Here is a 115,343-nt window from a genome sequence, read left to right on the forward strand (position 1 = left end):
GACACCACTCCGCTCAGCGTGCCCGTGGACAGATTCAGATCGGCGCGAATGGACGGCAGCGCCACATTGAGCATCGCGACATCGATGCCCTCCAGGAAGATGGCCCCGGACAGCACGGCCAGCACCGCCCAGGCCCGGGTGGACATTTCCGAGAAGACCGCGGTGGGTCTGGATTGCAACATCGGATTCTCCAACGATCAGTTCCCCGTGGTGGGGTCAGTTACCTCTGGTTACCAAGGAGAGCTTCGGGCACGATCGTCGAGTTGTGAAGACGGCACATTCCTGACACTGGGTATCCACGGGGATACCTATCGCGACCTGGGGCGGAAACAGTCGGAAATAATCTTTCGCAACCGATGAAAGGTCGCCGTCGAACGGTCACACTTGAGGTGCAGTCGTACGGAGGGGCATCGATGGGAATCCGACCGCGGCAACAACTTCTGGAGCTCTGGCGCGCGCACCTGCAAACCTCGTATCGGGACGAGACGTGGGTCTGGGGCGGGCGCGACGGCCGCAATGCGATCAGCGACGCCGAGCAGTTGATGTGCCTGCTGTATCCGGCGTCGGAGCTAACCGTCTTCGCTGTAGACCCGGACAACCTGGCTACCGCCGAAGACGTCGCCTCGGTGCTGTGGGTCCTGGGTGACGATACTCGGATCGGGGGTGCCCTGGTCCGGATGATCGAGGAATTCTTCGACGAATACACCGATGCCGACGGCGAACCGATCTTCGCCGGCGGCAGCTACTTTCGGGATGCCGGGCACGGTCCGCCCTCCGAGGCCCAGCGGAGCCTCGACGTGGTGGATGCATATTCGATGTCGCTGAGCCTGTGTATCGCGGCGTTGCGCTTCCTGCGCGGATTGCAGCGCTCTCTGCATCAGGAGGTGCGTCGCGAGGCGAAGCTGCTACACGATCGGATCAGCGCGCTCACGCCCCGTGTCAGCGCGCGCCTGACCGCCGCCATGGCGGGGCTGATTCGCAGCTTCGTCATCAACGCGCCGCCCTTCACCTCCGCAGCCGGGCAAGAGATTCTGAAACAGGTCAACCAGACTGGCGTGCCGACAAAGACTGTCGTGAGTGATCTCTCCGCCACGCTCGAGCAGATTCGCGTCCAGGCATCCAACGACGTCCGGGGCGGTCATATCGCCGACATCGATCTGCGCGATGACAACTCGGCCTTCGAATGCGGCTGGAGCTGGGGAATCGACAGCGGGGCCGGTGAGCTGGCCGACGTCCCGAGCCGGATCGCGAGACAACAGGGCTACGCCGTCGCCGAGCCGTGCCTGTACTTCACCCTCGTCGCCCTCGACGGCATCAAGGACCTGTACTCACAACGCACCCAGGAACCGGACCTGCTCGATAGCCATCAGTTGCAACTCGCCGAATCCCTGAAGCGGCGCGCGGAGCTGGCGCAGCGGTACTGGTCGACGATCGCGCGCTTCGGCACCGGACGCTGGCCGCTTGAGGATCTACCCTGGCGCACCTCCGCCGGCCAGCAATCCGATTACTACAGCCTGGCCGTGACCGCTCTGCTGATCCAGGATCTGCTGGAACGAGAGTCCACCGCTGATCTCCCGCGAACCGTCGCGGTGCTCGAGCAACTCGCTCAGCGCGGCAGGATCGTAACCCGGGAAATCCCGGACGATCCGGCCGCCGCCCTGCACCATCCCGGAGTCACACTGACGCTCGCGGGGGCCGAGCGCGTCGACGGCGGCCCGTTGATCGGCTATTTCGCCGCCGACTTCGCGACGTTGCTGCTCCGGCGCAGTCTGCAGGCAGCTCGCTTGGCCCGCGACGTCGAAACCCGGGAACGGCTCTTCGATCTCGCCGCTGCGGCCATGGACCACATGCGGAGCAGGACCATCGACACCGGCCGCGCGGCCGGTCTCTGGGACAACCTAGCCCCGGAGGAGAACGCACCATCCTGGTTCCTGACCGAGCGCATGATGGAGTGCTTGGTCGTCGCGCACAACACCTATCGCCGACCGCCGCTGGCGGCCTCGGCGATGGTGGCCACGGCCGTCGGCAAGATCAGCGAAGCCGAGCACCTGCTGAATCAGGAGATGCTCCAGACCAGTGACTCCGGCTATTCGACGCGCCTGGCGTACTTGGCGGAGATCGAAACCTCTCTCGACCGCGCCAGGGCCATTCTGACGAAACGGCCGCACACCGCCGAAAGCCTGGCGGCCGCCGCGTTACTGCGTCTCGATTCGCTGGCTTATGCCCGAGAAGACGCCAACCGATGAGACACCGGGGCAGTGCACCGGTCCTGGTCTTCGCGACTTCCGCAAAGGGCGGAACCGGCCGGACGGTCACCAGCTGCAACATCGCCTATCGGCTGTGCCTCAACGGCTACAACGTTGCCTATGTCGATTTCGATTTCGGCTTCCCGACGGCCGGCGCCGTGTTCGAAATAGGCCAGGCCGCATGGGGGATCGACGAGGGAACAGGCATCCATTCCTACCTGCTCGACCAGATCGGTGAGCCGTCGCGGGTGGATGTCACCGGCTACACCGACCGAGCCGCGCTGCGGCGTACCCCGCGCTGTAGTGGTCGGTTGATGCTCTTCCCAGGCGAGGTCGGCGGCGGCGAATTCATTCGATGTGACGATGCGATGGTGACGCGGGCGACAGCTCTGCTGTCGTCGCTACTGAGCGAATTCGACGTCGTCGTAGTCGATCTCAGCGTGGGTCGCTCGGTCGCGTTGGAGTTGGCGCTGGCCGCTACCGCCTCGGACGCACTGCGGCACAACTCGCATCGGTGGCTGGTCTTCCTGCGCTGGACATATCAACATGTTCTGGCGGCCGGTGGTTTGGTGTACGGACCACACGGGCTGGTGGAAGCCGGGATCGCGTGGGGACACGATCCCGCTGCGCTGCTCGCGTCCACCCGCAGTGTGCGCACCGCGGTCGCCAGCTCCGCCCCGGCGTTCCGGGACTCCGGGCCGGAAATTGCCGCGTGGCTGGAGCAGCAGGCCAACGCGTTGCGACAACTGGCGGCGGCACACAGAATCGGTGCCGCCATGCTGCTGGGGGAGACGCCGCGCGAGCCGCTCCTGGAGTGGCGCGAACAGCTGATTCTGGACCACGACGTCATCGCTCGAATCGCCAGCGAGGCTACGGTCACGGCTTACGCGAATCTGGCCCGGCGGCTGACCGACCCTTCGACCTGGGATATCGATTGATGAATTCGCCGACCTATCGTGAAGCCACCGAAGAAGTGTTCGTCGCGCCGTTACCCATGGCACACCTGTCGATCGAACTCGGCCATTTCGCGTTCCAGGAAATCCTGGACGAGACCGAACGAGTCCGCACCGAATTCCGCGGCGTCGTCCCCTTGGTCCAGGCCTTCACCGAAAGAGCGCGCGTCGAATTCGGTTCCGGCGCCAGGGTTAGCACCTGCTACCTGCTCGACGATTACTTCCAGCCGGATGTCGAACCGGCCAAGGTAATAGACCGGCTCCTCGACGCCGCCGACGATGCCGGATTGACCATCGATTATCTGGCCCGCGAATCCGGGTGCCACGAAGCGGCGGTGTTCTCGGGCGGAGTCGCCGTGGGCGACCCGATACCGGTGGCCGAGATGGTGGCCGCCCGCCTCGTCGCCCAACCCGAGGAAGAGGGAACAGCGAACGGGCGACGCCCGCCCACCACGGAATCCGGATGGCTGTGCAACGGACGCCGGGAACGAAGCGGCCGTTCCCAATCGGCGATGCATCCGGAACCGTATCAATTCCCCCAGGAATACGGCCGCCGTGAGCATTCGGTTTTCCTCGACGTAGAACTCTGGCACGACCGGCAAGCCTCGCGCCGCTGGTCCTGCTCGTTCCTGTCCGCGGTCTGGCACCTCCTTCGGCTGGGCCTGCTGCGCTATGACGGCGCGGTGGTGGCGGAACCGCAACCGTGGTCCGGCGATCGGGAATGGCCGGAGCAATGGCGGGACCTGCCTCCGGTGATCCAGTTGAACGGCAACGCGGAACCATTCACCGCCTACCGGACACTGTCCATATTGCCCAAGCGCTACCTGTCGATCGAGCACGCTGTGCGCGTCATCCTCGACCACGTCGAGCTCGACGACGACGTAGCGGCTTTCGTCACCGCGGCGGGTCTGGCAGAACACGTCACAGTGCCGTTCGGAGTCGCCGGCCGCGTGGGACATCTACTGCTGGACGGAACCTGACAGTGACACCTATCGCCGAGACCGCGTACGACCGCCGGTCGATCCGCAATGTGCCGGCGCCACTGGTGATGCTCGGCGAAATCCGCACGTGCCTGCTGCCGAACTCGACGACTTTGGACGGCGAGGCCACTCGTGACCTCCTGGCTCTGGTTCCGGGCGCGACCGTGCGCCGCCGGGAACGACCCGGCCCCCTGGCCTTTTCACCACGCCGGGCGATCGGCGTCGACTGCCATCTGCCCTGGGGCGCGACCGATTCGGCACGGGTGGTGGGCACGGTGGCCTCGATGGCGGTCCTGGTCGGCGGCCGGCTGTCACAGACGTCCGTGCACACGATCGTGGTGCGAGCGCCACAGAAGAAGCGCCGCCCCTGGTCGCACTACCTCACGCAGGTAGGAGTGATCGAGGCGATCGGCGCGCTGCCCCCGCGGGCAGTCGTCGATGAAGAATTGGTCACTGGTCATTTCACCGCCTCTGGCCTCCACATGCTGGACCTGTCATCGATCTGCGCCCGGCATATGGATGATTTGCGCCTGTCCCGGCAACTGGATCAGCGTCCACCGCTGCGGGCTCCGACAACCCAGCTGCGGTGGACGGCCCAGATCGGTGGGCGCACCGGGCCGGCCGTGTCCTTTCGCGTGGCGGATGACCTGACCAGAACCGCGAACGTTATCGTGCGAGTTCCCGGCGAGCTCCCGGACGCTTTGCGTTTCTGCCAGGATCTCGCGGTACACGACTGGTTGTTGACCGTCATCGACGCGAAAGTGCAAGCGGCCGAGGCTTTCAGTGACGGACGCCAGGTCGCGATCCTCGCTCCGGTGCTGGAGCATCTGGCCCACCTCTGGATGCCGGGCGCCCACGTCCCCGGCACCGTGCGCTCCCTCTGGCGTGACCTCCAAGCGGAAGCGAACTTCTCCAAACAATGGACCTCGCGAGTGGAGCAGGTACAGCGGCGCATCGAGGTGGCGATGTATTACGCCGCCCGTGGTGAAGGGTTGCAAAGAAGCTGGTGATTCCGGCTCGAAATCCTGTCCGAGCCCGGGTGTCAACCAAGCGGGCCAGGTGCGACCGTGCGCCTTCCACCACCGCACTCCGATCGAGCGGAGATCTCCTCTCCACGCCCGGTTCGGGGTCAGCTCCCGTCGCGAATGGGCAGCCGGCTGCGCCGTAAATGCCTTGTGGCCGGGATCGGCAGAACCGGATAGGCAGGCTTGGCTCCCTAGGGAGGCATCCGGTGTTATCGTATCGGCGCTCCGCCACGGAACGTCACAGGCGGCGAGCATCAATCCCCGATGGTCCGATTTGGCCCGAATGTCGGCAAATGTATTGCGCGCCGTAGCTTTTGGCTGGATCGTTACAGGGGGAGGACGGAATTTTTCGGAGTGCCGCGCGTCAACGAGGTGCGTGGCCAGTTCGGCACGTCAACGCTGTCGAGGTCGCTTCGGACAGCAGTTCCGTGCTGCCTGGAACGAAGGGTGGAGTGCGGCGGCGTGAGAATCCAACCGAGGCAACAGATCCTGGACATCTGGCGTGCCATGATGTCTACGTGTTGGGATGGTAGCAAGTGGAGCTGGGACGGGATCGTCGATCGGAACTCGATCAGCGACTCCGAACAACTGCTCTGTCTGCTGTATCCGGCCACCGAGATCGACAACTTCGCTCTGGATAATCCGGCGCGGATCGAAGGTGACGTCGGCTCGGTGCTGGAGCCGCTCGGCACCGAGGAACCCATCCCGAGTGCGATCCTGTCGCTGCTCGAAGGATACCTTCTCGACAACACGCGCGAAGACGGTCAGGCAGACTTCTCGGCAGGCTCCTATTTCAGCTCCGGTGACCCGGAGCGGGAACCGACCGAAGCGCAGCGCGCCATCGAAGTCGTCGACGCCTACTCGATGTCGCTGACGCTGTGCATGGCCGGTTTGCGATTCGTTCGCGCATACGAGAGCGTGACGAAATCCGAGAGTGTCAAAGGGCGGATCAAGACGCTGACGGCCGGCCTCAGCGCCCGGCTGACCGCCGCCATGACCGGGCTCATGCGCAGCTTCGTAGTGAAGAAGGTGGCTCCGAAATCGCCTGAGGGCCAAGTGATGATCGGAATGCTGAACCGGACGGGCCAACCGGAAAAGGTTGTCGTCACAGGGATCGCCCGCAGCTTGGAGCGGGTCCGCGCTCGCCTGCGCAGTGATATCAAACTCGACGAGGTCACCGTGGCGGCCCTGGACGACGAGAACATGCTCTTCGAGTGCGGGTGGAGTTGGGGGATCGTCCGGGGTGCCGCGCCGGTGGACTACATCAATGAGTCCATTGCGCACGAGGCGGGCATCGGGGATCCGCGACCATATCTGTACTTCACGGTCATCGCTCTCGACGGTATCAACGACTTGATTTCGCAGCGTACCGGTGAACTGGCGCTGCTCGATGAGAAGCAGCACCGGCTGGCTCAGGCGCTTCGCACGCGCTGGGAGTTGACCCAGAGCTACTGGTCGACGGTTGCGCGTTTCGGCTCCGGAGTCTGGCCGCTGGAGGACATTCCGTGGCGTACGAGCGATGGTGAGCAATCCGACTACTTCAGTCTCATCGTTTCCGCCGTCCTCATTCAGGACCTGGTGGCGCGCACCGCTTCCGACGACGATCTGACCCGAGCCGTCGCTATTTTCGACGAGCTGGCCGGCCGCGGCCGGATCATTCGCAGGCGTTTGAGCGAGGATCCCGCCGTCGCCCTGCACACGCCCGGTGTTCGCCTGACCTTGCGCGGTACCGAAGCGGTAGATAATGGCCCGACCCTGCAGTGGATAGCTTCGGACTTCTCGGCGGTGCTGCTCAAGCGCATGCTGCAGGCGGCACGGTTGTCGAATAATATCGTTGCTCGCGAAAAGCTGATGGAATTGGCCAATCTCGCCATGGACCACCTGGCTGCACGCACCATTCGCACCGGCCCGGCGAAGGGTTTGTGGGACGATCCGGACGCGATCTTCGGTGCGAGCGAATCGGCGCAAACGGTACGGCCATCGTGGTATATGACCGAGCGAGTCGTCGAATGCCTGGTCGCGGCGGAACGCACTTTCCGTCAGGCGCCACCGAACTGGCCGGAGCTGCAGCCGCTGGTGAAGATGCTGGTGAACATCGCCGAGCACCGCTATAACCAGGAGATGCTCAATGTGAGCCGCGAGAGCATGCCGTCGGCGCTCGAGCATGTCGAGGAACATATCGATCAGGCTCGCCTCCAGATTCGCGAGGACGCCGCTGCCACGATTGTTCGCGCGCTGGACGCACTGCGCGAATTGGACAAGTTCGCGACCGGCCGGCGCGACGCGGCGAGGAGTGCGTGAGCACATGATCGTTTTCGCAACCTCGGACAAAGGCGGCACCGGACGCTCGGTGACCAGCTGTAACATCGGATACCGGCTGTCGGTCAAAGGTTTGCGCGTTGCCTACCTGGACTTCGATTTCGGTTCGCCCACTGCCGGTGCGCTATTCGAAATCACGGATGCCGAGCGTGGTGTGCCCGATCATCAGGGGCTGCATTCCTATCTACTCGGTGACGCGCCCAGTGTGCGGCGCCTCGATATCCGAGAAATGACCGATCGTGCCGAACTGAAGAAGACCCGGGGCAAGGCCGGCGAACTCGTCTTGTTCCCCGGCGACAAGGGTGGTGCCGAGTTCAAATCGATCGATGACGACGTGGTGGACCGCTGTGTGCAGCTGCTGTTGGAAGTCGAGCACGAATTCGGCGTCTGCATAGTCGATCTCAGTGCCGGCCGCTCCATGGCCATGGAGTTGGCGCTGCGGGCCACCGTGCGGTCGCAATTGCTCGCGTGCACGGTGCGCTGGCTTGTGTTTTATCGCTGGACTCGCCAACATATCTTGGCGGCCAACGGGCTCGTGCACGGGCAATACGGTTTGCTGGCCAGCGGCAAACAGGTGGGCCATGACGAAGATAGACTGCTCGAAAACCTCCGTTACGTGCGAACCGCGGTGCCGGATCCGGGTTCCATCAAGGGGGGAACCGGAGCCCAGGCTGCCTGGTTGCACGCGCAGGATGTGCAGTTGAAACGGTTGTCTTCGACCAGGATCGGCGCGGATGTGCTCGGAGAAACACCTGTGGAGCCCATGCTGCAGTGGCGAGAGCAGGTTGTGCTCGATATCGATGTGCGCAACGAGATCGCGAACAAATCCATTGTCGAAGCTTTTACGCGACTCGCCAACCAGCTGACCGACCCCAGGGCCTGGTCGAAGTTATGACTCGGACGATCGGCGAACCATCTTCTCGGAAAGGGGTTTCGAACCCAGTGGAAACCGTTGCAGGCTACGTCGAGGCGACCGAACGTCCGCGCGTCGCCGAGATACCCCTGTCGCATGTGTCGATAGAGGTGGGGCACTTCTACATGATGGATCTCGCCAACGGTGCTGACCGGATCAGGGCGCAGTTCCGCAAGGTCTCCCGAATCGTGGAAGCGCAGCGGTTGATCGCCAAGGCGGAGTACGGCGCGGATGCGCGGGTCAGCACGTGCTTTCTGATCGACGACTACTTTCGGCTCAGCGGCAGGAAGCTGCAGCAAACCCATCCCACGGTCATCGTTCCCAAACTGCTGGCTGCGGCCGCGGAGTTCGGCCTCACCATCGACTACCTGGCACGCGAGGCCGGCTGCTGGCGGGTGCCCCCGGCGGCGCCGGACGGCGCGGTCATCAAGCTGGCCGAAATGGTACGCGAGCGGATCGTGCACCAGCCTTTGCCGGGTATGAACGGCCGCCGCCCACCCGCCAAGGAATCCGGTTGGTTGTGTAACGGGCGACGTGAATCCGATCACGTCTCGGGGCAGGCGATGCACGGATTGGACTATCGGCCCTCGGAAGAACTCGGCCGTCGTGAGCATTCGATCTTTCTCGATGTGGAGATGTGGAGCAACCGGCCGCCCAAAAAGGGCTCTGCGCCGACCGGGGATCCGATCAAATGGTCGTGCCCGTATCTGGCCTCGATCTGGCAACTGCTGCGCCTGGGGATGCTGCGCTACCAGGGTGAGGCCGTTGTCGAGCCATTTCATTGGCAGCCCGATCCCACGGGTGCCCACTGGCCGGCGGAGTGGAAGGACTGGTGGGATATGCCCGCCGTGCTCCAACTCGAGCCGAAGGCCAAGCCTTTCGCCGCCTACCACTCTTTTTCGGTACTGCCGCAGCGATATCTGCGGATCGAGGACGCGGTCCGGTTGATACTCGAGCATGTCAGGCTCGACGACGCCGTGGTCGATCAAATCGTCGAGCGCGGGCGTGTCGAGGGCGTGGATGTTCCACGTGCGGTGACGGATCGGATGACGCAGTTCACTGTGAGCGGATCCTGACATGCCGCAGCCGTGGTTCCCGGCGGCGCGGCCGGTATCCGTCGACCGTTCCAGTCCGGCCCTGCGAGTGCAGCGTCGCGCAAGACGCGTCCGCTTGCTCACCCGCAGTGCGGGCAGCCAGCCGCGTACACCCGCGCCCGAGGGCCCGCTGATCGAATTCGGTGAGGTGGTTACTGCGCTCCTGCCGAATTCGACTGTTATGCACCGTGATTCACTGAACGAGCTGCTCGGTCTGATGTCTGATCTCGGCATCGCGTGGCGGGAACGGCCGATCCCGCTGGCGACCTCTCCGGACATCACCGAGGGAGTGGACTGCTTGCTGGTGACACCGAGGCGGTCGGAGATGCGCGCGATCGGGACGGTGGCTCTGCGCGCGGTGGTCTATGGTGGGCGCGTTCTGCAGAGTTCCGCGCAGACTCGGGTGGTTCGAGCCGAAAGCGACAAGCGGCGCCCCTGGGAGCATTACCTGGATCATCATGGTGTGCTGGAGGTGGTTTCCAAGGTCACCCCGACCACCTCCGACGAGTTGGTCGCGGGGTTCCTGTCGAACGATTCGATGCCGGATTCGTTGAATCTGAAAGCGATCTGCGACCGATTGCTCGGACGAATCAGGATGAACAAGCAGCTCGATCAGCGTGTGCCTCTGCGCACGCGTCCGACCCGGATGCGCTGGGCAGCCCGGATCGGGCGGCCCGGCCAGCCGCGACTGGTCTTCAAACTCGGTGCGGATCGGGTCCGGACCGTGCTGATTTCCGTGCGGAACGAGGCCGAGCTCGATCAGGTGCCCCGATTCTGTGAGGATCTCGGCGTGCACGATTGGCTGTTGACGCTCGGATCCGCAGCGCTGGCCGATACCGACATCGCGGCTCCCGATCAACAGCAGCACATAGACGTGCTCGCGCCGACACTCACTCAACTGGCGCATCTCTGGATGCCTGGCGCGCACACGCCGACAGACCTGCTCGATCTGTGGAGTTCGCTGCAGGAGCGACCAGGTTTCACCCGGGAGTGGCACGCGATTGTCGACCAGCTGCGGGACCGCCTGTCTCTGGCGGTCTTCGAGAGCCTGCGCGAGAACATGATCAGGTCGGTGTAGCCGGCGATCAGAGCCGGAACCAGCGCCGCACCAGTAGCGCGAAGAACACGGAAATGAGCACGATTCCGGAGTAGGACTCGATGATCAGCAGAATTCGTCCGGTCGTGTTGACGTCGTCGAGATCACCGAAGCCCACCGGGTTGAGGAAGTTGACGAGCACCATGTGAATCGCCGAACTCAAGGGCAGCGATGTTGTCGACCACAGCCCCGCGGCGAAGATCAGCAACAGCGCCGCCATCCAGCCGAGAAGCCAGAACGGCCGGAAACCATAGCCGCACAGAAGATCCGAAAGCCAACCTGGCAGCCGGCGCCATCGCGGGAACACCGCTTGGCGCCGCGCTCTCGCCAAGGCCAGGCCGCATCTGTCCTGGCCCGCGAAATCCTCTTTCTGGCGGTGCAATTCGGTGCCACGCAGGTAGGCCAGAGCCGCATGGGCGGCCAGCCCCATCGTAAGCAGTCCCTGGCCCAGCGACTCGTAAACTCGGGCCAGCCGGGCGCTTTGGGTGCGGCTCAGGCGTCGTGGGCCACGCAACTCCACCTCGGCGGCCAGCAGGGCACTCAACAGGGGCTTGAGCTTTTCGACGTTCGGGAGATCCGGTTCGGCGGCCACATTCTTCCATTCTTCGGCCGCGGTGAGATAGATCTGTTCGAAAACCGTACGGTCACCCATGGCTGAAATGCGAGCCCTGACATACACGTCGATGAGCAGCTCGACATAGGTGTTCATGCTGTCGAGCAACTGCTCCTCGTCCGGGTGCGTTACGCCCGTACCGACCTTGTCGAGGTGTTTCGCCACTTCGGGGGCGTAGCTCTTTTCGCAGCGCCGTTTGATCACGTCGGCCATTGCGGCTATCGCTTCCGCCTTCTTTTTCGCTTCCGCCGACAGATCTTCATGATCGAACATGGTGCTCCCCCCGGGTGCTCCTACATCGTTGTTCTGATGTGACACCCACCATAGCAATGCATTTCAGCTACTGATTGGACGAGCGTTTCGTCCACGGGTCGCGGACATCCGTGGCTGATGGCGGGTGCAGGTCACGGACCAGGACATTGCGCGGCTCTCCTATGCCGAAGTACTGGTCGTCATGGCTGTCGTGCCGGAAATTGCAGGTCGTGTACAGATTGTTGGCGACCCCGTCGGCCGGGCGAACTGTCAGATACACGCTATCGGCCAGCGCGGCGCGACCGTTGAGGACCGCGCGTTCCAGGAGTGCGCGACCGAATCCATAGCCCCGATAGGTTTTAGAGATCGCCAACGTCATCACCCAGCAGCGGCGTCGCGCATCGATGCCGACAACGGCATAGCCGATGATCGCCCCCCGGTGTTCGGCTATCACCCAGTGTGGACCGTTCAGATCGAACAACTGGCGTAGTACCCAGTAGGGGTAGGCATCGCCTCCGAACAGCTCGCGCTCCAACTCGATGATCGCCGAGAGGTCTTCCACCTGCACGCCACGGAACACCACCCGCGTTCCGGACCCGATATCCAAAGCTCACCTCTGTCTCCCCGATGTGAGTCTTCTTCCAGCGTAAAGCGTTGGTGGGAAACGGGGTTCGGATTCCGGTCTTAGGTGATCGTGGGTCGAGGGAGTTTGTAGATCAGGATGTCGCGCGGCTCGCCGTCGCCGAAGTACCGGTTGTCGCGCTCGACAAGCGAGAAGCCGAAACCTTCGAAGAGGTTGTGGGCGGGCTCGTTCGCCGGATCGACAGCCAGCAGGACCTCGTCCACGCCCTGCTGCTCCCTGTACAGCTGCACGCAGCGTTCTAGAAGGCCGAAACCGATGCCCCGTCCACGGTGATCCGAGGAGACCGCCAGGCTGACCAACCAAGCGCGCTTGCCTTCGCCGATGCACAGCGCATATCCGACAAGCCGGTCGGCGTGGTTTTCGCCGGGTCGCACAGCGACGAAGCTACGCGAGCTGGACGCTTCCAGCAGCTGGCGGAGGACGAAAAACGGATAACGATGATCGGGAAACGCTTCCCCGTCCAGTATCTGGATCCCGGCCAGATCCCCCCGACTCGGCGTTCGGTACAAGACGGGTGTCGAATGCGCGTTCGCTTCGGTCATGTCCTCTCGCGCTCATACACGAGTTCATCGAGGTCGAGCCGCCTGCCGCGACTGGACTGCCAATATACTCGGCGATATCGAGGGGCCGGCGGGAGACGCTTCGAAGTCGGCGGAACTCTCACCCTGATAACGCTCATCCGAGCACGGCGCTCAGATCCAGACGGGCCAGCCGCTCCCGGTCGGAAAGAATATCGATACCGGTGATGCGGTCGTCGGTGACGGTGAAGCCGATGATCGAGAATGGTTGCCCGGCAACGGTATTGACCAGACCGACCCGTCCGTCGACCAGCGCCGGGTAAACGGTGCACCGGGTGGCCATGCGGTGGAAGGTCTCCGCTTGCGCGCCTACCGCGGCCGCACCGCGGATCACGCGCATCGCCTCGCCGGCATCGGCGCGCAGCACCACGTCGGGGTCGAGCAGGCGCAGGAGTTCATCGAAGTCGCCGCCGCGGGCCGCGGTCAGGAACGCGTCGACGACGCGGCGGCCGCGGGGCAGATCGGCGTCCGGTCCGGGTGTGGCGCCCTGGACGCGGCGGCGTGCTTGGCTGGCCAGCTTCTTGGCGGTTTGCGGGGTGCGGTCGACGATGGGCGCGATCTGCTCGTAGGGCAGGGCGAACAGGTCGTGCAGGACGAAGGCGAGACGTTCGGCCGGGCTCAGCGATTCGAGCACCACCATGAGTGCCAGGCCGACCGAATCAGCAAGTAGCGCTTCGTGTTCCGGGTCGGTCGCGGTCTCGCTCGTGACCACCGGATCGGGGAGTCGAGCGTTGTCCAGCGGCTCCTCGTTGCGAGTTCGGCGGGAGCGCAGCATGTCCAGGCAGACCCGGCCCACCACGGTGGTCAGCCAGCCGCCGAGATTGCCGACCTCGGTGGTGTCGGTGCGCGCCAGCCGCAGCCACGCCTCCTGCACCGCGTCCTCGGCCTCGGTACGGGAGCCCAGCATCCGATAGGCGACGGCCCGCAGATGGGTCCGATTGGCTTCGAACCGTTCGGCCAGTAGCTGAGTGTCGTGCACGGGTCCTCCTCGATCGTGTCTCGCACTGATGACGAATCGGGTCCGGGAAACGTGACCGGGCTGGGGATCCGCCCGGCGGAGTCACGTTCGGTTCGCGCCGTACGTCAGGGCAGCAGAACATCCGCCGCGTCCGAGTGCGGCGGACCGCAGGGAAGGAAAACCCGTGGACACGATCGACGTACACGGCACCGTCGCCCCCGGATTCGAGGACGTGCGTACCGAATTCGCCGCCGCCGTCACCGAGGCGGACGGCGCTCAGCTCGCCGCCTTCGTGCGCGGCCGCAAGGTTGTGGACCTGTGGACGGGGCCCGAGGTGTCGGGCACCACACTGACCGGGCTGCATTCGACGACCAAGGGCGCCGCGGCCCTCGTGACGGCCTTGTTGATCCAGGACGAAGCCCTGGACATCGACCGGCCGGTCGCACAGTTCTGGCCACGCTTCGCCACAGCGGGCAAGTAGCGCATCACGGTGCGGGACGTGCTCGTGCACCGATCCGGAATCGTCGGCGTCGAAGGCGGTTTCACCGTCGCCGAACTGGCGGACGAGCGGGTCATCGCCGAGCGCGTGGTGGGTCAGCGGCCGCTCTTCGAGCCGGGCGAGGTACACGGCTACGGCGGCTTCGTCACCTACGCCATCGTGGGGGAGGTGGTGCGAGCGGTCACCGGCAGCACCGTCCAGCAGTTGTTCGAGCAGCGAATCCGCGCACCCTACGATCTCGACGTCCACCTCGGGCTACCGCCCGATCTCGACCACCGCTACCGGCCGATCCTCCCTTGGCAGGCGACCCCGGCGATGACCGCGGCCTTCGCCGCGAACTCACCCAACCCGCACAGCATCGCGGGCATCTCCTACAACCTGAACGCCCGCGACTTCACCCCCGCCGATGTCATGGCCCTGCCGAACGATCCCACGCTGCGCAGGCTCGGCCAGGCTTCGGTCGGTGGTGTCGGCAGCGCGCACGGCGTAGCGGCGATGTACGCGGCCGCCACCACCGGCATCGGCGACCGGGAACCACTGCTGTCCCTGGACACCATCACCACCATCGCGGCGATCCATTCGAGCGGCTTCGACCTGGTGCGCGGCGACCGCGCCCCCTACGCCCTCGGATTCGAAGCCAAGAGCGTGCTGTACCCGTTCCTCGGCGCACACGCGTTCGGCCACACCGGTTCCGCCGGCTCGGACGGCTTCGCCGACCCGCACAGCGGACTGGCCTACGGCTACACCCGCCGTCGCGCGGCCTTTGCCTTCAACGCCCCCGAAAACCTCCGCCTGGCCGCCGCTCTGCACCGCGCCGCGACCTCCATCACCGCCTGACAGAACCAAGGAGCACACCATGACCACCGCACGACGTTCACGCGCCCTGAAACTCGCCCGCTGGATCCCGGTCACCGCCGTCCTGGCCGAAACCGCCGTCGGCGCCTACTGGGACCTCGCCCGAATCGCCTACGTCCGTGAGTCTTTCGATCACCTCGGCTACCCCATGTACTTCGCCACCATCCTCGGCGTTGCCAAGACCGCCGCCCTCGCCACAATCCTCACCCCGGGGCACCCCCGAGCCAAGGAATGGGCCTACGCGGGCCTGGTCTTCGTCTACGGCGGCGCGGCGGCCTCCCACCTCGCCGTGGGCGACGGCCCCGACAAATGGGCGATGCCGGTCGTTTTCACGGCCGCGACCTTCGCCACCCGGGCGACGCTGCAGGGGAGGGGATTTCGCGAATCGATCGGAGGTCGGTCAACACGTTCAGCCGTTATCGCATAGGTGAACAGTTGCTCCGAGAGCATCGCGGGTGCAGGACCAGCCGGGCATTCCGAGCACGCACTCCCCAGCGCGCAATGCAGTCTGATCGGGCGAAAGACATCGTCGTACAGGGTGACGAAGCAGGTCAGGCGAGGCCATTGCCGCAGTGCCGACTATGGTCCGAAAGAAGCCTCTACCCAACAAGCACTGTCGTGCGCAGGGTGCGGGATTGTGGCGCCAATGCCACGCAGACAGTTGTTCGGGACCAGCGCGAGAACGTGATCTCGCGCTGTATCCGATCGACGAGTTCGGCAGGCTCTCAGCTCATCCTTTCTGGTCGTCGACGAGGTGCCCGTGCGGTCACGAGGTCCAGCCCGCGAAATCCTCGTACCAGCGCAGATAATCCGCGGAGAAGATCGGCGCGAACTGCAGATCGGGCAGGTCGAAGCCCGCGCAGAGGGTCGGCAGGTGGTCGGCCAGGATCGCGCGATTCCGGCGCAGTTCGTGTCCCACCCGCTCCAGGTCCGGGTGCGCGCTGAACCATGCTCCGTGGCTGTGCACACACTCGAGCGCGAAGGTCGCCGCGGCGGCTTCCGCGAGCCGGCGAGCGGTCGGCTCGGTGGTGCTCATCGACTCCAGGTGCAGGCTCGTGGCTGCCAGCCGCTGGGCGGTCGCCTCGGCCAGTTCGACCGCGGCGGTTTCCGGGCCGTCGGCTCGGCTCGCTGGGTCCAGGACACCGTTGCGAAGGCTGTCGGCGATCCGGCGTTCGCGTGCAATCAGCATGTCCAGGTACCACGGCAGGTCCTCGGGAGTGCCGGGCAGTCGCAGATTTTCGAGCCCCGGCTGCTGGCCGGCTTTGACCTGGAGGATCCTGTTCGCGCCCTCGGCGGTGATGATCGCCTTGGTATTGCCGATCCAATCGCTGATCAGATTGCTGCGCAGCGCGCCCTGTGCGCCCGCGAGTTGCTGGCACGCCGTCAGAATCTTCAGCGTGGTGTCGCTGAGCAGTGGTTTGGCGAGCATCGCCCACAGGGCGTGGACGCGGTCGTCGGAGTCGGAGGCCGCGCGCTGGTCGCGGATTCGGCGCCCGAGCACACTGCACGCGTACACCGCCGCGATCCCGGAGACGAGATCCAGCCGAACATTGTCGCGCTCGGCCATCACCATGCCTTTCCCGGGGCGCCGCTGTCGCGAATAGCCTGTCAACCCGGCCAATCCGGCGCGTGCGGAGGCAATCGCGGCGTTGGCGAGGTCCAGCCGTCCGTCCCCGAGGACGGCGATGGCGCGATGGAACCGCGCGTGGTGTGGCACCTCGCACACGAAGCGCCCGTCCTCGGTGATCTGTGCCCAATCGCCGCCGAGCAGCGCGTCGCGCGGCACCCACACCCGGGTGAACCGATACAGACCGTGATCCATCGCCGCGGAACTCTTCGGCGGTAAGGTCGCTGCCTGGAGCCCCGGAGCCAGCCCGGTGGACACCCGCAGCCGCCGGGCGATCTCGGACTTGGGAGCGAAAGCCCGCATGAGAGCGAGCATTACGCGCCTGCGCCGCGTCGGCGTGGTGCGCAAACGCACCAGGAACGGCAGCACACCCTGGTCGGCGCCCTCGACCAGGAGTCGGGCGGTGACCACCGCCGTTTTCGGGATCGTCGAGGCCGCGTTGGGCATGAACTTCCACGCCTGCGCGGTCCGAGTGGTGATCCAGAAGCCTTCGGTGCCGGCGTCCCACTCGGCGACGGCCTGATGGTCGTTGCCGTTGGTGCCGCCCAGCTCGGTCAGCATGAGCACACCGATGGTTTTCCCGCTGTCGAGTTCGTCCAGGGCCTGCTGTTGATAGGCCGAGCCGTTGCCCAATCGGGTGATCGCGCTGATCGTCAGCGAGAAGTGCCCGGTCAGGATCAGCAGCAATCTGGGGGCGGACACTTGAGCGGCGTCGCACAGCGCGCCGCGAAGCTGGTGGTCGGCGGCGATCTCTCTCGCAGGCCGCCCCAATCGGGCAATCACTTGCCGGAGCAGGCCGGGCGCGATCAGGGTTTCCTCGTCGTAGGTGAGCCCTGCTCGGGGTCGGTCGCCGAGATCGGCTACCACAGCCCGCAATTCCTGATGGAGCGACCAGTGCCGGCCGAAGATGATCTGCCGCAATGCGGTAACAGGCCCGGGGTCGGTCGAACCGAGCGGTGGCTCGGAAGAATTGTCGACCACGTCGGTAGGACCGGGCAGATTGGTTATTGTCATGGTGTACCCACTCAGCATCATTGCCCCGCGCCCAGATACCCGCGCTTATGGCACGGTGTCGGCCCGGACGCGGAAAGTCCAGCGGCCGGGGCCTGATACTCCGGTGGCCCCGGTCTTCGTACGATCAAACATTCATCGTCATCCCATGCAATCTCCTACCGCCGAACGTGCGACTTCAAATCGGGCCGAGTTGGGGGGCCGAATACAGCTCACGCGGTACCTGCGGCGTCGGGGCGAAAGTGACGGGCAGACTGACCAGACCGCGTGCGAAAGGTCCCTTCCGCCACAGCAATTGCTGTTCGGGCACCGCCAGTTGAATATCCGGGAGAATGTCGAGGAGCGTGTCGATCAGGCCCGTGATCAGCGTGTAGGAATGGTTCTGGGCATGCTGCGGGCATTCGTGCGGGCCGAGGCCCCAGCTGAAATGCCACCCGTCGTGGTAGAAATCCTGCTGCACATTCAGACTGGGGTTGCTGCTGCACGCCGCCATGCTGACGATCACCGGTTCGTGCGCGGGCAGCCACCTGTCCTCGACCAGCACCGGATGCCGGGGATAGGTCAGCAGATAGTTCGCCAGCGGCGGATCGTTCACCAGCACCTGGATCAGCGCGGTCTTGGTGGACAAAGCCGTGCCGTCCGGGCTGAATTCGGTGAGGATCAATCGCAGCGCGCTGGCGGCGAGATCGGCCGGAAGTTGAGTACCCGCGGAGAGACAGGTGACCAGCTGCTGCACGATCTCCTCGGTCGACAGCGCGGCCGGATGCATGATCAATCGCGACGTGATGTCGTCGCCGAGAGTTTCTCGTTTCATCATGATCAAGTCGGTGAGCGCCGATTCCAGCTGCCGGTTCGTGTCGGCCGTATCCTGTCCGTCGAACAGATCGGCGCTGGCCTTGGCGATTCTCGCGATGATGTCCGGTGTCGAACCGACCATGTAGTTCAGCATCGCGCCCATGGTCGGCAGGATGTAGCCCGTAACGAGATCGAAGGGGTTGTCGACCCCCGCTCCCTGTGTGCAGAAGGAGTTGATCTGCTCATGCGCGACGACCCGCAGCTGTCTCTCGAGTTCGGAGAGCTTGACGCCCGCGAGCGCGTCCTGGGTCGCGGTGCGATACCGCCGGTGCACCGCGGTATTGCCGTCGCTGCGCAGGGCATTGGTCCGGTATTCCACCATCGGCATGAAGTCGAACTTCCGGCCGGGCCATTGGTGGCTGAGAATCTGCTGCCACATCCGCGGGTCCGCGGAGAAGTGATCGGGATCGTGCAGAATTCGCTTCGCCGTGTCGTAATTGATCACCAACGTGGCGGGTACGCCTTCATCGATCTCGATCGGAACCAGTTTCGGGTGACGCTGTCGCATGGCGCGATAGAAACTGTGCGGGTCGCGCGCGAAGTCTTCGGTGAAGATGCGAAACCGTTGCTCGTCAGGGCCGCTGTCGGCCGCCGGCGGTGTGGCTCCGCCCGGGTGATTGAGTTGGGGAGGCTGCGACGAATGCACGATGGAGGGGCTCCTCGAATGGGCCTGACGGACGATGGGAAGAACGGGGGAGTCGCCTGGGCGGCGACGATCGAGCAGCGCTTGGGGCTAGGTCGATAACGGAAACCACCCGGTCCCAGGCATAGTCGAGCGCTGAGGTGACTCGGCAGAGGCGGCCACGGCCGGACGAGACGTCATACCCGAAACTCCTACTCGCCGGTACGTGAAAGTTGCTCGACCGCAGCAAATCTCGGCGCGATCAAACCGACTCATCATATCGACCGGCGGCCTTGATCGCAGCTCAATCCTGCGCTGCCCTCCGGTTGCCAGTGCCCCGTACGGCACCGGATACGACCAGGAGGATCGTCGCTCCTCGCCCCGGCCTTGCCCGAAATGTCCAGTCTGCGTAAAGGTTCCCGGCCCTCGGTCGGGTGTCCGACCAGTGCCGTCTCGACTGCTACCGGGCTGCCGCCCACCGACTTCGGTTCGCGTCTCGAACGCTTGAACGATGAATCAGCTCGGTTCGCCAACTGCTCGCCACCGTGACGGACGCGACACTGCTGCGCTCAGGAGCAGTGCCCTGGCCGGTCGGGCGACAGTCGCCGAGGGGCCTGGACGCGCGTTGGTCGAACGCCCGATTCGTCGAGGCTTTCGGGGTGCGAGCGGGACTCCAGCGCGCACCCGATTCTCGATCTCGAGCTGTGTGCTCGCGGTTCTCAGATCACGCGAGTTGTCGACCTGCCGGGCGCAGGTTCCATTGCTCCATGAGCCGTCCGCTGGCACGGTATATCGTCAGCCGGCACCGACGTCGCGAGCGGTCCGCTGCCGAGAGCCGGCACCGACGTCGCGAGCGGTCCGCTGTCGAGGCAGAAGCGTGTGGGCTCAGCTACACCGGCAATGGCCGGTCACCGCGTCGGGCACCATGTCGCATGCCGGGCAACGGGTTCCGGTTTCCGGCGGCGATGTCGGGCCTGCGAGCGCGGGGCGGGCTCTGTTCCGGCGCGCCTTGCCGACGGCCGCCGTCTTCCCGGCCTGCGGCTGTAGATCCATTCCGCGGCGAACCCGCGCGATCATATTCATGGTGACAGCGTGCAATCCGCTGCGATGCGCTGCTTCGTGGCAGGCGGAGTCGAGGGCGCTCGGGTGCCGGGCCAGCCAATCCCTGATGAAAGCGAGTCGCTGCTCGGTGGCCCGTTCTTCGGCGACGACCGCCGCGGCTTGTTGACGTTGCAGCCGTGCCGCGGCCCTGTTCTGTTCGATCTGCCGCGCGATCCTGGCTTGTTCGTCGAGACGCTGTGGGCCGCGGTCACGGCCCTGCGTCGGCTTCGCGGCTCTTTCCGCGGCGAGGGCCCGCCGCACACTCGCTACAGCCTTCTTGTCGATCGGAAATCCGGCCCGCTGCGCGGCCGCGCGGCACTGCGAGTTGCCGGCGTTGGGGTGTTTGTGAAGCCAGCTCCGAACGAACAGCTCCCATGGCGGCCGCGCCCGCTCGGCTCGGGTTCGGCGGTGCGCCTTCGTTTTTCTCGCCGAGGGTTTTCGCTTCGCCGCCGTCGCGACCGGCTGCTTGCGCGGCCCGCGCTTCTCCGGACGCACCATCCATTCGCGCTGGGGTAGCTCTCCGAACTGCAGGCGATCAGGTCGATCGTCGCTGGCGAAATCGTAGCGGGGATCGAGATCGCCTCGGTGAGCCCGATTCTGATACCAATCATCGATGCTGCCCACCCCGTGTCCCTCCCACTGACACTGCCGCGGACAATGGCCGACGCCAGTGTGCGTCAGCATAAAGACCGGCCACACCGGCTGTTCACGAATTCGCGTACCTGACGGGCCGTGGACGTCGCGAACGTCCGGCCGCGGAGCGAGGGTTCGCTACAGCGCCGATTCCCGGCAGATCGCCACGGGTGCGTAGTAAAGGGTGCGCGAGAGGGGACTCTTTCCCCTCAATACGGCATATAGGCCACAACGGGGTGTTCGAGCGGATCTATGTCACTTTATCTGGAGTGAATAGTAGCTGCTCAGGGGTATAAAGAGAAGCTCGGAATCGAATCAGCGGTGAGGCACGAGCCGTGCGGGGCTCAGGTCTCACGATCCTGGGCGGCGGCGATGAGCTGCCGCACGGGTGCGCTCGTGACGGACCAAACGCCCCATCCGCCGTCACCTACTCGCTCGGCTTGCGCCGCGACCTCCCAAAGGGCATCAGCCAGAGCGCCGTCGCTCACATCGCCGAGCACGGCGGTGCGGAACTCACGGTCGGTCACGAGCTTGGTCCACCACGGCTCCGAGCGCCGCGAGTAGTAGCTGCCGAAGGACGGATAGAACTCGCTTCCCCATGTGGCGGTCGCTCCGGGCCGCGGCTGGGACGAGCTGTGATGACCCAGTGCCGCGATTGCATCGAAACAGCAGAGCGCGTCCAGGATCGGATCCCTATCCGGTATGTCGGAGCCAGGTTGTGGATCGTAGGCGCTGTCGTCGGCCACCTATGGGTGCAACGCGGGCAGGCGGTACGGCTGATGTCAGCCGATGTGGTTGCAGGTATTTGACGAGGCGAATGCGCGGGCGGGACAAAGGCATTGCTAGACCTCGTCAGGCAGTTTCTCGCCTGGACCGATGTGCTCACGCTTGTTAGACCAGTATTTCTCCTCCCTAGTTCAGGGTGGCGCGGCCGCACGATATTGCTGCCGCCGCGGCCGGCGCGGTTCTGCGTGCTGTTGGCGCGCACGGTGTTCGCCATTTCTGGTGTCGTAGCGCGGGATGGTGCGATGTGCCGTTCGCCCGAGGTGTTCTCGAGGCGGGTCAGGTAGGTGTTGTAGGTGCGCAATGTGCTGGCGGTGAGGGAAGCTCGAACCAGCGGGATGATCTATTTGAACCCCGGACCCTCAACGGTCTCGGTGCGCGGGATCGTGGCAGTTATGTTCATCTGCACCAACAGGATTCGCGTGGCCTCGACTGCTTGCGTATCCCCCGTGCGGCGACGTCCACGGCTATGGTTGTAGCGTCGCGTGGGGCATGCTGCCGAAGATTCGTATAGTGCTGCGGGCGGATACATCCGGATATGCTTTGATCCAGGAAATGCGACGAACAGGATCCGGTGAATTCGCCTCCGTCGCGACAGAATTAGGTGTCCGGCGTTCCGTCGGCCGCACTGGCACGTGCTTCGACAATGCCTGGGTAGAATCGTTCAACGGCACCCTGAAGAACGAGCGTGTCAACCGCACCGAGTACCCGACACGTGAGCATGCAGGGTAGGACCTCACGAGCTATATCGAGTTGCGGTACAACCTGATTCGGCTTCATTTCGGAATTGACTGCCGCACCCCAACCGAAGTAGAGTCCGAGTGGTTCGATCGGAATCATGCAGCGTAGAGAAACCAAATATCCGCTGTCTGAAATCTTTCCGGCCCCTCAAGGTGAAGACATCGAAGACGTGGTCAATCGCGAGGTCGGCCGATATTCATGATGGACCGATGAAACACCCGTCTACACCTCGGCGGTATTTGTTGCATTTCGACAACTGTTGCGGTGCATCAGTATGACGAAGCCTCGAGTTGGTCCAGGGAATGCCGTTCGGTGCCGTGCAGTGGTGGATTGAACACGCTCACCAGTACTAGATCGTTGTCCCGGTCCGCACGCAGATAATGCCGGTCGTGGTTGTCGAGCGCGTACAGCACGCCTGGGGTGATCCGGTGAACGGTACCGTCGACGTCTTCGATCTCCCCAGAACCGGCCACGCAAAAGCAGGCCTCCAAATGGGTGCGGTACTCCAGAAACGAACAAGTACCTGCCCGGACAATCGTGTGACAGACGGAAAACCCCATGTTATCCGCCGTAACGAGCAGGCGCCGACTGATGCCATTTCCCCAGTCGACCTCGTACTGTGTTTCGGCCACCCCGGCCAGCGATCTGATCAACAACGAAAACCCCAGTTTCGGTGGAAACCCCAGGAACTACTTACTGAATAGTCAATCGAAGTCACAGTCTTGTCAAGCGATTGGCTTGCTACTTCAGCTTGCCCATAAATCTTCTACCAGCGTTCGCATTTGATACGCACGCAGGGACAGCAAGTTTCCTGTGCCGACGAGCAGCGCGTCGTTGCGAGTGACGAGGGCTGTCATCCGAAGATCGCGCCAGTGCCGTTCGATATCGCTGCCCGGGGCCAATGCGGGTGCGCCGATATCGGCGACCACACTGTCCACAACACGGAAGCAGGTCTCCGAAGCGCCGACCTTGAGCAGGTTGGACCGCACGGTGACATGTTCGTTCACGCGGATGCCCGTGGTTTCCCCTGACAATTCCTGCTGATGGCGCAGCAACGCCCCGGTGACGGATTCCAGCTCCCATACTGCTCTGGCGAGCGAGGCCCGCGGCATGCTGCCGACGGCTCGTCTGCGCGCGAATCGTTTGCGTGCTGGTCCGCCGGTGGCTTGTTCGATGACATGCGCGGCGGCCCCCACCCACGATGCCGCCCAGCCGAGATGAGCGAGCCTGCTCCAGCGAGCCTTCGCTACTCCGGAGAACCCCAGCGCTCCGCCGATCAGCAAATCCTCGTCACCTTCGGCTTCCAGTACGAGCGAACGGTTCTCGGTGGCACGCATACCGTTGAGTGGTGAGCATTTCCGCATGCCCGCAACGCCGTCCAGAGTCGCGGACGCAGGTACCCACGCCATGGTGACGGTGTTGGAGTCCGCACCCGCGGCGGTGACCAGGAACGCGCCGGCGTGACGCGCGGCGGATACTACAGGAGCGTCCCGTTGCAATAGCCAAGAACCCGGTGACCTCCCAGCAGCCAATGACGTATTCGCAGTGGCGATGCCGGGGTACAACGTGTCGGCGCCCTGCCGTTCGGTTGTTACTGAGCAGAGTAATTGCCCGTCGTCGATCACCTTCCGGGCGGCCTTGCGGACCACCGGCGACCCGTGCCGGAACACGAGGTCCGCCTGCTGGCAGTGCATCACCCACACATATGCGGTCGACAGGCACGCTGCGCCGAGACTGACGGCAGCTGCGCAGAACTGACCATCGGTGAAGCCCAGGCCGCCCGCCTCTGGCGGGACCATGGCATGTAGGAGGCCACTCGCGCCGAGATCGGCGAGCGTTTCCTCGGAGAACGCTGCCTCGGCATCGGCTGAAGCGGCACGTCGGCCGATTCGTTCGATCGCTTCGGTGAGTGGGGCAGTGGGATGCTCGTGGCCGCTCACGTCGCGAACCGCCGAACAACCTCCAATGTGGACTCGACGGTGGCGAACGTATCCCCCGTGAGGTATTCGTTGGGGAAGAAAAAGTCCAGCTCGTCCTCGAGTGCCGTGACGAGTTCCACCAACCGCAGCGAGTCCATCCCCATTTCCCATAATCGGGCATCCGGCGGCAGGTCGGCAGTCTCGCTGATCCCGCACGCTCGGCGGATCGCCACTTCGGTTCGCGTTGTCACGGTATCTTGGTCAGCCACAGGCACCTCTCAACATCGTTACCCTTGTCGCACCGAGCACATCCGTTCCGTCCACGACCACCTCGGCGGGCAACTGACGGGACAAGAAGCCTACCGCGCTGGCGGAAAGTCCGTAGGCGCCGACGTTCGGCACCCGGACGATGTCCCCGACCCCCACGTCCATCACGACTTCTCGATTGAGCACGTCGAACGGTGTGCACAGCGGTCCGGTCACGGTCACCGGGCCAGGACGGCCCGCCGGTGTCCGACGGTGCACCACCTCGACATCTATCGGGGCCGGGAGGGTTCGGCCACTTGCCTGCAGTCCCGCGACGCAGTTCACGCCCGCGTCTAGCACGAGGTACTCCTTTCCCTTCGAGCGTTTCCGGTCGAGCACGGTCGCGTACATGGTTCCCGCTGCTGCGGTGAGAAAGCGGCCGGACTCGAAGATCAGGGTCGTGTCAGCCATCGCAGGTGCAGCGGCGAGTTCGGTCAGCAGTGCCGCTCGAAGACCGTCGAGGCCGGTCCGCCCGGCACGGCCGAACGGCGCGGCGAACCCGCCACCGAGGTCGAGGATCGACGGCTGGAAGCCATACAGTTCGGCGCACTCCTGCACGAAGCGCAGCGCGTCGCTCGCAGCGCCGCCGATCACCTGGACGTCGGGTTGGTTGGACATGGCGTAGATCTGGAACCCCACGATGTCCCCGGCGCCTAGATCGTGCGCTGCCCAACCGTCCTTCAGGTCGGCATCGTCGATACCGAACTGGCTTGCTCGCCCGGACATGGTCAGTGACGCGCCCTTGCGGTCGGTCGTCACGTTGACTCGAACCAGAATTCCGGCGAAGCCGCCGATGCGGCGAATCTCGGCCAGCTCTCGGAAGCTCTCAGCTGTGACGTAGCCACCCCATCGTTGTGCGAACTCGGACAGTTGTGCCCTGGTCTTTCCCGGTCCCGAATAGATGATCGAGGAAGACGGCGTGCCGGCGGGGATCGATGACCATTCGCCGTCGCTGCTCACTTCGACACCTAGATCGACCGCTAGGCAGGCCGCGACGATATCCGGATGCGGGTTGGCTTTCAGTGAGTAGAACACCTGAGCGCCAGCCGGAAGCGCGGCCCGCAACACTGTCGCCGCGGTGCGCACCTTCGCCAGGTCGTAGACGTAGAACGGCGTGCCGACCTCGTTCGCGAGCGCGAGTACCTGGTCGGTAGAAAGCGACATGTCAGGGACTCTTTCTGTCGGCGAGCCCACGCAGCAGGGCGAGATCGACCTTCCCGCGGTCGTTGACCGGGAGGTGCGCGAGGACTCGGATGTCGTTGGGTATTTTCCACGTGCCGACGAGTTCGCCGATGCGTCGCCGGATCTCAGTTTCCGTTGCGGTGCCCTCGATGTACAGGACCGGTTCACCGTTTCGGCCGGATATCAGCGCGGCCATGCTGACCGTCGCAAGGTCGGTCGCAGCGCGCTCGATCTCGGCAGCGGACACCCTGGTCCCGCGGATCTTGACCTGCCCATCGCGTCTGCCGTGCACGTAGAGCCTGCCCTCGGCATCGAGATGACCGTTGTCGCCGGTCAGCAACTCTCGGACACCGTGGTGTTCCCGGAAAGTGGCCCGTGTCCTCTCCGGATCACCCCAGTAGCCGGACATGACATGCGGGCCACGCACGATGACCTGACCGATCTCACCGGGGGCGGCCGGATGTCCGTTCTCGCCCTGGATCCACACCGTGGTGCCGGGCAGTGCGCGACCGACGGTGCCCGGTGCCGACAGATCCTCGTCTACGGCTGAGATCGTGGTCCGCTTGCACTCGGTGAGTCCGTACATCGAGACCAGACCGGCACGAGGGAAGAGGTCGCGTAACGCGGCGCGGGTGTCGTCATCCCAGTGCGCGCCGGTACTGGTGATCAGGCGGACGCCGGTCCGGACCGAGGCGGGCCAGCGGGCGGCGAGTGACAGACAAGACCGTGCGAGCGCGGGCAGAACCGGGAGGACGGTTGGTTCCCATGCGCTGGCTCTGGTGAATGTGGCGAGGGCATCACCGGGGGCAGCCACGGCGAGACTCGCGCCAGACGCCGCGGTCAGGAAGAGTTGGTAAAGGCCATAGTCGAAGGAAAAAGGCGGTATCGCGAGGACTCGATCAGTGGGCAGATAGTCGAGCATCCGAATGATGGCGCCGACGCTGAACGACACCGCTTCCCGTGGGCAGACCACACCTCCTGGCTGTCCTGACGAGCCTGAAGTGTAGATGACCAGAGCGGGGTCTCCGGTCTGGTCGACCATTCCGCCAGGACCGGCTTCAGTGATCATCTCGCCGTGGTGCTCGGTCAGGATGAGGTGTGGCGCGTAGTCCTGCTCGATCATCTCGCGCTGGGTATCGCTGTACCGGTCGCCGATCACGGAGACGGTCGCGCCGAGATGTGATGCGGCGTAGACCGACATCGCCGTGAGCGTGGCGCTGCGCACCGCTACCAGAACGCGGCTGCCCGGTCCGATCCCGTGGTCGGCAAGAGACCTTCCGAAATCCCGTACGGCTGCCCATAGCTGGGCGTAGGTGAGGTCGGCGCCGTTCTCGGCGATCGCGACCGCATCGGGGCGTCGCGCGGCGGATAATTGCAGCAGCTCGGACAGAAATGGTGTGTGTGTCTGCGCGCGGCCGGTCATCAGTGTGTACCCAATTTGTCACGCATGGGGGTAGTCGTGGCATGCCGGAGATGAATCCGGCTATGCCGCAGCACGGGACACAGCACGTTCCCCCGATTCTTCGTTGTTCCGCCTGTAGAGGGTGCGAACGAATTCTGGTATGGCCCAGTATGTTCGCTGCCAGCAGTATGTTCACATTCGGTCCGGTTGTAAAGCGTGTCGAAGGACATGAGGCGGTGAGGTAACAGCGGTGGACGCAGGTGTTCAACTTGACAGGTAGACGGTGAACACGAGAAGGTTGAGCGTCGGATATTGATCGCTTATTTCATTTTGCTGCGACCACTTTCTCATGTAAAGATTGCTCGAAAGCAACCGAAATTCGATAGTGGTCAAGACTCGCATTTGAACATGGACACCGTGGTACCGAGAATCCGCCGGTATCCGGCCGACACCGCAGTGGCAACCGCGTGCCAGCTCAGTTCCCGTTCGGCGCGGCGGAGCCCTTCCAGGCCCATCGCAGCGCGCAGCGGCGGGTCGGTGATCAGCTCGACCAGAGCGGAGGCTATCGCCGCAGGCCGGGGCGGGACGACAAAGCCGTCCACCGAGTGCCGGACCACATCGTGTGCTCCCGGGAAGTCTCCGCTCACCACGGGCTTGCCCAGCCGCCAAGCTTCGGCGAATACGACGGGAAACACCTCGGCGCTCGATGGTAGGCACAGCACATCCGCCGCGGCGATGGCATCGTGCTTTTGTTGTTCGTCGACGACGCCGAGGTCGATCATTCGCGGATCGGCGTGCCGTTGGAAGATTGCCGCGGCATCGGGTTCGGCATTCGGCCCGGCGAAGGCGAAGACGGTGTCGGGCAGCGCCTGCCAGACCAGCGGCATGGTCTCCAGCAGTCGTCGGTAACCCTTGAACGCGATGCGCCGACCCACGAAAAGCACCAGCGGACCGCTGATCTCGTACGCTCGCCGGAAGCGCTCGGGGTTCGCCACTCCAGCCACATCGGGAGCCGCTGGGATGCGGGTGATCCGATCGGGTGAGACCCCCTTGCCCACCAGAACTCCGTCCTCGCCTTTAGTCATACTGAACAGCATGTCCGCCTGTCGGCAAAGGTGATCGCCCGTCACCGGGTCGGGCCACACGGAACTGTCCGTCGCGGGGGTCAGCGCGAAGGGGATCTCGAATCGTCGGGCCAGCTGCCAGCCATGGTCAGCCGACTGCGGTTTGCCCAGGTCGAACGCGTGCGCGAGCTCCGGTTGTACCGGGAGTTCCGTCGTGTCCGCCGGCAGGCAGCGGACATCCACCATGGACGGTGAATCGGTCAGCACGGTGATGTCGTGTCCCTGGTGGGCAAGACTCTCCACGGTGCGCCACGCCATGCGTTCGGCTCCGGAGTAAGTGCCCTGGTAGGTCCCGAACGTCACGACGACGCGGGTCACCGGGCGTACCACTCGTAGGTCAGGCGCAAGCCCTGGTCCAGCGGAACTCGGGGCTGATAGCCGGTCAACCCGCGCAATGTGGTCAGATCGGGCAGGCGACGTTCGGGTGAACCTGGTGGCGGAGCGAAGATCTCGACCCGCGGCTGGACGCTGGCGACCTCGAAGACACGATCCGCGAGGTCGCGGGCGGTGATCTCTTCGGTGTCGTTTCCGATGTTGACGACCACACTCGCCCCAGCCGACTGGGCGACCGCGACGGTCGCGGATACCGCGTCCGCCACGTAGCAGTACGCGCGGGTCTGGTCCGCGCCGTAGACCGGGAAAGGATCTACGCCGTCCAGCGCTCGACGCAGGAACTGCGGAATGACATGGGAATTTCCCATCCTGGGGCCGTAGACGTTGTGGTATCGGCCGATCCGGACAGGGAAGTCCTCGGCGTATTGCATCACCAGTAGTTCGCCGGTCGCCTTACTGAGCGAGTACGAGGTCCTCGGCGCCCATAGTTCAGCTGCCACATAGGGCACGGACTCCGGTGCGGGTAGTCCGGTGAGGCCAGTGGCGACCGCACCGTCCGCAACCTCGCTGGTGGAACTGAAAAACAGCATGCCTGGTGGCTGCGACGAACACCAATCGAGCAGATTCAACGTGGACACGACGTTGGTCCGCAGTACATGGACCGGATTCTCGATCGTGCGCTGGACTCCGACGACGGCGGCGAGATGGTAGACCCCGTCGAAGTCCCCGGACAGCAGGCCGGCGGGAATCGGCAGGCGCAGGTCGTGTTCCACCACCAGAGCGTGCTGGCGCAGCCGTTCGAAATCCTGGTCCGGTTTACTTCGAGAGAAGTCGTCGAGGATTGCGACTTCGGTCCCCTCCTCGAGCAGCCGCCAGGCGAGGTGATGACCGATGAACCCGCCGCCGCCGGTGACGAGGACCCGGTCAGCCACGGCCGAACCGTACATAGTTGATGCCGTCGGCGTCGACGAGAGCGTCCTCAGCGATGCCCCACATGTCCAGCACGAGCCGTGGGCCGCGCATCAGCGAACGTATTTGATCAGCAGTGATGTCGCGATATCGGGGATGATCTACCAGTAGCAGGGCGCCATCCGCGTCACGAAGGCCGTCCTCCAGCCCCGTCGGTTCGAACCCGAGTTGACGCACCACGTGGTCGCGGACCAGAAAGTCGTGCCCGGCCAGGGTTTTGACCTCACTGCCCAGTAACCGTGCGACCGTGCTACTCGCGGCGCCGCGGACATCGTCAGTTTCCGGCCTACCCTTGTAGGCCATGCCGCACACCAGGATCTTGGACTCCGCGAACGGCCGATCCGAGAGTCGGGTGAGCTGTTGGGTGAAGCGTTCCACGATCCGGGTGGGAACCTCCTCGTTGAGCCGTCGTGCCGCGGCCACCATCGGCGGGGAGTAGCCGGCCGAGGCCGCGGAATGGATCAGCAGGTAGGGATCTTTGGTCAGGCAACTGCCGCCGACATACCCAGGTGATGCGATGTCAGGCCGCGGATAGTCGGAATTGGCCGAACGGATGACCTCATCGGCGTCGAGGCCGAGGGCTGTCGCCATCAGCGCGACTTCGTTGCCGAAGCCGTAGATCAGATCGGTGTGAGCATTTCCGACCAGTTTGATCATTTCGGCTGTCTCGAGGGACGAGACGTGTACACGCCGTGCGGTCAGCGAGGAGTGTAGAGCGTCAGCGGCGGTGCGGGAGCGCTCGTCGAGTGCGCCGATGATCTGCGGGAGGCTGATCGTTTCAGCAAGGGCGGTGCCCTGGATCAGCCGTTCCGGGCAGAACGCGAGCATGGGACGGGCGACCTTTGTTCGCAGCACAGGCAGTACAAACTGGCGGCAGGTGCCGACCGGGACCGTGCTGCGGACGACGACCAGCGTGTCGTCACCCATGCATGCGGTCGCGGTCTCCGTGGCGGCCCGCAGGTGTGACAGGTCGGGCCGCAGGGTTTCCGGATCGGTCGGGGTGCCGACACAGATGATGACGGCCCGCGGCGGCCCGGCGGACAGTGGCGCCTCGGCAACGGTGAGCATGCCGGCGGGGAGCCGCTGCAACGCCTCGCTGAGGCCGGGCTCGAAGAAGGGGGCCTGCCGCTCCCGTACGGCGTCTCGGATGGCGGGATCAGCGTCTACCCCGGCGACGCGGATACCCTGTCCGGCCAGGGACACCGCGAGCGGTAGGCCGACATATCCGAGACCGATCACTGTGACGTACTCAGCCATACCGGTGATCCTGGTGGGCGGGCGACGGATCGTCCAGGTCTCGCCCATGGACACCCCTGGCTTCGCTACTGTGCCCCGAATGATCCAAACGCAGGACTGGTCCCGGCCGATCCTGGTCCAGGAGGCCAGCGAGAACAATCTTCGTTCGGTCACGCTGGAGATCCCGCGCCGAGCGATCACAGTGGTGACCGGTCCGTCCGGTAGCGGCAAGTCCTCACTTGCCTTCGAGACAATCTTCGCCGAAGGACAGCGGCAGTACCTGGAGAGCCTGTCGCCGTTCCAGCGGCGTGGCTTTGTTCAGCTCCCCAAACCGAAGGTCGCCGCGATCACAGGTCTGGGGGCGGCGATCGCGGTCCGCCAGCACATCCCCGGCCGTAACCCCCGTTCGACAGTCGGCAGCATTACCGAGATCGGCAATCTGATCAGGCTGCTGTACTCCCGTGCCGGCGAGCACTCGTGCCTGACCTGCGGCACCGAGGTGGCTCCGCGCAGCATAGAGGAGTTGATTTCCGTCGCGGTCGACGCCATCGGAGCTGGTTCTGCGGTACTCAGTCTGGTCAAGAGATCGACACTGGGCACCGGCGATATCGTTCGTCGGGAGCTGACCAGTCAACCAGCGGGCCGGACCGCGGCCGAGCTCATCGCCGTGCTGCGGAAGTGTTTTGCCTACGCCATGCGTACCCCTGATGCGGTTGTCGCGGTGGAATGTGCCGGGCAGTCGGCCAGGTATCTGGACACTGGTTGGACCTGTGAGAACTGCGGACGTGTCGCGAGGGCGACGTCCTCGCAATTCTTCAGCCCGAACTCGCCGGAAGGTATGTGCCAGGAATGTGAAGGGCTTGGGAGTCGCTTCGAGGTGTCCGACGAGTTACTCGTCTCCGACGAGGACGCCTCGATCCGGGCGGGCGCGCTGGCCTTCTACGGCGACCGGCGCCGCGAGCCGAAGAAGACGTACTGGCCGATGCAGGAACTACCCCAGCTGCTCGGCCTTTTCGGATCGACCGTGAACACGGTTTGGCGCGACCTCTCACCTGCACTGCGCGAGCTTGTGTTGCGAGGCCGCACCGAATACGCACTGTCGGAGGAGGTCGAGTCGTATCTGGCCGGCCGGACCGACACCGGCCTGGCGCCGAATATCGAGCGGTTGTTCCGAGGGGCCTCGACCTTGGAGCGCAAGGAGTTCTATCAGCAGTACATGACCGCGGTGCCCTGTACCCGGTGCGGTGGCAGTAGGCTGACGCCCGATGCGTTGGCGGTGCTGCTCAACGGCGACAACATCGTCCGCGCCATGGGCCGTCCTGTACAGGAGTTGCCAGCCTGGCTGGAGGAGGTCCTTTCGCTGGACCTGCCGCCCATCGTCGCCGCAGCGGTCGAGGAGATCAACGCGGAACTGTGTCGCAAGATCGACCACGTACTGCAGGTCGGCCTCGGCTATCTTGCCCTGGATCGCCCAGTCCCTACTCTCTCCGCCGGTGAGGGGCAGCGGCTGCGCATCGCCAAGCAGCTCGGCAGCACCCTGATCGACCTCGTCTACGTGCTGGACGAACCCTCGGTCGGCCTGCACCCCGCGGATACCGGCCGATTGACCACAAGTCTGCGTCGGCTGTGTGACCTGGGCAATACCGTCATCGTCGTCGAGCATGACGCCGAAGTGATGCGCGCTGCGGACCACCTTGTCGATGTCGGTCCGGGAGCGGGTGAACTGGGCGGTCGGATCGTGGCCACGGGCTCCCCGGACGAGCTGATCCGCTCCGGCGACTCCGCGACCGCGCGGTATCTGCGCGGCGAGCTGGTGATCGGACGCGCTCGCGCCCGTCGGCGGCCGGAACCCGGCGCGGATCTGACGATCGCCGGCGCGCGTCTGCACAATCTTCGCAACGTGACCGCCCGTTTTCCGCTTGGGCTCCTGACCTGCGTTACCGGGCCGAGTGGCAGTGGGAAGAGCTCGCTGGTCAGCGGCCTGCTCCAGCGCGCCGCCACGATGGCAGTGGATACGGGACGCATACCTGCCGGGCCGTTCGCCGAGCTGACCGGGATCGAGTCGTTCCGCCGTCTCGTCGCTGCTGCACAGGACCCGATGGGCCGCAATTCGCGGTCGATTCCGGCGACATATGTTGGGATCTTCGACGATATTCGCAAGTTGTTCGCCAGGGTGCCGCTCGCGGTGCGCAATCGGTGGTCCACCGCGAATTTCTCGTTCAACTCCGAGGCGGGCCGCTGCTGGACGTGCCGTGGCAGCGGTGAGCAGACCATGGAACTTCACTTCCTACCGGACGTGGTCGTGCCGTGCCCGCAGTGCGCGGGGCGGCGATACAACGACGACGTTCTCGCGGCGAAGTGGAACGGGTACTCCATCGCCGATGTGCTCGAACTCGACATCGTCACTGCGTCCGAGGTGTTCGCGGAGGAACCGAAGATCGCGGACGTGTTGCGGGTGCTCGGCGACATCGGGCTCGGCTACCTGCGGCTGGGCCAGAGCGCGGTAACCCTCAGCGGAGGAGAGGCGCAGCGGCTCAAACTCGGTCGCGAGCTCTGCCGCAGCAACCGAGATGCTCCCACCCTCTACATACTCGACGAGCCGACCAGTGGCCTGCATGCCGTCGATGTGGTCGTGCTGGTTGAATTTCTGCACCGGCTTGTGGACGCCGGGCACACCATGATCGTGGTCGAACACAATGTGGATGTTGTCGCCTCGGCGGATTGGGTCATCGACCTTGGCCCCGGCAGCGGTGCCGACGGTGGGACGATCATCGCGCAGGGTATGCCGGAGGACATCGCCGGACACGAGCGAAGTGCGATGGCCCCCTTTCTGCGCCGCGCGCTCATTCGCCCGGAGCGGTGAATTCGGCCTGTGTTCGCATGACCGTGGCGGTGCTGGCGGCGGTCGTGCACACTGCGGTGGATCAACCCTTCCCCTGTTCTCGGTAAACGTTTCAGATCGGGAGATCGACGACTCCATGACGAATTCCCTGTCGTCCGTGCGATTCACGTTGTCCGGTAAAGACGCGCTCTCCGCCGCGCAGCGGGTCGCCGCTATCGCGGCAGAACATGCCAGTGAGGTCGACCGCAATGCGGAGTTTCCTGCGGCGGCGATGGCGGCACTCGCGGATGCCGGGCTGCTGGCCGCGGTGGCCCCCGAAGCGGAGGGTGGACTCGAACTGGGCCTGCCCGTGCTGGCCCGCGTAGGTATCGAGTTGGCCCGTGGTTGCGGATCGACCGCGATGATCTGGGCGATGCACCAGATCATGCTGGCCTGTGCGCTCCGGCATGGCGGTCCCCCGGACCTGGTGTCCACGATGGTGTCAGGCAATCTGCTGCTCGCGTCGGTGACCAGTGAGAAAGGTCTCGGTGCCGAGCTATCCCGGTCACATGCCGTCATCGAAAATGGGCGCACGCTGGAGAAGGACGCGATGACGGTCTCCTATGGGCAGCAGGCCGACGCCTTTCTGATCACCGCGCGGCGTGACCGCGCCGCGGATCAGCGGGATATTGCTGCGGTCATGGTGGGCAGGAATCAGATCGAGCTGGCCAGGACCGGGATCTGGAATCCGATGGGCATGCGCGGGACCTGCAGCCCGCCCTTCCTGATCCGGGCCGAGTTCGAACCGGACCAGATCCTCACCGATCCTTTCCCGACGATAAAGGCTCACACCCTGGTTCCCCTGTCGCAGATTCTGTGGTCTGCCGTGTGGATCGGCCTGGCCGGCGAGGCGCTCGACCGGGCAGCGCGGGCGCTCGATGCCCGTGCTCGCCGGTCGGATGCGGCGGTTCTCGATCACCGGATGGCTTGGGGGGACCAGCTTTTGATCGGTCTTGAGACCCAACTGGCCGACGCGATCACATGTTTCGACGAGGTGTGGTCTGGGCAACGAGCTCCTGACGGATGGCTTGCCGCGAGGCTGAACGCGTTGAAGCTGGCGGCCTCGACCGCCACTGTGACAGTCGCGCAGCACGCGTTGTCGATTTGTGGCTTCTCGGGCTACCAGGAGGACGGACCGCTGTCGATTTCGCGGATCCTGCGGGACCTGTACTCGGCGCAGATCATGGTCTCCAATGACCGTTTGCTCGAAGCCAACGCGGCAAGCGCAGTGGCGACCCGGCTACCGCCCACCTGACACTGCAAATCCTTGTGCCGCAGGGTAGGTGGCGCCGAGCCGGGATGACTGACCGGACATGGAGCCTTGGTTGCCGCCATGCCGGGGTATTGCGAGAATTCGCGCCATGACCTCTGGGCAAGACAGGATCGCGCTGATCGACCTCACCGAGTGGCGCATCAACAGGAACGAGAGTGTCGCGCGGCAGCTGCTGGAGGCGTTCCGCGACACCGGGTTTGCCCACATCTCTGGGCACGGCGTGCCGGAGACAACCCGCGCTGCGGTGTTCGCTGCGGGTCGGCGTCTGTTCGCGCTGGATGGCCGTCGGCTCGACGCAGTGCACAACCGGCATGCCGGGCACTGCCGCGGTCATGTCGGGCTCGACGAGACACCGGGACCAGGTCCGCGTTACGAGACGTTCGACCTCGGTCTCGAGCTGCCGGACACGTATGAGGGGCCGGGATGGACGTTGCGGTCGACGCCGAACCTGTGGCCAGACCTGCCTGGATTCCGGTCCACCGTGGAGCGCTATATGGCTGCGGTCAGAGCACTTTCGGACAGTGTGCTGAGCGCCGTCGCCGTCGCTCTGGACCAGCCCCCGGACTTCTTCGCGATCCGATCCCATGAGCCCCATGCCTTGTTGCGGCTGCTGCACTATCCACGGCAGCCGCAGCTGCCCGAGGGCTCGTTGAGTGTCGGGCGGCACAGCGACTACGAAGTCGTGACAGTACTGGCACAGGACAGTGTGGGCGGACTCCAGGTACATGACCCGGCCAGCGGCTGGGTCGACGTCCGACCGGTACCTGGTGCGTTCGTGCTCAACGTGGGGGAGATGCTCGCCCGATGGACCAACGGTTTGCTGCCGGCCACCCCGCACCGGGTGCTCAGCCCGCGCGACCGGGACCGGTACTCGGTCGCGTTCTTCTACGCCACCAGCTATGACGTGCTGATCGAGCCGATCGGGGGACCCGCGGCGGATGGCTACGAACCGGTCACCACCGGAATGTACCTGGAGCAGCGCTTCGGTGAAGTCGGCAACTGACAAAATTTCCTCGTGACCGGCACTCGCCTGACCGGTAGGTCGCGGGGATTCAGTCGACGGCGTGAACCGCGCCGGTGGCGCCGTCCACCACGATGCGCATGCCATCCCTGATCACCTCGGTACCGATCTGTGTGCCCACGACACAGGGGATTCCAAGCTCCCTGGCAAGGATCGCCGGATGAGACGCCAGCCCGCCACGATCGGTCACCAGTGCGGCCGCGTGCTCGATCATGTCGGCGAAGCTCAGCGGGTCGGTGATCACCGTAACCAGGATGTCGCCGGCGGTCAGCTCCACCTCCGCGGGGCCGCCGCGGTAGACGCGTGCTCGTCCGGTTGCTGTGCCGGGGCTTGCCGGGGTTCCGCTGACGAGGGGGCGCGTTGTCGGTTGCACCATCGCGATCCTAGCGGAAGTGCATGCAGGACAATGGATCTCGGCCGACACGGTGTGCAACTGCTCGAACTGCGCAGTTGCACACTCGGATTAACTTAGGCGCAACAGGCACACCCGGTGTATGGGTCTGCTGCACGAAATGTCATGCGCGGACAACTATGTGCGACGTCGCTCGTCACCCGATGTGGGCACCGGTGGCTCTTGATCATCGTTGATGCGACTGGGAATCTGACGCGGGCCGTCTTTCACGACCGGCCGCGATCATGCCGAAGGACACGGTGAAAGCCGACGACCCGTTCGTCGTGGCCTGTGTCCGTCGAACGAGACATGGAGGTCAGCGAATGACGACCGTGGTGGCCACCACGAACGGCCGGGTGCGGGGCGCCGTCGTCGATGGCGTGTACGTGTTCAAAGGCATCCCCTACGGCGACTCGACCGCGGGTGACGCCCGGTTCGCTCCACCGCGACTGGCACCGGCATGGACCGGCATACGGGACGCGACCGAATTCGGCCCGGCCAGCCCGCAATTCCCGACGGCGCTACGCCCCGGTGACGCGCCGATCCTGGCCGCACTGTTCGACGCGCCGCTCCAGCATCCACAGAGCGAAGAAATGCTCACCGTCAACGTGTGGAGTGGGGGACTGGATGGCGTGGCGAACCGTCCGGTGATCGTGCACCTGCACGCGGGCGCGTTCCAATTCGGCTGGTCGTCCTGGCCCATGTACGACGGTGGGCGGCTCGCCCGTGACGGTGACGCGGTGGTGGTCAGCCTGACCTACCGCCTCGGTGTGCTGGGCTTCCTCTACCTCGCCGAGCTCGGCGGGCCCGAGTTCGCGCACTCCGGCAACGTCGGCCTGCTCGATGTTCTCGCGGCGCTGGGCTGGGTCAGGGACAATATCGCCGCGTTCGGCGGCGATCCCGGCAATGTCACTGTGGTCGGCGACTCGGCGGGCGCCGGTGTGGTGACCGGCTTGATGGCCATGCCTGAGGCGCGTGGCATGTTCCACAAGGCGTTCACGATCAGTGTGGGCGGGTCGTCCGGTGTCCAGCCCGAACAGGCGACCACGGTCGCCGAGGCGATTATCAAGGAGCTCGGGTTCAGCCGTGGCGACAATCTAGCACCGCTGCGTGAGATCAGGGTCGGCAGATTAGTGCGTGCCCAGCTGGCCGCGAGTGCGCGGATGGGGGAGTTCACCTTCGGCGGATCCTTTCGGTTCGGCCCGGTGATCGACGGTTTGCACTTGACCGATAGTCCGTTGCAGATCGCGGTTCGCGGCGAGGCGATGGATGTGCCGTTGTTGCTCGGCAGCGCCAAGGACGAGTTCACGCTGTTGGCCGCGGACATGGCGGCGGACCTGGACGAGCAGCAGGTGCGCCGGATCGCGCAGACAATGATGGGTGACTATGGCGAAACGGTGCTCGACACCTTTTGGAGTCGCCGGCCGGGCGCCACTCCGGGTGAGGTCATGCTCGCCATCTGGTCCGATTCGACCCGGATCTCCACCCTGCGGATCGCCGATGGCCATGTGCGGCATGGTTCGAATCCGGTGTACTGCTATCTCTTCTGCTGGGAGAGCCCGGTGGAGGGCGGGAAGTACGGCTCAACCCATATCCTCGATTCCCCTTTCTGGTTCAACAACGTCGACACCGCGCCGATCACCGGGGACGCACCGGAGCGCTACCCCCTGGCCCGGCGGATGAGCAAGGCCCTGCTCGCCTTCGCTCGAACCGGCGACCCCAACCATGACGGCCTGCCGGACTGGCCCGCGTACCGCGTCGGCGACCGGCCGACGATGATCATCGACCGCACCTGCGAGGTGCGTCTCGACCCGTACGGCGCCGAACGGGAAGTGATGACCCAGGTGTCCGCGCACGAGCTCAGCCACCGGGGACTTTAGGAGGCCGCGGGATGCCGGAGATGGACGAGGAGCGTCTCGCTGCGGTCGGCCGGGTTGTCGCCGACGTGCTCGGCCGTGAACGGGTCGGCCCGGACGACGGGTTTCGTGCGCTCGGCGGTGACTCGCTGCGTGCGGTGAAAGCGGCCGGGCTGCTCGCGACCTCTCCGGGCACCGAGGAAGTGCTCTTGGAGGCGTTGCTGGACGGTGCTTCCACCCGCACGCTCGCCGGGTTGCTGGCCGAAGAGACTGCCACGGCGGCGAGCGATCGGATAGTGGGGACCTCGGTGGCCGCCGGCACTCTTTCGCACGGCGAGGAGATGCTCTGGCTGGGGTGGCGATACCACCCGGAGAGCCCGGCCTATCACGTGGTGAACGCCTTCCGGATCACCGCAGACCTGGATCTCGCGGCATTGGACCGAGCCGTCCGTGCGGTCGTGGCAAGGCATCCCGCCTTACGAACCCGCTACGAGGAGGATATTCCGGTCGCGGCCGTCGGTTCGATCGCTCCGGACATCGTCCACGAGACGGTGGGCGATTGGACGCAGGCCACGCAGTCCGCTACTAGCGCGGCCAGGGAGCCGCTGGCCGTAGCAGAGGGTAGGCTGCTGCGAGTCAGGACGTATCAGGTCGGGGCGGACGGATACCTACTCCTGATCGTCGTGCACCACTTGGCGGTCGACGGCTGGTCGATGCGACTGATCTTCCGGGACCTCGCGGCCGGTTATGTCGGCGGGCTCACCGGGAACGCCGGGAGTTACCGGGAATTCGCCCGTCGGCAGCGTTCCACCGCAGCAGCGGTTGCTCAGGACTGGGCGCGACGGTTGACCCCGTTGCCTGACCGTCTCGAGCTTGCCGTGACCGGCCGTCGGCCGCCGAGCCGATCCTTGCGGGGAGACGTTGTGTCGCAACGCCTTTCCCCGGACATCGTGACCGGATTGACGGAACTAGCCAATCGCACCGACTCATCGCTGTTCCTGGTGTTGCTGGCGCTGTTGCATGTGAGTCTCGTTCGGCGCACCGGACAGTGGGACGCCTTGATCGGCACCGTAGCGGCCGCACGAATGCACGCACGGGATCATGAGACGGTAGGTTTCTTCGCTGGCACAGTGCCGGTACGGGTGACCGCGTCGCCCGAGGACACCGTCGCGGAGGTTGTCGCAGGCCTGCGCGATGAATGGCGTTATGTCCTGAGTCACCAAGACGTTCCTTTGGAACAGCTCGCCACCCTCGTTCGCGAGGCTCCGGATCCGGCGCACGCACCGCTCGTCGACGTCGTGCTCGTCCTCCAGGATCTCGGCGAGGGTGAGCTGGCGTTGCCGTGTTGTGCGGTTCGGGCGCAACGCATTTCGACGGGCACCGCGAAATTCGATCTGATGCTCGAGGCCACCCCGCACGAGGACGGCGGCGTCGAGTTGCTCTGGGAGTACGCCACAGACATTCTCGACATGCCGACGACTGTGGATATCGCGGAATTCTTCACCCACCTGGCCGGGCTCGTCGCGGTCGACGGCGGCATCGCGGTCCGGCAGGCAGTCCGCGTCAGCCCTGCCGAGGCCGTCCGGATCACCGAGTCCGGATCGTCCAGCGAGGATGTTCTCGACCAGTGTGTCGTCACGGCTTTCGACGCCGTGTGCACCTCGGCGGACACCGCTGTCCATCTCGGCACCGACCGAGTCAGTTTCGCTGAACTGGGTCGATTGCGTGATCAGGTGGCAGGCGCGCTGCTCGCGGCAGCCGTGCGGCCAGGAGATATCGTCGCGGTCCGGCTGCCGAGGTCTGCTGTGTCCATCGCCGCCATGTTCGGCGTCTGGACGGTCGGTGCGGTCCTGCTGATGCTGGACACCCGGCATCCGGCCGAACATCAGGAGCGGCTCATCGGTGCTTGCGACCCCGTGGTGATCATCGGACCAGGCGGGATCAGCGCCGACGATATCGTGGCCGCCCCGGCTCGCCAGGTCCCGCGGGTGACTCGCGCTCCGGCGGATCCGGCCTGGCTGGTGGGGACGTCCGGCAGCACCGGTGTGCCGAAGGTGACAGTCGGATCGCATCGCGCTCTGCGCAATCGGTGTGCCTGGGAACGCCAGACCTGGCCCGGCACTCCGGACGACGTCGTCGCGATCCGCACGCCACTGGGATTCGTGGATGCCATCGCCGAGACCGTCGTGCCATTACTCGACGGCGTGCCGGTGGTTGTCGTGCCGGAACCGGCTACCTGGGACATGCCTACGCTGCTGGACATACTCGCCCGCCATCGCGTCACGCGGTTGCTGGTCACGCCATCGCTGATGCGCACGGTGCTGGACACCAACGCCGACTTGTCCGCGCTGGCGTCGCTGCGGATGTGTAAGTTCAGCGGAGAGGAGCTTGAGGCAGACCTGCTCGATCGGGTGCGCACCGCGCTGCCCGATTGCCGGTTGGTCAACCTCTACGGCAGCGCGGAGGTCGCGGGGGACGCGACCTTCGCGGACGTCACGGACTGCAATTCGCCGAATGTCCCGCTGGGTCGTCCGATCGCCGGTACAGAGGTTCGGGTACTGACCACCGATGGTGAGCCCGCGCCGCCCGGTGTGATCGGCGAACTGGTGGTGACCGGTGCCTCCGTCGGGCTCGGCTACCTGTCCGAGGTGAGCGAAAACGGCTACTCGGCGGTGGCGGGGGAGACGGCCTATCGCATGGGTGATCTCGGGTGGCTCGCATCCGACGGCGAGCTGCACTTCGCGGGCAGGCGAGATCGGCAGGTCAAGATCCGGGGCTGCCGGGTCGAGATGGATCAGGTTGAGGCCGCGCTGCGCGCGGTCGACGGAGTGCGGGAAGCCGTGGTGTGGGCACAAGCCCGTCCGGCTGGGCCACGGTTGCTGGCGGTGGTAGCCGGTCCCGGGCTCTGTGGTGAGCGTATTCGCGACGAACTTCGAGAGCGTCTGCCCGCATACATGGTGCCGTCGCGAGTGACTGTTGCCGCGGAACTCGCTATGAGCGCCAACGGCAAGCTCGACCGCCGCCGTGCCATCGCGGAGGCGGACCTGCGCCCGCAGCCGGTCGGCGCGGTCCTGGAATCCGAGCTGCAGCGTCGCATCCACGCTGTCTGGGGCATGGTGCTCGACGACGAGACGGTCGGGCCGGGCGTGGACTTCTTCACCGCGGGCGGTGACTCGCTGGCCGCCAACCGGATGCTGGCCGAGGTCATGCGGGACACCGGTACCGTGCTGGAGCTGAGGGCTTTTCTATCCAATCCGACCATCGAGGGTCTGGCCGAATTGGTCGAGGCGACGCTGTGACGCCCGGGCGGCTCACCGCGGCTCAGCGTGACCTGTGGCTGCTGGCGCAGCAGAATCCGGCGGACCCGGCCTACCACGTGCCGTTTGCTGTCTGGGTGGATGGGCCGCTGGATACCGATGCCCTGGTCGATGCGGTGAACGCCGTCGTCGCGCGGCATGCGGCACTGCGTACGGCGATCACGGTGCACAACGGCGAGCCGGTGCCCACCGTGCTCGGCGAGCTGCGGCTCACCTGTCCGGTGACGCCGGTGGGTTCGGCTGCGGAAGCCTGTGCCGCGGCCGAGAAGCTCAGCTCGCAACCCTTCGACGGTCCACTGCTGCGGGCCCGGCTTTACCGAGTGGCCCCCGATCAGCACCTGATGGTGCTGGTAGTGCATCACATGGTCTGTGACGGCGCTTCACTGTGGATCATCCTTGAGGAACTGGCCGCCTCCTATAACGGTGAGCCGGATCTCGCGCCGGTCGTTCAGTTCACCGAACCCGGATCCGATGACGGCGCCGCCCAGCGTATTGCCGAGCGGATCGCCCCGGCGCCGGATGTCGTGAACCTGCCGTACGACTTGGGTACACCGCATCCGGATGCGACCAACGGGCGTGTACTGCTCACACCGCTGCCTACTCACGTTAACGACGCGCTCGAGGCCATGGCACGTGGTCTCGCCACGACCACGAATGCGGTTGTGCTCGCCGCCTACTCGGCGGTGCTCGAGGTGCTGACCGGCTCGGACGACATCCTTGTGAGCATCCCGGTCTCGCTCCGTCGCACGCCCGACCAGCAGCGGACCGTCGGTTACCTGGTCCACAGCGTGCCCATGTGGCTGCGCCCCGGCGCGCATGACACGGTGGCTGCCCTCGTCGCGCACAGCGCGCAAGAACTCAGGCAGGCCTGGGCCGACTCCGGTGCGTCGTTCGGTGAAGTGGTCGAGCAGATCCGGCCCCTGCGTGTACCAGGGTTGAACCCGCTGTGCCAGTGTGAGTTCTCGAGCCAGACTGTGCCCGATCGGCTGCCCTGGCTCGGGCAGGCCGAACTCAGGTACCAATACATCCACAACGGTGGTTACAAGTTCGGTCTCGGTGTCGAGGTGGTCCAGCAGGGTGGCGGCCGCACCCTCGCCGTCGAGTACCCCGCCGATCTTTTCCTGCCCACGACCGTGCGGCGGATCGCTGGTCTGCTGCTGCATGTGTTGCGGCAGATGGTCATGTCTCCCGCGCTAGTTCTGGCGGATCTGGGGCTGGCAACGGTCGCCGAACGTGAGTGGCTGGCCCAACGGGCAGGCTCGTCGCAACGAACCCAGCACCCGGCACTGGCAGACCGGATCGAGCGGTGGATGGCTGAACGGCCCGCCGCGACTGCGGTAATCGACGCTACCGGCGAGATTACCTACGAAGATCTCGACCGGCGGTCCGCCGAGGTGGCGGAGTCGTTGCGTGCGGCCGGAGTCCGTGTCGGCGACCGGGTGGCACTGTACGGAGAACGCACGGGTGAGTTCATCGTCGCGGTGGTCGCGGTCGCGCGGCTGGGCGCGAGCTTTGTGGCAATGGCCGACGATCTGCCGGTTGGCCGGATCACCCGGGTCCTCGCTGTGGCGCGACCGGCGGCGATTCTCGTTACCAGTCGTGATCTGCTCGCGAACCTGCCGGGTGAGGCGCGGCCCGGCCCGGCTGGGTGGCTGATAACCCTGCCGGATCCGGTCACGCGACCCGATGAGGCGTACGTCGTCCTCACTTCGGGCTCGTCGGGCGATCCGCGTGGGGTCAGCGTTTCCCACACGGCCTTGGCGACGGTCGTGGCGGCGTGGGGGCACGAGTTGGACCTCCCGGCCCGGCCCGGCCGCCATCTGCAGCTTGCTCCCTTCTCGTTCGACGTCTTCGTCGGTGACCTCACCCGTGCATTCGGCTTCGGCGGCACACTGGTGCTGGCCCGACGGGAGGAGATCCTGGACCCGGTCCGGCTGCTGGATCTCATCGACCGCCACGGCGTCGACACGGGCGAGTTCGTGCCTGCGGTGGTGCGGCTGCTCCTGGACAGCGTGGACCGACTGCCGTTGCGCCGCATGATGGTCGGCTCGGACGCCTGGTCGGTCGATGAAGCCTTGGCCTTGCTGGAGGTCCTGCCACCGGACGCGGAGCTCTACTGCACGTACGGCACCAGCGAGGCCACCATCGACTCGACGTGGTATCGGATCGATGCCCAAAGATTGCCATCGCGTGGCGGTGTGCCGATCGGTACACCGTTGGCAGGCACCCTGGTATCAGTGCGTGACCGGCGTGGTCGCGTCGTACCGCCCGGTCTTCCCGGCGAGCTGTGGCTCGGCGGCGCCGGTCTCGCGTCGGGCTATCTGGACGAGAACGGTGCACCGGTGCGCCGGCAGGGGTTCACGAGGCCAGGCTGGTATCGGTCTGGCGACCGGGCGATCTGGGGCCGTACCGGAGAACTTTGCCTGCTGGGGCGGCTCGACGAAGAGACCAAGGTGCGCGGTGTCCGGGTCAATCCAGGTGAGGTGGAAGCCGTACTGCGCCAGCACCCTTCGGTGCGCGCCGCCGCCGTGGCGGTCACCGACGCCGCGCCGGAACGGCGGCAGCTCGCCGCCTTCGTGACCGGCACCTCCGAGGTGGCCGAAGTGATGAAGTACGCGCGGGAGAACCTGCCCGCTATCGCGGTCCCGTCGATCTGGCGGGTGGTGGACCGCCTGCCATTGACCCGCAACGGCAAGGTCGATCGTCGCGCCCTGGTCGAGCTGGCCGGTGCGGCGGGCACGGTGCAGCTTACGACGCCGCTGACCCCGACCGAAGCGTTGGTGGCCGCGATCTGGCGGGATGTGCTCGGTGTACCGCACATCGGACCTGCGGACGACTTCTTCGCCCTGGGCGGGTCATCGATCCAGGCGGCCCGCATGGTCTGGCGAGTCGGTACCGCGTTGGGTGGGCGCGTCGCGGTTGCTGACCTTGTCCGCCGTCCCTCTCTCCGAGGCTTGTGTCAGTCGCTCGATGCCGTCGATCCCGAGCGGACCGAAGCGCCGGCACAGCTGGACGTGACCTTTCCAGCGCCCCCGGCGTCCACCCCGTGGTCGGGGCGAATTGTGCTGGCCGGTGGGACGGGCACGCTCGGTGCCGGAATCCTCGCGTGCCTGTTGGCGGCGCCGGTTGCGAAAATCATTTGTCTCGTCCGGCCCGAACGGGGCCGTGAGCGGCTCCGCGACGCCTTTCTACGGCACGGAGCCGATCCAGGTCTGCTCGACGATCCCAGGCTTACCGTGTACCCGGCTGACCTGACTGTCCCGAAAGCCGGGTTGAGTCCTGAGCATATGAACGAAGTGCTGCACGCGGACGCGGTGGTGAACGCGGCGGCCTGGGTCAACTTCGTCTACCCGTACGAAAAGCTCGCCTCGGTGAACGTGCAGGGCGTGGTGACGCTGGCTGACTTTGCTGCCACGGCCAAGGCGAAGACCCTGCACCACTTGTCTACCCAGTCGGCTGTTCCGGTGCCCGGCGAACGGCTGCGCGGAGGCTACAACCAGACCAAGGCGGCCGCGGAGGAAGTGGTCCGGCGCCTGTCGGCCACGGGAACGCGGACCAGTCTGTACCGTCCAGGGTTCGTCCTCGGCAGGTTGTCCGGAACCCCGGAGCGGGCCGGACTACTGGAGAGCTTTCTCCGGGAGTGTCTGAGGCTCGGTCGTGCGCCCGAGCTATCCGGTTGCGTGGCCGTGGTCTCCGTCGAGCATCTGGCGCGGACGGTCGTAGGCAATGTGCTGGCCGAACGTCCGGAGTCCGTGGTGGACATTCTTGCCGAGCCGGCGCTCGAGTGGACAGCAGCCTGGGAGATGTTGCGGGATCGGGGCCTATGGCTCGAGGTAGTGCCAGCAGACCAGTGGGTTGCCGCGGTCTCATCGGACGCGCTGTGGTTCGAGCCTTTTCTGCCGTTGCTCGCCGAAGTCCCACTGGCGGATCTGTTCGACGACTCACCGCCGCCGACCGGCGCGATGCGCGCCGCCGAACCCGCCGAACAGGTCTGGCACGCCATCAGCGATCAGCTCGCCGATGCGCTGAAGCTCGCAGGAGGGCGACGATGACAGGGGAGGAGATACTTATGCCGGAGCTGTCCCCGGTGAAGCGCGCGCTGCTGGAGCAGTGGCGAACCGGTAGGCGCGTGACGTCCCCGCAAGATATCACCCGACACCCGGCCGGGAGCGCCACCCGCGGGTCGATCCAGCAGAAGGAACTCTGGAACCTCCATCAGCGCTCGACGGGGACGACCAGCTCGAACATCACCTTCGCGGGTACCGTGGCTGCCGCTCTCGACGCAGGTGCGCTCCGCGAAGCCGTCGCGGCACTCACTCGTCGGCACGAGATCCTGCGCACCACACTGTCGGTGGACGACAACGACACGGTCTGGCAGCACGTGCATCCCGAACCGTTGACGGAGCTCACCGTGACCGACCTGTCCACCCTCGACCCGCAAAAGGCTCTGGCGAGGGCGCGAGCACTGGCCAACGAGGCGGCGGCGAAGCCGTTCGATCTCAGCGCAGGCCCGCTGCTGCGTCCCGTGCTCTATCAGTTGGGGCCCGACCAGTCCATGCTGGCCCTGATCGTGCACCACGCGGTCGCCGACGGATGGTCGCTGGCGATAGCCATGCAAGAGATCAGCCAGTACTACGAGGCCTTGATCGATGCGCGACATCACCGGCCCGAGTCAATGTCCGTACAGTACAAGGACTTCTCAGAGTGGCAGTGGCGGTGGATGGACAGCCCTGAAGCGCTCGCGCACGCCCGTTACTGGGAAGACAAGATGTCTCAGCATGTCGCGACCTTGCTGCCGACCGACTTCCCCCGTGGCGAGAAGAAGGACCTGCGAGGTGGTCTGCTGGAACTGAACCTGACCGCCGATCTGTCCACGGCGGTGCGTGAGCTAGCTCAGCGCGAGCAGGCCTCGGTGTATATGGTCTTGTTTGCCGCTTTCGTTGTACTGCTGCGCGAACAGACGGATGAGGCCGTGGTGAGCATCGGCACGCCGGTGGCCGGGCGAAACCGGCCTGAGACGCACCAGCTGATCGGGTGTTTCGCCAGCATGGTGCCGACCGTGACCACAGTGGACGACCAGAAACCGTTCCGCGATCTGCTGCGCGTGGTACGAGCCGAGCTGGCGAATGCGGTTGCGTATGAGGAGTACTCGCTGGACATGTACCTCAACTGGGTCGAACCGGACCGGGATTTCGTTTCGAAGCCGATGTACGCGGCGATGTTTGGGATGCAGCCACCGATGCGCACATTCGAATTGGCTGGTGCCCGGGTGCGGCCGATAAACCTCGACCGGGGGGAGACCCGCACCCCGATCGCTGTTCACCTGTGGAACGCCGAACCGATGATCCACGGCACGGTGGGGTACGCCAGAGCGTTGTTCCGGGACTCCACGGTCGAATCGATGATCACGCGGTATGTCGAGATCCTCCGGTCGGCCACCGGTGATCCGGGCCGTCGGGTCCGCGATCTGCTCGTATCAGAGGTGGTGCGCTGATGTCCGCCGCCGCGCTCGAGGATCTCTTGTCTCGCAACGCGTCCCGCTTCGGTGAACGCGCGGCGATCGAGGGCTTCCACGACGGGCGATGGGAAATCATCTCGTGGATACAGTTCGCGGAAATGGCCGACGCAGCCCGGCGCAGGGCAGTAGGACTGTCCGGCACTGTCCTGTTCGCGCTGGACAACAGCGCGCCTGCGTTGGCGGCGCTGCTCGGACTGAGCTGTGCGGGAGTCACGCTGGTGGTGGCCGAGGCGGACAGTGCGCATCTGGCAGACCCACGGTCGGTCTTCCACACCACGGGTGCTCGACATCTGGTCATGCCGGGCAGTCGTCGCGCGCCCGCCGGATACGAGGTCGTATCCGCTGTGGATCTCACGGAGCCGGGCAGAGTTCCGCCGTACAGTGCCACGAACACGGTCGATGGTGTGGATCCCGTGATACTGCAGTCGACTTCCGGATCGACCGGCGAGCCGAGACTGGCTATTCAGACACTCGGGAACCTGCTCACAGGCTCGCGACTGTACGAGCGGATCTACTCGGTGACGCAGAGCGACCGGATTCTCGCTGCCGTACCCGCCGCGCACTCGTTCGGAATGGTCGCCGGCTTGCTCACCGCGGTGATGTCCGGAGGGACACTGGTCACGTTCAACGGGTTCAGCCCACGCGGGGCCCGCGAGGCGATCGAGCGGGGCGCGACGCTCGTGCTGGGCACACCCCTCGTGTACGAATTGCTGAACCGAACCACACCCGCCTGGTGTGGTGAAGTCCGAACCGCGCTGTCGTCCGGTGGACCGCTGCCAGCAGAGGTGGCGCGGGCCGCGAGTGCTCGGTTGGGTACGGCGGTGCTGCAAGCCTACGGGAGTACCGAGACCGGCCTGATCGCCTGCCAGTACCCGAGCGTCGAACCGTGGCCCGACGGTTGTGTCGGCGCACCCGCGCCCGGTGTGCGGCTCGAATTGTCCTCGGACGGTGAACTGTTCGCCTGGACCGGCACGATGTTTCGCGGCTACCACGGTTACCGCGCGGCGCCGCTGGACGAGTTCGGCTACCGGACAGGTGATATCGCCCGTCTCGACCAGGAGGGTCACCTATACCTGGTGAGCCGCAAGGACACGTTCATCAACGTCGGTGGTCGCAAGGTCAACCCGGTCCGGGTGGCGCGGATCATCGGTGAGCACCCGGACGTCGTCGACTCGGCGGTATACGGCACGGTCGCCCTGGGTGGTGAGGAGGTCACGGCCGCGGTGGTGCTGGCGCGCGGTGACGTGCCCGCACTGCTGGCCTACTGCCGGACACGCTTGGCCGCCTACGAGGTTCCTCATCGGGTGCATGTGCTGGACCGATTGCCACGCAATGGAATGGGCAAGATCGACCGGAGCAAATTGCCTGATGAGGAGCGAACGCGTGGATAACGAACAGTGGCGGGTCTGCCTGTCGGACACGACCGTTGGCGCGGAGGAAATCGCCGCTGTGACCGATGTTCTGACCAGTCGGTGGCTGTCGGTAGGCTCGGTCACCGGCGCGTTCGAGCAGGAGTTCGCCGAGGCGATGGGCAAGCCCGACGCCGTCGCCGTCAACAACGGTACCGCCGCTCTACATCTCGCGCTGCTGGCGTTGGGCGTCGGTCCGGGCGATGAGGTGATCATGCCTGCACTGTCGTTCGTGGCGGCTGCGGCGATGACCGTCGCCGTGGGAGCCACGCCGGTGTTCGCCGACGTCATCGCGCCGGACGACCTCACCGTCGATCCGGTCGATGTCGCCGCACGGATCACCAAGCACACCAGGGCGATCGTGGTGATGCACTACGGGGGCTACGCCGCCGATATGACCGCGCTGAAGGGCGTGGCCGCTCGCCATGGCCTGTTGCTGATCGAGGACGCAGCCCACGCACCACTCGTCCGGCATCAGGAAGGGATGCTCGGCGGTCTTGCCGACATCGGGTGTTTCAGCTTCTATGCCACGAAGAATCTGACCACCGGGGAGGGCGGCATGGTGGTCGCGTCCGATCCGGATGTCGCCGCCCGAAGCCGGGCGGCCAGGTCACACGCCATGACGACGTCGACTCTGCAGCGAGATCGCCTGGGCGCCCTGACCTACGACGTGACAGCGTTGGGCTTCAACTACCGCCCCAGCGACATTACCTCGGCGATCGGCCGTGCCCAGCTGGCGAAGCTGCCAGCGGACCGGATTGTGCGGGCCGCCTTGGTGGCCCGTTATCGTGAGCTGCTGACATCGGTGCCCGGCCTGATACTGCCGTTTGCCCGGCGGACCGACATCGACTGTGGGCATCACTTGTTCACTGTCGTCCTGCCGTCCGGGATCGACCGCGACGGATTCCGTGAAACGTTGCAGCAGGCCCGGATTCAGACTTCGGTGCACTACCCGCCGACGCATCGTCTGTCCTTCTACCGCGGCGATACAACGCTCTCCGTCACCGACGCGATCACCCACCGGCTCATGTCGCTTCCGCTGCACGCGCGGATGTCACTCGCCGACGTGGAGTATGTGGCGGAGCAGGTCTCGGTTGCCTTGGACTCGGTGTCGTGATCGGCGTCGTCTACCACCCGAGCACCGCCGGATGCCGGATCTGGCAGGACTGGGACGCAGGCGTGATCGACCGTGATCTCCGGCGCATCGCCGAGGCAGGGCTGCACGTCGTCCGAGTGTTCGTCTTCTGGCGCGATGTCGAACCGATCGAGGGCAGCTATGACGATACGGTGCTCGCCCGCGTGCGGGAGTTTGTTCGCATCGCCGGTACCCACGACCTGATGTGTGTTCTCTCGGCGTGCACGATATGGATGAACGGCCAGCGCCTCGATCTGCCTTGGCGACTCGGCCGCAGTCTCTGGCGCGATCCGACCATGCTGATCCGGGGCGAGCAGTACGTCCAGGCCGTCGCCGGCGCCCTCGCCGAACTGGACAACGTGTACGCCATCGATCTCGGCGATGAGATCGCGAATGTCGATCCCGCAGAGGTGGCCTCATTGCGGGCAGCGGATGTGACCAGCTGGCAGCGCCGCCTCGCGCAGGCAATCGTTCAGATCCTGCCGTCTACCCGAGTCACGCAGGCCAATGACGTATCCGGTGTACTGGGCACCTCGGTATTCGGCCCCGATACGAATGAAGGTCTCGACCTGCTGGCCGTGCACGGCTGGCCGTTGTGGTCACCGGGGACGATCGAGTCCACCGCCGCGTACAAAGCCAGCCAGTTGCCGGGGTTCCTGGTCCGATATGCCCGCGCCTACGGCCCGGTGTTGCTCGACGAGATCGGTAGCTACGGCGTGAGCGAAAAGGTCGCCACTGGATATCTGCGGGCCGCGGTCGCCTCGGCCCTCGGGGCGGGAGCGGAGGGAGTGATCGCCTGGTGCTGGCAGGACATCAGCTCGGTGGCCGAGCCGTATCACTTGCGGCCGGGGGAGCGCCGCGTGGGATTGATCGATGTGGCCGGCGTCCACAAGCCGCGACTGGCCGCGCTGCGGGACGCGTCAGCGCTCGCGGACTTCCGGCCGGATACCGCGGACACGGGCCTGTACATACCGGAGTTGGCCCGGCAGCGGTCCACGTCGTATCTCGACGTCGAGGGCGTGAACGTCGGCGCTTTTTATGCGCACATGCTGATGCAGCGCGCGCACATTCCGTACGAGGTCTTCACCGGCCGGAGCCCGGGTCGCGATTACCGGCTGGTAATCGTGCCGTCGGTGACCCGGCTCACTCTTGCCGACCGAGCCGTGCTCGAGCGCCTCGCCGAGCGTGGCGCGACCGTATACCTCTCGGTGGCAGACCATGTGCACGGTTGGCCGGATGAGGACTTCGCTGGGGCTGGGCCGTGCGACTTCAGTCTGCTCACCCCGACCGCGGCTGGACTGACCTGGAACGGTGAGGTGTGGCCGATACCCGTCGACGGGCTGGGGCCGCGGCGGATCATCGTCGAACCGGGCAAGGCCGAGGTGATCGCGACGTTCGCCGATGGCACTGCGGCGTGCACGCTCAACCAGGTCGGAGCCGGACAGGTGATGGTCTGTGCTGCCCCGTTCGAGCTGATGCTGGACCGGCCCGGACGCCTGGAGGAGCTTGCGTGGCACGGTTTCTACCGACGGATCGCGGAGCTTGCCGGACTGCATCCGCCCGACCTGGAGCCCGAACTCGAGGTCGTCACCGGTGGACCACTGACCCTCTTGATCAACCACGGCGCCCGGCCGCTGGCGGGGATAGCGGCCAAAGGGTGGGCACTTTTGCGCAACGGTCGAACCGTGTATCAGTGTGGCTGAACACATTTCGTGTGAGGAGGACGGTTATGAGCGCTGTGCTTGCGAAGGCTGCGGGCCGGCTGCGGGACCGCTGGTGTGCCTGGGCGCGACTCGCCGCGTCGCTGCCCAGAGCCGGTGTGCCGTTGCTCGTCCTGGCGTCGCTGGTCGCCCTCGTCTGCGGTCTCTTGCCGATCACCTTCATCGTGTCCATGGGATATGTTCTCAGTGAGCTCGCCGCTGCTCCCGGAGCCGATGGAGCGGATGCGTTGCGGGCCCTCAGCGGCACGCTGGCCCTCGCCCTTGGTGCTTTTGCCCTGCAACAGCTCCTCGGCCCGCTGCAGGCCATCCTGACCGATCTGATCAGGCGGCGGCTGGACGGAGCCGGTATCGCCGAGGTGATGTCGTCGGCGATTCGCGCCCCGCTGGCCAGGACCGAGCAACAGGAAACGATCACCCGGCTGACCACCACAACGGTGAACTTCCTCTACCTCGGGCTGACCGCAGGCCGAGGCGCCGCCGCGCTGTTGCCGATGATCACCAGATACGTGGATCTCATCGCGGCCGTGGTGGTGATCGGCGTGACCATCTCGTGGCTGGTCGCGATCCTGCTCGCGCTGGCCGCGCTGGTCATCCGATTCGCCCGCCGCGGCTCGCTCGGCCGGTACTCGCGGATGTGGAGTGCGTTACGTGGTGACCGGCAAAAGCTTTTCTACCTGCAGTCGATCGGAATCGACGACGAGTCGGCGAAGGAGATGCGCGCCCTGCGCCTGGCGCCTTGGCTGACCGAGCGTCATCAACGTGACAGCCAGGCATACCTCGATCCATTGTGGAGCGGCCGAAGGCGGCTCTACTTCGCTCCTTTCATCAGGTACTCCGTTTTCGGCTGGTCGGTCGCCGCGCTGGCCTTCGCTGCGATCGCGTGGCAGACCAGTGGTGAGGCCGAAGTGCTCGGTCTGGCTGTGGCCGTCCAGGCTGTACTGGTACCGCTGCGCTTCGGCGCGAACTTCATGGACAGCGACACCGAGACTCAGTACGGCTTGCAGGCAGCGACGGACCTTGCGGACCTGCATCGCGATCTCGCGGGCCCACCGGAAGAGCCGCGAAGGCGGCTCGCGCTCTCGGCGCCGCCGACGATCCGGTTCGAGAAGGTCACGTTCGCTTATCCCGACAGCGACCACACGGTGCTCAGCGGTATGGATCTCACGTTGCCGTCCGGGACCGCCACCGCCGTGGTCGGGATGAACGGCGCGGGCAAGACCACGTTGGTCAAACAGCTGTGCGGCCTGTACGTGCCCTCGGCAGGCCGGATCACCGTCGAGGGTCAGGATCTGCGGGGCATCGACCTACCTGATTGGCGCAGGCACGTCGCAGTGATCCTCCAGGACTTCGTGCAGTACGAGACGACGTTGCGGGACAACGTCTTTTTCGGGGCCCCAGGGTATCCACTCGATGAGGAGGCGCTCTCGGACGCCATCGAGCGGGCCGGTGCGCGCGGCATCGTCGAGGGACTCTCAGCCGGGCTGGACACGATCCTGTCGCCGGCCTACGAAGGTGGTGTCGGGCTCTCCGGCGGGCAGTGGCAACGCCTTGCGCTCGCCCGCGCCCTGTACGCGGTGAACATGGGTGCGCGGTTGCTGGTGCTCGACGAGCCCACCGCGCAGCTGGATGTTCGGTCGGAAGCCGCATTCTTCGACCAGTTCCTGAACCTGACCGAAGGATTGACCACTCTGGTGATTTCGCACAGGTTCTCCACCGTGCGCCGGGCCAGTGCGATCGCGGTGCTGGCCGACGGCCGGGTCACCGAGTACGGCGGTCACGATGAGCTGATGGACCTGGACGGGACCTACGCCGAGATGTTCCGGTTGCAGGCCGACCGGTTCACCGACGATGTCCCGGCAGACATCGCCGCAGCCGCCCGTAAGGATGGCGCATGAGGGCGTTTCGAAGCGTGCGCGCGCTGCTCACCTTGGGACTGAGGCTCGACCGGAGACGGTTCATCAAGGTCGTGCTACTCATGGCCGCCCGCGCCGCTGCGGCTCCGCTGATTGCCGTCGGGCTGGCCTGGTTCGTCGACGCGGCACTGGGCGGGGACACCGGCCGCGCCGTGTGGGTCGGGGTTGTCCTGGCTGCGCTCGTGGTGATCGATTTGACGTTCGAGCACTTCGCGCACCTGTCGTACTCCGAACTCGGCGAACTCGCCCACCGAACATTGCACGAGGAGCTGTTCGCGCTGGCCAACGATACTGCCTCGCTCGAGCGCCGGGAACAGTCCGACTACGCCGACAAGTTGCAGCTGGCCAGGGAAGGCCTGGGCTCGACGCTATTCGCGTTCAAATCCGTGTTGCAGTTCTGCGGCCTGCTCGTTCAGCTCGTCATCACCACCTATTTGCTGGCCGCGCAGGATCCCGTGCTGATCTTGTTGCCGCTGCTGGCTTTCGGACTCGTGGTGACCAGCCAGTCCGCCCATCGAGTCCGGCAGCGAGCCGAAGAGCGGGGTGCGAAATTCACCCGCCAGTCCAATCATCTGCTCGAACTGGCCACGTTCTCGTCATCGACGCTGCTGGAACTGCAGATGCTCGGCTTGGAGGACGCGATCATCGCCCGGCAGCGTCTAGCCTGGGACCGCGCCACGGCCAGCAGGTGGCGTGGCCAGCTCACCGCTGCGCTCATCCAGTGTGGCGGCCAGTTGGTCTTCATTGCCGCTTATGCCGGTGCGGTCCTGCTCGTGCTCTGGGAGGTCGCCGCGGGCCGTGCGACCGTCGGAGTCTTCGTGCTGGTGCTGGCGCTCACCGTGCAAATGAGCGGACAGGTCATCGCCTTCGTCGACCTGCTGACCCAACTGCAACGGTTCGGCGTCACCCTCGAGCGGGTGGACTGGCTCAGGGGGCTTGGGGCGGTCGGCAGTCCTGCGGGTCGTCGAGTCGCGATCGCAGGCCGACGGGGAATTCGCCTGGAGGGAGTGGCATTCCAGTATCCGGGCCGGGAGACACCCGCGGTGCAGGACATCACCGTAGACATCCCGGCCGGATCGGTGGTGGCCCTGGTCGGTGAGAACGGCGCGGGCAAGAGCACTTTGGTGAAGCTGCTGTGCGGGATGTACACGCCCACTGCGGGCAGGATCATTTACTCGGACGGCACCGAGGTGACACCTTCGTCCGGCAACGAAGGAATTCGTGACCGGGTCAGCTGTATGTTCCAGGACTTCGCGCGGCTTCAGTTGAGTGTGCTCGACTCGGTAGGTGTCGGCGAGGTACGCGACCAGGGCCCGCAACAGGTCTGTGCGGCCCTATCGGCTGCGGGCGCGGACGAGTTCGTGGCGAGCCTGCCGAATGGGCTGGCGACGAACCTGGGCACGCGGTACATCCCGGGTTACGAGCCGTCCGGCGGGCAATGGCAGAAGATCGCGCTCGCCCGTGCGCTGATGCGACCCGATGCCGAACTGGTCGCCTTGGACGAGCCCGCCGCAGCGCTCGACGCCGCAGGGGAGCACGCGCTGTTCGAACGTTTCACCGAAACCGCACAGCAGACCACCGATCGCGCCGGGATCACGCTGTTCGTCTCACATCGCTTCTCGACCGTCCGGATGGCCGACTACATTCTCGTGCTCGAAGGCGGCCGGATCACCCGGGCGGGACGGCATGAGGAGCTGATGCATACCAGCTCGGTCTACGCCGACCTGTACCAGCTGCAAGCTCGCGCCTACACGTAATCGCGTTGTCCTCCACGCAAAGCGTACAAAGCAATCGTCTCCACAGGAGGGTGCATGCACACCGTCGAACTGGGTCACACCCCGGCTGTCTGGGTGAACGGAACGCCGATGCCGCGTAGGGCCGGTGTCCACGGGGCAGATCCGTGCTCGTGATCCCGCTGGCCCGAGCTCACGACATATCGGTGGTCGGCGGAAAGGCGGCCCGGCTGGGCGAACTGATTCGACTGGGCGTGCCCGTTCCGGCCGGGTATGTGGTTGTCGACCACTTCGAGGACAGCGTGCTGAGTGGATACCCAGCAAGCCAACGGTTTGCCGTGCGTAGTTCGGCGTCGGTGGAGGACTCACGGCACGCGAGTTTCGCCGGACAGTTCCGGTCTGTTCTGGATGTCGAGCGAGCCGCGGTTCCGGCCGCGATCGTCGCGGTACGGCAGTCTCTGTTGAACACGTCGGCGGCCGCCTACGCCCGCAGTCGCGGGATACGCCTGCCCAGCAGTCTTGCGGTGATCGTGCAGGAACAACTTCGGCCGATCCGGTCGGGCGTCTGCTTCACCGTCGATCCGGTCACTGCCGCCGCCGAACTCGTCATCGAGTACGTCGACGGTCTGGCGGACCTGATGGTGAGTGGCCATATCGATCCGCTGGCGACCGTCCGCATCTCCCGCGCGGCACCCGTGCACGAAGAGCTGGGTTCCGTGGCCCGGCTGGTACTCGAGGTGGAACGGTTGCTCGGGGACGGCCCACAGGACATCGAATGGGCGATCGATGCGGCAGGTGTGTGGATCCTGCAGAGTCGCCCAGTCACCACGTTGGCCGAATCGGAAAGGGTGCCGAATGATCGATGAGTTCCTCGACGCCGTCGGTGTGGCGTTCATCAACGCGGGACAAATCGTGCCGTGGCCGATGCATGTGGCCCAGATCGGCCCGTTCTTCGGCGACCTGGAAGCGGCTGATCTCGTGCGCAGGTATCTGTCCGCCCGCGCCGGGGGCGTCCCAGCCGGCGAGCTGGCCAAGCTCTATCCCAGCACCAGTTCAGCGAAGTCGCTGATGCTGGACCTCGTACCGGGCATGAAGGTCGCGGGGATCCCTGCGACCGACAGAGTCGCGTTCGTGACCGGGATACTGGCGGGGGCCGCGGAGCTCGAGACAGGGGACGTTCTCTGCCGAGACGGCGGGCACCGGCTGCTCGGTGCGGAGGAAGTGCAGCGCCTGGCAACGGGGCCGGGGTGGGTGAGCGGGCCGGATCCGGCCCGCTCCGCGTTCACCCTGTCCGGTGCAGCCCAGGCCCTGGTGTGGTCTGTGCATTTCTACGGCTGGACCGATATTTCGTTCGTCATTCACGGGCCGTACCAGGTCGGCAACCAGATCATGATCGTTCGGGACTTCTTCGATCTCGAACCGCGAGAGTTGTGGCCGGACCTGCCAGGCCCGGCGTGCCGCGAGTTGCGGGTTCTGTCGCTACACGACGCCACCGATACGTTCCGCATTGATATCTTCAATCACCTGCTGCACGAACGGCCGCTGCTGGAGTCCACTCGAGCAGTGCGGATCGTCGTGGACGGCCATGACGTGGCGGGCGACGAGCGACCGGCGGTGCTGCGCAAGGAGTTGGTTCACCTGGTGCGACAGCAGAAGACGGCGATCGGACGACTGTCCGAACGCGAAGTTCTCACCAAGTTCGTGGAGAGCAGGTACTACGCGATGCGCACGTGGCGCACCCGGGACGGGGACGCGTGGCAGCCGCCACCGGAGGTCTACGACCGGATCGCCCGGCTGCCCATTCCGCCGGCGCCAACCGATGACGACGATGAATGGGAAGTACTGCGAACCATTTTCGATCCCAGAGTCGACCTACCAGCGAACTAGACAGGACAAGTCGTGCAGATTACTCAACGAACAGCCGTGCTGAACGCCGACGCGGTGGCCACGTACCGGCGCACCGGATTCTTCCTGGCCGCCGGATTGCTGCCCGCGGACGTCGTGGGTGAGCTCTCGGCCGCCGCGGCGGGGATCCTCGCCCAGGACAGCCCGCGCCGGATCACGGAGCGCGATGGCGTCACGGTCCGCTCGGTCTATGGTCCGCATCAGACCGATCCGGTGGTCGCACGGGTGTGCCGACGACCGGAACTGGCCGGGGCGGCGATGGACCTCCTCGGTGAGGACGTATATATCCATCAGTCGAAGGTCAATGTGAAGGCGGCGTTCGTCGGTGACCAGTGGGAGTGGCACCAGGACTACATCTACTGGCTGAAGGACGACGGAATCCGAACTCCAGATCTGGTGAACGTCGCGGTGTTCTTGGACGAGGTGACCGAATTCAACGGTCCGCTGACCTTCGTTCCCTGTTCACACAACGAAGGTGTACTCGCCGCAACGGAGAAGCACGGTGTGCCGGTCGGTTACGAGGATGCCCCGCAGTGGGTGTCGACGCTGACCGCGGACGAGAAATACCGGGTCCGGCACGACGTGATCGCCCGACTGGCCACAGCGCACGGGTTGGTGAGTCCGAAAGGACCCGCCGGATCGGTTTTGTTCTTCCACCCCAACATATTGCATGCTTCCTCGCCCAACATCTCGCCCTTCGGGCGAACCACGCTGATCACCGTCTACAACGCCGTGAGCAATCCGCCGACCAATACCGGCAACCCACGTCCGGACTTTCTGGCCGCGCACGGCACCACGCCGGTGCGGATCATTTACTAGCGCCGATATTGGTCACCTGCATGCGGGTGTATTCCAGCAGGCCCCAGTATCCGTATTCGACACCGATCCCCGAATTCTTCATACCGCCGAACGGGACGTTGTGCCGCAGATCCCCATGCGCGTTGATCCAGACGGTGCCTGCTTCGATCTCCTGCGCCAGCGTGACGGCTTGTTCGGGATCGCCCCAGATCGACGCTCCCAGGCCGAAATCGGTGCCGTTGGCCGCAGCCACGGCATCTTTCAGGTGCGTATAGCCGAGCACGGGGATGACGGGGGCGAACTGCTCCTGCATCTCCAGGTCGGTTTTTGCGGGAAGTTCGGTCACCACTGTGGCGGGGTAGAAATTGCCCGCGCCGCAGGTGGGTGTCCCGCCAGTCAAAACCTTGCCTCCGGCGCTGGTCACGAGCTGGGTGACCCGGTTCACCTGAGCCGGATCGGTGAGCGGTCCGTGCGTCGACTCGGGATCCATGCCATGCCCCATCCGCACCTCGGACGCCAAATCCGCGAGCATGCCAGCCAGTCTGACCCGGTCCTGATCTGGTACGTAGATCCGCTTGACGGCGGCGCAAAACTGCCCGTTGTTGATCGTCGACAGCGCGAACAATGCCGGGGCGACATCGCCGAGTGGGGTACCCGGGAGCACGATGGCCGGATCGTTGCCGCCCAGCTCCAGTACGACGCGACGCAGTCGCGCTCCGGCTCTCTGCGCGATCGCCTTGCCGACGTCCACCGACCCGGTGAACGACACGAGATCGATCCCTGCGTGATCGGTGACCGCCGGTCCGAGAGCGGAATCGCCGGATACTGCGTTGAGTACTCCAGGCGGTAAAGTGGCCGCGAGCAGGGAGACCATGCGCAAGGTGGACAGGGGCGTCAAAGGGGACGGCTTGACCACGACGGTATTGCCCGCGAGCAGCGCGGGTGCGATCTTGCAGACCGACAGAATGATCGGGAAGTTGAACGGTGTCACCGCGGCGACGACACCGTGGGGTACTCGGCGCATGGTGATGCCGTCGTCGAGCACTTCACCGCCTGGATCTAGATCGGCGGTATGTCCGAACCACGATGCTGACAGGTCCACTTCGGCTAGTGCCTGGGCAAAAGGTTTTCCCTGCTCCCTGGTCAGCAGTTCGGCCACTTCGTGCCGATGGGCCGCCAGGATGTCACCGCAGGTTCTCACGTAGGCGCGCCGTTCGTTCAGTGAGCGTGCGGCCCATTCCGGGAACGCCGCGCGGGCAGCGCGGATTGCCTGGTCCAGCTGCCCCGGGGAGCAGACCGGGCTGTGCGCGAACACCTCCCCGGTGGCCGGATCGGTCACCGGGGAGGTGTCCGCGGTGCCGGTGGGCTCGCCGCCGATGGTCATCAGCACGGTCACGATCGCTCACTTTCCGTCTATTCTGTAAATCTCACTGAGATGTACATGAGATCCCTTGTACCGCAATGAGTTCAAGGACGGCAGCAGTGCCGGGCGATGCGGTTGACACAATTGCCCGCCGCACGGGCGGCGTGCTATCCATGGGGACGCTTTCGCTGGTGCGTCGATTGAGGGGGCCATGGATTTCGGCATGTTCTTCGAGCTTCAGCTACCGCGCCCGTGGGCCGAGGGGGACGAACAGGCGCTCTTCCAACATGCCCTCGAATGGGCGGAACTCGGTGAGCGGGCCGGTATCGGTTACGCCTGGGCGCAGGAGCACCACTTCCTTGAGGAGTACTCGCATTCCAGTGCGCCGGAGGTGTTCCTGGCTGCGGTCAGCCAGCGCACCCGCAGGATGCGCTTGGGACACGGCGTCAACCTGATGCCGCCCGCCTACAACCATCCGGCTCGGGTCGCCGAGCGGATCGCGACCCTGGACCTGGTGAGCAACGGCCGGGTCGAGTGGGGGACAGGCGAATCCAGCTCGCGGTTGGAGTTGGAGGGGTTTGGTGTCAACTACGTGGACAAGCGGGCCATGTGGGCGGAAGCTGTCCGCGAGTCCACGCGCATGCTCGCCGCCGAGCCGTATCCGGGCTACTCCGGCGAGTACTTCTCTATGCCGGCCCGCAACATCGTGCCCAAGCCCGTGCAGCGTCCGCATCCGCCGATGTGGCTGGCTTGTACGAACCGTGAGACGGTGAAACTCGCCGCACGACTGGGCCTGGGTGCGCTGACGTTCTCGTTTATGGACGGCGCCGAGGCCGCGTTCTGGGTCAACGAGTACTACGACACATTCCGGGCGGAGTGCCGGCCGATCGGGCAGACGGTGAACCCGAATATCGCGATGCTGGCAGGGGTGATGATCGACGAGGACGACGCCGAGGCGATCCGGCGTGGCCTGGCCGGACAGCAGTTCTTCAAATGGGCACTCGCGTACTACTTCCGATTCGGTACCCATCTGCCGGGACGTTCCCGGTTATGGGCCGAGTTCGAGAAGTCGGCCGTGGACCCGATGGCCGGTGTGGCGGCAGTGGGGTCTCCTGCCCGAGTGCGTGAGCACCTCCGGCAGCTGGAAGAGGCGGGCGTGGACCAGGTGATCATGTTGCAGCAGGCGGGGGACTACCCGCATGAGCATGTGTGTCAGACCTTGGAGTTGCTCGGTGCTCGAGTCCTGCCAGAGTTCTTGGAGCGCGGCGAGGAACGCAGGTGCCGTAAGCAAGAGGAACTGGCGCCGTACATCGAGAAGGCCATGCGCAACGTCGTGCCGGTCGAGCAGGCCGAGCCGCAACCGGTAGAGGCGTACCCGGTGCTGTGGGACCGGCTCGGCGTAGACGCCGAGCAGTGGGGCGCCCGGCGTTCCTTGGACGCCGCGCAGATGTGGCGGCTGAACGTCGGCGGCGGCAACCGGTGAGCCCGGCGACACTACTCGATCTCCTGCGCACCAGCGCCACCCGAGAGTCCGGTGGTTACGGGTTCATCGTGGACGGCGAACCGGAGCCGGACAGATTACCGATGGCGCAGCTCTATCAGCGGGCCCGAGCCGTTGCTGCCGAGATCGACGCTCCACCAGGTGCTCGTGCAGTGCTGCTCTATCCACCGGGGTTGGACTTCGTCGTGGCGCTGTTCGCCACGATGCTGGCGGGTGTGGTCGCTGTTCCGGTTTACCCACCGGGCGCGGGCGGTCCGGCGGCCGGTGCGGCGGCCCGGCTGGCACAGGTACTGGCGGACTGCAGGCCCGAGTTGATCCTGACCACGGCCGATGTCCTCGCGGCAAAGGACACGACCGGGATCGGCGCCGAATCGGTGCGGTGGCTGGCGACTGACACCGTCACCGCGGAGATGGCGCCGGGCTGGCAGCCGCCACGCGTGCTCGCCGACGACATCGCGGTCATCCAGTACTCGTCAGGGTCGACCGGAATGCCCAAGGGCGTGGTTCTGCGGCACCGCAATCTGATCGCGAACCTGCTTGCGATCGAGACTGCGATGGGTCTGACGCGCGACAGCGTTGTCGTCGGTTGGGTGCCCTCGTATCACGACATGGGCCTGATCGGGTACATCCTCGCGGCCGTACACACCGGGTGCTGGTCGTATCTGATGTCCCCGTTGGACTTCCTGCGCAGGCCGGCGTTGTGGCTCGAGAGCATCTCCCGGTTGCGCGGGACGGTGGCCGGCGGGCCGAACTTCGGTTATGACCTGTGCCTGCGAAGGGTGACCGACGCTGAACAGGCCGCTGTGGACCTGTCTTCGTGGCGGATCGCGTTCAGTGGCGCGGAGAAGATTCGGCCGGATGTCCTACGCCGGTTCGGCGAGAGGTTCGGCCCTCAGGGCTTGGTCGAGCAGGCGTTGTACCCGTGCTACGGCCTGGCGGAAGCCTGTTTGCTCGTCAGCGGATCGCGGCCGGGCGCGGGACTGGGAAGTGTGTGGCTGGATCGTCGGGAACTCGAACTGGGCAAGGTCTCGGCGACCGCCGATACCGATCCGGATGCTGTGGAGATCGCGACGTGTGGCCGGCCGTCGAAGGGCAACGAGGTGCTCATCGTCGACCCGGCTGCCGAGACCTCGCTGAGTACGGATCAGGTTGGTGAGGTGTGGGTACGCGGCCCCAGTATCGCTGGTGGGTACTGGCGTCAGCCGGAAGTATCCGCGGCGACCTTCGGTGCAACGCTCGGTGACGGCAGCGGACCGTTCCTGCGGACTGGCGATCTCGGGTTCCTACATGACGGGGAGCTCTACCTGACCGGCCGTATCAAGGATCTGCTCATCGTCGGGGGCCGTAATATCTACCCGACCGATATCGAGGCGGTGGTCCAGGCGGCCGACCGCCGCCTTCGCGCCGGGTGCGGCGTCGCGATCGAACTGCCAGGGCCCTCGCGCGACCTCGTGGTCGTCATTCAAGAGACCGCTGAGCAGGACGAAGACGAGCTCGCCTACCTATCGGTGGCGGCGCGCCGCTCGGTGGCGGAGCGGATGGAACTCGTCGTCGACACGCTTGTCCTGGTCGAACCGCGCACCGTCCCGAAGACCTCCAGCGGGAAGCTGCGACGGTCCGCGGCCCGTCAGGCCTACCTGGAAGGTCTGCTGTCCCCGCGGTACGAATGGCGCCTGCCCGGTGTCGGAGAGGCGTAGATCCGCACGATGTATTCGAACCCAACACACCTGCGCGACTGGTTGATCGAGCGGGTCGCGTCCTACTGCGGAATACCGGCCGCCGAGGTTGATCCGGGTCTGCCGTTCGCCGCCCTCGGCCTGGACTCATCCGCAGTGACCGAACTGGCCGCGAACCTATCTGGTCACCTCGGCCGCGCTGTTCATCCGGCGATACTCTTCGAGCACCCGACCGTCACCGGCCTCGTGGCCCGGTTGGTGAGCAACCCCTCGCTCGTGCCGGTTCGGACCACACGGGCGCCGCAGGCCGATGCGATCGCGATTGTGGGCATGTCGGCGAGAGTGCCCGGGGCGCCGTCGCTCGATGCGTTCTGGCAATTACTGTGCGACGGTACGGATCCCATCACCATGGTGGGCCGGGACGGCTGGAGCCGAGATGGGCTGTCCGCGGGTGAGCTTGGGGCGTGTTTCGCGGGCTTGATGTCCGATGTGGATCGTTTCGATGCGGGCTTCTTCGGCATTCCGGATGAGGAAGCCCGCCGGATGGATCCGCAGCACCGACTGCTTCTGCAAGGTGTCTGGGAGGCATTTGAGGACGGGGGGATCGTCCCCGACCGGCTGCGCGGCACGTCGACCGGTGTGTATGTCGGCATCTCGTCCAACGAGTACGGGCGGCGGCAGGTCGGTGTCGTCGAGAACGCCCACGCATTGACACCGACCGGAAATGCGTTGTCCCTCGCGGCCAACCGGGTGTCGTACCTGTTCGACCTACGCGGGCCGAGCGTGGCGGTAGACACCGCCTGCTCGTCCTCGATCGTCGCGCTGCACCTCGCTGTGCGCGCGTTGCGCACTGGTGAATGCGAGACAGCAGTGGTTGCGGGGGTGAATCTGGTACTGGAGCAGGACATCTCCATGGCACTGGCGCGGGCCGGCATGCTCGCGCCGGATGGGCGCTGCCGGAGCTTCGACGCCGAAGCCAAGGGGTATGTCCGGGCCGAAGGGTGTCTGTCCGTCGTCCTCAAGCCCTTGGCCGCGGCCGAGGCCGCTGGGGATCGGATATATGCCGTGGTCAAAGGCACCGCGGTGAACCAGGACGGTCGATCCAACGGCCTGACCGCCCCCAACCCGGCCGCGCAGCAGGCGGTACTCGCTGCGGCGTACGCGGACAGCGGAGTGACACCGTCCGAGGTGCACTACGTCGAATGTCATGGGACCGGTACTCTGCTCGGCGATCCGATCGAGACCCGGTCTCTGGGCAGCGTGGTCGGTGTGGGACGTGAACGGCCCTGTCTGATCGGGTCGGTCAAGTCCAACATCGGCCATCTCGAGGCCGCCGCGGGATTGGCCGGGTTGGTCAAGGTCGCACTCGCGCTGCGGCACGGCTATATCCCGGCCACGTTGCATTACCAGAAGGTCAACCCGCACATAGATCTGCGGAAATTGGGGTTGCAGGTGGCAGCAGCCGGTCTGAAATGGCCGGACGGCGGGTTCACGCGTCTTGCCGGTGTGAGCAGTTTCGGATTCGGCGGAACGAACGCCCATGTTGTGCTAGCCGGGGCGCCCGCGACTGATCAGGAGATCCGCGCGACGACGGGCCCGGTGCTGGTCCCAGTGTCCGCGCGCGACCCGCAGGCTCTCATGGACGCGGCATCGGCCCTTTCGGACAGGCTGGCGAGAGCGGCGGACCTGTCCGCTGTTGCCGCGACTGCCGCGCTCCGTCGCTCGCACCATCCGCACCGCTTGGCGGCGGTCGGGGCCAGTGCACGGGAGATCATCGGAGTGTTCCGAGACGCGGTTCCGGCCAGTGTGCGGATCTCTGACGATGCCCCGCTGGTATTCGCCTTTTCCGGGCAGTCCGCGTTCGCATACGACGATCTGCGCATTCTTGCCGAAGCCGATGACCGTGTCGGCGCGACGTTGCGCCGGTGCGACGAGGTGATGGCGGACATCGCGGGCTGGCATCTGCTCGATCTGCTGCGCAATCCCGAAGACCCGGCGCTGAACCGGCCGGACGTGGCCCAGCCGGTCGCGGTCGCGGCCCAACTGGCGCTCGCCGCGATGTGGGGCGGTCTGGGCGTTCGTCCGCACGCGGTGATCGGCCATAGCCTTGGTGAGGTCTCGGCCGCAGTCGTGGCCGGTGCGCTCACGTTCGCGCAAGGCCTGCACGTCGCCTTCGAACGTGGCCGGGCCGTCCAGCAGAGCTTGGGCACCGGCAAGATGCTGGCGTTGGCGGTCAGTGAAACCGAGGCCCTGGGCCTGGTGACCAAATACGCGAACCGGATCGCGCTCGCCGCGGTGAACAGCCCGCAGGCGGTCGTGCTTTCCGGCGCCGCCGAGGCGCTGGCGGAGATCGGACATGAGCATGAGTCGGCGGGCGGGATCGCGAGGTGGATCCCCGTCGACTATCCGTCGCACAGTCCCTGGATGGCTGGTGCCTCGGGGGATCTGCGGTCGGCGCTAGCTCACCTGCAAGCTGCCCCCGCTCGAATCCCCTTCTTCTCGACGGTGACCGGTACGGGCTACGACTCGGTACTGGACGCCGGGTACTGGGCGGACAACCTACGGCAGCCGGTCCGATTCGCTCGGGCCGCGGCGCAGCTGCTCGAAGCCGGTGCCGCTGCGTTCGTGGAGCTCGGACCTCATCCGACCCTGCGCACACCGCTGCGTCAGCTGGACAGCCCGCCGCCGTTATTCGTGTCCACGATGGAACGCGGAACCGAGCCTTGGCGGCATGTCCTGGAAGGCTTGGCCACGCTCTATGAAGCCGGTGTAGACCCGCGATGGGACCGGGTCGCCCAGCCCGCGCCCAGGACCGACTTGCCCACCTATCCATGGCGCCGCAACAGCTACTGGATCCCCCGGTCGACCGCCCGGCGCATGGCGGGACATCCGTTGCTGGGTGCGAAGCTGGATCTGGCGATGGGCGGCGATGTATGGGAGTTGGTGGTCGCGGATGAGCCGCCCGCCGTGACCGCCGGTCATGTGATCGATGGCAATGTGATCATGCCCGCGGCCGGTTTCGTGGAGATGATGCTGGCCGCCGGACGCGAGTTGGGTATCGCAGGCGTCCTCGAAGCCCGAGATATCCGCTTCCACGCCTTTCTCTCCCTGAGTGGTGGACCACTGCGCGTGCAGACCGTGGCGGATCTGGAAGGATCGGGTTACGCCATCCGCGTTCTCGCCAAACCCGTCGAGGGCGAGAAGTGGCGACTTCATGCGACCGCCACGGTGGTCGCCGCTGCGGCAGGCGAAGTCGCCGAGCCGGATTTGAGCGCAGCGCAACCGGTTGCGACCGGGGACATCTACGCGGCCTTCGAGGCGGCTGGGGTGACCTACGGCTCGGACTATCGGATGCTGCGTGACATTCGGGTGTCTGGGCGCACCGCCGCGGCCACGCTCACCGGTTCGGGAGCCGAGGCCGGACTCGTCCTGGATCCCAGACTGCTGGATGCGGCATTCCAGCTGAGCCTTCCCGCGGCGGGGCTCGGCACGGGCGCGCGACTCGTGCCCGAGCGGATCGGCAGTGTCGTACTCGCCGCAGTGGCGAGCCCGAGCAAGGCGTGGGCCACGGTCACGGGGGACACAGCCGATGTCGCGCTGGTGAGCGCGACCGGCCGCCCGGTTGCGATCGTGCGGGGCATCGAGGCCGCCGCCCCCCGGATTACCCACCGGCCGCGGAGCTTTCGATACGAACCGGTGTGGCGAGCGCAACCTCGTTCCGGCCCCGATGAGTCCTTTGCCGACGGTATCTGGCTGGTGGCCGCGCATACTGCACAGGCGGCCGAAGCAGTCAGCGAGAGACTTCGGGCCGAGGGAGCGGCCGTGCACGCGGTCGTGACCGGCGATCGGTACTCCTACCAGGCCGCCGGTGTGTCCATGGTGGACTTTCGGCTTCGAGCCCAGTGGTCACGATTGCTCAACGAGCCCGGAGCCTTCGCGGCGGACACGCTCAACGTGGTCTATCTGGCGAAGGACATGGATCGGTTCGATCCGCACGCAGCGCTCGAAATCGTCCAGAGCTCGGCGGCGCTGGTTCAGGCGTTGTCGGTGAAGACGCTGGCACACCGGAGATGGTGGATCGTCACGCGAGGATGTCACGCCGTATCGCCGGATGAATTGGTGGTCGGTGCGGCCGGAGCGGGGGTCTGGGGGCTCGCCAGGGTCCTGCCGTTCGAACTGCCGCTGGTACAGACGCGATGTGTGGATCTGCCCTCGGCAGCACATCCAGCGGACGGCGTCGACGAACTGCTCGACGAACTGTCCCGGCCCTCCACCGAGTCGGAGGTGGCCTTGCGCGCTGGCCGGCGATATGTGGCCAGGTTCGTCGTCGCCGCTGAGGCCACGGCTGATGCGGGCATCCTGATCCGTGCAGATGCGGCTTATCTGATCGCAGGCGGGTTGGGCGCGCTCGGTCTGCGGGTCGCTCGCTGGCTCAGCGAACAGGGCGCCCGCCATATCGGAGTGATCGGACGGCAGACCCCCTCACCGTCCGCTGCCGGTGTCCTCGCGGGCTTGTCCGCGACAGTGCATGTCTTCAGCGGTGACGTGGGCGATCTTGGGTTTGTCGAAAACGCCGTCGCACGGATGCGCGCACATGCGCCGCTGGGCGGAGTGGTGTCGGCAGCCGGTGTGCTCAGGGATGGTCCGTTGCTGGAGATGAGCGCCGATGCGTTGGCTGCGGTCATGTGGCCCAAGGTCATGGGTGCCGCTTGCCTGGACGCGGCGACCGAGGGGGACGAGCTGGACTGGTTCGTGCACTTCTCCAGCGCCGCCGCACTGCTCGGCTCGCCGGGGCAGGCGGCTTACTGCGCTGCCAACGCCCTGGCGGATTCTTTCGGCGCATGGCAGCGTTCCCGTGGCCGCAACGCTGTTGTCATCAATTGGGGGCCGTGGGGTGCGGCCGGGCTCGCGGTCGACGCGGTTCGCGACGGCAATCGAATGGCAGCCGCGTACACGGCTCTTGAGCCGGCCGATGGTATCCGCGCGCTCGGGCAACTGCTCGGCGAGCGACGGCCGCAGACCCTGGTCATGCCAACCAACCTACGGAACCTCGTCCAGTACTTTCCCAGCGCACTGGGCATCGACCGGTTCGCGGAGATCACGGCTGGAAACGAAGCACTGTTGCGCGGCACCGGCCTGGGAGTTCAGCGTTCCGGGCGGCCGTCGCTCAAGCAGGCATATGTCGCACCGCGTACCGATCTGGAGCGGCGCATCGCGGACATCTGGCAGAACAGCCTCGGCTTCGAGCGGGTCGGTGTGCACGACGGGTTCTTCGAGCTCGGCGGTGACTCGGTGTTCGCAAACCAGCTGGTTCTCGAGGTCAACCGAGTACTTCGGGTCAGCCTCGATCCGGCGGCGGCGTTCGAGAATCTGACCGTCGCACACCTCGCGGGGCTGGCCGAACAGGACATGCTGCGGCAGCTGGCCGGGCTGACCGATGAGCAGGCCGAAGCCCTGCTGCGTGAGGGAGAATGATCGTGCGAGGCACTGTATTTCGTGGTCCTTACCAGGTTGAACTGCGCGATCTGCCCGTTCCCCGGGTGCGCGACGCCAGGGATGCCGTCGTCCGGGTCACCGCATCGGCCATCTGTGGTACCGATCTGCATCCGTACCGGGGCGAATTACCAGAGTTCGATGTCGGGACGGTGCTCGGCCACGAGTTCGTGGGGGTCGTCGAGGAGGCCGGGGACGAGGTCGCCCATCTGGTCGGGCAGCGCGTGGTCGCGTCCGACCTGGTGGCCTGCGGCCGTTGCCGGATGTGCCGGTTGGGCTGGCACTATCAGTGTCACGAGGCCACGCTGTTCGGATATTCCACGGTGGTCGGGCGGTCGATCGACGGCGGCCAGGCCGACTATGTGACGGTTCCGTTCGCCGACGTGGTGCTCACACCCTGCCCGGATGAGCTCACCGACGAGCAGGCGCTGTTCGCCGGGGATGTCCTCGCGACCGGGTACATCGCGGCCGAGCGGGCGCAGATCCCGTTGGGCGGCACGGTCGCGGTGATCGGCGCGGGCACCGTCGGCCTGCTCGCCGGGATGTGCGCACAAGCGCGCGGAGCGGCCGCGGTAGTGATCGCGGATCCCTCGCCGGCCCGGCGCGCCGCGGCAGCGCGCTGCGGGTTCTCGGCGGCGAGCCCGGAGCAGTTGGCGGCGACTATTGCGGATGCTTCGTCCGGCCGCGGCGCGCAATCGGTCATCGAGGCGGTCGGGAGCGACGCCGCGCTGCGCCTCGCGGTCGAGAGCACTGCGCCACGCGGCACGATCGTGGCCGTCGGTGCCCATCATTCGGATGCGGCGCCCTTGGACGCGGGGCGCGCGTTCGGCCGGGAGTTGACCTTGCGATTCGCGGTCGGCGACCCGATCGCGGTCTGGGATGAGGTGTTCGCACTGGTCAGAGCTGGCCGGGTGGACCCGACGACGGTGATCTCGCATCGCCTGCCGCTCGCGGAAGTCGAATGCGGGTATCAGCTCTTCGATCGGAAGGAGGCGACGAAGGTTGTCCTGGTCTGTGGCGACGTCGCCGGATAGGTCGACGAAGTGAAGGAGATCGCTATCACTGAATACATCCTGCCGGTAGAGCGTTCGACGGGCGCCCGGCTGGTCCCGCGCCCGGCGACTGCCGAGCCGGTGACTCGAATACCGCCCGAGGCCGGAACGCGCAGCGCACCAGAGCACGTGGTGATCATGGCGGGCGGGCGGGGGCTCCGTTTGCACCCGCATACGCTGACGAGCCCGAAGCCGTTGGTGACGCTGGACGGACAGCCGATCGTCGAGATCATTCTCCGGCAGTTGCGAGGATTCGGCATCACGCATGCGACATTGTGCGTGAGCCACCTGGCGTCGATGATCGAGGATTTCCTTGGCGAAGGTACTCATCTGGGCCTATCCCTGGACTACTACGTCGACCCCGATCCCCTGGGTACCGCAGGACCGCTCGCGGCGTTGCCCGACTGGGACGCACCGATCGTCGTGATGAACGCGGATGTGCTGACGGCGTTGAACTTCGGCGACCTGTACTCGACACACCAGGACCGCGGCGCGGTGCTCACGGTGGCCGCTCATGTGACGGAGACGCCGATCAGCCAAGGGCTGCTGGCGCTTTCGGGCGACAGTGTGCAGGGCTTGTGGGAAAAGCCCCGGTTGGAGCTGGATGTCTGTGCCGGTGTTTACGTGCTCTCGCCCGAGGCACGTGCGGAGATCCCCGAGGGCAGGCGTTGGGACATGACCGACCTGATCCAGTCGCTACTCGCCAAGGGGTGCCCGGTCGTCGCGCACCGCTTCACCGACGCTTGGCACGATATGGGCACCCCCAGCGGCCTTGAGCAGGCGCGGCGCTCCTTCGCGGAGCATCGGTCGGATTACCTGCCAGGACTTTCTCACGCAACCGGATCGCGCGCATGAACGAGAACGCACTCGATGCCATCCCAGGGCCACGTGGCCCGGCCATGTGGCGCGTGCTGGCCGGTCTGCAGCGTGACCCTGTAGGCACATACTTGCGCAACCATGCCAAGTATGGCGACGTGATCCGCTTCCGAGAGCTGGGCGGCGCGTCATGGCTGTTCGTCGCGCACCCGGACGCGGTAGCCAGGGTGCATCAGGGAAACCATCCCAACTATGGCCGCGGCCGGCTGAACGTGCCGTTTGCCAAGCTGCTGGGGAATGGCTTGCTCACCAGCGAGCGAGATACGTGGACCGCCCATCGCCGCACCCTCGCACCGCCGTTTCGCGCCGAGCACCAACACGACTTCGGCGACACCGTGCGGACGGTGACCGACAGCATGCTGACGCGCTGGCATACGCGGATCGGACAAGCTTTCGACATCTGCCATGACTTGGAGCGATTGACGTTCCGGGTGGTCTCGCGGGGGATGTTCGACCTGGACCTCGGTGCCGAGGAAGAGCCGGTGCTGTGGCACCTGACCGAGGCGCTGGCCTACGTCAGCGGGCAGAGCTTCCGGATGTACCCGCTCCCGGCCTGGCTGCAGGCTCGCGGTCAGGCGCGTTTCGAAGTCCACGTCGCGGCGTTAGACCGTGCCGTCGAACGTGCGACGAGCGGGCAGCGGGGTGGTGTGCCCGGCAGAGGCCGGGTCATGCAAGCCCTGCTGGAATCGGATCTACCGCCCCGAGCGGTCCGCGACGAACTGCTGACGATGTTACACGCGGGTCAGCACACCGTTGCCAGCTCGATCGCGTTCGCGCTGTACCTGATCGCTACCCATCCCGAGGTCGACGCCCGGTTACGTGCCGAGCTGGCCGGGCTGGGCGGGCGGGCGCCCGGGGTCGACGATGTGGCCGGGCTGCCGTATCTGCGGAATGTGCTGTCCGAGACGATAAGGCTCTATCCACCGGCGTGGGGTGGGGTCCGCGAGTCGCTGGGGGAGGATAAGCTCGGCGGGTACTCGGTGCCTGCGGGGACGGCAGTGGTGTTCTCCCAGTACGTCACCCACCGGCATCCGGTGTTCTGGCCCGATGCCGAACGGTTCGACCCGGACCGGTTCACCGAGGCTCAGTCGGCCACTCGCCCCCGGTTCGCGTACTTCCCGTACGGCGGCGGTCCACATCTGTGTATAGGCCAGAACCCCGCACAGTTAGAGCTGGCCATCGTCGTGGCGATGGTGCTGCAACGGTACCGGTTACGGATGGCGCCTGGTGCCAGGGTCGTGCCTCGTGCGCTGCTCGATCTGGTGCCCAATGCCGTGCCGGTCGTACTGGAACTCGCCGAGAGAGCATTGTGATGGGGAGCAGGCGTGCCGCATACGCCCGGCGCTTGGCGGTGGCGTCACTCGATCGTGGCGACCCGACTGGTTGGTTCGAAGAGTTGTATGACGCGGCCCTTCGCGGAGAAACGAAAGTTCCGTGGGCCGACCTCGCGCCGAACAAGTATCTGGTCTCGTGGAGCGCGCAGCGGTCCGGTTGCGGGAAGCGCGCGCTCGTGGTGGGTTGCGGATTCGGTGACGACGCGGAGTTCCTCTCCGAACTCGGGTACGACGTGGTCGCGTTCGATGTGGCTCCGACGGCGATCGGAAATGCGCGATCTCGATTCGCCGGATCCAAGGTCGACTACGTGGTGGCGGATATTCTGGACCCACCACCGGAGTGGCGTGCGAGCTACGACCTCGTGTTCGAGGCGTACACGGTTCAGGTGCATCAGGCGTCGGCTCGGGCTGAGGCAATTCGTCGCATCGCGGCGATGCCCGCGCCAGGAGGAACTCTGCTCGTCCTGGCACATTCTCGCCGGCTCGATGGCGAGGCAGGCCCGCCGTGGCCGCTCACTCTCGCCGAGGTCGAGTCATTCGCTGTCGATGATCTCGCACCCGTCGAGATCGCCGAGATCGCCGACGCAATCCCGCCAGGGCAACGATGGCGGGGGGAGTTCCGTCGGCCGACCTCGGATCAGTAGGGCCACCGTTGCAGCCGTGGGCTGATCACCTGATGGCAGCCTTCGCAAGATGCGCTGCGATTCGTTCTTGGGTGATCGCGGCGTTGTGCTCTGCCCCGGCCGCGTTCACGCCGCCGGTCACGATGCCATAGGAGGGTTTGTAGTGATTCAACAGGCGGATCGCGGTCGGGAAGACCGTCACACCTTCGTCCTGTAGCTCCTGGAAGGCAGGTCGCAGGTCACTGTAGGACAACTCGGCCGACCCCGCGGCGGGAACCGGCAGTGCGTGCGCGGCGTGAGCTACGGCCTGCCGATCCGTATTCCAGCGATCGAGCAACGGTATCCACTGGGTGCCGCCGGTCCGGCGGGCGTTGAATTCGGTGACGTGGAGGAGGCCGCGATCATCGAGCAGGAAGTCGATGCCGAACCAGCCACGGAATCCCATCCGTATGGCGATCGCCGCGATGCGACGGGAAAGGTCGTCGATCTCTTCGGCCACAGCCTGGCTGATCAGTCCCGCGCCTATGTTGACGCTGACAAAGCGATGGCTGTCGACCGTCATCACGCTGAGGACCAGGTCTGCGACACCTTCGTCGGTCAGGAGCATGTCGACGGCCGGGTTGGCGTGCTCCTCGTGGTGCGGTAGGTACTCCTGAACCAGCAGGGGGAACAGACGTAGCAGTGGGTCGTCGCGAAGCGAGCGCCAGAACATCTCCAGCCCCGCCGGGCTGGGCTCGACGACGGAGGTGCCTTCACCCGAGGCGCCGTATCTACTGCGAACGATGGCCTTCTTCCGTTGTGTCCGAAACAGTTCCAGCGCGCCACGCAGCTCCGGCCAAGTGTCCGCGGATATGGTGGAGGCCACCCGCAGCCCCGGTACTTCGAGAGCAAGATCCACACAACTCTGCTTCGAGTCGAAGTACAGGCTCGACCAGTAGTTCTCGGCCTCGGGTACATCGAGGAGGACTTCGTGTCCGAATCCGCGAATGGCTGTGATCAGTCGGTACAAATCCTCGGTGGCGCCCCACGACGCCAGCTGAACCCGTTGGTGATCACGCAGATGATCACGGAGTTGTGCCATGGCACCCACGTCCGCGAGCAGATCCTCGGTGATCCGGCCGGTGCCTCGCGCCGGTGACAAGACCGGTGGCAGACTGTCTTCCAGCGCTCGGTGGACGTCGGTGAACCAGCTGCGATCGATGCCGGACGGCATGAGCAGAATCCGTGGATCCATTGTCCAAAAGGCGCTTTGCTCAGCCATTGCTTCGCCATAAACGATGAAGTTGTTCTCCGTCGCCGGATCGAGGGCCAACCGTGGATGGCGGATGTTGAACTCCGCGATGTTGGGGACGACCAGTGTGATGGTGTCGGACATGGATTCCCGTCGTCGGTCTGAGTGCATATCACTGTCGAGCACGGGTTATGCCACAGTTATTCAGCGGTCGGCCAGCTCAATCTATTGAGAGTGGCGTGTCGTGGTCCGGGCATTCGTGCTTCCACAGATAATAGCCGTTCTCATGAAGTGTGCAGAGTTGACACTTCGGACCGGTGCTGGGTAGGTTCCGGTTCGAGCTCGCCGAGAGCTCGAATAAAATATGAAAGGAGGGGTTCCGATGTTCGGTATTACGAAAATGTCGCGTGCTGTCGGCTCCGATAAGGGTCGGCAGTGTGTGAAGCTGGAATACGCTATCAGGCGCGCCGCGACCGAATGGCAACCAACGCTTCCCGCGCATGACCACAGCATCTTGGGTGCACGTTTCCACTGGCAGTAAACGTGGTGAGTGTGGCTGGTAAATCCCGCCACACTTTCGTTTCATACTCGTTCGAAGGCTACCGGAGATATTCATGCGAGCACATCCGGCTCCGATCGGAGTCGAAATTTACGCGCTTCGGCAGCAAGAGTCGCTGGTGCGCACCCCCAATGGTGAGATATTCGAGATCAACATGATGCCGGCGGCACTCGATTCGGCATTGCAATTGTGCGACGGCACCCGCTCTTTCGACGAAATAATCGAGCAGACCGGGCCGGGCTTCCGGTCGATACTGGAAGTCCTGGCAGATCGACCGGGCGATTCGACAGAACGGGCCATATCGTCCCCTGTCGTGGTTGTCGGCGTTCCTGCCGCACTCGATGTGTGGCAACATCAACAGGCGATAGACGCCGACCAGTGGCAGCCCGGTTTGGACCCGAGTTTCCTCGAGCGAACGCCTGGGGGCACGGTCGTCGTCACCGTCCACGCCCGCCGCGATCTCGACGAGTTGCGCCGATGGGATTCCGCAGTAAGCGAATCCGAAGTGGTGTGGGTTCCGGTAGTCCTGGACTACAACGTGGCGTGGCTAGGGCCCGCGGTGCGAGTCGGCTGTGCGCCGGTCTATCAGGACGTGCTGGACCGAAGGTTGGCAGCCTCGTTCGATCTCGACATCACCGAGGCCCGGATGGCCGCGCCCGTCGGCACCCCGCTACCCGAGACGACGGCGGATCTGGCCTGGCTCGGCGCTGTGGTCGCTCGCCAGGTGAATCGATTGCGCGCGAACCAGCCCTGCGCGCTGTTCGGAAACGAACTCGAATTGGATCTCGACACCGGCGCCCTCCGGCTGCACCCCGTTCTGCCGATGCCGGACCGCGCACATGTGCCATACCGCAACGACATGGTGAGCGGACCCGATCTCCTGATGGACAAGCTCACGGGTCTCGTGGCCGAAGTGGAGGATGTGCCGCTACTGCCCGAGATGCCCAGGAGTTTGATCACTGTCGCGGCACGGGTGGGAGACGTCCGGCGACTCGGCGTCGAGTGGGGTGTGAACACGATCGCGGGGTGCAGCATACTGGGCGGGTCCCGTGAGCACGCGCTGGCGGCGACCGTCGGCGAATCCGTCGAACGCTACGCTGGCAACTGGATTCAGCTGGATCGCACGGTCACGGCGTCGTACCGCCAGATGTCCAGCCGTCCCGAGCGGGTTCTCGATCCCAGCTCCGTGGCCCTCTTCTCGGACTCCCAGTACGCCATCCCCGGAATGCCCTTCGTTCCCTTTACCCACGATATCGAGGTGCGTTGGGTACTCGGCAGATCCGTCTCCTTCGATGAGCCAGTGTGGGTTCCGGCGAGTATGGCGTGGGGAAACTACAACCTCGGATCCACCCGTGACGAGCCCGCTGTGCACCCCACTTTGTACGCGGGTCTCGCTGCGGGCCCGACCTCTGAAGAAGCCATACGGGCTGGACTCGAGGAGGTCCTCGAGCGCCACGCCTCGATGTGCTGGTGGTCGCATCAGGCCTCGATCCCCCGGGTGCGGTTGAATGACGAGCTGGATCGGCTGCTGCGGGATACCGACGCGGCACCCCGTCTGGAGGGCTGGCTGCTGCACGTGCGAAATCGCTTCGGGCTACCCGTTATCGCCGGTGTGGTGAATGACGAGCGACGTCAGCTCACGACCGTGGGCTTTGCCCTCCGCGAGGATCGCGAACTGTGCGCGAAGAAGGCTCTCGGAGAGGCGCTGTCGAACTTCCTGTGGGCCGTTGATCTCCTGAACGAGCATGGCGCGTATTGGAGCGAACTGCGCGAGGCCACCGATATCCGGGGACGCAGCGGCAAACTCGGCTATCTTAAACCGTGGCGCGCCGACAGACGCTACCTCGACTCGTTCCGCGCCGATTTCCGTGACGTCGGTGATCTCGAGTCGCAGATACAGCTCAATTGTGACCCGCGAGCCCGCGCAAGAGCGCTTCCGGTGTTGGCAGGCCAGGGTGTACACGACTTGTCGAGCGTCGACAACCTCACGGACCGCTCGTTGCTGAGCTACCGTGCAATTGTCGAATCGCAGGGTTTCGAGATCATTACCGTCGACCTCACCACGCCGGATGTGCGACTCAGTGGCCTGAGTGTGGTTCGAGTGCTGGTGCCGGGCCTGGTCAATAATTTCGCCGCGGCGTTTCCGTTGTGGGGAAACGACATTATCGCCGGGGAAGCCGCACTACTCGGATGGGACAGCGCGGCGGGAACCTCCGGCTTGAACACCTTCCCGATGCCACATGCTTGAGGCCGTGGCATCACCGAACGTCGCGCCATTGAGTCAGCGCCAGTTCAGGTTCTGGTACGAATACCTGACCGCGGCGCCGGATCGGCGAGGATATATGCACCACACCCTCGTGGTGCCGGTCGATCCATCGATAACCACACGGGATGTGCAGCGCGCGCTCGATGTCGTCGTTTCGCGACACGACATGCTCCGGACCACGTTTCAGGTCACTGAGTCCGACGGCCTGGTGCAGCGGGTTGACCCAGCGGCCGCGAGCACCCTGGTGGTGCTCGACCTGTCGGATCCGGCGGACTTGCGGGACTCGTCGGCAGCCGTGGTGCGCGAATTCATCTGGCGCCCTATGGATCTGAGAAATGACCTGCCACTTCGCGTGGCGGCGATTCGGGTCGCGGGCAGGTTGGCCGAGATTCTGCTGGTCGTGCATCACGTCGCGATCGACAAGCATTCGATTTCGGTACTGCGTACCGAGTTGGCGGCAATGTTGCAGAAGGCCTCCGCGCCGGCAATCGATCTCGCTGCTCGGGAACCAGGAGTTCTCGCCGATCTTGTCGCAGCGGAGTCGTCGGATTCGGTGGCCACTAGACGCAGGAGGGCGCGAGAATACCTCGGTAAGAACTTGAATCGCATTCCGAGCGTGAACTTTCCCTACGCACGCAGCGGTGATCAAGGCATACAACGCGTGGCTGAGATCAAGTCGAGCGTACTCGCCAACGCCCTGTCGAGGCTCAGCAGAAGTGCCGGGGTGCCTTTGTCTGCCGTGACTTTGGCGGCACTGAGCGTCGCCGTCCGGGCCTACACCGGGGGCGATGTGGTGGTGTGGGAGTCTCTGGTGGACAACCGGCCGTCAACCCTGCCCGAGCACACCGTCGGCTGTTTCATGGATTTCGCGTTCACCATCGTTGATTCGGGCGATGCGCGGACGTTCACAGAGTTTGCGCGAGAAGTGTTGTCCGCCATCCTCGTTGCGCACAGGTACAGCGACTGCGATTACGCCGACCTGGTCGAGGCCGAGGTGCACACGACGCTGGCGCGCGGAGCGGGATCCGAGGGCGATATGGTCTACAACTTCAGGTTGAAGGGACGTCCCGGCACGGACCTGTCCGATGCCCCGGCGGTCGAGAACCCGCCTTCGCAGATCATCTGGAGCGAACGACTCGACCCCGCACTGGTATTCGTTTCCGTGCACGACCGTGACGATTTCACCCTGTCCCTGGCGGTCCGTTCGGCAGTTGTCCCGGAGCAGGACCACCGCGACATCGTAGCTACGCTGGAGCGGATAGTGCAGCGAGCCACACATGATGCGGACATCAGCGTCGCCCACCTGATCGCGGAAACGGCCCCACCGCACTGGCCGAGACAGCCGGATTGGACCCTAGTGTCCAGAAACCGATGGGTAGATCTCGGCGCCATTCGGGAGACCTTCGAAGGATTCCCTGACGTCGCCGCGGCTCACCCGGCCGTCGCGCCGACCGGCGATCTCACCGTGACGATCGATGTCGCCACGGAAGACCCGAGTTCGACACTGTATTCACCGACGATGCTCGACACGCCTGGACTGGCAATGCCGGACAGCATCGTTGTGCGTGCCCAAGGATGCGAGTCGAGACATTTCACCGGCGCGGACCTTCGTAGCGCCACTCACAGTATGGTTCCGGCGGCGGAAGCCATACTGCTCGAGGCCCTCCGTGATACCGGCGCGCTCCGTGACGCCGACCCGACGTTGAGCTATGTCGAACAAGGCGGGAGAGCACGGGATCTGATCGCGGTGCACTACGCGCTGGCCGATCGCGGCTTCCCGGATATTGCCCCGAAGAGTCTGCTCGGGCCTGCGACGCTTCGACAGGTCGCCGCGGCGTTCGGTCAATGGCCCGCCTGCGCGTCTCGATGACGGCTTCCGCGGGTGATCGCGTAGCCACGCACCTGCTTGCTACGGAGGAGAATCAGTAGTTAAGGTCGCGATCATGGGGAACTCTGCACGGACACTGCAACCGCTGCGCGAGGACTGGCAGCGTGCGCTGTGTGTAGTCGCGCATCCGGACGATCTCGAGTACGGGGCGGCCTCGGCGGTAGCCCGCTGGACCGCCCAGGGCAAAGAGGTCAGCTACCTGCTCGCCACGCAAGGCGAGGCGGGCATCGACGGTGTTCCTCCGGAGAAGGCCGGCCCGCTGCGCATCGCGGAGGAACGAGCCGGCGCGCTGAAGGTGGGGGTCGACAGCGTCGAATTCCTGGACTATCCCGACGGAATGGTGGAGTACGGGTTGCCGCTGCGGCGTGATATCACGCGAGTCATCCGGCGGCGCAAGCCCGATGTCATCGTGAGTTACGCCTTCACCGAGCGGTTGGCCGGGCGCATCACCAATCAGGCCGACCATCGTGCGGTCGGGTCGGCGGCCCTGGATGCTGCGCGGGATGCGGGCAACAGATGGATCTTCCCGGAGCTGGTGACGGACGAGGGCCTGCAACCGTGGACCGGGGTACGTTTCGTGTGTTTCGGCAGCGCCCCGCAGCCGAGCCACGGTGTCGATGTCACAGAATTCCTGGACGCCGGAATCGCTTCGCTCAGTGCGCATCACGAGTACATGCTCGGACTCGGCGCCTCCGCGTTCGATCCCGTCGACCTTTTGACCAGCGCCGCCACCGCGTACGGTGAGCGCCTCGGCGTCCACCGCGCGGTAGCGTTCGACGTCTTCGAGATCATCCCAAACACCGCGACACTCGACATCGAGCATTGAGCCCGGTGTGACCGGCTGTCGGCGGAGCTGGACTTCGAACACCGGCGGCTGTCTCGATAGATGTCATAGGGGTACAACTGATCCGCTGTAGCTGACGTCGAGCTCCGACCGCACCTTGCCGCGTTGCCGGTCCCACCATGCGGTGCCAAGCAGTTCGGTACCGATGCGGTCGTAGGCCTCAAGTACCCGCACATCGAGCGAGTCGGCCGTGGCGGCCTGTGTCGCGATGCGTTCGGCCCATTCGTCCTTGCAGGCGCAGTCGATCTCGGTCAATCTGGTGACGACGCCGAATCCCGCTCCGGCGTTGAAAGCATCGAGGCCCCGGATCACGGTCTCCCGGCACTGGGGGCAGGTGGTCGGCGCATCGCGCAGCGGATCCGATACCTGATCAAGCCGATGCGGGTCCGTCGGCGAGGCTGAGTACCAGGAAAGCGCGACCGAGCGCGTTGTTTCAGGCCCCAGCCGCCGCAGCGTTTCCACCAGCGACCACAGCGATGGCACCCGGTAGATGTTTCTTTCCCAAAGCCATTCCTGCAACGTCCAGCCTTTGACGTTGGAAGGGAACAGCACACAAAGGTGGCTGCCGTTGGTCAGAGCCCAGCGAATGGTGCCGACAGTGGACTCGATGGCCTCCTCCTCGGTCAGGAAGGGGGCGCCGAGCAGGATATTGCTTACCGGGTACGCGCCGTGTTCGCGCAGTGTCGCGGTGGCGGCGCGATAGCTCTCGGTACTGAGCGATTTGCCGACGCAGTGCGCCTGCACCCAAGGGTTCGCTGTTTCCAGTCCGAGGTTGACGAACAGTCGCTTGCCCCGGAGCCGATCGACCGTCTCCTCGATCAACGCGGTGGATAGGGTTTCCGGGCGCGACTCGCAGGAGAAGATGTTCGCGTCGGTCTCGGCGGCCATATCGAAGATCGCATCACGTGCCTCGGCGGGCACCTCGGAGACATCGAACATGTTGCCGAACGGCGAAATCCCCAGTGCGTCGTAGTGATTCTGTTCGCGCAACGCCTCTCGGACGCTGGAGATGATGTTCCCGGTATCGACTCGCTCGGCTGCGGCGTAGTTGCACATGGTGCACTCGCCCGCACGGTCGAAGCGACAGCCGAACGAGCGGAAATAGACGAAGGTGAGTGTCCGTTCCACACTGGGGCGGGGGTCCATCGTGACCTGTTGCCGCCGCACGGCATAGCGCCAGTTCTCCTGTTCGCGCGGTCGTCGCGCTCTGATAGAGATATTCGCCTTACGAATCAGTGAATTCGCTTGGAACACTCGCGTACCCCTTAGCTGTCATGATGCGGCGGCCGAAGCGAGTCTGGGCTACACGCGCGCCAAATCGGCTTTCCCCGAACGACCATACGATGCTGCGGTTGCTTGTTCAAAGGGCTTGTCGCGCAGGCGTATCAGCATTCGGCGGGCGAGGCATTGCTTCGAATTGGAAGCGCTGGCACGATCCGTTGACATGAATGCTGCAGACGACGCCATAGCGGTCGTTGACCTGTCCGGGTGGCGCACGAACGCCGACGAGAAAGTCGCCCTTCAGCTCACGGAATCGTTCCGACGCACCGGATTCGCGTATGTCACGGGCCATGGCGTGCCAATGCAGACGATCGCTGATGCTTTCGACGCCGCTCGTCAGTTGTTCGGTCAGAGCGCGGAAGAACTGGCCTCAGTGCACTATCGGCACGCCAACAACTACCATGGTTACGTGCCGCCCGGGGTGACCCCGGTAGGGCTGCATGAACTCTACGACTGTGGGATGGAAATTCCCACCACCTACCGGGGGCCGGGCGATGTACTGCAGGCTACTCCCAACCTGTGGCCGCCCAAGCTTCCTGGCTTCCGGCCGGCGATCCAGCAGTACCAGCATGCAGTGCGCGAGCTCGCCGACTCCGCATTGTCCGCCATCGCGTTCGGCTTGTCGCTGCCAACGGACTTCTTCGGAGTTCGCTGTGCGGAGCCCCATGCACAGATGCGGTTGCTGCACTACTTGCCGGCACCCGAAGAGCCCGAAGATGTCTTCAGCGTCGGCCGGCATCGCGACTACGAAGTGGTGACCGTACTCGCTCAGGACGAAGTCGGCGGTCTGCAGGTTCGAGGACGCGACAAACAATGGATCGACGTTCCTCCGATCGAGGGCGCGCTGATGCTCAACTCCGGCGATGCGGCGGCCCGGTGGACCAACGGCGTCATACCGGCCACACCGCATCGTGTGGTCAGTCCGAAGAACGACGAGCGGTTCGCGATCGCGTTCTTCTATGCCACCAGTTACGACGTGGTGATCGAACCTGTTGTGGCTGCGGATAATCCGGATGCGCCATCATTCGAACCGATCACCACCGGAGCCTACATGTGGAAGCGGTTCACCGAAGAAGGCATCTGAAAGGTCTGCGGATGGCTATCCGATCCGGGGCGGTCCCGCGTCGACGATCTTGAGTGACAGTTCCAACGGGTCGAAATGGATCAGTGATTCCATCCACCAGGTCATCCCGGCTTTGTGCAGTCCGTGGACGTCTACCTCGATGGGTTCTTGCCACGCATGGCTGGCGTTGCCCGCGACGGCGACGTCGAATGGCCGGTCGCCGATGAGTCCGGTCTTGTGCGCCGACGCGAGGATTGCGGTGAGCTCTTCAGGTGTGAGCCGATGCCCCTCCGGGTTGGGGAATATCCCGTCACAGCCGGCGGCCCGTCGCAGGACTTGCGGTTTGGCCGTCGAACAGCCGACCCAGATCGGGATGCGGTGTGGCGCAGGCGTTGTGCGCTTGAGTCGGACTGTGTAATGCACGCCATCGTGCTCAGCGGGATGACCAGACCGCATCGTCTTGATGATGTCCAGTCCTTCGTCATACAGCGCTGCCCGTGTCCGCAAGTCAGCTGGTTCACCGAAACGACTGAAATCTCCGGACTCGTCCGAACCGAGCCCGGTACCCAGGACGAAACGGCCGCCGGACAACAGGCTGAGCGTCTCCGCGTGTCGCGCGACAACCCATGGGCGCCGCCGGGCAAGTGGGGTGACCATGGTGCCGAGCCGGATCCGGTCCGTGGCATGGGCGATCGCACCCAGCGTTGTCCACGGGTCGACGATCGGCATGGCATCGGTCACGAGGTGGTCCCACAGGAACACCCCGTCCCACCCGGCGGCTTCCGCGCGTATCGCCAGATCCACCAGGACAGTGGGATTTCCGAAGGGTCCGAATGGTGGCAGATAGACGCCGTGCCGGAGCGATTTGTTGGGCAAGAGAGGTCTCCGTGATATCTTTAGGCAGCCGAAACAACGGTATGCTATACCCTACGAGACTCGTCCCCCTCGTACCCGCGCGCCACGCGCGCATTGTGTCTTCCCTTTCCCTTTACCGCCAGAGCGCGTGAATACGAGGAGTGTGGCTTTGATCAGGCAAATGTTGAAGAAGGCTCGTTACTCCAAGGCGTTCCAGCAGGTGCACCGGACGGTGACCTTGGAGTCGCAAGAACGGATGCTGGACATGGCATTCGCGTTTGCGCGCTGGGGACGACTACCCGGTGACTATCTCGAATTCGGTGTATACGACGGCTGGACGTTGACCGCGGCATACCATCTCGCGCAAAAGCATGGGTTGCGGGAGATGCGCTTTCTCGGCTTCGACTCGTTCGACGGCCTGCCAATCAGCGACGATGTGGACCGCTATCCCTTTCAGCAGTTCACACAGGGCCAACTCCGCTGTGACCAGCCATCAGTCGTCAGGAACCTGCGGCGCGACGGTGTCGACATGTCCAAGGTCGAACTCGTGAAGGGGTGGTACAGCGAAACCTTGAGCGATGAGACCAGACAGCGGTTGAACTTGCGGCACGCCGCGGTGGTCTGGGTGGACTGCGACCTCTACGCGTCGACGGTTCCGGTGCTGGACTTCATCCTTCCGGTCCTGCAGGACGGCACCGTGCTGATCATGGATGACTGGTTCCTGTTCCGCGCGCATCCGGACCGGGGCGAGCGGAAGGCGTTCGACGAGTGGCTCGCACGTAATCCGGATATCGAGGTCACCCCCTTCGTCAAGCCGGGCTGGCACGAAATGTCCTTCATCGCACATCTGCGTGGTCAAAGGGCGCCGCTCGAGCAGTTGGTCGAGTCGCGTTCGATCGCACACTGAGTGGCGTGTCATGCAGATCGACGGATCTGTAGCGTTCGTGACGGGCGCGAACCGTGGCCTCGGTCGCGCGTTCGTACAAGCTCTGCTTGCGCGCGGCGCCGCGAAAGTTTATGCGGGAGTGCGGACACCGAGTGCGGTGTCGGAACTCGACGTCATCCCAATCGAATTGGACATCACCGATCGTGAGCAAGTCGAAGCGGCGGCCGCATTCGCGAGTGACGCTGACATAGTCGTCAACAGTGCGGGCATCGCGACGCCCGGCCGGCCGCTGACGGTATCGCTCGCCGATGCCCGCCGGGATCTCGAGGTCAACGTGCTGGGGACGTTGTCCGTCGCCCAGGTATTCGCGCCGGTGCTGGCCGCCAATGGCGGGGGAGCGTTGGTCACCATGCTGTCTGTCATGTCGTGGGTGACGGCGCCCCCGATAAGCGTCTACGCAGCATCCAAGGCCGCGAGTTGGTCGTTGACCAATGCGCTGCGCATCCAGTTGCGTGACCAGAACACACTGGTCACTGCCGTCTACTGTGACTCCGTGGCCACTGATATGACGGCAGGGTTGGCCAAGCCGATGCTCAGCCCGGCCGAGGTGGTCTGTCCGGTGCTCGCGGCCGTCGAGGCCGGGGCCGAGGAAGTTCTCGTCGGCGAGTACACCCGGACGGTCCGAGCCTCCCTGCCAGACGAACTCCAGCTGCTGTATCCCGACGGGCATCGATAGCTATCCTGACCTGCGCCAGTTGGGGGCACAGACCGGAGCGGGCACGAGATCGGCCAGTCGCGCTGCCAAAGCCAACGTGGTCTTGTCCTCGAGATAGGCGCCGGCAACGGCGACCCCCACCGGCAGGCCCCGGCTGTCGCTGCCGATCGGCACCACCGTGCTCGGCAGATAACTGACTCCGGTCAAGCCCGCCCAGACGATCTGGTCCCAATACGGTCGTGATGCACCGTTCACGCGGATGTCGCGGTCTTCGAATGGTCGATTGTCGAGTCGTGGTACGAGATTCGGTGTGACGGGCAGCAGGATGGCGTCGTAGCCGGTGAAGAACTCCGCCCACCGCAGCCGCATCTGTGCGCGTCTCTCGTCCGCGGCAGACCACTCCCGGTGGCGCTGTGCGATGAACTGCGCGCCCAGTTCTGCCCCCGCGGATTCTTTGCCCGCCGCGATCCGCTCCAGCCGCTGTGCAGAGTACCCGCTGGACGCCGCGCCGGTGAGCATCCGGCGGAATACTTCGTCGCTGGCCGCTAGCGAGATGTCGAGGCCCAGCTCTTCCGGTGTGCCGACATCGACTCGGATCCCGTCGTCGCGTAACGCGTGCACGGCTGCGGAAACTGCGGTCTGAACTTCTGCGTCCACGGGACAGTAGGCATCGTCGAGCCAGGCGGCTACTCGACGGATGGGCCGTGGCTTCGGCAGCGTGAGGTGCCATCCTGGCCGATCCATCGGGCTCGGCCCGGCAATGATGTCCAGGAGCAAAGTCAGATCCGGGACCGACCTGGCCAACGGCCCGATGACCGCCATGTCGGGGGCCAGGTACTTGCGGGGGTAAGGAATGTGACCGTGCATCGACACGATGCCGAAGCTGGGTTTGTGCCCGGCAACGCCGCAGTACGCGGCGGGTAGTCGGATCGAACCGGCCACATCTGATCCCAGCTCCGCGGGGGTGAGTCCGGCGGCAACCGCCCCGGCCGCGCCGCCGGAAGACCCACCGGTCGTGTACTCCCGGTGCCAGGGATTGCGCGCCACCGGGAACAACGGGCCCCCAGTCTGGACGTCCGCCGCGTACTCGGGCAAGTTGGTCTTGCCGAACACGATCGCCCCCGCATCGCGTAGAGCCATGACCACCTGGGCGTCCTCGACGGGCACATGGTCGGCGAAGTCGGGCGTTCCGCCCGTTGTTCGCAGTCCCGCGGTGGACAGGCTGTCCTTCACGGTCATGGCGACGCCGTGTAGTGGCCCGAGGGATTCACCATGTGCGACCGCCTCATCGGCCTGGAGCGCTGCAGTGTCCGCCCGCTCATCGAGGGTGACGACAAAGCCGAGATCCTGGTTCAACTCGGTGATCCGGTCTCGCTGCGCAGCGAGGTACTCTCGGGCGGACAGCCGTTTCGCGGCGATCTCGGCGGCCACCACAAGGGCTGGCCACCTGCATAAATCGTGGTCTGACAACGCGTTTCCCCGCATCCCTTCGACCCCTACATCGCCTGGTTGCCGCGCTGCTCCACCACTTCGGCGAACCCCTGCCACATCACCGCGTACTGCCGGGCGATGTCCGCGATCAGCACGGCGCAGTGCGGCGGGATGGACGAGACCACCCATTCATTCTCATCCGGTCGCAGGGCATGAACGTCCAGCCAGCGCAGTAGCCGTCGGCCGGAGTCAGTGAACCGCAGGGAGGGATCTTTTCGCAGCGACTGCAGGGTCGATGTCAAGTCATGCGATTTCGCGCGTCCGAACGGGGCTACCGGTTCTGCGGGACCGTCGTTCGCAGTCTGCGATGCCGCGGGGTCGTCCTTGCGGCGTTTGTCGGGAACTGGATCCAACCCTCGTTGGACACGGTCGCGGACATCGCGGGCCGTGCCGACCGCTATGCCGGCCTCTTTCGCAATTTCCCGTAGCGAGGCGTTGGGCTTTTCGGCGAGCACGCGTCCCGCTCGTAGTCTGCCCTGCGTGGAGTCGATGGGTCTGATCCGGCCGTCGCGGCCGATTCGCGCGGTAATCCCGTCGTTTCCGGTGGCCGTGCCACGCCGGATACCGGCGACCGCATCGGCGGATAACCCGACGGCTGCGGCGATGGCGCGGTCCGACCATTGGGCGTGCTGCTCGATGATGCGCTGAGCAGCTGCTTTCCGATCGGCCAGCGAGAGTGGCAGGCCGTGCGCGAGATTGGCCTCGACCGATAAAAGATAGGCGCTGTCCTCGTCACCGTCGAAGAACTTGACGGCCAAGGTTTGCTCGCCACGCAGGATCGCGGCCCGAAGCCGGTGCACGCCATCGATCACCCTCATGGTCTGGCGGTGTACCACAATGGGCGGAAGGTTCCCGAATATCTCGGCCAACAGCCGGGTATGAGCCGGATCCTCGCCGGAAAGGCGTGGCGAGTTGGTCAATTTGAGAGAGGCGATGGGGACGCGTGTAATGCCTTCATCCGAATTTTCGATGGATTCTGATTTCGACATGCCAGCGTCATTGCCTTGCGACATATATGGAACCCTCACTGAGATAACCCGCGATGCGGGCGTTCTCGAATACGGTCAGACGAATCTCAAAGCGCTGTTGGAATAAAACTATCGTCGACCGATGACCCCCCGGGCGTCAGCTAATTCTGAGTGACACAACGGCGTTAGTGTATGTCAAGGGCTATGGACAGTCAACCGCTCACATGCTCGAATGCTTGTCAAGTGTTCAAGTGTCGGCCTCGATTGTCGTCGAGCTCTGGACACTATAGGTGGGTTCATGTTATTCAACAGTTTTCCGTGTCGAGTGGCCGCCGGATATCCCTCCAACTTGCATGTGATGCACATCACTTCAGCTCGGTTGCGGGGTTCTGGATCTCATGTTTCAATCCTTTCAACTGAAAGGGATGGAAGGGGCTGTGCGCTGTGCGGCGACGATTGGCGGAAGTCGAATGTCGTGTACCGTCGGGCGCTATGTGGAGATTGTGGGAGGCTGCAGCGATGACATTGGGGCGATTTTGCTGATTCACTTACCTGTTCAATAGGTATAGCTTGCGGCTTGGTCGTGAGATGGTTGCAGCCGCAATGATCTCCTGCTTCTCAGCTCGGAAGTTCGATCGAGTGTGTCCGGCATAGGTGGCGTCCAAACGACTTGACTGCTGAGATACTCGACCTGTCTGGCGATGTTGTGAGCTTCGGGAAGTATGTTCGCTGAACATCCACGAGGGGGGATGCTGATACTGCTTGCCGATATTCTCAGCGAAGCGGCATATGAGTTCCCCTAAGTGCGGTGCATGATGACGAGTTTGTGTGTGTAATGCGACCTTTTGATCGGTGTCCATATGCTGTGGTTGCTGGATGTACCGTCGATGAATCGCTGGTTGTCGAGCGCAGCCATTTTCGGCATGCCTGATTCACGATTCTGCCGAATTGAGAGGAGGGACGCTTGTGGATGGCATGGCTCCCCACCCGCGTGCTGAGGCCGGCGACTACGCTGCGCACCCGGGCGGAGTGTCCATCGGATACCCGTTGGCGAACTCTGATGTGTATGTACTGGACAGCGGGTTACAGCCGGTGCCGATCGGCATCGTCGGCGAACTCTATTTGGCCGGAAACAGCATTGCGCTGGGATACTCGGGCATGTCGGCGTTGACTGCGACGAGGTTTGTCGCGGACATCTATGGGCCGCCGGGAAGCCGTATGTACCGCACCGGAGACTTGGCGCGACCGCGCATGGACGGCGAGCTCGAATATGTCGGCCGGGCAGATGATCAGGTCAAGATACGAGGCTTTCGGGTGGAACCCCGAGAAGTGGCCGATGCGCTGACTGGGCTACCCGGAGTGGGCGGTGCTGCGGTCATCGTACGGACCGGCAGCACTGGTCGGCCGAGCCTTGTCGGATATGTCGTTCCGAATTCAGACGCCCTCTTCGACCAGAACGCGTTGCGGATACAACTCGGGCGTCGGTTGCCGGATTATATGGTTCCGGCCGTCATCGTGGAGATCTCCTCGATCCCCTTGTCTCCCAATGGCAAGGTCGATCTCCGTGCACTCCCATCGAGTGCCCCGAAGGGCGGTGGCCGACCACCGGCTACCCAGTTGGAGGCGCGGATGTGCACGCTGTTCGCCGAGGCGCTCGGTGTAGACGAGATGCCTGCTGATGGAGATTTCTTCGCATTCGGCGGACATTCCCTTCTCGCCATTCGCCTGATCGGTGCGGTCCGCAACGAATTCGGGCGCGACCTGCCCTTTCGAGCTCTGTACGACAAACCGACGCCGGCTGATGCGGTGGCGGCGCTGACAGAGTCGAAGCGTCCCGCTCTGCTCCGCGCGTCACTGCCCGAGCGGGTACCGCTGTCCTTTGCCCAGCAGCGATTGTGGTTCCTCCATCGATTGGATCCGTCGGACGTCACCTATAACTTGCCGCTGGTCGTACGCATTTCTGGGCGCATCGATGTGGAGATTCTGCGCGCCGCGGTGGCCGATGTATCCGAACGGCAGCAAAGTCTGCGGACCGTCTTCCCGCAATCCACTGACGGCGTCCCCTATGCGCTGCTCGTCCCACGAGGTGCGGAGCTCGAGGTGCTCGTCGAGGACGACCCCGACGCAGCGATAGCCAGAGCAGCTCGTCACCCCTTCGATTTAACTGTCGATCCACCACTGCGGGCCACTGTCGTTCGTGGTCGTGACGACCGGTACGTACTTCTCCTGCTCTTGCATCACATCGCCGCCGACGAGTGGTCGGTCGGGCCTTTGCTCGCAGACCTGACCCATGCTTATCGGCAGCGCGCTGCGGGCAAGCGCCCGGAATGGCCGCAGCTTCCGGTCCGATACGCCGACTACGCGGTCTGGCAACGTGATACGGTGGCCGCGCTGCCGGACAGTGAACTCTCGTACTGGCGCTCCGCCCTGGCTGGCGCGCCGCATTCGTTGTCTCTGCCCACCTACCGGCCCGCTGACGACATGGACCACAGTGACGGTGGCACAGTGTCTTTCAGTATTCCCGCCGCGACGGTCCGGCATATCAGGGCCCTGGCTACCCGCACCGGGACCAGTGTCTTCGTGGTCCTACACGCCGCGGTGCTGGTGCTGCTACGCCGACTGGGCGCCGGCGCCGACCTGACCATCGGCACTCCGGTGGCGGGGCGTGCGGACACTGTGTTGAGGGATCTGGTCGGCATTTTCGTGAATACGGTGCCGCTGCGGGTAGACAGCGCAAAGGTCCGAACCTTCGACGAACTCCTCGAACTGGTCCGGCAGGCCGACGTGGCCGCGCTCGACCATGCGCACGTCCCCTTCGACCTCGTTGTGCGCGAACTGAATCCGCCGCGCTCGACCGGAAGCCACCCGCTGTTCCGAGTGATGCTGGGATACCTGGCTGATACTCGGCCGAGCGTGGAGCTCCCCGGAGCGACTGCCGAAGTCGAGGTGATTGGTACTGGCGCGGCCAAATTCGACCTTACCGTCCAGGTATACGACCCCGATCCGGCCGGTAGAGTGCGGGCCGGCACGGAGCTACATTGCAGCATCGAGTACCGGCGGCATCTCTTCCAAGACCGCGTCGTAGCTGCGATGGCTCAGCAGTTCGCAGAGATATTGGATGAGTATTCGCGCGCGCCGTACCGTCGGCTCGTCACCCCTGCCGAGCTAGATCGAGTGTTGGTGCGATTCAACGACACTGCGATAGATGATCCGATACACACCGCGCCGGAAATGTTCGCCGCGCAGGTAGCCGTGCGCCCGGAAGCATTGGCCGTGGTATGTGAGGACGAACGGCTGACGTATGCGGAATTGGACCGGAGGTCCGCCAATCTCGCCGCGTTGCTGAACGAGCGGGGAGTCGCGCCCGAGCACATTGTGGCCGTGGCAGTGCCGCGCACGGTCGACCTCGTGGTGGCGGTGCTCGGGGTGCTACGGGCCGGTGCGGCCTATCTGCCCATCGACCCCTCCTACCCGAAGGCTCGGATCGCGCACCTGCTGTCCGACGCCGCGCCTCAGCTCGTGCTGGCGACGACGCACACGGCGCAGCGACTCCCCGTGGACGACCTGATTCTGCTCGACGATTCCGATCTACGCACCGCATTGGCGGCTGCACCGGCACGGGTACCCACGGCCGTGTTGTACCCGAAGAACCCCGCCTATGTCATCTACACGTCCGGTTCTACCGGGCTGCCCAAGGGCGTTGTGATCAGCCATCAAGGGGTGGCCGCGCTGGTGGCCACCGCGACTCGATCGCTGGGCTGCACCCCGGAGTCTCGTTCGCTGCTGTTCGCTTCGATCGGCTTCGACCTGGCTTTCTTCGAGCTGGCGATGGCGCTGCTGGTGGGCGGTACCGCAGTAGTGGTCCCCAGCCACCGCCGTGTCCCCAGCCGCGAGCTGACCGACTACCTTTCCGAGCACGGCGTGACACATCTGTGCCTTCCACCAGCTTTTCTCGGCGCACTGCCTGCGGAGTGCAGTCTGCCTCAAGACGCGGTCCTGTTGTGCGGCACCGAGGCGGTCACGCCGGACCTGGTGCACCGCTGGGGTTCGACCGTCCGATTCTTCGATGCATACGGTCCGACCGAGGCTACGGTCAACTCCACGCTGTGGAGGCATCGCCCCGGCTGGCATGGTACTCGCGTTCCGATCGGCGTGCCGGATCCTGGAACTGTCGCCTACGTACTCGACACCCGTATGCGACCGGTGCCAGTCGGCGATGTCGGCGAGCTCTACCTCGGCGGTTCCGGCCTCGCTCGCGGCTACCTCGGCAAACAGGGGCTGACCTCGGCCCGATTCATCGCGAACCCCTTCGGGCCCCCCGGCTCCCGGCTCTATCGCACCGGGGACCTGGTGAGCTGGCAAGACAACGGTGAGCTGGATTTCCGCGGCCGCATCGACGATCAGGTGCAGCTGCGCGGAAACCGCGTCGAATTGGGCGAGGTCGAGAACGAACTGACCTCGCTACCCGATGTGGGACAAGCAGCGGCGGCCATTCGCGACGTCGCCGGCTCGCCCGCCCTCATCGGCTATGTCGTTGCGCGGCATGGTCGTACCCCGAGTGCGGCCGTGGTGCGCAGGCAGTTGCGTGAGCGACTACCGGATCCGTTGGTGCCGACCGCGATCGTTGTCCTCGACGTGCTGCCGGTCACCCCCAACGGCAAAGTGGATCGGGACGCGTTGCCGAGCCCCGCGTTCGCCACCGGCACCCCGAGTCGAGCTGCCCGAACCCCTCTGGAACGGACACTGTGCGCCGTTTTCGCGAGAACCCTCGACCTGGACAGGGCGACCAGCGATGGGTACGGAGCAGATACGCAATTCGTGGTCGGCGTCGAGGACTCGTTCTTCGATCTCGGTGGCCACTCCCTGCTCGTGGTGAAGCTGGCGGCAGGCATACACGCCGCACTCGGAGTCGACGTCCCGCTCGCCACCCTGATCGGTCATCCGACAGTGGCCGAACTGGCCCACCACATCGGTGAGCCCGCTTCGGGCCCGGTTCCGATCGGCGACCACACCGTGATCGTCGCCGATGCGATGCTCGAGTCGAATGTTGTTCGCCCTGATGCGGCCGCGCCTGCCGGCGGGCGCCTACATGCGCCCCTGCTGACCGGAGCTACCGGCTTCGTGGGTGCCTTCCTGTTGCGCGAGTTGGTGGTCCGTACAGATGCCACGGTTCGTTGCTTGGTCAGAGCCGTCGACCCGATCAGCGCTCGGCGGCGGATCGAAGAGGTGATGACCGCGTATGGGATCTGGGACCGCGATATCGCCCACCGAATCATTGCAGTGCCGGGCGATCTGGAACGGCCGAGGCTAGGTCTGGACGAACAGGCCTGGGAAAAGGTCGCGGCCGAGGTCGATGCGATCTACCACAGCGGGGCCAAGGTCAACCATGTCGAACCCTACGACCGGCTTCGTGCGGCAAATGTGGATGGCACGAGAGAGATATTGCGACTGGCCGGTGCCCGCCGAATCAAGCCGGTGCATTTCGTATCCACCGCGAGTGTTCCGGTCGGCGATTCCGCCGCGCTACCGACGGTTGATCTTCCGGTCCCGGCGCTCGAACGGTGGCGGACCGGTTATGCGGCAAGCAAGTGGGTAGCGGAATGTTTGATGGAACAAGCGGCTGGACAAGGTATTCCGGTTCAGGTATATCGGCTCGGCCGGGTCAGCGGGCACTCGACGACCGGGGCGTACCAGCTCAAAGACTCGATCTGGTTGCTGGCGCGTGCGGCTGCGCTGCTCGAAATGGCGCCGGATGTGCCCGCTGACGGGCCCACTGTCGCCCTGCTTCCCGTGGACTACGTCAGCGCCGAGATAGTCCGGCTTTCGACGAATACGGCGGGAATTCCCCAAGTGCACTACCTGAACAGCCCTGACCAACAACCTCTGCGAAATATCTTGGAAGTGTTGACCGAGCGGTACCCGATGACATTCGTTCCGGTGGCGGAATGGCTGGATCGGCTTGCTGCCGACCGCGGCGACCGGCTTGCGCCCGCCAGGTTGTTGATTCCGACCTATCATTCGCTGCTCACCGGGCAACGCTCCACAATCTCGCGTGACAGACCATCGCATACTTCCTTTTCTCCGCCACCAGGGGATCGAGACCTATTGCGAACCTACGTCGACTATTTTCAAGCGATCGGATTTCTGCCGCCTCTCGCCGGGGGGAAAGTATGAATTGGGCAGAAACTATCCCTTTGTCTGCCGCGCAGACCGAGGTCTGGCTGGGTCAGCAATTGAATCCCGGCGATTCGAACTACAATACCGCCGATTACGTGCTGATCGAAGGGGCGATCGATCCGCGCCGGTTCGAAGCCGCGTTACGAGTGGCGATAAACGAGGCTGAGGCGCTGCACGCACGGTTCGAACTGGTGGATGGCCGACCCGGGCAGTGGATCGAGCCACCGGACTGGCAGTTGGCCGACCTGGATTTCTCCGGCGAATCGGATCCGTGGTCAGCAGCACTTGCGTGGATGCACCGCGATGTCAGGGTCGCGGCCGACCTCCGTATGGGACCGCTGTTTGCTCAGGCTCTGCTTCGCCTGGCTGAGGACCGATGGATATGGCATCAGCGTATCCATCACATTGCGATCGACGGGTATGGGGTCTCGCTATTGGTCAAGCGAGTAGCCCAGCTGTATACGGACGAGAGCGCTGGAAAACCATTCGACCCCTTCCAGCGAGTACTCGACACGGAAGCGAGCTATAAAGAATCCGGACAGCGTTCGGCGGACCAGGAGTTCTGGTGCCAGTATCTCGCGGGACTTCCCGAACCACCGTCGCTTGCCGCTCGCCAGGCCCCTGTCGCTGGAAGCGTCCTGCGAGTCGACACCAGTATTCCACGCGAACAGGCCAGGCAACTCGGGGAGTTGGCCGTGGCCGTCGGCGTGAGCCGAACAGAATTGCTGATCGCGGCAACGGCGGGGTATGTACACCGCGCGACGGGCGCCGGTGAGGTGGTACTCGGGCTTCCCGTGATGAACAGGCTGGGCGGTCAATTGCTCTGGGTTCCCGCGCTCGTCATGAATATCGTGCCGATTCGGCTGCGGGTCGAACCGTCCGCTTCGCTGGTAAGTTTGGCCGCGGATGTGACCTCGCAATTGAAGGTGATCAGCCGACACCATCGGTATCGCCACGAGCATATTCGCCGAGACGAGAAGGCGGCGCGCGGCCGGACTCGCACGTTCGGTCCGGTTGTCAATGTCATTCCGTTCGACGACGAATTTCGCTTCGGACCACATTGCGGCCGAGTATCGAATCTATCGGCAGGTCCTGTGGAGGATTTTGCGATCGGATTTCGTGGCTCCGGCCGCAGCGAAATCGGCGTAGAATTCGAAGCCAATCCGGACTGCTACTGCGAATCGGATATCCAACGGCATCGCGACCTGCTGATGCGCCTGCTGGGCCGGTCCATCGATGAGCCATATCGGCCGCTCGGGCGCATTCCGCTTGCCGATCGGCCGGAACAGCGGCGATCGGTCGGGATGCGCGCCATCGATGTAGTCGCTGCGATCCGTAAGCACGTCACCGACAGTCCGACCGCGATTGCGCTACAGCAGCGAGGCCGTTCGATGACCTACTCCGAGTTGATGACGCGGGCTGAGCTACTGGCGAAACTGCTGAGGAGCCGTGGGGCCGGCCCTGGCGTGCTCGTGGAACTGCGCATGCGGCGATCCCCCGAGGCGATCGTGGCAATCTTAGCGGTGTTAATTTCCGGTGCCGGTTACCTTCCCGTATCCCCCGACGGATTCCCCGAGCGCACGGCAGGGGCGCAGATCTCGATCGGGGACGGCCTTGTTCTCGACGGGCGAGCAGGAGCTCACAGGCCGCCACGGCGGTCCGTGCGCGATTCCGACGTCGCCTATCTGATCTATACGTCCGGCTCCAGTGGCAGGCCGCACGGTGTGCTGATTTCTCGTGGAGCGCTCGCTCATTTCGCACAGGCCGCAACGGAGCGATACGGTGTTACTTCGAATGACAGGGTGCTCCAGTTCGCGCCACTGCAGTTCGATGCCAGTGTGGAGGAAATATTCATAACACTGTGCGCCGGTGCGACATTGGTGTTGCGGACCGATGAGATGACCGAATCACTCACGGAATTCAGCCGTGCTGTCGCCGAGGAGTCGATCACGGTATTGGATCTTCCGACCGCCTTCTGGCACGAGTTGGTCGCTGCGGGTAGGCGGTTGCCCGACGCGGTGCGCACGGTGATCATCGGCGGAGAGGCCGCGCTTCCCGGGCTGGTTGCCCGATGGTCGCGCATTACCCCGGGGGTCAGGCTCATCAACTCGTACGGGCCGACCGAAGCGACCGTGGCGGCAACGGCCGCCGACCTGGTCGGGCCGGTCGATGAGTACGTCGCGATACCAGCCGGAGGGAGCAATGATGACTGAGCAGCCGTTCCAGTCGAAATCAATGATTCCGCTATCGGCCCGGCAGGACTGGTGTTGGTCTTGGGTGCGCTGCTACCCAGAGCCCTATCCGCGTTCGCCGAATTTGATGTGCTGGTTTGCGCTTCGCGTCCACGGACGCTTGGACGTCGGCGCTCTGAAACAGGCTGTGCTCGTGATGAACACGAAGCACGAATCACTGCGAATGACATCTCATCTAGCCGATGACGGTACGTTGTGGCAGGCTGTCGAGCCGCATGCGCAACCGTTGGATGTCGTGCACTCGACCGGAGGCGTCGATCCGAGCGAATTCACATCGAGGATGCTCGGCGAGGAGCTGATCGAGGTCCCAGGGCGGATGTCGGATGCGACCTTGGCCCGAATGTCCGGCGACGACCACCTTCTGATCGTACGCTTTCATCACCTGGTGACCGATGCTATGTCCATCCACCATTACCGGCGCGAACTTGCGAGGATATATCGCGAGCTGGTGATCAACGGCGCGAGTCCCGATGTGGAGTGTGCGTTCAGCTACCGTAGGTTCGTACTTGCCGAAAACGGTCCAGGCGCAAAATCTGGTCTCGACAGACGAATAGCGGCGTGGGCCGGAACCCTCCGGGACCACGGAGCATCGGTGCCATTGCCGCGAGCGGGGGATACGGCCGCGCAGAGAAATTACGGACATGTCCCCATCGCCCTGTCCGCGTCTGTGACGGAGCAGATATTGGCGAAGAGCAGATCTTTCAGAGTTCCATTGCTCGCAACTCTCGCCGGGGCTCTCGGTCGTGCGATCGGAAAAATTTACGATCGCAACCGAATCATCGTATCCACTCACTATCATGGTCGTAATCGAGCGGAGCTCGATACCGCGCTCGGCCTGTTCGTGAACGTTATCAATATTCCGATTGATCTGGAGTGCGCCGATCTCGGCGAACTGCTTACCCGCGTCCGGCGCAGCTTATCGGAAGCCACTCAGACGGTGGACCTGCCGTTGAGCAAGTTATATGAAGCCGTCATCGGAGGCTCCGGCCACAATAGGTATTTCCCATACTCGCTCTCCCATGTATGGCTGCGTCTGGACGGAGTGAGCGGATGGTGGCCGACCCCCGCTCCTGCCGACGGTCGTGATTGGCCCGACTTGGAGGTACAGCGGATAGGCCCAGGAGCTCCACCGGCCACAGGGCACATCGTCCACCCCGCCGCAGTGGGGGCGGGGCAGGCGCTGGTGGTGGGTATGGAGATGGACGGCGTGCTACTGCGCGGCACTGTGAAGTACGAGACGAATATCTATTCGGCGCAATTGGTTCGAGAGGTCGTCGCTGCATTCGTATCGGAGCTCGACGCTATCTGCCGGTGGGACCGAGCAGAGCGGACCGGTCGCTGATCGCCATGACGATGACGGAAGAGATCATCGATGTGGCCGGGATCGGCTTCGGGCCATCGAATGTGGCCTTGGCCATCGCGATCGAAGAATTCAACGAGGCCGCCGAGCCCGCGAGCCGCCTGACCGCCCGATTCGTGGAGAACAAGGACCGCTTTTCCTGGCATCCAGGCATGCTGCTGCCAGGAGCGAAAATGCAGATATCCTTTCTCAAGGATCTGGTTACCCAACGCAATGTGCGCAGCAGGTATACTTTTCTGAATTATCTCGAGGAGCATGACCGGCTCACCGACTTCATCAATCTACAGGCGTTCCGCCCGACGCGCCTGGAATTCCAGGATTATCTGCGGTGGGCGGTTCGGTTGGTCGACGCCGACGTGGCCTATGGCACAACGGCGGTTTCGGTCCGGGCGGCTGAGGACTGCTTGGAGGTGGTACTGAGGGGCCAAAACACGGGTGTGCTGCGGGCACGTAATGTCGTGGTGGGAGTGGGGCTTTCGCCCCGGTTGCCGGACGGCGTGGTGGCTAACGAGCGGGTTTTCCATAATCATCAGCTACTGCCGCGGCTGGCCGCGTTGTCGCCACTGCGCCGACAGCGGTTCGTCGTGCTCGGCGCGGGACAGAGCGCGGCCGAAGTGATCGGCCATCTATATCAGACCTGCCGTCGCGCGAGCATTCATGCGGTTTTCGGTAGGTACGGCTTCAGTCCTGCGGACGACAGCCCGTACGCGAACCGGATCTTCGATCCGGCGGCGGTCGACGAATTCTATTCAGCCCCAACAGAACTGCGTCGGCAACTGATGAACTATCACCGCGGCACCAACTACTCCGCGGTGGACCCGGCGCTGATCGAGCAGTTGTACGCCCTGGAATACGCAGAACGGGTGGATGGTGATCGCAGGTTGTTCATGCACGGTGCGTCGAGGATTACCGGCATCAACGACGCTGGCGAGGACGTGACCGTCACGGTGGCGCATGGGCCGACAGGTCGTACTGAGGAGCTGGTCTGCGATGCCGTGGTGTGCGCCACCGGGTTCCGACCGGTCGATCTGCGCGGCATACTCGGTGAGCTGGCCGATGCATACGCTTTCGACACCGACGGCCCCCGGGTGAGCCGCGACTATCGACTGGTGTCGACCGCGTCGGCGCCGGGGGAAATCTATTTGCAGGGCGGAACTGAGCACACCCATGGGATTTCGTCGTCGTTGCTGTCCAATATTGCGGTGCGCAGCGGTGAGATCGTCAGGTCGATCGCGTGCGGCTCAATTGAGACGCGGCGAGCTGAGCGAGGAGGCCGCGCCGTAGCTCAGCGTTGGTCCGCGAGCTGGTCGCCGCGAGATGAGGCCGCATCTGGCGGGACCAAGCCTGGCCAGCGTTAGGCCAGGTGTCTGACACAGTTTGCCGGACAACCGATTCCGGCGTGAGGAGGATGCATGCGAGTAGCGATGTTCGGATATCAGACCTGGGGCCATCGCACCTTGAAAGCTTTGCTTGAGGCCGGTCATGAGGTCGTCCAGGTCGTCACCCACCCGCGGAGCGAGCATGCCTACGAACGGATCTGGGCCGATTCCGTGGCCGAGCTGGCCGAGCGGAACGGGGTGCCGGTGCTGGTCCGGAACCGGCCCGGCGACGATGTGGTCACTGCACTGAAGGCGGCAGACCCGGAGATCATCGTCGCGAACAACTGGCGCACCTGGCTACCGCCGGAGATCTTCGCGTCTGCGCCGTTGGGGACTCTCAATGTACACGACTCGCTGCTTCCGGCCTACGCTGGGTTCTCGCCGGTGATCTGGGCTTTGATTAACGGAGAGTGCGAAGTCGGCGTCACCGCGCACATGATGAACGAAGATCTCGACGCGGGCGATATCGTGCTGCAGCGTGCGGTGCCCGTCGGCCCGCGCGACACCGGAACCGATCTGTTCCACAAAACAGTCGACCTCGTGCCACCTGTCGTCACCGAGGCATTGGATCTGCTCGCTTCCGGTCGCGCACGAAGGGTCGCGCAGGACCGGTCCCGCGCCAGCTTCTTCCACAAAAGATCGATCGAGGACAGCCGGATCGACTGGACGTGGCCGGCCGAGGACATCGAGCGGCTGGTCCGGGCGCAATCCGACCCGTACCCGAACGCTTTTACTCTTCACAACGGCAGGAGGCTGCGTATCATTCAGGCTTCGGTCTCACAGCGCTGCTACGGGGGCACACCCGGGCGCGTATTCATACCGGAAGCCGATGGGGTGGTGATTGTGGCCGGGACGGACGCGCGGCGTGGACGCAACTACGGGCTGGTCGTGGAGCAAGTACGCACAGAAGACGGCGCGGAAATGATTGCCCGTGACTACTTCCTCACGATGGGCGACTACCTCGGTTCCTGAGCGGACGGATTCACCTGCCAACGGATATAGGGCCTTGACCTGAGCAGAAGCGAGAGGGTGTGGTTCGCAGGTCAGGCCTTCTGCGATCAAGGAACATGCCCCCGGCGCCGCGGCCGAAGACCACAGCTGAACCGCACCCGCAGGGCGGCTGGACCGTCTGCGCACGACCGTCCGCGCACCCTGGCACGAATCCCAGCTGTCAGGCCAGCATGACCACCACGCCGATGACGGCGAAGGTGCCGACGATCGCCGCGCCGCCGGTCAACAGCCCGCGCATGACGGCGCCGGCCGGGTCAGCCGGACTGCTCTTCTTGGCCAAAAGGCCGATGACCATGCCGGACAGCACGCCGAAAAGCGCGACGGCGATGCAGATCAGCGTGATGGTGGCGTTCGAGAGACCCACTTTTCGACTCCGTTCGGATTCCGAAGAGTCGAAGTCGGAGCCGGGCGGCTTGGATACCAACCCCAACCCTCACAGCAAGGATTGACGTCGGGATCAGGCTCACGCGTCTACAGTGCGGCCCTCTCCAGGCCCACCTAGTCCCTGCGGCGCGCATTACCCCCTCGCGGCCGCAGGGACATCCTGACATATCTCGGCGATCGAATCCCACGGTTGACCGGGCCCAACACGGCCGGTAGTCCACGAACGCGGGCCCTGGACGCCTGCCGCATCACCTGGCTGTTGTCGGTGCCCGCTCGTATCGTTGGACACGTGACCGACATATCGCCGCTGGCCGCCTGGACGCGGGCCATCTTCGGCAATGCCGGCGTGCACGCGGTCGTGCGGACCGGGCGCACCGTGCACGCGGTCAGCCTCGGCCAGCGGGTCGCCGGTGAGCAGGCACCGGGGTCGATGTGCCACACCGGCGTGGCCGGATGGTCCCCCGACGCGCTCCTGCCGACCCGGGCACAGGTCACCTGCGCGCGCTGCCTGCGCCGCCTCGGTGTCCGATCCCGGCGACCCAGCAGCTGCCGCTGTTCGGCGAACCCGCCGATCAGGGCTCGCCGGGCGTCGCGAGCACCAGAAACCGCACCGGCCAGCTGAACGGATAGCAGCCCGGGGAGTCCTTGAGCACAGACTCGATCACCGCGTGCTCGTCGTCGATCTCGAGCACCTCGAACACCGACAACCCCCGCAGCCGTCGTCTTGACCTTGTCTCCTATTTGCACGTCGGCAAGCATAATCGACCATGTGTTCGAAGATTGGGAGCCGGCGTACGATGTCGACGCGCGGGTCGTTGCGCCCGGTCGTCTCTACTAAGTCCGGGACGGGAAGTGGGCCGAACCGGGGCCGGTGGCGTGTCCGCGCGGGCATCGACTACGCGGCAAGGGGACCCTGGTCGGCGGAGTCTCCTGCATACGCTTCGGCCAGCACCGCACGCACCGATGTGGGAGGTGCGGGTATGTCGTGCACACCCCGCCCTGACGACGGGGTGTGCACATTGAGGCCCAGCGGCCCCTCGATTTCCTGCCCGAAATCGGAAGTCTCGCAGTAGGCCCGGTCACGGGTCCAGCCACGCGCGGCGTTGGAGAGGGCCCCGGCGGCCCTCGTTGTACGCGTCGGCGATCGGCGGCTCAACTGCGGCGTAGAGGCACAGCAGGTCAGTCATCGCGCAAGCATTTCGTGCGCTTCCGTGGCGTGGTCTCGATGGCGCGCGCACCTCGCGTTGCAGAACAGCGGCGCGGAGCGCATCGCCAGCGGTATTCTCATGGCTGGAGTGTCAGGACGCGCACGCGCTCCATTTCCGCCCGAGTCGCCCCGCCTGCGCCGGTTCGCGACGTCGACGGCCAAGGCCCTCCCAGGGGCCCGCGTAGTCTTCACACCTCTCTGGCTTGCCGCCTTCGTCGTAGGCAGGGGTGGCGTGGGCTCTCCTGCCGGAATCGGACGAAGACACGCCCAAGAACAGCAGCGCGCGCCGCCGCCGGAACCGGCGCGCCGCCGAGGAACAGAACGTGAAGTACGCCGCAGCAGTGCGCCTGGCGGATGAATCCGTGATCAAGGCTCAGGTCGAGCGGCATCTGCGGCCGCCGAAGATCGAGATCGACGGCATCAAACGCTACTGGCGGTACCAGGAGGGCGAGGCGCTCGATCAATCAGGCTGGCTCGGCCCGACTCCGCGGGATGTGGTCGCGGCAGCAGATGCGCTGTTGCCTCATATACGGTCGTTGCGAGCGGCCAAGCTGAAGCCGACCAACGTGGTTGTGCCCGACTGGCAGCGTCGCTGGGCGCCGCAGCAGGCCCGCTACGAAGAGTTCCGCGCGGCGATTAGTGAGGTTCAAGGGTTGGTCGAGCGGGTGCGCGAGGATGCGGACATCGTGTTGGTGGAGTGGCAGACGGTCGCGAATGCGGACTACCACATTCGTTTGCTCACTGGGTGGGCTGCTGCGGATCACCGCCTCCCGGTTGCGTGAGCGGATCGAAACGGCGGCGGCCGCCGCGCGCGTGCTGGGCAGGACGGCCGAGGCGGTCCACAGTCGAGGCTGCCCGCTCGGTTCCACCGGCGATGCCCGCTCGTGGGGCTACTCAGCATGCGAGGATGGAGCGCTGCGGGTGAAGCTGCGGATCTACGACTGGGATGTCGTGGTGAGCGCGGCCGGCTGCGCTCGGCACGCGGCCGAGGAGATCGTCTTCCACGATCGTGACGTCGAGATGGGTGACGTGCGCGTCGCGATCCTGGGCGGCACCGACGCCGATTGGGATGCGATCTACGCCCTCGCCGATGTGGTTCGCCGGGAGCGCCAAGAGTTGGAGCGGGAACGGGAAAGGAAGCGTACCGGGTCCTATTCATTGCCGTCCCCACCATGGATGCAGCGCCAGGACTGAGGTAGTGGCATGTAGCAACCTCCCTGTCTAGGAGGGTGCGGCGTGGTGTCGGCTGGGTTGGCACGACGGGCGGCGTGGAATGCCAACCCAGCCGGTATGTGTGTGCAGCGACAGGTTCGGGTCATCGAGCGGCGCACGGCGTGGAAGCGGCGGCCGCTCGACGACCGGACCCGGAGTCACCATCGCGCAGGCCCGCTGTAGGCATGCTCGAAGGCGCAGGTGAGGTAGACCTCGGCGGTGCCGAAATGATCCGAGGTCTGGATGCTCATCGATACTGGTGCGTCCGTGGTTGGGTCCAAGCGGTGGATGAGTTCGTCTGGTGGGCATCCGTAGGCGATCGCAGGCTGATCGCTTAGTCGCTGCGCGAACTCGGGGATCCGAACAAGGGTGGCGTAGAGATGCTGGGCGCGGGGCGCGTCGCGGTGGCGGGCGAACATGGCCGTGCACGCGGCGACGAATTGGGGAGCTTCGTGCTCCCAGCCCACGATGGCTTCCTGACCGGCCGGACTGAATGCCCATCGCATGTAGTTGTTTTTGGCTTCTGCGAGTCCGGGCATCGTCCGTTGCGCGGAAGGGTTGGCAGCCAACACATCCCACAAATATGTATGGGCCATCGCTCTCACGCCGTGCCGCTCGTGAAAGTCCAAGGTCTTTAATCCGCCGACAGCGATGAACCGGCTGCGTAGGTAGTCGGTCGCGGTGAGATCTAGTGGTGGATACCAGAGTTCGATCAACATTCGCGACTGCGCTTCATCGAGTTCGAGGGCGGTGATGAACTGGTCGAGGGTTTTGCGCTCGGGCAGATGGTTCCTTCCTTCGATCTTCGTCACCAGAGACAAACTGCAGTTGGCTTTGCGGGCCAGACCTTCCTGTGTCAAATTCCGGTGCTCGCGAAAGCGCCAGAACCAGAGGCCGAAGTCCGGGATGTTCTTGGGTGGCCAGGTTTTGACGCGTGACGGCGGCTTGTATCGGGCCTTGCCGGTTCTGTTACTCGAGTTGTTGCTCATCGTTGATTCCCTTACTCATGGGTGGTTCCGCTGCCCTTCATCACGAATCCGGATGTGCTGGCTGAGCGGTCGAGCCCTGAGCAAGAACAACGTGACTCAGCGACAATCCGACGAACTGTCTGGTATCAGCGGGGCGGCCCCCGAGATCCACAGTGAAACGGCCGGTGCACGATTTCGGATCCGGCCAGCCGAACCCGCGCTTGGTTTGCACGCGGAACACCGCGGCGGTCGGGGCGATCTGGAGTGTGGAAGCTCATGTGGCGGCGCCGCTCGTGCGGGGCTGGGCTTGCGTACTGGTCGTGCTGACCAGCAGCGTCATCAATCCGTGCTCCCGAAACGAGGGGCGCCACAGGAGCTGGTGCGTCGGCACAGTCATCTGGATGTGGGGGAAGCGTTTGAACAGGCTGTCGATCACGATGCGTATTTCGAGGCGAGCCAAGGAAGCGCCGAGGCAATAGTGAGGCCCGTGGCCGAATGCCAGATGCGTGTCTGCGTCGCTGCGGGTGAGGTCGAGACGATCTGGATCGGTGATGTGGCGCGGGTCGCGGTTGGCGGAGGCGAGACCGAGCAGAACCGTCGCGCCCGCTGGAATGCGTGCGCCGCCGATGGTCACAGTCTCGGTCGCGAACCGCCGGATCGCGAACTGGCTTCCGTGTGCGAATCGAAGCAACTCCTCGATCGCGGCGTCACTCAGGCCGGAGCCGTGCCGAACGAGGTCGAGCTGCTGCGGGTGTTGCAGCAGCGCCAGAACAGCCTTGCCGATGAGGTTCACCGGGTTCTCGTAGCCGGCCCAGAAGATCAGGAAGGCGAGCGAGAGCAACTCGGCGTCATCGAGGTTGCCCTCGGCTCGTGCTCCGGCGACGAGATCGGAGAGCAGATCATCGGCCGGGCGAGCTTGCTTGTGCGCCACCAGCTCTCGGAGGAACTGCTCGATCTCGGTCAGCGCCTCGATGGCCAAGTGCGGCTTGGCCGGATCAGGTGTGACCAGAGCGTTCGTCCCGGCACGGAACCGCGCGCGACGGTCTTCGGGGATACCGAGCAAATCACCGATCACCGCGAGCGGCAAAGGGACGGCGAGCGCGCTGACCAGGTCAACCTCGTCCCGACCAGCTATCAGATCGAGAAGGCGATCGGTCTCGGCCTGAATACCTGCGCGCATGCCTGCGACCCGACGAGGGGTGAAGGCTCGCGCCGCGTGCCGGCGTAGACGTCGATGTGTGCTGCCGTCGCGGTTGAGCAGGTTCGCATCCAACGCTGGTGGAATTCTGAATCCCGTGTACCCGTCGGTGCTGTGCTGCCGATCCACAGACAGGCGAGGATCGGTGAGAGCTTCTCGGATATCGGCTTCGCGGGTAAGAAGCCACACCTGAGCGCCATCGGGAAGCGCGATGCTATGGACGGGTCCGCTCTCGCGCAGACCGGCGTGCACCGCGTGCGGGTTCGCAAAATAATCGGCGTCGAAAGGACAGCGCGCGTTCACCGGGCTACCTCCGGGCTCGAGGAGGTCGTCCGCAGGGCTGCGAGCACGTCGGCGACGACCGGGGAGCGGGCGAATGCGTCGGCGACCATGAGGAGCCACTGCTGCTCTTCGTGCAGCGATTCGCCGGTCTGCTCATGCGGATCGAATTCGGCGCCGGGCAGGGGCGGGGGCGACTCCTCGGCGCGCTTCTTCTCGATCGCCGCCGCGAGATTCGCCGCTTCCACTACCGCAGCGACCTCGCGTTCGCTGAGGCCCTCGCGGTGCGCGCGTGAGCACGCTACGGCGGTAACCGTTGGAGAGTAATAGCGCTGCAACTGAATTCGGGCATCGCGAATCTCGACGATTCGTCGATAGAGACGGAAATCGAGCTGGCGGGGCAACCATCTGCCGGGCCCGCCGCTGTCAGGGCCGGCTAGGGCGATATCGGGCAGGACCTCGACGACGGCTCGCCACAACGGACCGAGACGTAGGTAGCTACGGTAGCGGCCGACCCGGGCCCATGCTCCCGAGAGCGGAGGAGCCCACGTCGGCAGCGACCAGCCCAACATCATCAAGATCGCAGCCCCCGCCGCGCCGATCCGAGCCACCGGCTCCCACGGATGGCCTGTACCGCCGAGATGGGGCGCGATGATGTCGGCCGCGCGGGCGGCGACGTAGACCAGGCCGAAAACGCTGCCGATAGTTGCCACGCGCAGGCCGCGGCGGAGTGAGCCTGGTCCCACCTCACCGGAATACCGCCAGCACAATCGCCCGGTCTCTATCAGGGTCAGTGCATAGCAGCTCAGATACAGCACCAGGTATGCCTGGTAGGTCGGGATCTGGGCGGAGTCCACCGCGAACGTGTGTGGTTTGGTGGTCATCTGCGGCACCGACAGCGCGAACAGTATTCCCATAGCGGCAATGACCAAGCCGGAGAAGGCAAGCCGTCGGCGTATCCGCCTCTTGGCTTCCTCCCATGGATTCGACCACGCGAGAACCACCAGTTGCTGCACCACGCCCGCTATCAATGCGCAGGATTGGGTGAGCACACCGGCCAAATTGGGGACGCCGAGGGTTGTGCTGACCGCGACGAAGACAGGAGGTATGGACAGTCCGAAGGTGAACATCAAGCTGACGAAGTAGACGCACAGAGCTGCCAGGCCGGGTTCGGGCTTTCGGATCAACGCAGGCAATCGGAGGAGTAAGGCGAGGAAGGCGATCAGGACGCACGCCGGATACAGTATGTAATTCATTGTCACAGCCTCGATTAATAGGGTGAGCCCAGAAACTTCTGAATTCTTTCGACAATGGGAGCGACCTCGTCGGGCACGATCCATTCGTCCTGTGCCGGCCGCCACTCGTGGAGGGCCATGCCCATGACCGATGCGAACAGCTCTGCCTCGGCCTCCTGCTCGTCGGAGTACGAGGAACGCAGCAGCATGCTGATCACGATGGAAGGGTCGATGTCCGGGAAATGGGCCTGCGAGAGAACCCGTTCGGCGTCGGTGATGCCGCGGTGCTCGAAGACCAAGTGTCCGATCTCGTGCAGGATCGTGTGGTTCTGGTGCAGCTTCGAGGTATTCGTCGAGAAGAAGATCCAGATCTCGTTCGGCATATGCGCCAAGAAGGCCGAAGGCCCCTCGGGTGGTAGCACGGTAGGAACGGGGATTATCGGACGTTCGCGCTTCGCGCTCAGGCTCGCCAGCAGCGACTTGAGATCGGGCGGCGTGCCGATTTCGTCGATGAGCGCACCGCAGCGCTGGTTCATGCGTGAGAACCCGTCGCGCGGAGCGCGTCCGAAGAAGGGGAACCCCGTCATGGTTGGTCTCCGTGTTCGAGACCGTGTAGCCGCGCGATCATTCCGGTCAGCAATTCGATGCTCGATGGTGACAGCTCGGAGATGCGAGCGAGGACGTCCTCGACGCCGGCGGCCTCCATGGTGTTGGCCAGGGCCTGAAGGCTTCGAAGCTGCTCGAGTTGCTGGTGGATCTGGCCGCTTCGTGGCGTATCGAAGAAGTACTCGGGATTGACACCGAAGAATTCGGCGAGCTTCTGCAGCGTGGCGCGGGTGGGGTTGCTCTTCTTGCCGGTGCGCAGCTCTGACAGCGCGCCGATCGAGATTCCGGTCGCGCGGTGCACTTCCGGATGCGACCACGGCCCACGGCCGCGCGGATGGACAGTGCGGAACAGGTAGTCAACCCGCTCCGCCAGAAATCGTCCTGGTCCTGGCCCTGCGGTGTCTTCGGCCACTGTGTGCTCCCTTGGTCTCACCCCGACTCTCCCTGCAGGCAACCCCCGCTGCCTATCTGTACGAAGATAGGTGCTGCGACTGGAAACTTCAACCGATAACTCCTGTGTAGCAACGGAACTGAGCCGAACTGCTGATTTGCTGACCGGTAGGTCGACACACCTGTCGCTGTGATGACAGCCTTCAGTCCTTAGAGGCGCTACTCGGTCAGCGAGCGCGACACGGCCTCGTTCAGGCTTGGCCCTCGCGTCTGCGCTGACGCGGATCGAAACTGATCTCGATCACTTGGGCGAACCGGACAGGATAGATCACCTCCGCTCGGATGGGCAAGAGTGGGATCGCGCAGTTCGCATGTAATCCAGCAGTTCGGGGTGGCTACTCGAAGGCTCCCCAAGCGGTGGAAGGCCGGCTGGCGGGGGTAAGCGTCGGTTCGCTCGTGGCTTGCCGTGCGTATGCCGAACTCCCGGCCTGCCTGAGGGGTAGTCGTGGAAATCCTTAAAGATCTTGAGTGACAAGGTCGTTACCGCTTCGCGGTAAAAGTGCAGCTACAGCCGGGTTTCATGATCGACAAGCGCGTTACTACTACACATCTTGTCACTCGAAAACCTTGCCTAGCTGCTGTTTTCGAGGTTTGGATAGTGGAGCAATCGCAAACATTCTGAAAGGAAACAATTGTGGATCCCTTTGTCGTCCTGCAGTGGGTGAACGGCCTCCTGTCGATCGCGTCCAACGGCGTCTTCCTGGCCCAACAGGTCATCGGGCTGATCTTCTAACCAGCGCTGACGAGGCGGTCTCCCCGGCCGCAACGCCGCCACCGGGAGACCGCCGGACCGCGCTGAAAAAATTCTTTCGATTCCCAAACTCTTTCACCCTGGAGAAGGGCTATTTGGCATGCTCGAAACACGACGCGAATGGGATAAACACCCCCTTCGGCGGGTTCAAAGCCCGGTCGCTTCCCGTACCGCAAACGACACCCGCTGCCGCGTCGCGGTCCTGGGCGCGGTGCCTGTCGCGGTAGTGCTGGCGTGTAGCGGAATCGCCTCCGCGGCAACGCCGCTAGGCGAAGTCGCCGACCAGCCCGGCGTCACCAGCCCCACCCAGCCCGGCTCCACACCCGCCCCACCACCACCGACGGAACCCGCTCCGCAGCCCGAGCCCGCTTACGAGCAGCCCCCGGAGATCCGCAACGCCGCACCCAGCCGTCCCGCCCCCTCGCCGACGGCGCCCGCACCGCCGGTCGACCTCACTGAACTGCACTGGCCCGAGCCCGTGCCGCCGGTCGCACCGATCGAGCCGCCGCCCAACAAGATCCGTGTCGGTCAGTGGGAAACCGAGACGCCGCCGTGGCTGCCGCCGGAAGTCCGCGACACCATCAATGATGTCGCCGCCGGTGCGGAAGCGCAGGTCGCGACCGCGCTGGACTCGGTCGGTATCCCGCCCGGGCGCTCGGACCGCGTCAGCGGTGCCACAACCGCGGGCCTGCTGGTCGGCGGCGCGGTCGGTGCGACCGTGGCCGGTGCGCCGGTCGCCGCCGCAGCGGCGCTCGTCGGGGGAGCGGTCGGGGGCACCATCGGCGGAATCGCCGGTGCCGCACTGGGAACCGTGATCCCGGTCCCGGTCATCGGCACCGTCACCTCCGGTGTCGCCGGCACCGCGATCGGCGCCGCCGCCGGCGCCGCTGCGGGCGCGCTCATCGCCGGAGCCCCGATCGCGGTAGTCGGCGCGGTCGTCGGCGGCACGGTCGGTGCCGGATTCGGTGCCGGAGTCGGGGTGGGGCAGCCATGACCACCGCCCAGAACCGACGTCTCCGTCCGGCCGTCGCGGCGCTGATGCTCGGCGCGGCAACAACTCTCACCACAATCAGTGCCGGTAGTGCGCAGGCGGTGCCGCTCGGGCCGGGCTGCCCGGGACTGTATGTCCTCGGGATCCAGGGCACCGGCCAGTCCTCACCCACTGCGGATCCGCTCGCCGACACCGGCGTGGTCGGTGCCCTGCTCGGCCCGGTCGTGGCCGCCGTGCCGGGGCTGGTCCAGCGCAGCTACCTCGGCTACCCCGCCGGGTTCGGTGGCATCGTGCCCGGCGGCGGCCCCGACCCCTATGTCTCCTCGGTCGGTGACGCGCGCACCCAGCTCGACGCCGCCGCCCGCCAGATCACCGAACAATGCCCCAACACCTTGCTCGCTGGTGTCGCCTACTCCCAAGGGGCGCACGCGATGTCGGCGTTCGCACGCGATGTGGGCGCGGGGCGCGGGCCTGTCGGCCCGGAGAAGATCGCCGCGATCGCGCTCTACTCCAACCCCAGCCGTTCCCCGGACAGCCCGATCTTCCCCGGCAGGCCGGGGCAAACCGTCCCCGACCCCGCACCCGGCACGGCCGGGGGAGCGGTCTCGGGCGTCCAGATCATCAGCACACCCACGGCGGGCAGCGGAATCGACAGCAGCACAGCCGGTTACGGAGCATTAGAGGGGCGTGTCGCCGACATCTGCGCCGACGCCGATCTCGCCTGCTCGGCACCGAGCCAGGCCAGCGTACTGCGTTTCGGTGCCCAGCTGCTGGGGCAGGCCAACCTCAACGACCCCTTCGCCGCCCTGGGTTCGATCAACGGCTTGTTCCACGCCGCTCTGGGGGAGGCATGGTCGACGACGATCCTCAACGACGTCACCGTTGGCGGCGGCAACGTCGACTACACGCCCAGCCAGAGCCTGTCGACGCGGATGATCGAGGCCGCCGACCCACGCATCCCCGCCCCGACCCCGCAGGACGCCGACCTCGCGCGGGCTCGCTGGGGCGAGATCACCGCCACGGTGGCCGCGAATCCGCTCGTGCTGGTGCCGAAGCTGGCCAGCCAGCTCGGCGCGGCGTGGGCGCAGTTGGTCGCCAACAACGCCGCCCTGGCCGACCCGAACGTGTGGCTGCACTTCGCCGGCACGGTCGCCGCCCACAACGGCTACGCCCTGACCGGCCAGCTCGGCTCCGGCATCGCCTGGCTCACCGCACTCGCCTACGACATCGGACCCCGATCATGACCGAACCCCAGATCGAGGACAGCTTCTACACCGCGCCCGCGATCACCGGGCACCGCAAGGGGGCGCTGCTGAAGACGCGCAAGATCCCGCTGCCCCAGCTGGACTCGGCGCAGGCGTGGCAGATCCTCTACGTCGCCAGTGACTCCTTCGGTGAGAAGCTCCCGGCGTCGGGGACCGTCATCGTCCCGGACTCCAACGCGGTCGCCGGATCCGGGCCGCTGGTGGCCTACGTGCCCAGCTTCCACGGCCTCGGCGGCAGGTGCGCCCCGTCGCAGCTGCTCCAAGACGGCACCGAACGCGAAATCGACTACATCGCCATGGCGTTGGATCGCGGCTGGACGGTCGCGATCCCCGACGGCCGCGGTCTGGGCGTGACCGGTCGCGGCCCGCACACCTTCCTGGCCGGCCCGTCCGGCGGGGCCGCGGTGCTCGACATCCTGCGCGCCGCGCAGCGGATTCCCGACCTGGACTGCTCGAATCCTGCGGTGGGGGTGTGGGGGTACGCCGATGGCGGCCGGTACGCGGTATGGGCGGCGGAGATGGCGCCGCTCTACGCCTCGGAGCTCGATCTGCGCGGTGTGGCGGCGGGCGCGGTCATCGCCGATCCTGGTGCGCTGGCCGAACGCTACGAGCTGGGCCCGTATCCCGGTCTCGGGTGGGCGGCCATGCTCGGGTTGGCGCGCGCCAATCCGCACATGCCGATGCTGCACATGCTCAACTCGGTCGGCCACACCGTGATGAGCTTTCTCCAAACCGCTACGGCCGCACAGGTTCTGGCGCGGTTCCGGCGCCCGGTCGGACAGTACTGCGATCAGCCCGACCCCTGGAACAACCCGCTGTGGCGGCACGTGCTGGCCTGCGAGCGGTCCGGGCAACAGATCCCACGCTGCCCGATCCACCTCTACCACGGCGCCGACGACGTCTTCGTCCCGATCGAAGGCGCCGAGCAACTGCGTGACACCTACCGCGAAGCCGGTGTCGAGGTGAGCTGGCGCGACTACCCGCACGGCCACTACGAAACCGCCGAACAAGGCGCGAACGAAGCCGTCACCCGGCTGGCCGCCTACCTCCAGCACCGGCCCGAACGCGCCGCCGATTCCCAGCCGACTCCGAGCGAGACGACCCCATGACCCTTCTCCGGGAAACCCTGCCCGCGCCCGCCGCCCCTCGCCCGGGCGCGGGCAGGCCCGCCGAACAGACCATCCACACGATTCGAGGTTGAAACACCATGACCCGCAACGATTGCCAGACATCGGTCCGCACCGACGGTGGCGTCGCGGCGCGCGTGTTGTCGGTTGTCGCTGTGACATGCCTGACCAGCGCACTGATCGCTGCCGGCGCGGCTGGCGCACAGCCGGACACCGAGGCCGCGCCGATCGACGGTAACTGCCCTGCCCTGTACGCCCTCGCGGTCCAAGGACCCGAGGAAAGTTCCGCAGGCACCGACCCCTCCCTCGATACCGGTGCACTCGGCCAGGCTTTCGGCCCGATGCTGGCCAGCGCCGACGGACTGGTGCAGCGCGCCTACATCCCCTACGGACGCGACGAGAACGGTGCGCAAGAACCCTACGAGCAGGCCATCACCACCACCGCGACACTGCTGGAATCCACCGCAACCGAGATCATCCGCCGCTGCCCGAGTACCAAGATCGCCGTGGCCGGTTACACCCAAGGCGCCCCCGCCGCAGCCTCCTTCGCCCAACGAGTCGGGTCCGGCCAAGCCACGGTCGATCCCGACCACGTCGCCGCGGTCGCGTTGCTGGCCAACCCGGTTCGGGCCGCGAACACACCAGCGATCCCAGGGCGAACCGGTCGGCGCACCCCTGAACCTGTGCCCGGCACCCGAGGCAGCGAGGTAGCCAAGATCTCCTTCGGGACCACCGCCGAGAGCGGCGCGGGAGTCGACCGCAGCGCTCCGACGGTTACCGAGTACGGGGCACTGACCGGCCGCGTCGCCGATCTGTGCGTGGCCGGTGACCTCACCTGCGCAACTCCGACCCAAGGACCGATCGCCACCGCGATCAGCAACATCACCGCCCAATCCGACCTGCGCGACCCCGTCTCGGCGATCACCACAATCGCGGACTCCCTGGCCGCCACCGTCTACAAGACCGCCGTCGGCGTGGTCAACGAAGACCTTCACGGACAACGCCTCGACGAACTGTCCTACGACCCCGCCAAATCGCTGAGCCAGCGATTCGCCGAAGCCTCCGACCCGTCGACCCCCACGCCGGGCCTGGACCAGGCCCTCGCCGCGATCCTGCGGGTCGGCACGATCGCCGTCAACGCGGTCACCACGGTGGCCAAGAAGGTCTTCACCCCCACCACGATCGCCGAACTCGCTGCGGTCGGGTTGGCCAACCCGACCGCAGCGCTGGCCTCCCTGGGCGCCAAGGTCGCGGGCGCCGTGGTGGAGCTGATCCCGCCGCGTACCGCCAACCGGTGGATCGAGCAAGCCTTCACCACCCTGACTACCAACATCGCCGACAACAGCGAGCTCTACCTGCTCTCGGCCAACACCCAATACAGCAGCACCTCCGGGCGCCACGGCTCCTACAACAGCGCCCCGGTGACAGCCAGCGGTGAATCCGCGCTCGCCGCGACCGCCGACTGGTTCACCGCCACCGCCCGCGACCTCGCCGCGACCGCCAACCAGCCTGCGGCATCGCCGCATCCGGCCACCAGTTCGGCGACATCACCACACCCCACGGCGCCAGCCCAGCCGCCGAACCCACCGACCCCATCCCCGCGCGGGCCCGTGCCCGCTCCCTGACCCCTTCGGGCGGGAGGCGGCTCAGCTCGGCACCCAATCACCGACACGAGCTGATCCGTAAGTCGATCCCGAGGCGCTCCCCCCGAAGGGCCCACCCCAGCACTCATCAAGGAGGTGAACGACATGGCCCCCGATCCCCGAACCAGCGACGCACACGGCTGGGGATGGCTCAACACCACCACAGCACCGCTACCCCTGCACCACCCAGGCCACCGAACAGACCAGCCCTCCGATGAGTGGGAATGGATCGCCGGCCCGCCGCCCCCCGAACCCGGCCCACGCACCGCGAACCCCACACACCGGGGCCATGGCATGCCGATGCCGCCGCTGGCAGTGTGGCTGAGCATCGCATTCGGCATCGCCGCCACGATCGCGATCATCGCGCTGCTCGCCCCGACAGCACAGTGGCGCGACAACGCACCGACCGTCGAACCCGAGTCGGCAGCGCCGAGCAGTGCGGTGCCCCTGGGCTCGACACCACCCGCGATTCCGAGCAGCCCGGCCTGCACGGGCTTGTCCGGCGCCCTGGTCACCGCCACCGTCGCACCCTCGGCGGGACCTCTGATGGCGGCGATCGCCGAATTCGAGCACGCTTACTACGTCGGTCGCGACCCCGACGCCGCCCTGCGGTGGCTGGCACCCGAGGCCGGAATCGCCGCCGAGCCGCTGGCCGCGGGCATCACCTCGATCCCGCCCGGCACCCAACATTGCGTGGCCATCACACCCATCGCCGAGACCACCGCGACCGTGCACCTGGCCGAACGGCGCCCCGACGGGCAGCGCATCGACTACCTCCAGGTGATCAACATCCGGGTTGCCGAGGCCGGCCACGCGGTGATCACCAACATCCAACGCCAGGGCAACCCATGAGCGCCGCCCTGGTCCGCCGCGAGGTCGACGGCCTCGACAGCACCGGCCGCATGGAACCGGCCACCATCGCCGCACCCCCGGCCGAACGGCGAGCCCCGATCCGGCACACCGCTTTACCGATCACCGGCCCGCACCCACCGTTGTTCGCGGTGCTGGGAGCCCACGGCGGAGCAGCGACCTCGACACTGGCGCGCTGGTGGGGCCCGGCCGCCGACTCCGGGCTCGCCTGGCCGGCCGCGCCGACGACCACCCAGAAGGTCGTCGTCGCAGCCCGGCTCTGCATGCCCGGATTGATCGCCGCAGCAGAACGACTGCGCGAATGGCATGCCGGACTGGCACCCGAGGGCGTGGTGGTCGTCGGGCTCGTGCTCTCAGCAGTGCGCCCCGGTCGGGTGCCCGCGCCGGTGCGCCGCTACCGCGAGGTCGTCACCGGACTGGCCGACGCGGTTCACACGATCGGCTGGCACGACGAACTCACCAGCTGCGAACTCGCCGACCTGGCCGAGTACCTGCCCTTCGATTCACCACCCAAGCGCCGGGCACCGATCACCGCCGCCGTGCCCCGCGATGTCCACCACGCCGGCGCCGCAATTATCGCCGACCTCGCTCTGCTCAGGAAGGCCATTGAGGCACAGCATGTTTCGGAGGAACTGTGATGAGTGCGACCGCGCTATTGATGGACGCCTACCCCCTGCTCGCGCAGGGAGGAATCACGATCAGCCCGAAAGCGCCCCCGGAGTCGGAGCGGCTGCTCAACATCGTCCGCTACATCTCGTGGCTGGCGATGGTGGCCGGGATCGCCAGCCTGATCTACGCCGGCGGGAAATTCGGCTGGGAACGATTTCACGGCGGCGCGCTGGAGTCGCCCAAGATCGTGCTCGGCGCACTGGTCGGCGGAATCCTGTCGACCTCGGCCGGGGGAATCATGAACGCCATCGTCACCGGCGGCGGATGACCACCGTCCTCGCGCTATTCGCGACTGAGCCTGTCTCCCTTGATGATTCGTCGAAAGAACTCGCATGTCGCTTGATCCTCACCCGCTCACCATCACCGCCGCCGACGGCGTGCGTCTATCTGGCACCCGGTTCGGCCGGCCGGACACGCCGGCCACCCTCGTCTACTTGCACGGCCTGCTGACCGATTCCACCTTCTGGACCCCGCTGACCCGGCGACTGAGCCACCGCTTGGGCGAGGGCATCGCACAGGTCGTCTACGACCAGCGCGGACACGGGCACTCGCAGTGGCCGCCGAAACAGCAACACACCACCCTGCGCCGATTGGCCGAGGACCTCGACGAAGTGTTGGCTCACGCCCAGGGCGCGGTAGTGCTGGTCGCGCATTCCGCGGCGAGCCTGGTCGTGCACACCTACATCGAGCACAGCCCATGCCGTGAGGTGGCGGGACTGGTGTTGTTCAACGCCGCGTGCCATTTCCGGTTCCACGACATGGCGATGGTCCCCGCTCAATGTCAACCGACGCTGGCCCGGCTGCGCCACCAGCGACGCCGACGCCTCGATCCTGTCGCCGCGGCGGGGCACGCCATGCTCGAGCGCCGCCTGCGCGCGTTGGACCGGCAGGGAAAGCTGGCGCATTCCTTCGTCACCGGCGCCCGGCGCGGTGACCCGCGGGTGCTGGCCGACCTGCTACAGCAATGCAACGAAACACGATTGTCGGCGCAGGCGGCGGTCGCGATGCGCTCGACCCCCTCGTTCGTGCTCGGCGGCGAACTCGACCGCATCGTGGCCGCCCACGACTCCGTGCGCCTGGCGGATGCGATCTGGGCCGACTACGAAATGATCCCCGGCGCTACCCATTCTCTGCCACACACCCATCCCGAACTCGCCGAGGACGCGGTCCTGCGTGCCCTGGAAGTCGCCTACCGCGACCACGAATCCGTGCCCGCCGTCGACGGGGCCGACTGGTGAGCGCCAAACAGCTCCCGGCAGGGGTAACCGAACCGATCTTCCAGCTCCTGGGATGGCTGGCCTGGCTGGTGCTGGTCCTGTGCATCGCCCGCGCGGTCTGGGTCGGTGGACTGCTCGCGGTCCGGATCTACCGCGAGGAAAGCATCGAAGGACTGGCCGGAACCATCGCCGCCGCAGCACTTCTCGGCTCCGCTGGCGGGCTCGCCGCCGCCATCATCGGCACCCGCTGACCACGAAGGAAATTGCCCATGACCTGCCTCGTACACTTCAGAACCAACACCCGCCTCGCAGTCTGCGCCGCCCTGGCGATCACCCTCACCGTCTTGAGCTGCTCGCACGACGATGACGACGGAGCACCCGCCGCGCAGCCGGACCTCGATCTGCGCACATTGCCGAGTGGGTTGCGGTGGATTGCGTTCAACAACATGCAACTGCCGGTCGCCCGTCAAGGCCCCGCCGCCGACAAGGGTGCGGTGGTGTCGGGGTTCGAGCAGTCACCGGTCGGGGCCGCGCTGGCCGCGATTCACGCCACGGTGCGCATGTCGGTCGCTCTGGACAGTCAGTGGCCGGCGGTGACCGCGGCGATGCTGGCGCCGGGGCCCGGACGGGACGAATGGGCCGTGCTGCGCACCCAGATCTCCATCACCGAAACCCCCTCCGGCGAGATGCCCCGCATCGCAGGGTATCGGGTCGAGCGCTACACCCCCGAGACCACTGAGGTCTCGATCTACACCCGCCAAACCGACTCCTCGCTGACCCGCAACGCCACCACCGTGGCGTGGCAGTCCGGGGACTGGAAGCTGCTGATTGCCTACCAGCCGCCCGTCTCGGCGGTGACTGCGATCGAGACCATGCCCGCCGAGGCCGTCGCACTGACTCCGGCGTGAGAACGGACCCACCCCATGAACTTTCGCAATCTGTTGATCACCCTCCTCCTCGGCATCACCCTCGCCGTCGCGGCAGCGTTCGCCCTGGCGATGACCGGTAACCAAGGCCCCAGCACCCCCTCGACCCCGAGCAGCACACCACCCGGCGCCACACCCTCGCCGTGGCTCACGCCCGTCACGCCGCGCACCGTCAAGCCACCGACGATCGACCGCTTCGGAAACCGGCTCAAGGACAAAGGAATAGAGGAAGGCAGCGTTCTCCCGCAGGATCCCGCGGCCCGGATCCCCTCGAACCGACCGGACTACCTCAGCGCCGCACCCGCACGAATGCAATGGCAGCGCGGATGGGGCGGTGCGGCGCTACCGTTCTCGGGCAGCGACGGCCCCGCCCAGATCCGTTCCGGTGTCGCCTCCGGCTTCGCCCCGACCCCGCAGGGCGCGGCGCTGGCCGCCGCCGACGCGCTCGCCCGCGTGCTGGCC

Annotated in this window: 87 protein-coding genes and 1 pseudogene (2 of these 88 cut by a window edge); 58 read left to right on the forward strand and 30 right to left on the reverse strand. The window is 65.3% G+C overall.

What is annotated here, in order from left to right:
• Nucleotides 1–182, reverse strand: partial view of an MFS transporter gene (locus AB0I43_RS31135; protein WP_356971295.1) — the 5' end (the start) only. It extends 1,249 nt beyond the left edge of the window; only the first 182 of its 1,431 coding nucleotides appear in the window; it begins with the start codon at nt 180–182; the stop codon falls past the left edge of the window.
• 231 nt (nt 183–413) lie between these two features.
• On the opposite strand from AB0I43_RS31135, the gene AB0I43_RS31140 reads away from it, so the two are divergent.
• From AB0I43_RS31140 to AB0I43_RS31175, 8 genes are all read left to right on the forward strand, one after another.
• Complete coding sequence (locus AB0I43_RS31140; protein WP_356971293.1) at nt 414–2,246, forward strand: SCO2524 family protein; 1,833 nt, start codon at nt 414–416, stop codon at nt 2,244–2,246.
• Nucleotides 2,243–3,184: an SCO2523 family variant P-loop protein gene (locus AB0I43_RS31145; RefSeq protein WP_356971291.1), complete on the forward strand. Its 942-nt coding sequence runs from the start codon at nt 2,243–2,245 to the stop codon at nt 3,182–3,184. The genes AB0I43_RS31140 and AB0I43_RS31145 overlap by 4 nt, the downstream gene beginning before the upstream one ends.
• Entirely contained in the window at nt 3,184–4,179 is a 996-nt protein-coding gene (locus tag AB0I43_RS31150; RefSeq protein WP_356971447.1) for an SCO2522 family protein, read from the forward strand. Before AB0I43_RS31145 ends, AB0I43_RS31150 begins: the two co-directional genes overlap by 1 nt.
• A 2-nt stretch (nt 4,180–4,181) precedes the next feature.
• Nucleotides 4,182–5,189, forward strand: coding sequence for an SCO2521 family protein (locus tag AB0I43_RS31155; RefSeq protein ID WP_356971290.1), 1,008 nt, complete (start codon nt 4,182–4,184; stop codon nt 5,187–5,189).
• Between the two features lie 477 nt (nt 5,190–5,666).
• Entirely contained in the window at nt 5,667–7,505 is a 1,839-nt protein-coding gene (locus AB0I43_RS31160) for an SCO2524 family protein (RefSeq protein WP_356971288.1), read from the forward strand.
• Nucleotides 7,506–7,509: 4 nt separating this feature from the next.
• Entirely contained in the window at nt 7,510–8,418 is a 909-nt protein-coding gene (locus AB0I43_RS31165) for an SCO2523 family variant P-loop protein (RefSeq protein WP_356971286.1), read from the forward strand.
• Between the two features lie 47 nt (nt 8,419–8,465).
• Nucleotides 8,466–9,512: an SCO2522 family protein gene (locus tag AB0I43_RS31170; RefSeq protein WP_356971284.1), complete on the forward strand. Its 1,047-nt coding sequence runs from the start codon at nt 8,466–8,468 to the stop codon at nt 9,510–9,512.
• Nucleotide 9,513: 1 nt separating this feature from the next.
• Nucleotides 9,514–10,608 carry an SCO2521 family protein gene (locus AB0I43_RS31175; RefSeq protein ID WP_356971282.1) on the forward strand — a complete coding sequence of 365 codons (1,095 nt, stop codon included), beginning with the start codon at nt 9,514–9,516 and terminating at the stop codon, nt 10,606–10,608.
• A 7-nt stretch (nt 10,609–10,615) separates the two neighbouring features.
• Here the strand turns inward: AB0I43_RS31175 and AB0I43_RS31180 are convergent, their stop codons facing one another.
• The 4 genes from AB0I43_RS31180 to AB0I43_RS31195 all read right to left on the reverse strand — a co-directional run bounded on the left by AB0I43_RS31180 (nt 10,616) and on the right by AB0I43_RS31195 (nt 13,691).
• Nucleotides 10,616–11,512, reverse strand: a complete 897-nt coding sequence (locus AB0I43_RS31180) for a potassium channel family protein (RefSeq protein WP_356971280.1) — start codon at nt 11,510–11,512, stop codon at nt 10,616–10,618.
• A gap of 67 nt (nt 11,513–11,579) precedes the next feature.
• Nucleotides 11,580–12,098 carry a GNAT family N-acetyltransferase gene (locus AB0I43_RS31185; RefSeq protein ID WP_356971279.1) on the reverse strand — a complete coding sequence of 173 codons (519 nt, stop codon included), beginning with the start codon at nt 12,096–12,098 and terminating at the stop codon, nt 11,580–11,582.
• Nucleotides 12,099–12,175: 77 nt separating this feature from the next.
• Nucleotides 12,176–12,676 (reverse strand): N-acetyltransferase, encoded by a 501-nt coding sequence (locus tag AB0I43_RS31190; RefSeq protein ID WP_356971277.1) that lies wholly within the window; start codon nt 12,674–12,676, stop codon nt 12,176–12,178.
• A gap of 133 nt (nt 12,677–12,809) precedes the next feature.
• Complete coding sequence (locus AB0I43_RS31195; protein WP_356971275.1) at nt 12,810–13,691, reverse strand: sigma-70 family RNA polymerase sigma factor; 882 nt, start codon at nt 13,689–13,691, stop codon at nt 12,810–12,812.
• 211 nt (nt 13,692–13,902) lie between these two features.
• Here AB0I43_RS31195 and AB0I43_RS31200 point away from each other — a divergent pair.
• Both AB0I43_RS31200 and AB0I43_RS31205 read left to right on the forward strand, forming a co-directional pair.
• A pseudogene (locus tag AB0I43_RS31200) lies at nt 13,903–15,006 on the forward strand (serine hydrolase domain-containing protein).
• Nucleotides 15,007–15,025: 19 nt separating this feature from the next.
• The gene (locus tag AB0I43_RS31205) at nt 15,026–15,451 is read left to right on the forward strand and encodes a DoxX family protein (RefSeq protein ID WP_356971273.1); all 426 of its coding nucleotides are present in this window, start codon (nt 15,026–15,028) and stop codon (nt 15,449–15,451) included.
• Between the two features lie 339 nt (nt 15,452–15,790).
• Here AB0I43_RS31205 and AB0I43_RS31210 read toward each other — a convergent pair whose 3' ends face one another.
• From AB0I43_RS31210 to AB0I43_RS31225, 4 genes are all read right to left on the reverse strand, one after another.
• Nucleotides 15,791–17,665 carry an acyl-CoA dehydrogenase family protein gene (locus AB0I43_RS31210; RefSeq protein WP_357433056.1) on the reverse strand — a complete coding sequence of 625 codons (1,875 nt, stop codon included), beginning with the start codon at nt 17,663–17,665 and terminating at the stop codon, nt 15,791–15,793.
• A 175-nt stretch (nt 17,666–17,840) separates the two neighbouring features.
• A complete protein-coding gene (locus tag AB0I43_RS31215) occupies nt 17,841–19,025 on the reverse strand; it encodes a cytochrome P450 (RefSeq protein ID WP_357433057.1) in 1,185 nt (394 codons plus the stop codon).
• A gap of 999 nt (nt 19,026–20,024) precedes the next feature.
• The gene (locus AB0I43_RS31220) at nt 20,025–20,864 is read right to left on the reverse strand and encodes a hypothetical protein (RefSeq protein ID WP_356971268.1); all 840 of its coding nucleotides are present in this window, start codon (nt 20,862–20,864) and stop codon (nt 20,025–20,027) included.
• Nucleotides 20,865–21,217: 353 nt separating this feature from the next.
• On the reverse strand, nt 21,218–21,619 hold the full coding sequence (locus AB0I43_RS31225; protein WP_357433058.1) for a hypothetical protein: 402 nt from the start codon (nt 21,617–21,619) through the stop codon (nt 21,218–21,220).
• 529 nt (nt 21,620–22,148) lie between these two features.
• Between AB0I43_RS31225 and AB0I43_RS31230 the strand changes: the two genes are divergently transcribed.
• Nucleotides 22,149–22,388, forward strand: coding sequence for an integrase core domain-containing protein (locus tag AB0I43_RS31230; protein WP_357433059.1), 240 nt, complete (start codon nt 22,149–22,151; stop codon nt 22,386–22,388).
• Nucleotides 22,389–22,666: 278 nt separating this feature from the next.
• Here the strand turns inward: AB0I43_RS31230 and AB0I43_RS31235 are convergent, their stop codons facing one another.
• The 8 genes from AB0I43_RS31235 to AB0I43_RS31270 all read right to left on the reverse strand — a co-directional run bounded on the left by AB0I43_RS31235 (nt 22,667) and on the right by AB0I43_RS31270 (nt 30,937).
• On the reverse strand, nt 22,667–23,050 hold the full coding sequence (locus AB0I43_RS31235) for an ectoine synthase (RefSeq protein WP_357433060.1): 384 nt from the start codon (nt 23,048–23,050) through the stop codon (nt 22,667–22,669).
• Between the two features lie 93 nt (nt 23,051–23,143).
• A complete protein-coding gene (locus AB0I43_RS31240) occupies nt 23,144–24,337 on the reverse strand; it encodes an acyl-CoA dehydrogenase family protein (protein WP_357433061.1) in 1,194 nt (397 codons plus the stop codon).
• A complete protein-coding gene (locus AB0I43_RS31245) occupies nt 24,334–24,585 on the reverse strand; it encodes a phosphopantetheine-binding protein (protein WP_357433062.1) in 252 nt (83 codons plus the stop codon). Before AB0I43_RS31245 ends, AB0I43_RS31240 begins: the two co-directional genes overlap by 4 nt.
• On the reverse strand, nt 24,578–25,786 hold the full coding sequence (locus AB0I43_RS31250; RefSeq protein WP_357433063.1) for a hypothetical protein: 1,209 nt from the start codon (nt 25,784–25,786) through the stop codon (nt 24,578–24,580). The genes AB0I43_RS31245 and AB0I43_RS31250 overlap by 8 nt, the downstream gene beginning before the upstream one ends.
• Before the next feature lies 1 nt (nt 25,787).
• Nucleotides 25,788–27,227, reverse strand: a complete 1,440-nt coding sequence (locus tag AB0I43_RS31255) for a class I adenylate-forming enzyme family protein (RefSeq protein WP_357433064.1) — start codon at nt 27,225–27,227, stop codon at nt 25,788–25,790.
• 368 nt (nt 27,228–27,595) lie between these two features.
• Complete coding sequence (locus tag AB0I43_RS31260) at nt 27,596–28,648, reverse strand: glycosyltransferase family 4 protein (RefSeq protein WP_357433065.1); 1,053 nt, start codon at nt 28,646–28,648, stop codon at nt 27,596–27,598.
• On the reverse strand, nt 28,645–29,595 hold the full coding sequence (locus AB0I43_RS31265; protein WP_357433066.1) for an NAD-dependent epimerase/dehydratase family protein: 951 nt from the start codon (nt 29,593–29,595) through the stop codon (nt 28,645–28,647). The genes AB0I43_RS31260 and AB0I43_RS31265 overlap by 4 nt, the downstream gene beginning before the upstream one ends.
• Nucleotides 29,588–30,937, reverse strand: a complete 1,350-nt coding sequence (locus tag AB0I43_RS31270; protein ID WP_357433067.1) for a nucleotide sugar dehydrogenase — start codon at nt 30,935–30,937, stop codon at nt 29,588–29,590. Before AB0I43_RS31270 ends, AB0I43_RS31265 begins: the two co-directional genes overlap by 8 nt.
• Nucleotides 30,938–30,968: 31 nt before the next feature.
• Between AB0I43_RS31270 and AB0I43_RS31275 the strand changes: the two genes are divergently transcribed.
• The 3 genes from AB0I43_RS31275 to AB0I43_RS31285 all read left to right on the forward strand — a co-directional run bounded on the left by AB0I43_RS31275 (nt 30,969) and on the right by AB0I43_RS31285 (nt 36,025).
• A complete protein-coding gene (locus AB0I43_RS31275; protein ID WP_357433068.1) occupies nt 30,969–33,731 on the forward strand; it encodes an excinuclease ABC subunit UvrA in 2,763 nt (920 codons plus the stop codon).
• A gap of 115 nt (nt 33,732–33,846) precedes the next feature.
• Nucleotides 33,847–35,004: an acyl-CoA dehydrogenase family protein gene (locus tag AB0I43_RS31280; RefSeq protein ID WP_357433069.1), complete on the forward strand. Its 1,158-nt coding sequence runs from the start codon at nt 33,847–33,849 to the stop codon at nt 35,002–35,004.
• 106 nt (nt 35,005–35,110) lie between these two features.
• Nucleotides 35,111–36,025 carry a 2OG-Fe(II) oxygenase family protein gene (locus AB0I43_RS31285; RefSeq protein WP_357433070.1) on the forward strand — a complete coding sequence of 305 codons (915 nt, stop codon included), beginning with the start codon at nt 35,111–35,113 and terminating at the stop codon, nt 36,023–36,025.
• A gap of 49 nt (nt 36,026–36,074) precedes the next feature.
• Here AB0I43_RS31285 and AB0I43_RS31290 read toward each other — a convergent pair whose 3' ends face one another.
• Nucleotides 36,075–36,419 (reverse strand): PEP-utilizing enzyme, encoded by a 345-nt coding sequence (locus AB0I43_RS31290; protein WP_357433071.1) that lies wholly within the window; start codon nt 36,417–36,419, stop codon nt 36,075–36,077.
• Between the two features lie 338 nt (nt 36,420–36,757).
• On the opposite strand from AB0I43_RS31290, the gene AB0I43_RS31295 reads away from it, so the two are divergent.
• The 12 genes from AB0I43_RS31295 (at nt 36,758) to AB0I43_RS31350 (ending at nt 57,760) form a co-directional block, all read left to right on the forward strand.
• Nucleotides 36,758–38,314 (forward strand): carboxylesterase family protein, encoded by a 1,557-nt coding sequence (locus AB0I43_RS31295; RefSeq protein WP_357433072.1) that lies wholly within the window; start codon nt 36,758–36,760, stop codon nt 38,312–38,314.
• An 11-nt stretch (nt 38,315–38,325) separates the two neighbouring features.
• Nucleotides 38,326–41,589 (forward strand): AMP-binding protein, encoded by a 3,264-nt coding sequence (locus tag AB0I43_RS31300; protein WP_357433073.1) that lies wholly within the window; start codon nt 38,326–38,328, stop codon nt 41,587–41,589.
• Nucleotides 41,586–45,659: an AMP-binding protein gene (locus AB0I43_RS31305; RefSeq protein ID WP_357433074.1), complete on the forward strand. Its 4,074-nt coding sequence runs from the start codon at nt 41,586–41,588 to the stop codon at nt 45,657–45,659. Before AB0I43_RS31300 ends, AB0I43_RS31305 begins: the two co-directional genes overlap by 4 nt.
• A gap of 17 nt (nt 45,660–45,676) precedes the next feature.
• On the forward strand, nt 45,677–47,101 hold the full coding sequence (locus tag AB0I43_RS31310; RefSeq protein ID WP_357433075.1) for a condensation domain-containing protein: 1,425 nt from the start codon (nt 45,677–45,679) through the stop codon (nt 47,099–47,101).
• Nucleotides 47,101–48,516, forward strand: a complete 1,416-nt coding sequence (locus AB0I43_RS31315; RefSeq protein WP_357433076.1) for a fatty acid--CoA ligase family protein — start codon at nt 47,101–47,103, stop codon at nt 48,514–48,516. The genes AB0I43_RS31310 and AB0I43_RS31315 overlap by 1 nt, the downstream gene beginning before the upstream one ends.
• Nucleotides 48,509–49,651, forward strand: coding sequence for a DegT/DnrJ/EryC1/StrS family aminotransferase (locus AB0I43_RS31320; RefSeq protein WP_357433077.1), 1,143 nt, complete (start codon nt 48,509–48,511; stop codon nt 49,649–49,651). Before AB0I43_RS31315 ends, AB0I43_RS31320 begins: the two co-directional genes overlap by 8 nt.
• Entirely contained in the window at nt 49,648–51,372 is a 1,725-nt protein-coding gene (locus tag AB0I43_RS31325) for a beta-galactosidase (protein WP_357433078.1), read from the forward strand. Before AB0I43_RS31320 ends, AB0I43_RS31325 begins: the two co-directional genes overlap by 4 nt.
• Nucleotides 51,373–51,398: 26 nt before the next feature.
• A complete protein-coding gene (locus tag AB0I43_RS31330; RefSeq protein WP_357433079.1) occupies nt 51,399–53,285 on the forward strand; it encodes an ABC transporter ATP-binding protein in 1,887 nt (628 codons plus the stop codon).
• Nucleotides 53,282–55,060, forward strand: a complete 1,779-nt coding sequence (locus tag AB0I43_RS31335) for an ABC transporter ATP-binding protein (RefSeq protein ID WP_357433080.1) — start codon at nt 53,282–53,284, stop codon at nt 55,058–55,060. Before AB0I43_RS31330 ends, AB0I43_RS31335 begins: the two co-directional genes overlap by 4 nt.
• Before the next feature lie 149 nt (nt 55,061–55,209).
• Nucleotides 55,210–55,902, forward strand: a complete 693-nt coding sequence (locus tag AB0I43_RS31340; RefSeq protein ID WP_357433081.1) for a PEP/pyruvate-binding domain-containing protein — start codon at nt 55,210–55,212, stop codon at nt 55,900–55,902.
• Complete coding sequence (locus AB0I43_RS31345; protein WP_357433082.1) at nt 55,892–56,923, forward strand: hypothetical protein; 1,032 nt, start codon at nt 55,892–55,894, stop codon at nt 56,921–56,923. Before AB0I43_RS31340 ends, AB0I43_RS31345 begins: the two co-directional genes overlap by 11 nt.
• Before the next feature lie 12 nt (nt 56,924–56,935).
• Complete coding sequence (locus tag AB0I43_RS31350; RefSeq protein WP_357433083.1) at nt 56,936–57,760, forward strand: phytanoyl-CoA dioxygenase family protein; 825 nt, start codon at nt 56,936–56,938, stop codon at nt 57,758–57,760.
• Here the strand turns inward: AB0I43_RS31350 and AB0I43_RS31355 are convergent.
• Nucleotides 57,750–59,135 carry an aldehyde dehydrogenase family protein gene (locus tag AB0I43_RS31355; protein WP_357433084.1) on the reverse strand — a complete coding sequence of 462 codons (1,386 nt, stop codon included), beginning with the start codon at nt 59,133–59,135 and terminating at the stop codon, nt 57,750–57,752. The genes AB0I43_RS31350 and AB0I43_RS31355 overlap by 11 nt on opposite strands.
• 178 nt (nt 59,136–59,313) lie before the next feature.
• Here AB0I43_RS31355 and AB0I43_RS31360 point away from each other — a divergent pair, with 178 nt between their 5' ends.
• From AB0I43_RS31360 to AB0I43_RS31390, 7 genes are all read left to right on the forward strand, one after another.
• Nucleotides 59,314–60,585, forward strand: a complete 1,272-nt coding sequence (locus tag AB0I43_RS31360; RefSeq protein ID WP_357433085.1) for an LLM class flavin-dependent oxidoreductase — start codon at nt 59,314–59,316, stop codon at nt 60,583–60,585.
• Between the two features lie 68 nt (nt 60,586–60,653).
• Nucleotides 60,654–62,300, forward strand: a complete 1,647-nt coding sequence (locus AB0I43_RS31365) for a fatty acyl-AMP ligase (RefSeq protein WP_357433086.1) — start codon at nt 60,654–60,656, stop codon at nt 62,298–62,300.
• 9 nt (nt 62,301–62,309) lie between these two features.
• Nucleotides 62,310–67,754, forward strand: a complete 5,445-nt coding sequence (locus AB0I43_RS31370) for an SDR family NAD(P)-dependent oxidoreductase (RefSeq protein WP_357433087.1) — start codon at nt 62,310–62,312, stop codon at nt 67,752–67,754.
• A 2-nt stretch (nt 67,755–67,756) separates the two neighbouring features.
• Nucleotides 67,757–68,806: an alcohol dehydrogenase catalytic domain-containing protein gene (locus tag AB0I43_RS31375; RefSeq protein ID WP_357433088.1), complete on the forward strand. Its 1,050-nt coding sequence runs from the start codon at nt 67,757–67,759 to the stop codon at nt 68,804–68,806.
• 9 nt (nt 68,807–68,815) lie between these two features.
• Entirely contained in the window at nt 68,816–69,679 is an 864-nt protein-coding gene (locus AB0I43_RS31380; RefSeq protein ID WP_357433089.1) for a sugar phosphate nucleotidyltransferase, read from the forward strand.
• Nucleotides 69,676–71,013 carry a cytochrome P450 gene (locus tag AB0I43_RS31385; RefSeq protein ID WP_357433090.1) on the forward strand — a complete coding sequence of 446 codons (1,338 nt, stop codon included), beginning with the start codon at nt 69,676–69,678 and terminating at the stop codon, nt 71,011–71,013. The genes AB0I43_RS31380 and AB0I43_RS31385 overlap by 4 nt, the downstream gene beginning before the upstream one ends.
• A 38-nt stretch (nt 71,014–71,051) precedes the next feature.
• Nucleotides 71,052–71,678 (forward strand): class I SAM-dependent methyltransferase, encoded by a 627-nt coding sequence (locus tag AB0I43_RS31390; RefSeq protein ID WP_357433091.1) that lies wholly within the window; start codon nt 71,052–71,054, stop codon nt 71,676–71,678.
• Nucleotides 71,679–71,703: 25 nt separating this feature from the next.
• Here the strand turns inward: AB0I43_RS31390 and AB0I43_RS31395 are convergent, their stop codons facing one another.
• Nucleotides 71,704–73,032 (reverse strand): ATP-grasp domain-containing protein, encoded by a 1,329-nt coding sequence (locus tag AB0I43_RS31395; RefSeq protein ID WP_357433092.1) that lies wholly within the window; start codon nt 73,030–73,032, stop codon nt 71,704–71,706.
• Between the two features lie 533 nt (nt 73,033–73,565).
• Here AB0I43_RS31395 and AB0I43_RS31400 point away from each other — a divergent pair.
• The 3 genes from AB0I43_RS31400 (at nt 73,566) to AB0I43_RS31410 (ending at nt 78,427) form a co-directional block, all read left to right on the forward strand.
• The gene (locus AB0I43_RS31400) at nt 73,566–75,695 is read left to right on the forward strand and encodes a YcaO-like family protein (protein ID WP_357433093.1); all 2,130 of its coding nucleotides are present in this window, start codon (nt 73,566–73,568) and stop codon (nt 75,693–75,695) included.
• Between the two features lie 4 nt (nt 75,696–75,699).
• The gene (locus tag AB0I43_RS31405) at nt 75,700–77,583 is read left to right on the forward strand and encodes a condensation domain-containing protein (RefSeq protein ID WP_357433094.1); all 1,884 of its coding nucleotides are present in this window, start codon (nt 75,700–75,702) and stop codon (nt 77,581–77,583) included.
• A gap of 73 nt (nt 77,584–77,656) precedes the next feature.
• Nucleotides 77,657–78,427 carry a PIG-L deacetylase family protein gene (locus tag AB0I43_RS31410; RefSeq protein ID WP_357433095.1) on the forward strand — a complete coding sequence of 257 codons (771 nt, stop codon included), beginning with the start codon at nt 77,657–77,659 and terminating at the stop codon, nt 78,425–78,427.
• A gap of 63 nt (nt 78,428–78,490) precedes the next feature.
• Here the strand turns inward: AB0I43_RS31410 and AB0I43_RS31415 are convergent, their stop codons facing one another.
• Entirely contained in the window at nt 78,491–79,699 is a 1,209-nt protein-coding gene (locus AB0I43_RS31415) for a hypothetical protein (protein ID WP_357433096.1), read from the reverse strand.
• 190 nt (nt 79,700–79,889) lie between these two features.
• Here AB0I43_RS31415 and AB0I43_RS31420 point away from each other — a divergent pair, with 190 nt between their 5' ends.
• On the forward strand, nt 79,890–80,810 hold the full coding sequence (locus AB0I43_RS31420; RefSeq protein WP_357433097.1) for a 2OG-Fe(II) oxygenase family protein: 921 nt from the start codon (nt 79,890–79,892) through the stop codon (nt 80,808–80,810).
• Nucleotides 80,811–80,825: 15 nt separating this feature from the next.
• On the opposite strand, the gene AB0I43_RS31425 is transcribed toward AB0I43_RS31420, so the two are convergent.
• Nucleotides 80,826–81,665: an LLM class flavin-dependent oxidoreductase gene (locus AB0I43_RS31425; RefSeq protein WP_357433098.1), complete on the reverse strand. Its 840-nt coding sequence runs from the start codon at nt 81,663–81,665 to the stop codon at nt 80,826–80,828.
• 160 nt (nt 81,666–81,825) lie between these two features.
• On the opposite strand from AB0I43_RS31425, the gene AB0I43_RS31430 reads away from it, so the two are divergent.
• Together AB0I43_RS31430 and AB0I43_RS31435 are read left to right on the forward strand one after the other, a co-directional pair.
• Complete coding sequence (locus AB0I43_RS31430; RefSeq protein WP_357433099.1) at nt 81,826–82,551, forward strand: TylF/MycF/NovP-related O-methyltransferase; 726 nt, start codon at nt 81,826–81,828, stop codon at nt 82,549–82,551.
• A 10-nt stretch (nt 82,552–82,561) separates the two neighbouring features.
• Nucleotides 82,562–83,266 carry an SDR family oxidoreductase gene (locus tag AB0I43_RS31435; RefSeq protein WP_357433100.1) on the forward strand — a complete coding sequence of 235 codons (705 nt, stop codon included), beginning with the start codon at nt 82,562–82,564 and terminating at the stop codon, nt 83,264–83,266.
• Here the strand turns inward: AB0I43_RS31435 and AB0I43_RS31440 are convergent, their stop codons facing one another.
• Entirely contained in the window at nt 83,267–84,676 is a 1,410-nt protein-coding gene (locus tag AB0I43_RS31440; protein ID WP_357433101.1) for an amidase family protein, read from the reverse strand.
• A 65-nt stretch (nt 84,677–84,741) separates the two neighbouring features.
• A complete protein-coding gene (locus AB0I43_RS31445) occupies nt 84,742–85,749 on the reverse strand; it encodes a ParB/RepB/Spo0J family partition protein (RefSeq protein WP_357433102.1) in 1,008 nt (335 codons plus the stop codon).
• Nucleotides 85,750–86,679: 930 nt separating this feature from the next.
• On the opposite strand from AB0I43_RS31445, the gene AB0I43_RS31450 reads away from it, so the two are divergent.
• Genes AB0I43_RS31450 through AB0I43_RS31470 form a run of 5 tightly spaced genes read left to right on the forward strand, consistent with a single transcriptional unit; the run spans nt 86,680 to nt 97,844 of the window.
• The gene (locus AB0I43_RS31450) at nt 86,680–91,878 is read left to right on the forward strand and encodes an amino acid adenylation domain-containing protein (protein WP_357433138.1); all 5,199 of its coding nucleotides are present in this window, start codon (nt 86,680–86,682) and stop codon (nt 91,876–91,878) included.
• 20 nt (nt 91,879–91,898) lie between these two features.
• Nucleotides 91,899–94,094 (forward strand): condensation domain-containing protein, encoded by a 2,196-nt coding sequence (locus tag AB0I43_RS31455; RefSeq protein ID WP_357433103.1) that lies wholly within the window; start codon nt 91,899–91,901, stop codon nt 94,092–94,094.
• Nucleotides 94,084–95,475, forward strand: coding sequence for a condensation domain-containing protein (locus tag AB0I43_RS31460; protein WP_357433104.1), 1,392 nt, complete (start codon nt 94,084–94,086; stop codon nt 95,473–95,475). The genes AB0I43_RS31455 and AB0I43_RS31460 overlap by 11 nt, the downstream gene beginning before the upstream one ends.
• Nucleotides 95,476–95,480: 5 nt before the next feature.
• The gene (locus tag AB0I43_RS31465) at nt 95,481–96,851 is read left to right on the forward strand and encodes a SidA/IucD/PvdA family monooxygenase (protein WP_357433105.1); all 1,371 of its coding nucleotides are present in this window, start codon (nt 95,481–95,483) and stop codon (nt 96,849–96,851) included.
• A gap of 54 nt (nt 96,852–96,905) precedes the next feature.
• Nucleotides 96,906–97,844: a methionyl-tRNA formyltransferase gene (locus AB0I43_RS31470; RefSeq protein WP_357433106.1), complete on the forward strand. Its 939-nt coding sequence runs from the start codon at nt 96,906–96,908 to the stop codon at nt 97,842–97,844.
• A gap of 199 nt (nt 97,845–98,043) precedes the next feature.
• On the opposite strand, the gene AB0I43_RS31475 is transcribed toward AB0I43_RS31470, so the two are convergent.
• A complete protein-coding gene (locus AB0I43_RS31475) occupies nt 98,044–98,247 on the reverse strand; it encodes a hypothetical protein (protein WP_357433107.1) in 204 nt (67 codons plus the stop codon).
• Nucleotides 98,248–98,556: 309 nt separating this feature from the next.
• Here AB0I43_RS31475 and AB0I43_RS31480 point away from each other — a divergent pair, with 309 nt between their 5' ends.
• The 3 genes from AB0I43_RS31480 to AB0I43_RS31490 all read left to right on the forward strand — a co-directional run bounded on the left by AB0I43_RS31480 (nt 98,557) and on the right by AB0I43_RS31490 (nt 100,668).
• Nucleotides 98,557–98,889 carry a hypothetical protein gene (locus AB0I43_RS31480; RefSeq protein WP_357433108.1) on the forward strand — a complete coding sequence of 111 codons (333 nt, stop codon included), beginning with the start codon at nt 98,557–98,559 and terminating at the stop codon, nt 98,887–98,889.
• Between the two features lie 908 nt (nt 98,890–99,797).
• Nucleotides 99,798–100,256, forward strand: coding sequence for a hypothetical protein (locus tag AB0I43_RS31485; protein ID WP_357433109.1), 459 nt, complete (start codon nt 99,798–99,800; stop codon nt 100,254–100,256).
• The gene (locus AB0I43_RS31490) at nt 100,249–100,668 is read left to right on the forward strand and encodes a hypothetical protein (RefSeq protein ID WP_357433110.1); all 420 of its coding nucleotides are present in this window, start codon (nt 100,249–100,251) and stop codon (nt 100,666–100,668) included. The genes AB0I43_RS31485 and AB0I43_RS31490 overlap by 8 nt, the downstream gene beginning before the upstream one ends.
• A 176-nt stretch (nt 100,669–100,844) precedes the next feature.
• On the opposite strand, the gene AB0I43_RS31495 is transcribed toward AB0I43_RS31490, so the two are convergent.
• From AB0I43_RS31495 to AB0I43_RS31515, 5 genes are all read right to left on the reverse strand, one after another.
• The gene (locus AB0I43_RS31495; RefSeq protein ID WP_357433111.1) at nt 100,845–101,675 is read right to left on the reverse strand and encodes a helix-turn-helix domain-containing protein; all 831 of its coding nucleotides are present in this window, start codon (nt 101,673–101,675) and stop codon (nt 100,845–100,847) included.
• A gap of 253 nt (nt 101,676–101,928) precedes the next feature.
• The gene (locus tag AB0I43_RS31500) at nt 101,929–103,155 is read right to left on the reverse strand and encodes a cytochrome P450 (protein WP_357433112.1); all 1,227 of its coding nucleotides are present in this window, start codon (nt 103,153–103,155) and stop codon (nt 101,929–101,931) included.
• Nucleotides 103,152–104,387 (reverse strand): MAB_1171c family putative transporter, encoded by a 1,236-nt coding sequence (locus AB0I43_RS31505; protein ID WP_357433113.1) that lies wholly within the window; start codon nt 104,385–104,387, stop codon nt 103,152–103,154. Before AB0I43_RS31505 ends, AB0I43_RS31500 begins: the two co-directional genes overlap by 4 nt.
• A 14-nt stretch (nt 104,388–104,401) precedes the next feature.
• Nucleotides 104,402–104,953 carry a hypothetical protein gene (locus AB0I43_RS31510; protein ID WP_357433114.1) on the reverse strand — a complete coding sequence of 184 codons (552 nt, stop codon included), beginning with the start codon at nt 104,951–104,953 and terminating at the stop codon, nt 104,402–104,404.
• The gene (locus tag AB0I43_RS31515) at nt 104,950–105,384 is read right to left on the reverse strand and encodes a helix-turn-helix transcriptional regulator (RefSeq protein WP_357433115.1); all 435 of its coding nucleotides are present in this window, start codon (nt 105,382–105,384) and stop codon (nt 104,950–104,952) included. The genes AB0I43_RS31510 and AB0I43_RS31515 overlap by 4 nt, the downstream gene beginning before the upstream one ends.
• A 1,000-nt stretch (nt 105,385–106,384) precedes the next feature.
• Here AB0I43_RS31515 and AB0I43_RS31520 point away from each other — a divergent pair.
• The 11 genes from AB0I43_RS31520 to AB0I43_RS31570 form a co-directional block, all read left to right on the forward strand.
• Complete coding sequence (locus AB0I43_RS31520; protein WP_357433116.1) at nt 106,385–107,167, forward strand: hypothetical protein; 783 nt, start codon at nt 106,385–106,387, stop codon at nt 107,165–107,167.
• Nucleotides 107,164–108,408 (forward strand): cutinase family protein, encoded by a 1,245-nt coding sequence (locus AB0I43_RS31525; protein ID WP_357433117.1) that lies wholly within the window; start codon nt 107,164–107,166, stop codon nt 108,406–108,408. The genes AB0I43_RS31520 and AB0I43_RS31525 overlap by 4 nt, the downstream gene beginning before the upstream one ends.
• Entirely contained in the window at nt 108,405–109,538 is a 1,134-nt protein-coding gene (locus tag AB0I43_RS31530) for a lipase family protein (RefSeq protein ID WP_357433118.1), read from the forward strand. Before AB0I43_RS31525 ends, AB0I43_RS31530 begins: the two co-directional genes overlap by 4 nt.
• Before the next feature lie 98 nt (nt 109,539–109,636).
• A complete protein-coding gene (locus tag AB0I43_RS31535) occupies nt 109,637–111,181 on the forward strand; it encodes a cutinase family protein (RefSeq protein ID WP_357433119.1) in 1,545 nt (514 codons plus the stop codon).
• Between the two features lie 318 nt (nt 111,182–111,499).
• Nucleotides 111,500–112,051 (forward strand): hypothetical protein, encoded by a 552-nt coding sequence (locus AB0I43_RS31540; protein WP_357433120.1) that lies wholly within the window; start codon nt 111,500–111,502, stop codon nt 112,049–112,051.
• A complete protein-coding gene (locus AB0I43_RS31545; RefSeq protein ID WP_357433122.1) occupies nt 112,048–112,707 on the forward strand; it encodes a hypothetical protein in 660 nt (219 codons plus the stop codon). The genes AB0I43_RS31540 and AB0I43_RS31545 overlap by 4 nt, the downstream gene beginning before the upstream one ends.
• Nucleotides 112,707–113,006, forward strand: a complete 300-nt coding sequence (locus AB0I43_RS31550) for a hypothetical protein (protein ID WP_357433124.1) — start codon at nt 112,707–112,709, stop codon at nt 113,004–113,006. The genes AB0I43_RS31545 and AB0I43_RS31550 overlap by 1 nt, the downstream gene beginning before the upstream one ends.
• A 64-nt stretch (nt 113,007–113,070) precedes the next feature.
• Nucleotides 113,071–113,976 carry an alpha/beta hydrolase gene (locus AB0I43_RS31555; RefSeq protein WP_357433126.1) on the forward strand — a complete coding sequence of 302 codons (906 nt, stop codon included), beginning with the start codon at nt 113,071–113,073 and terminating at the stop codon, nt 113,974–113,976.
• Entirely contained in the window at nt 113,973–114,206 is a 234-nt protein-coding gene (locus AB0I43_RS31560; protein WP_357433128.1) for a hypothetical protein, read from the forward strand. Before AB0I43_RS31555 ends, AB0I43_RS31560 begins: the two co-directional genes overlap by 4 nt.
• An 18-nt stretch (nt 114,207–114,224) precedes the next feature.
• On the forward strand, nt 114,225–114,863 hold the full coding sequence (locus AB0I43_RS31565; RefSeq protein WP_357433130.1) for a hypothetical protein: 639 nt from the start codon (nt 114,225–114,227) through the stop codon (nt 114,861–114,863).
• A 15-nt stretch (nt 114,864–114,878) separates the two neighbouring features.
• On the forward strand, nt 114,879–115,343 hold the 5' portion of the coding sequence (locus tag AB0I43_RS31570; protein WP_357433132.1) for a hypothetical protein. The gene runs 342 nt beyond the window's last position; the window shows 465 of its 807 coding nt (coding positions 1–465); the start codon lies at nt 114,879–114,881; its stop codon lies beyond the right edge, outside the window.

Origin of the sequence: Nocardia sp. NPDC050435 (assembly GCF_040655395.1) — a bacterium.
Lineage (GTDB): Bacteria > Actinomycetota > Actinomycetes > Mycobacteriales > Mycobacteriaceae > Nocardia.

Bases quoted from the DNA above. Each gene is read 5' to 3' on its own strand.
- AB0I43_RS31140 (WP_356971293.1), top strand. From the start codon at position 414: ATGGGAATCCGACCGCGGCAACAACTTCTGGAGCTCTGGCGCGCGCAC.
- AB0I43_RS31145 (WP_356971291.1), top strand. From the start codon at position 2,243: ATGAGACACCGGGGCAGTGCACCGGTCCTGGTCTTCGCGACTTCCGCA.
- AB0I43_RS31150 (WP_356971447.1), top strand. From the start codon at position 3,184: ATGAATTCGCCGACCTATCGTGAAGCCACCGAAGAAGTGTTCGTCGCG.
- AB0I43_RS31165 (WP_356971286.1), top strand. From the start codon at position 7,510: ATGATCGTTTTCGCAACCTCGGACAAAGGCGGCACCGGACGCTCGGTG.
- AB0I43_RS31175 (WP_356971282.1), top strand. From the start codon at position 9,514: ATGCCGCAGCCGTGGTTCCCGGCGGCGCGGCCGGTATCCGTCGACCGT.
- AB0I43_RS31180 (WP_356971280.1), bottom strand. From the start codon at position 11,512: ATGTTCGATCATGAAGATCTGTCGGCGGAAGCGAAAAAGAAGGCGGAA.
- AB0I43_RS31190 (WP_356971277.1), bottom strand. From the start codon at position 12,676: ATGACCGAAGCGAACGCGCATTCGACACCCGTCTTGTACCGAACGCCG.
- AB0I43_RS31205 (WP_356971273.1), top strand. From the start codon at position 15,026: ATGACCACCGCACGACGTTCACGCGCCCTGAAACTCGCCCGCTGGATC.
- AB0I43_RS31210 (WP_357433056.1), bottom strand. From the start codon at position 17,665: ATGACAATAACCAATCTGCCCGGTCCTACCGACGTGGTCGACAATTCT.
- AB0I43_RS31215 (WP_357433057.1), bottom strand. From the start codon at position 19,025: ATGCGACAGCGTCACCCGAAACTGGTTCCGATCGAGATCGATGAAGGC.
- AB0I43_RS31230 (WP_357433059.1), top strand. From the start codon at position 22,149: ATGCTGCCGAAGATTCGTATAGTGCTGCGGGCGGATACATCCGGATAT.
- AB0I43_RS31250 (WP_357433063.1), bottom strand. From the start codon at position 25,786: ATGTCGCTTTCTACCGACCAGGTACTCGCGCTCGCGAACGAGGTCGGC.
- AB0I43_RS31255 (WP_357433064.1), bottom strand. From the start codon at position 27,227: ATGACCGGCCGCGCGCAGACACACACACCATTTCTGTCCGAGCTGCTG.
- AB0I43_RS31270 (WP_357433067.1), bottom strand. From the start codon at position 30,937: ATGGGCGAGACCTGGACGATCCGTCGCCCGCCCACCAGGATCACCGGT.
- AB0I43_RS31275 (WP_357433068.1), top strand. From the start codon at position 30,969: ATGATCCAAACGCAGGACTGGTCCCGGCCGATCCTGGTCCAGGAGGCC.
- AB0I43_RS31280 (WP_357433069.1), top strand. From the start codon at position 33,847: ATGACGAATTCCCTGTCGTCCGTGCGATTCACGTTGTCCGGTAAAGAC.
- AB0I43_RS31285 (WP_357433070.1), top strand. From the start codon at position 35,111: ATGACCTCTGGGCAAGACAGGATCGCGCTGATCGACCTCACCGAGTGG.
- AB0I43_RS31290 (WP_357433071.1), bottom strand. From the start codon at position 36,419: ATGGTGCAACCGACAACGCGCCCCCTCGTCAGCGGAACCCCGGCAAGC.
- AB0I43_RS31295 (WP_357433072.1), top strand. From the start codon at position 36,758: ATGACGACCGTGGTGGCCACCACGAACGGCCGGGTGCGGGGCGCCGTC.
- AB0I43_RS31300 (WP_357433073.1), top strand. From the start codon at position 38,326: ATGCCGGAGATGGACGAGGAGCGTCTCGCTGCGGTCGGCCGGGTTGTC.
- AB0I43_RS31310 (WP_357433075.1), top strand. From the start codon at position 45,677: ATGCCGGAGCTGTCCCCGGTGAAGCGCGCGCTGCTGGAGCAGTGGCGA.
- AB0I43_RS31315 (WP_357433076.1), top strand. From the start codon at position 47,101: ATGTCCGCCGCCGCGCTCGAGGATCTCTTGTCTCGCAACGCGTCCCGC.
- AB0I43_RS31330 (WP_357433079.1), top strand. From the start codon at position 51,399: ATGAGCGCTGTGCTTGCGAAGGCTGCGGGCCGGCTGCGGGACCGCTGG.
- AB0I43_RS31335 (WP_357433080.1), top strand. From the start codon at position 53,282: ATGAGGGCGTTTCGAAGCGTGCGCGCGCTGCTCACCTTGGGACTGAGG.
- AB0I43_RS31345 (WP_357433082.1), top strand. From the start codon at position 55,892: ATGATCGATGAGTTCCTCGACGCCGTCGGTGTGGCGTTCATCAACGCG.
- AB0I43_RS31360 (WP_357433085.1), top strand. From the start codon at position 59,314: ATGGATTTCGGCATGTTCTTCGAGCTTCAGCTACCGCGCCCGTGGGCC.
- AB0I43_RS31370 (WP_357433087.1), top strand. From the start codon at position 62,310: ATGTATTCGAACCCAACACACCTGCGCGACTGGTTGATCGAGCGGGTC.
- AB0I43_RS31385 (WP_357433090.1), top strand. From the start codon at position 69,676: ATGAACGAGAACGCACTCGATGCCATCCCAGGGCCACGTGGCCCGGCC.
- AB0I43_RS31395 (WP_357433092.1), bottom strand. From the start codon at position 73,032: ATGTCCGACACCATCACACTGGTCGTCCCCAACATCGCGGAGTTCAAC.
- AB0I43_RS31410 (WP_357433095.1), top strand. From the start codon at position 77,657: ATGGGGAACTCTGCACGGACACTGCAACCGCTGCGCGAGGACTGGCAG.
- AB0I43_RS31420 (WP_357433097.1), top strand. From the start codon at position 79,890: ATGAATGCTGCAGACGACGCCATAGCGGTCGTTGACCTGTCCGGGTGG.
- AB0I43_RS31430 (WP_357433099.1), top strand. From the start codon at position 81,826: ATGTTGAAGAAGGCTCGTTACTCCAAGGCGTTCCAGCAGGTGCACCGG.
- AB0I43_RS31435 (WP_357433100.1), top strand. From the start codon at position 82,562: ATGCAGATCGACGGATCTGTAGCGTTCGTGACGGGCGCGAACCGTGGC.
- AB0I43_RS31445 (WP_357433102.1), bottom strand. From the start codon at position 85,749: ATGTCGCAAGGCAATGACGCTGGCATGTCGAAATCAGAATCCATCGAA.
- AB0I43_RS31450 (WP_357433138.1), top strand. From the start codon at position 86,680: ATGGCTCCCCACCCGCGTGCTGAGGCCGGCGACTACGCTGCGCACCCG.
- AB0I43_RS31460 (WP_357433104.1), top strand. From the start codon at position 94,084: ATGATGACTGAGCAGCCGTTCCAGTCGAAATCAATGATTCCGCTATCG.
- AB0I43_RS31465 (WP_357433105.1), top strand. From the start codon at position 95,481: ATGACGATGACGGAAGAGATCATCGATGTGGCCGGGATCGGCTTCGGG.
- AB0I43_RS31470 (WP_357433106.1), top strand. From the start codon at position 96,906: ATGCGAGTAGCGATGTTCGGATATCAGACCTGGGGCCATCGCACCTTG.
- AB0I43_RS31495 (WP_357433111.1), bottom strand. From the start codon at position 101,675: ATGAGCAACAACTCGAGTAACAGAACCGGCAAGGCCCGATACAAGCCG.
- AB0I43_RS31505 (WP_357433113.1), bottom strand. From the start codon at position 104,387: ATGAATTACATACTGTATCCGGCGTGCGTCCTGATCGCCTTCCTCGCC.
- AB0I43_RS31510 (WP_357433114.1), bottom strand. From the start codon at position 104,953: ATGACGGGGTTCCCCTTCTTCGGACGCGCTCCGCGCGACGGGTTCTCA.
- AB0I43_RS31525 (WP_357433117.1), top strand. From the start codon at position 107,164: ATGACCACCGCCCAGAACCGACGTCTCCGTCCGGCCGTCGCGGCGCTG.
- AB0I43_RS31530 (WP_357433118.1), top strand. From the start codon at position 108,405: ATGACCGAACCCCAGATCGAGGACAGCTTCTACACCGCGCCCGCGATC.
- AB0I43_RS31535 (WP_357433119.1), top strand. From the start codon at position 109,637: ATGACCCGCAACGATTGCCAGACATCGGTCCGCACCGACGGTGGCGTC.
- AB0I43_RS31540 (WP_357433120.1), top strand. From the start codon at position 111,500: ATGCCGCCGCTGGCAGTGTGGCTGAGCATCGCATTCGGCATCGCCGCC.
- AB0I43_RS31545 (WP_357433122.1), top strand. From the start codon at position 112,048: ATGAGCGCCGCCCTGGTCCGCCGCGAGGTCGACGGCCTCGACAGCACC.
- AB0I43_RS31550 (WP_357433124.1), top strand. From the start codon at position 112,707: ATGAGTGCGACCGCGCTATTGATGGACGCCTACCCCCTGCTCGCGCAG.
- AB0I43_RS31555 (WP_357433126.1), top strand. From the start codon at position 113,071: ATGTCGCTTGATCCTCACCCGCTCACCATCACCGCCGCCGACGGCGTG.
- AB0I43_RS31565 (WP_357433130.1), top strand. From the start codon at position 114,225: ATGACCTGCCTCGTACACTTCAGAACCAACACCCGCCTCGCAGTCTGC.